This window comes from Brucella haematophila (genome assembly GCF_005938105.1).
In the GTDB taxonomy this organism is placed as follows: Bacteria; Pseudomonadota; Alphaproteobacteria; order Rhizobiales; family Rhizobiaceae; genus Brucella; species Brucella haematophila.
Genome location: NZ_VCPE01000001.1, coordinates 114,781 through 229,763 on the forward strand (window position 1 = coordinate 114,781; position 114,983 = coordinate 229,763).

The following is a 114,983-nucleotide window of genomic DNA, read 5'->3' on the forward strand; positions in this document are numbered from 1 at the left end:
TTTGCCCGTGTGTCTATCTATCCCGACCATTTGAGGCCCCTTTGCATGGAATCAATCGCCAATTGTGATTTTTGCAGTCACCCTCGTCAACAGAAATGCCCGGCCATTTTAATGTTGAAGAACGAACATTAGGACATAGTATGGATGTTACCATCGCGTGTGGTGTGACTGGCTGCCTCGCAGTTGTCGCATCGCCATGACCGACCTACGCAGCGCTGACGCAAAGAAGTACCGCCGACATTACAAGTCGGCGAAGTGGAAGCGCATTCGCGAAGCGCAGCTTCGAATGCAGCCCTTATGCGAGTACTGCCTTCAATCGGAGATCGTAGAGTCAGCCACAATCGTGCATCACAGCGAAGGTGGCCATAAGGGCGATGAGCATAAGTTCTGGACCGGACCTTTCGTGTCACTTTGCAAGGAGCACCACGACCGCGACGCCCAGCGCGAAGACCTTGGTCAGACTGTCATCAGATTCGACGCCGAAGGGTGGCCCATCGGGTGATGTGGCCGAAAAGACACACCCCCGGGGGCTATCTCGGTCTCTCAGGCCATCGACAGCGGGGAACCGGCGATGGGCGAACGCGCACGCAAAACCACTTGAAAAGTTGAGATGAGGATTCGATGGCAAACCCACGAAATCCCCTCGCCAAAGCAAAGGCTGAGGGGCGCGATGTGACGCATTCCTCGCGCTACAAGGATCGGAAAGAGCCGAAGGTCAACGCCCATATCGGCAAGGCACCGAAATGGATGAACGCCGATCAGAGCAAGGTTTGGAGTTTGTTCTGCAAGGAACTTCCTTGGCTGAATGGCTCCCATAGGTCGCTCTTGGAAATAGCTACCACGATCCGAACACGCGTTATCGCGAATGAGGAGGTCGGCGTGCAGGCACTGAACCTTTTACGGCAATGTCTAGGCCAGATGGGCGCTACACCTTCCGATGCGACAAAGGTTTCGATGCCGGATGACGGCGAGGAAAAGGACGATTTGGTAGATGACTGAGACGCCGGCGCTCGACCGCGTAAATTCTTATGCGCGTGCCGTGCTCGATGGTGTTGAAATTGCGGGGCCACACGTTCGCAATGCTTGCCAGCGTCATTTCGATGATCTGGCGCAAGCACATGAGCGCGGCTTTTTCTGGGATGACGCAAAAGCTCACAAGGTGATGCGGTTTTTCGAAGAGCGACTGAAGCTGAATGACGGTCAGTTTGATGGCAAGCCATTCAAGCTGCATGCCTCTCAGGCTTTCAAACTTGGTTCGATATTTGGATGGGTCAACTCGGAAGGAAAGCGCCGCTTCCGCCGCGCCTACATCGAGGAAGGCAAGGGCAACGGTAAGTCGCCGTTTGCTGGCGGGCTTGGTCTTTGCGGCCTGATGGCTGATGGGGAAGCGGGTGCGCAAATTTATGCGGCCGGCGCGAAAAAGGAGCAGGCCGGAATCCTGTTTCAAGATGCTGTGAAGATGGCTCGGTCAGCCCCAAAACTGGTAAATCGCCTGAAATTCAGCGGCGGCCTTGGGAAAGAGTTCAATATCGCCTTCCACGAGAAGAAGTCGTTCTTCAGGCCGATTTCGAAGGACGCCGGTAAGACAGGCTCTGGTCCGCGACCACATTTCGCTCTTTGTGACGAGGTGCATGAGCATCCTGACCGCTCGGTCATGGAAATGCTGGAACGTGGTTTCAAGTTTCGCCAGCAACCGCTGCTGGTGATGATCACGAACAGCGGCAGTGATCGAAATTCGGTTTGCTGGGAAGAGCATGAACATGCTGTTCGCGTCGTTGCTGGTACAAGAACGCCAGATGATGACTTCTCCTATGTCGGGGAGGTAATCGATGACACGGCGTTCGCCTATGTCTGCGCTCTGGACAAGGACGACGACCCGCTAGAAGACCCGTCTTGCTGGAAGAAGGCTAACCCGCTTCTCGGCGTGATCCTGACGGAAGATTACCTTGCTGGCGTTGTGGCACAGGCCAAACAGATACCGGGCAAACTGAACGGCATTCTTCGGCTGCATTTTTGCGTCTGGACCTCTGCCGACAAGGCTTGGATGCCACGCGAGACCGTTGAAGCCGTTATGGACGACTTCGACCCCATCGAAGAGCACCGAGGCAAGCAACTGTTCCTTTCTGTCGATTTGTCCGCCGCGCGCGATATGACGGCCTTGGCTTGCGCTGTCAAAACCGGCACCAAGGCCATGGAACGGGAAGACGGATCGACCATCGAACTGCCGACTTTCGACGCATGGATCGAAGCTTGGACACCAGCGGAAACTCTGAAAGCCCGCGCTCTTGCTGATAAGGCTCCGTACGATGTTTGGTTGGAGCAGGGGTTTCTGAACGCATCGCCGGGCAAGCGCATTCGTTACGACTTCGTGGCGCAGCGGGTCGCGCAACTGTCGCAGGATTTCGACATCGAGGGCATCGCGTATGACCGCTACGCCTATGACAAGTTCCGCGAGGAACTGGACGCGATAGGCGTTGAAATCGAGCACATCCCGCATCCGCAGGGCGGCAAGCGACGGTCGAAGGCCAGCGATAAAAAGATCGAGGCGGCGAAAGAAGCAGGGCTGCCTGAGCCACACGGCTTGTGGATGCCGGGTTCAGTCACGGAGCTTGAAAACGCCATTATCGATGGTCGCGTCAGACTTCGGCGCAATCCGGTTCTCATGACCGCCCTGATGGGCGCCACCTTCGATCGCGATCCGCTCGATAACCGGTGGTTCGTGAAAACCAAGGCATCGGTACGCATAGATGCTGCCGTGGCCCTAGCCATGGTTACGGGTTTTGCAGCCGATACACCTGTCGTGGTCACGTCCTCGCTGTCGCCGTGGGACGACCCGGAATTTACTCTAACGAAAGTAGCCTCATGAGGATATTCCCGCGGTTCTCGCGTTCGCGACGAGAAGCCGATATTGAGCAACGCGCCAGCCCTGAAAACGCTGGTGTACCGGTGAGTGCTGAAAATTTCCTGGCTTACTTTGGCGTTCAACCGGTCAACCTTCCATCTGTCACGATCGAAAGCGCCTTCACCGTGCCCGCGGTTCTTGCTGCGGTTTCGTTTCTTTCCCGCACAATGGCCGCGTTGCCTCGTCACGCATATCGTGATGGCAAAGGCGGTTCCAAGCGTCTGGGCGGTAAGCTTGAGACCATTGTGAACACAGCCCCCAACTCGGATATGGGCGCTTTCAAGTTCTGGCAGTACTTTTGGCAGCAGGTTTTTACTGGCGGCCGTGGTCTGGCTTGGATCGAGCGATCGGGAAAAGAAGTTTTGGCTTTGTGGCCGATGGACCCGACCAAAACCACCGTGAAGCGAAAAGGTCTGGCTGTTGTCTATAGATTTGGCGACAAGGAATATCCGGCCGCCGACGTGATAGACGTGCCATTCATGTTGCGAGCTGATGGCATTCGCCATTTTGGCCCTATCGCTCAGGCAGCCAAGGCGATTCAGCTTGCTATCGCCATGAATGACTACGGGTCGAACTTCTTTGCTGGCGGCGGCGTGCCGCCACTGGCGCTAGAAGGTCCTCTGCCGCAAGGCGGGGCGGCCATGCAACGGGCGATGGGCGATATTCATCGCGCAATTGACGAAGCCCGAAAGAGCGAAAAGCCGATCTTTCCAATGCCGCCTGGCCACAAGTTGACCCAGGTCGGCTATGATCCTGCCAAGGGTCAGATGATCGACGCCCGCCGCTTTCAGGTCGAAGAAATCGCCCGCACTTGGCAACTTCCACCTGTATTCCTGCAAGATCTTACGCATGCGAGCTTTTCGAATGCAGAACAGCAAGATCTGCATCTCGTCAAACACCTGATCATGCAATGGGCCAAGGCGCTCGAAGACGAGATGAACCTGAAGATATTCGAGGTTGCGGGTGGTACGCGTTACATCCGTCACAATCTGGACGGGCTTCTCCGTGGTGACTTCAAGAGCCGCATGGACGGTTATGGGGTGGCAATCCAAAACGGTATCCGGACACCAGATGAAGTGCGTTCTCTGGAAAACTTACCAGCCAAGGGTGGGGCGGCGGATCAGCTTCATATTCAGGGCGCCACCGTTCCGTTGGGGACGCAACCGGCGATCGCTCAAACACCTGCCAACGACAATTCTGTTGAGGAAAATGCTGCAGCATGACCGAAATTGAAAAACGTAGTGGGTCTCTCGGCGTAGAGACCCGCGCAGACGACAAAAAGCGTGTGCTGACCGGGTACGCGGTTATCTGGAACAGCAACACGACCATCGGCGACTATTTTGTCGAGCGGATAGCGCCCGGCGCATTTTCGGGGGCGATCGGTGGCGACATCCTGGCTCTTCTACACCACGATTCAGGTCGTGTGCTGGGTCGGACTAAAAGCAACACGCTGAGGCTGAAGGAAGACGCCCGCGGGCTTCACGTCGAAATCGATGTGCCCAACACCACCGACGGCAACGATCTATGGGAACTGGTCGAGCGCGGTGACATCACGGGCATGTCCTTCGGAATGCGGGTAACTAAGCAGGAATGGGATGATACAGGCGCGATACCTCATCGCACCATTCTTGAGGCGGAGCTTTTCGAGGTTACCGCCACTCCCACCCCCGCTTACGAAGACACTCATCTGGCGAAACGCTCGTTAGATGCGTGGAGAGCCGAGGCTGATGCGACTATAGGGCGGCGCCGAGATGAAAATCGAACGGCAGCGGCCCGCCGTATCGCTGAGAAACGCGCCTCTTTTGAACAGAGAATTCGCGGCATCGCCTGATGTCGTGACCATTACCCGGCATGCCGGAGGGTCTGCATGGCAGGCCAGAGCAAAACCGTTATCTTCAAGGAAAATCTAATGTCTCTTACCGAACTGCACGAGCAGCGCGGCCGTCTGGTCACGCAGGCTCGCGAAGCCCTCGACGAAATCAAGTCGAACACCGACGAAGCGCGATCCAGTGAGCTGAACGAGCGCCATGACCGCATCATGACGGAATTTGATAAGATCGAAAATCTTATCAAGCGCGAGAAGACACTCGCTGAAATTGAAGCGCGCGCAGCAGATGAGCGAGCACGACAGCGCCCGATTTCCGATTCCGAAGGTCGCGGTAGCGATGTCGGCGACGAAATCGAATATCGTTCCGTGTTTTATAAGTTCCTCGCCAACAATGCCGATATCGGCGAATTGTCGGGAGAAGAGCGCGCTGTTCTAAAGCGTGGCGTTCAGCCTGCCGCCGAGACCCGTACGCAGGTAACGGCGACCAACGCCGCCGGCGGCTACACCGTACCGGTCGAGCTCGCTAACGAGATCGTCAAGTCTATGAAGGCTTGGGGCCCGATGTACGATGAGGACATCGCGACCGAGATCGTTACTTCCGCTGGTAATCGCATCAACATTCCGACGGTTGATGACACCGAAGTTGAAGCTGACAAGCACACCGAAGGAACGCCTTTGACCGACGATGGCGGCAAGGACGTGACGTTCGGTCAGAAGAGCCTTGACGCGTTCGTGTACGACACTGAGTTCGTTAAGTTCTCCATGGAACTTGCACAGGATTCAATTTTCAGCGTTGAAGCCCTGCTTGGCCAGCTTCTGGGCGAGCGCCTTGGTCGTATTGCAAACAAGCAGTTGACCATCGGCACCGGCACTGACAGCCCGAACGGTCTCGTCACCGCGTCGTCGCTTGGCAAAGAAACGGCTGCCTCGGCGGCGATCACTTCTGACGAACTGATCGACCTGCTGCATTCGGTCGACCCAGCTTATCGCCAGAGCCCGAAAACGCGTTGGATGTTCAACGACCTTACCTTGGGTTCGGTCCGTAAGATCAAGGATAACGAAGGTCGTTACATCTGGTCGATGGGTGACATCACGAAGGGTGAGCCCGGCACCCTGCTTGGTTATCGATACAGCATCAACCAGGCAATGGCAGGCATCGGCGCGGGCAACAAGCCAATCGTGTTCGGTGACTTCGGCAAGTACTTTGTCCGAAAGGTCGGTTCTCCGGTGATTGGCGTTCTTCGCGAGCGCTTCTGGCCGGATCTCGGCATTGCCGGCATCATCCGCTTTGACGGTGAGCTCGGCGATACCGCTGCGGTCAAGCATCTCGTAAACGCTGCATCTGGCGGCTAATCAATCTTCGGGGCGGTTTATCCGCCCCGTTCCTTTTTGGGGACGCTCATGAAAATTACGATTACGACCAGTCTGTCAGGGCCGACCTACACGCTCGAACCTGGCGCCGTCGCCGACTTTGCCGAGGCTGAAGCTATCCGCCTCATCAACGCTGGTTTTGCTATTCCCGCTACAGATGATGGCGAAGTCGAACGTGCTGTGAAATCCGTTCCCAATGGGGAGAGGCGCGAGAAGCGAGGCCGATCGAATGTGGCATCCGTATAAGGTCGCGCAAGGTCCAACGGGCGATGTCATCGCGCTTGAGGATGTAAAGCGCCATTTGAATGTGATGCACGACGATGATGACGTTTACATCCGATCGCTCATTACGGCCGCATCTGACTTTGTTGAGAAGTATTGCGGGATCGTCGTCGCCGGGCAAAAAATCGAAGCGTCCTGTGATGCTTTTTCCGACATGTCTCGTCTGTCGGTTGGTCCGGTAACAGAAGTCGATAAGATCGAATATATCGCTCTCGACGGATCGAAGAACACCGTAAGCGTTGATGCATATGTCTTGAATAGCGATGGTGTTGAGCCATCAATTGCACCCGCATACGGAAGCCATTGGCCGATTGTTAGGCCGGGCTCTCGTGTATCGGCCACCCTGAACGCAGGTTTCAATCCACTTCCAGCGTCTATTCGTCACGCCATGCTGTTGTGGATTGCCGATGCTTACCTCGTTCGGGCTAACAGTGCGACGGTCGAATGGTCAGCTTTTGACAGCCTGCTTTGCAACTACCGAAGAGGCCGATAATGGCCGACACGAAGTTTCGAGCCGATGCAATCGGCCAGTTGAACGCCCGCATCACCTTTGCCAAACGCGTCGAGATTGACGATGGTTTCGGCGGCACCCGCGGCGAGTGGCAAGACCAATTTACAGTGCCAGCCCGCTTGAAGCCGAAGTTTGGCGGCAATGCTGAAAGCCTCGTTGCATCAAGGCTGGTTTCAAAGCAGCCCTATAATTTGACGATCTACAGCAGTACCGCGGCGAGACAGGTCACCGCGTCATGGCGCGCCTATGACGCTCGGGCGGGCAAGACCGGCGAAAACCCCAATCGCGTTTTTGGCATCAAAACCATCGTTAATCCCGACGAGACGAACCGGTTTCTCGAAATGCTGGTTATCGAGAATGAGGTCGCCTGATGGTGGTTCGTGCGAAGCTTAAGCGCACCGATCTGTTGAAGAAGATTCAGCAGATCGCGCCGAAGGCGATCGAAAACATGGCCGAAGCCCAGATGCAGGTTGCTGAAGAAGTTGCCGAAGCAATCAAGGCGCGCGCTCCAGTTCGAGCCAATGGCGGTGGCGAATACAGAGATAGCATCCACGCCGCGAAGCAAAGCGATAATCCAGGCAAAGAGGTCTTCGGGGCCCGCAAATCGAGTGACCCTAACGCGGTCGGCATTTACGGCAACTGGATCTGGCGGTTCTTGGAATACGGCACCAAAGCTAGTGCGGGCACTGCGGCCCGCGTTGATCGTCGATACAAGTCCGGCACCGTTATGACGCAGGCCAAGGGCGCTCATGCCGCCACTCCTGCGCAGCCGCATATCTTCCCAGTCTGGCGCGGCATGCGGAAGAAAGCCGTCAGACGCATTCGTGCGGCGATGAATAAGGCGATCAGAGAGGCCATGAAAAAATGAGCGATAGCGAAAGTCTGGAATTGCAGGGCGCTATTGTTTCTCGTTTGAAAGCATGGCCAGACCTGCAAGCACTCGTCGGTGCCAAAATTTACGACATCGTGCCGTCCGACACGACGGCGCCTTATGTCGAAATCGGTGATTTTGACGATCATCGAGACGACAAAACCTGCGTGTCCGGTCGGCTTATTTACGTGACGATTCATGTGTGGACGAAAGCTCCGGCGGGCAGCAGCCGGGCTGAAACGAGCCGGATCGCAAGGGCCGTGGAAGGCGCGCTCACTGAAGCCAGCCTGACGATGCCGTCATATCGGCTCGTTTCTTTGGACCACAACCGAACGCAGATTTTCAAAGACCTGGACGATGCCCATCTCCACGGCGTCGTCGAGTTTACCGCCAGGACAGAACGCCTGTCCTAGCCCACCTCCCAAGACAAGACAGTTCAACCACAGCCCGCCCATTCGGCGGGCTTTTTGCATTTAAGGATATCAAAATGGCCGATGGTCAGCAGATTGGTCGCCTTCTCCTCATTCAGATTGGCGATGGCGCAACTCCCGAAGTTTTCACGAACCTCTGCGGCTTGCAGACCCGTTCCTTCAATATGTCGGCCAACTCCGTCGACACCACGATCCCAGATTGCCAGAATCCCGGCGCAACGCCGCAGAAGACTGGCGTCCCCGGGATCAAGCAGCGCACCTTTACGGGCTCTGGTAAATTCGTGGCGGGTGCGAACTCCGCGTACTTTATCGGCAAGGTTAACGACGCCGCGATTTTCAACGCGATCGTAATTGTTCCTGGCCTTGGTTCGTATGAAGGCCCGTGGTTCGTGACGGACTTTGAATTCTCCGGCGAGCAGGAAGGCAATATGGACTTCAGCGCTACATTCGAAGCGGCAGGCCCGCTTACTTTCGAAGCCGAGGTATAACATGCAGCTTCCGGTTAACGGAGCTCGCGGCGAAGTCGGCGTCACTATCGGTTGCGTCGAAATCGTCCTCGCGGCGACCATGGGCGGACTGGCGGCTGTTTCTGAAGATCTCGGCTGCAAGTCAATGAACGAGCTGTTCGCACGACTGTCGAACGCCGAGATCAACGCTGCAATTGTCGGCCTTCGACACCTAACGGTGCAGGGCGACGCAGCTGCGGCTATCGAGCGATTGAATTTAAGCCATTTCGCTTCGCTCTCCACTGCATTTCAGGCTGCGCTTGCGCATCATTTCAAAGGCGAGCCGGCGGGAAACGGGGAAGCCGGGGGAAAGTAGCAGCGGCTGACTTCCCTTGGCAGGCGTGGCTGCAAGCCGCTTTCGGAATCCTGCGATGGACGCCGAAAACATTCTGGAACTCGTCTCTGACGGAGTTCCTTGCCGCTCTTGATGGCTTCACGGAAGCCCGAGGCGGGAAGAAAAACGCAGAGCCACCGACCGACGCGCAGATGGATGATCTGCTCGCGAAATACGGAAAACCCAAGAAGCCCGCCTAGTGCGGGCTTTTTCTTTTATGGAGAGCCGCGTGGCCGACGAAAATTCCGATATTATTTTATCCATATCCTCAGACGTCGCATCTATGCGGCGCGCGCAGAAGCGCATGGACGAGATGCTCCAAGCGATGGGTCGCAGTTCCGATAGCGCCTTCAACAAGATGGCTGACCGGGCGAACGCTGATATGCGCCGTATTGAAGAGGGCGCTATCAAATTGCGTCGCCAGCTCGACGCAACATTTCAGCAGTCGTTCGGGAGCAGCCTGAACAAAGGACTGGCCGCGGTAGGCTCCGTCTTGGGTACAAACGAGGTCCGCAAATACGCAGACCAATGGACCAGTGCAGAAAACATGCTGAAGGCAGCGACCGCTGCCACCGGACTGCAGACGCGCTCGTTAAAGGAGTTGCGCGCCGGCGCGGATGACGCGCGCGTGTCCGTCGAGGATTATGTCGATCTATACGCGCGCATGGTGCGCTCGGCATCTGGTGTAGCCAAGTCCGAAAACGAAATTGCGTTGGCGACCAATCTCGTTTCTAAGGCGTTCAAGGCCGGCGGCGCGTCTGCGCAGGAACAGGCAGCCGGTATTCTACAGCTGGGCCAGGCGCTCGGCAGTGGCGTTTTGCAGGGTGATGAACTGCGCTCACTGCGCGAAAACGCGCCTATCGTTGCCAAGGCCATCGCGGACGAATTTGGCGTTACCGTTGCTAAGCTGAAGGATCTTGGCGCCGAAGGCAAGCTGACTTCAGACCGAGTGTTTAGAGCGATCATCAATGCTCAGAAGACTGTTGAAGCACAGTTCGCCGCGACGAATGCCACGATCAGCGACGGCATGACCGCCATAAAGAATGCGATGCTTCAGTATATCGGTACTGCTGGTGACGTCACCGGAATCTCGGCCACCGTATCGCGCGCCCTGATTCTGATTTCGCAGAATTTCGACCAGGTAGCGGATGCTGGTATGCAGCTGGCCGCGGTTCTCGCTGGCGTGCTCGTCGGTCGGTCTTTGGGCGGCATGATCCGGACGCTTGGAACCACGACGGCGGCATTGGTGAAGTTCCATCAGGCGGCGAAGGCTGCACAGGGTGCGATGGGGCTCGTGCAAGCTATGGGTGGTCTTGGAGCGGCAGCTGGCCCGATTGGCGCCATTATCGGTGGTGCGCTCGTGCTGGCCGTTGGTAATTATGCCGTCAGCGCCATGGCAGCGCATAAGAATTCCGACACTCTTCGCGCCGAAATGGAAAAACTGGGTCTCGCAGCGCCGAAGGCTGCGGATGGGATCGATAAAGCGGCGGACTCGCTCGATAAGCTCGCTGACTCTGAGAAGGTGCGGAAGCTCAAAAGCATCAATGATGAAATTGAGCGACTGCGCAATGGCGGCGGACGCTTTGGCAGTCTGTTCGGCAAGGGCGACGAACTTGATCTACTGTCAGCGAACGCGACATCACCGCTACAGAACGTCATTCAAAATCTGAGCATGTCGGACGCTGACAAGTCAGCCCGTCGCGAAATCGCTCAGCTTATCGAAGATTTCAAGTCGTTCCAGATTTCGGCCAGTGACGCGCAAAAGAAGCTGACAGACATTGGAAACACCAATGTAAGCATGGGTGTTGTTGAACTGCTCAATAAAGTTCGAGAGTCAGTAACCGGTATCAGCCAACTTCAGGCTTATTCAACACGCTTTGGCAACGAACTTGAGGCAAACGTCGGCAAAGTTGGAGAAGAAATTCTCGGCCTGAAAGGTATGCTTCAGGAAACGGCCAGTGTCGGCGTTATCTCCCAAGAGCAATACAATGAACTTTCCAAGCTAATCGATGAGTTCGCCAAGACTGGTCGCGGTGCAGATACACTGAAACAGCGGCTAACGGAAATCGGAGACGGTAAGCCGTCATTTGATTGGCTTCATGGTCAGTTCGACAATCTCATCACGAAGATGTTGGTCGTGATCAAAACCGCCCAAGACGCTGGACGTGCCATGCAGTTGGCATACCCGGTAGGCGTCCCCGACGAAGCAAAGGCCACAAGCTCCGCCAACGATCCGTATATCGTCCAGCGGAAAAAAGAAAACGCAGCCGCTGCTGACTTCGAGAAAAACGCGACCCGGCGAGCTGGTCTGACGAAAACACAACTTGAGCTCGAAACCAAACTCGCGGATGTCCGTAAGCGCCTTCAATCCGAAGGTGTGACGAAGCCTGACGAAGATATGGTGAAGCGCATCGCTGATGCGGAACTGGCTGGCGAAAAAGCTCGATCTGCAGAAGGCAAGAAGCCGAAGAAAGAAAAGGCCACTCCGAAATCCACCGATCAGAAGATCGATAGCGACATTCAGGCCGTAAAAGACCGCACGGAAGCCTTGCGGCTTGAAGCCGAGATGGTCGGCAAGTCCACTGCCGAGCAAGAGAAACGCCGCATAGCGATGGATCTGGAACATGCCGCGCTGGCGAAGCTGAAGGACGAGGCGATCAAAAAAGGCCAGAAAGATTTGTCGAACATAAAAATTTCGGCGGATCAGCGGGCCCAGATCGACCAAGTTGCTGAAGCCTATGGACGGGAAGCGGCTGCCTTGCAGTTGGTTGAAGACCGGCAGCGACGTTCTGAGCAAGCCGCGAACGACTTTTACGAGTCATTCAAAAGCAGCACGATAGGTGCAATTACTGGCGCAAACAGTCTGGCGGACGCGTTGAAGAACATCGGCAATAGATTGGCGGAGTTGTTCTTAAATGCTGGGTTCGATGCACTGTTCAAGCCGTCATCCAACGGTATGAGTGGCGGCGCGTTCGGAGGCTTCTTCAATAGCATAGGCAGTCTGATTGGCCTGAAAGACGGAGGCCAAATTCCCGGCTACGACAGTGGCGGCCGTATTCGGGGCCCGGGCGGACCTCGTGACGACAAGGTGTTGCTGTGGGGGTCGAACGGGGAGTTCATGATGAACGCCGCTGCGACCCAAAAGTGGCTGCCAGTTCTGGAAGCCATGAACGCCGGCAAACTTCCACAGTTGCGTGACGGCGGGGGCGTTGGCTTTTCTGCACCGCGAATAGCTTCAGCGTCGATTCCTGTTCCTAGCATCCCTAGTGTCGCCCAGCTGTCGGGCACTTCCAGCGTCGACAACTCGCGCACCGATAATTCGGTGAGCGGACCAACCATTAACGTGACGGTCAACGGTGCCACCGGCAATGCGGAAGTCGCGGCAATGGTGCAGGAAGGGCTCGCGAAGGGCATGATGGCCTGGCAGCGATCACCTCATTTTGCGAATGCAGTTTCGCAGGGTGTCAAACAAGCCAATAGCCGCGGAATGCTGCGGCGCTGAATTAAACAAGGACGGTCTTCGGGCCGTCCTTTTCTTTTTGGAGATATGGATGAATATCTATTTTGTTACGCCAGCGCCGGCGCAGGGTGGCGATATTTGCGTACTGCAGGACGATCAAAAGACGCCGATCGTCGGGTTCTTGTCACATGAGGAAGCGGAGGACTTCGCACAGCGCATGGCCCGTCGCTATCCCGGTAATCAGTTCTGGGTCATGGAAGGCACGGCCAAGAAGGCATTTATTACCGATCCCTTGCCGGTGCGGGAATGCACTCCGACCGTCGGGGAGTTCTGAAATGGCCGAAACCCTACCCGAAGGCCTAAATTACCAGGCGAGTCCGCTGAAGCTCAATCGGTCGGTTTCAACTTCACGATACGGCGATCGGGCGGTGTCGTTCATTGAGAATGGCGATCCATATTGGTCGTGGACCGCCAGTATAATCTCGCTTAGCCCTGCCGACCGAAAGCGGCTTGAGGCGTTCATTGATCGCTGCCGCGGCGGCATGGTCACGGTTCACTATACGCCGAAAGACGCATGTATTCCGCAAGCTTACTGGGGGGATGCCAATAATCCGGCAATCACCGGCACCGCGACGCTGGCTGCGATCAACGGCAACGCGCTGACTTTCAACGGCGTAGTGTCTGGACTGAAATTGACGGAAGGCGACCTGATAGGCTTGTCGACCGGCGAATACAACTTCATCGCTCGCATCGCCACTGATGCCGCAGCAGCCAGCACGAGCATGCAGGTGAAGATCGAGCCGTTTCTGCCTTCATATATCGGCGTCGGCTCTACGGTGCGCTTCAAGAATCCCGTCATGAATATGCGGATGATGCCGAACAGTTTGGAAATCGGCGATGGCTTTTTCCCTGGGGCATCTTTTCAGCTTGTTGAGGTGCCACGGTAGATCACGCGGCATGGTTAATGATTGTGAGGAGCTTAATCGATGAGCTTGCCATATCTTGCATTGCAAGGTGCAACGGTTTCGCACTGCGCCAGTAGCGCTAGACATACATGCCATGTTGGCGACATTCTCGCCGACATGGTACTGGCCGACGCAAGATTGCCTTCTTGTGGGCATTACCAAGCATTAGTTCCGGCGTGAGCCGCTACCAGGATCAGGACGAGGCTTGTGAGAATTTAAAGTTTACCTTATTCGCCGCTAGTCGGAATATGACTCGCCTTTACCGCTAAAGTCGTCATTATTTGAGCTAGGAATATTTTATTGGTGGGGGAAGCCAATTGAATGATATGACGGCCGCCCGTGAAATCTCGGGCAATACAGTTGGTTTTGCAAGAGTCTTGCAAGGCGCGGTATCCTTCAAGGACAGTGGAATCGAAAATGTCAATTCGACATATCGTGGTGAAATTTTAAAAAGTGATGGAAGCACTACGTTTGCCTATATAAAAGACCTCTCGTCTCGTGAGCTCGCGAACGAAGTGATGGCTTCGTTGCTTGGGCGGGCTCTTGGCCTACAAATCCCAGACGTATATTTTGCCCTCGCGTCTGATGATGTGATTAAAGCTGAACTTGCTCCTAAACTTGGTGAAGAGCGAATCCTGTTCGCTAGCGCTGATGCCACCGTCCCATCGATTTCTTCATTTTTAAATGGCAAGTTCTCTAACACAGCACTTCGAAGAATTGCAGAGGCACTATTTCAGAACGGTTGCCTTGCAAGCTTTTATGAGTTCGATACTTGGTCCGCCAACGTAGACCGACACCCAGGTAACTTGTTGCTGTCTTCAGACGGTGGTTTTTGGCTAATTGATCATGGTTATTGCTTCACCGGACCGTTATGGGTTGGCCACGAACTCAATCCGGATAATCCGTATTTAAATCGTTTACGGGAATGGGTGACTCCTTTTCTAACTCAAGACGAATTATCAGATACAGTATCAAGACTAGGTAGTTTGGCGCAGCAGATTTCGTCAGTTGATCTTGAGCAGATTGGTCGTTCGAATAAAATCATTGATCTGATCGGCAACGAGGACTTCGATATGCTTGTGAAGTTCCTGAAAGGGCGCGTGCCAAACATACAAAGATTTGCAGCATCAGCATTGGGACGATTAACATGAGCTTTGAAAGCAATATGTTTCCCGGCATATCTCAACTGATCAGCGCGAAAAGAGCGCCGATAATTTTTCGTCCCTTTATCGGCTCTCCTGAACAGTTAGTCGTAGGCGTAGTTACTTATTGCGCCAACGGCATGCATATTGAGAGGGCGAATCGTCTTGAAAGGCTCAGCTGCCTGTTTGGCGAAGAAATTGCGGGCGCTGTATTGGCAATCGAAGTAGCTCTTGATCAAATTAGCGAGACCGCCGAAGTTGATTTGCTAAGCATGGAACTGATCGCTGACAGTTCAGTGTCGGCCGTAAGCATAGGAACAAGCCATGGTTGTCAAGGTAAAGATTTGAAACAGATGGCCGTTGCTTGGTTGTCCGCAATGTCAGCTCTATATGTTGCAATCGATGATACTGATGCTGGTAATTACATCAGCTTAGGAAAAGTCGTTCGGTTGGAGGTTGAGAATAGTAAAGAAAGGTTGCCTGGCCTGATCTTGGAATATGTTTCAACTAAACGTCCATCAATTAGGAACGCGTTTAGCGACGAGATACGTGATGGAAAACTTCGCCGCCGGACAGGCGCTCACGGGATTATTGATTTTTCAGGCAATAAGATTGTTGCTAATTTTGGGACGCTCAATGCGCAAAACCACGCTTCGTCCATTGATCGCATAAAGAGAAGAATGTGGGATTTGAAGGTCGACCGAGATAGCGAAAAAGGAGCGTTTCTAAAGCGAAACCATGAGATGCTCGTGCAGCACCCACCAGCAAATGATCCTCAACTGTCCCAAAAGCAAGTCGATAAGATTCACGATTCAATCGCCGAACTTGAAAGACAAGCTGACCAGGAGGAAATCAGATTGCGTCCGATGCACTCTGTGGCGGAAATTGGCGAGCATTTGATTACCGCCGAAGCAGCATAGAGAGTTTTGATTTCGATTTTTGTTCGCTAGTTCCAATCCCGCAATCAAGCCGCAATCCGTCGGTCTCGGCGTCACGGTGAATGGCAGCCCCGCCGAATAAACCATATCGCTTTGTCGACACATAGCGCCGCCCACTGAGGCGCCCTTCGGGGCGTCTTTCGGATGGCTAAGGTTGCGAATTAATCAACGTTCAGTTGACTGTGTGTTGCAGCTGTTATACACATTTATGTAGCTTTTCCTTGTGAAAAGGCACCCCAATATTTTTATACGTGGGAATGAAATATGACTGAGCAGCAGCGTAATCATCTAATTTCAAAACTTCGAGATACCGCTCAGCGTGCATCAATCACGGAAGAATCTGCGCGCCGTCAATTGATAGATGAAGGTATCTACACGCAGGATGGCTCGTTGCGTCCAGAGTTTGGTGGAAAAGGATTTGAAACGGAACGCACAATTTCGTTTCTCTAAGTGGCAAGATTACATCCATCTTTTGTTCTCGGATACCACGGGTGCGATGAATCCGTGGCCCGAGATATTTTATTTGGTAGTCAAGATTTTCGAGAAAGTAATGAAGCGTTTGATTGGCTCGGTCCTGGAATATATTTTTGGGAGAGCGACCCTAGACGGGCTTATGAATGGGCCTGCTGGAAGGTTAAACAGGGTCGATATAAGAAACCATTTGTAATAGGTGCAATAATTGATCTAGGCAATTGCTTAGATCTAACCCAAAGAGAGAATTTAGAACTTTTATCGGTATCTTACAGCTCATTTAAAGATATCCAAATTGCTAGTAATTTGGAGATGCCGGCAAATAAAGATTTGCGGAACGATGCAAATCAAGACAAACTTCTTAGGTTTCTGGATTGCTCAGTCATTCGCCATTTGCATTCTATTAACGAGTCCGAAGAGAACGGTGATCTGCAGCGATTTGATACCGTTAGAGGACTTTTTGTTGAAGGTGAACCCGCATACCCAGGTGGGCAGTTCTTTAATAAAACTCACACTCAGGTAGCTGTGCGTTCAATATACTGTATAAAAGGATGCTTTCGTCCGCTTGAATACGCGTTCTCTGATCCGCATATGGGCGAAATCGAGCGCGACATAGTCATATCTTCTAATTCCAGTCTGGACGCTGCAGACTGGGGGGCATGGCAAGGCGCGCCCGCCACGAGCGACTAGTTGTTCAAGTAATTCCTGCGGAAAACCCAACCGACCTAGGCCCTTAGCCTTGCCAACGACCTCCGCGCCCGCCACCTTGAGTACCGAAAGGCGGGTCATATGCAGATTTTCGATTTTATCAATCAAGACGAACTGGACGAACTTCCAGAAGACGAGAATGCGGCGTTCCTTGAATTCGTTCGGATAGCTCGCGGCAGGTTGCAGGAGAGACTGACCGAATTAAACTCTAATAATGACAACGATTGGGACGCCATTAAGGACGCTAGGCATGGCTTTGTGAATGTTGTCACTGCGACCGCGCGCCAGTTAAAAATAGAACCCTTTGCGTCGATGGATGTTCCTCGCGTAAAAGAAATGGACTATGAAGACTATCGCCAGTTTATCTCTGATGTTGATCACTATCTTACGCAAATGCTATTTACAGTACGTTCGACATCTCGACGTGAAAGTGTTGGGTTATCAGAAGAAGCACGAACTTCAATTAGAACAAAATTATACTACTTGCGAGAAGCAATCGAAAAATCGGATTATGATGTTAGAGCAAAGGCTAGACTGCGCGCCCGTTTAGATGAGTTTGAAAAAGACCTTGAGAAACGCCGCATCAATTATGTTGCCGTTGCACGATTTGCTATAGAAGTTATTGCTTTACCAGGTGCATTGTCGTCCAGTTACGACATAACTGCGAAACTGGTGAATCAGATCATACAGACCATTGGCGAAGAAAAAATTTCAGAAGATGAGCGCCGACGTCTGCCGCCAGTCGAAAAACCAGCTGCACTTATTCCGCCTCGCGCCGAAGAGAAAAAGAAATCAGAGCCCGACTTCGGACAAGCGTTCAGTCGTGATCTGGACGACGAGATTCCATTCTAGGCGCTTTACCTATCCGCAAAGATCGATCCCCTTTTGGGGCGGGCTGACGCACACCGCGTTTAACGAGAAAGTCGCGATAATAGAAAGCACGTAACGGCGAGAGCGGCAATAACGCCGCCCATTACGACGATGCGATCTGAAATCGTGATATCCAGCATCTCAGTCTCTGTTCTTTTCGGTCCAGACCGTGAAGCCAATTAGAGCGAACAGCGAGAACATCATTGCGCTAATAAACCAAACAAATAGGCTCATACCGGTTCCTCCGGGCAGATTAACTCGCTCGGCGGGAAAAGGTTCAGCAGGGAAGTAAATATAGATCAGAAAGCCCTGATCAGCAGGGTGTAACGTACTGACCAGGGCTTGCGCACGGGGTGCCATCGGATTGGAAAGCCATGCGCTATAAGAGAAATATTGTGCGCAATTCGTCGGACAAGGGGCCGCGCGGTTTTTTGTACGGTACCGTACGCCGCATCTGGCGACGCGCGCCTGAGTTTCGACGTCTACAGAGAGTAGCCGTACGCCGCCAGTGCGATCCCGCCGACCACACCAATAACCGACCATCCCAGCATGCTGATGCCCATGAAGCTGTGATAGGTTTTATCGGAGACTTTTTTAAAAGCCACCGCGACCAACAAATTCACGGTCGCGCCAAAGATCAGGCCGATACCGTTGGCGACGTAGGCTGCGGGGTGAAGTGCCATGCTCTGCATGAAATATAGTCGCAGCAGAAAAGTCGCGCCCAGCATACCTGCGATCAGCACGAAAACTGAGACCATGCCGAAACCGGACCATCTTATAAGCATTGTCTAAATTACCTCTGTCTTAGGGAAGATCGAGCGGTAATGACTCTTGCCTCGTCGATGAACAACCTTTTTCTCGAGATTTTCCCAATAGAAACGTTACTCTCACGATGACGAAGCTCGGGCGGTTTGGTTTCTGTTTGGGAAGAAGGACGCAGCCAGTCGCGTTTATGATCTAAACAAAATCAATTTCTTCGCGGAGAGGCTTGGTCTTTGAAAGGCAAGCGGGCGGCTTAAAAGCACCTCGCGAGAAGGCTGCCAACAGGAATAAGGGCCCCGGATTACTCCAGAGCCCCTTTCGCGTAAGCGGGTTGATTATCTGTGGTAAGATAAGCCACCCCAAATTCTACCTTCGTCACGATGACGGCCACCGTGTATGGCCCCAATGTAGGCCGCCACAGCGGCAACGAGAGCAGACGCTGCAAGCAGGAATGCAGTGAGAATGCCTGTTATTCTGGCCTTTTCAGCAGTTTTAGCCGCTTGAGCCTTTATTTCTTCAGCAGCTTTTTCCGCTTGTGCTCGAGTGTCGGCGACTGCCTTTTTTGCTTCTTCCACTTTCGCCTGGGCTTCGGTGCGAAGGGCCTGGACGCGCTCAACGGTCTGGTTCACGCGGGTCTGGGCGTCATTTGGACTAAGCCCCGTCCGAGTGGCGACTTGATTTGTGAGCCAAGTGCGGTCCGCGTCAGAGATTTCACCAGTACTAAGCAGATTTCCCAAAATACCGCTTATCTGACGTTGGAAATCCGCCAAGTTCTGTGCTTCCTGACCGGCAACAGAGCTTCCTTGGGCGTCTGTGCGCAACAGGCTATCTGTAAGATAATCTAATGGGTTTGTTTTCAGCCCTTGCGGCAACATCTGCTCTACGGATGGAGCGGCAGCTTGTCCTGCACCTTGCTCAAGCCCTGAAACAGCTTGCCCCGCACCTGAAACGATGCCGCCCGCTAACTGACCTGCGCCCTGAGCGGCGCTGCCGACAACCGTGCCAGCGGTTTGTACCGCTGTCTCAGCCGCGCTTCCAACGGCTTTTGCGCCACCTGAAATAGCGCTGACGAGTAGAAGCGTGGAAACGATAGTCCCTAGGCCCCATACAACCAAGCCATTCAGGCCATCCCGAACTGTCAGTTCGTCACGAGTTGCGGTTCCAGCGGGTCGGCGCATTCTTCCGGTGATATATCCACCGAGCATATAAGATGCGACCGTCGATATGACGATAAAGAGCGCCGTAATAACAAGCCATACGGTACTTATATCCCCGCCTTCATCGACGGAAAATGAGCTTAAGCCAAGGCCGCCGGCGAATGTTGTCAGGACGGCCATCACGCCCGATGCCACTGTGGCGCCTGCAAAGATTGCAGCCCAGTCTACATAGCCGCGATCAGACGTCTTTTCTACGACAGTTGGATCTACCATCAACGTAACCCCAGAAAAGAGAGAATGAATAACACGATGACAACTAGTCCTACTAAATAGATGATAGAGTTCATGTCGATTGTCTCCTATCGAGAGCCGAGCACCTGCATTGTATTTCTGTATTGCGGTGGTTTTTCCAACCGGGACAACTCGCTAGATGGCAAAAGGTTTCAGCAAAAGACGATTTATTGGCGTGATCAATCCTTTGACCTATCCGGATAGGGCTCTTTCGGAACCTTGATCTTCGGATTTCCTGGAGCATTTGATTGTTCGTGTGTAGGTTTTTCTTGATGATCGCTTGGCTCGACCTGGGACGGTTCAGTTGTTGATTTCTCTCTCACCAGATCGGGATCGGACCATGGGTTTCTTTTTTGTGCCATCGCCTGTTCTCCAGTTTGCTGGCCTTCTTTGTTCTTGAAGCCCCGACGTTCTCTACAAACGTCGGGGCCGCGCTCGACAATTGAGGTTTATGACCTTGCCGCGCGCTTTATCCGCTAAGCTTCGTACGACCCGGCGGATAATAAATTACCCTGCCCATGGAAGAGCTAGGGCTGGGCTACGCAGATCCCGGTGTTAAATGTGTTTCGGGAGCTTGGCGGATGCCATCGCCTCGTGGACAACTGCCCGCGTGAGAAATTGTTCCATGTCAGGCGATCGGATCATATTCCGCGGGAGCCTTAGGGCCTGTCTGAGCATGCAGGGCTGGCGGTTGGGCGAGTTGGGGCTCCCAAATGTGAGACGGAGATATCTGGCCAGACGATGCTGTAGGAACCGTGTCCGCCCGCGCCGGGAACTTAAATTACGACATAGCGTTAATCGAGGGACAGAGATGCAGTTACCTGCCTGTCTCATCAACTATCGCCCGCTTCCTGCCGGGAATTTTCGGGCGCGTTGACGTAACCAATTCATGAGAGGAGATGAACTATGGCCAAGGAAAAAAATCTTGAAGACCTATTCCACGATACCCTCAAGGACATCTACTACGCTGAACGTAAAATTCTCAAAGCCCTGCCAAAAATGAAGCGTGCGGCACAGTGCGAAGATCTGAAAGCAGCATTCGAAAAGCACCGTGAACAGACTGAAGGCCACGTCGAACGACTCGTCCAAGTGTTTGAAATCATGGGCAAGACAGCAAGAGGCAAGACTTGCGATGCGATTGAGGGGATCATCGCTGAAGGCGAGGAGATCATGGAGGAGTTTAAGGATACCGCCGCGCTCGACGCTGGTCTGATCTCGTCTGCACAAGCGGTCGAACATTACGAAATCACACGTTATGGGACATTGAAGCGTTGGGCGACGGAGCTTGGCATGACTGATGCCGCAAAACTACTCGACCAGACGCTGCAGGAGGAATCCAAGACGGACAGTGATCTGACGAAACTTGCGGATGCGTCAGCTAACCAACGCGCCAAAGCAGCGTGATCATGAGTTAAGGGTGCCGAGTGGCACCCTTTTCATTTGAACATAGATCGCGAAAGAATTGGAGCCAGCCATGTCAGCCAGCAACAAGGCCACAAATGGACGGAAGTCACTCAAGCTTCATGATCAGAAGCTCGACGCAGGCCAAGGCGGAGACCTTCATCAACTCGCCGACGATAAGACGCAAATCATGACTACCGCCCAAGGAGGGCCAGTATCGGATGACCTCAATACGCTCAAGGTCGGCGCGCGCGGCCCGACGCTGATTGAAGATTTTCACTTCCGGGAAAAGATCTTTCATTTCGACCACGAACGCATTCCCGAGCGCGTTGTGCACGCACGTGGCTATGGCGCGCATGGCTATTTCGAAACGACAAAATCCCTGAGCGAATATACGCGCGCCGACATTTTCCAACGCGTCGGCGAGAAAACTCCAGTTTTTGTTCGATTTTCAACCGTTGCGGGATCGAAAGGATCGTTCGACCTCGCCCGTGATGTGCGTGGCTTCGCGGTCAAGATGTACACCAAGGAAGGCAACTGGGATCTCGTCGGCAATAATATTCCCGTCTTCTTCATCCAGGACGCCATCCGATTTCCAGACATGGTTCACGCTGTCAAGGAAGAGCCGGACCGGGCTTTTCCGCAGGCCCAGTCGGCACACGACAATTTTTGGGACTTCATCGGTTTGACGCCGGAATCCATGCACATGATCATGTGGGTCATGTCGGATCGCGCCATCCCGCGCTCCTTCCGCTTCATGGAGGGGTTTGGCGTCCATACCTTCCGCTTTGTGAATGCCAAGGACGAATCAACGTTCGTCAAGTTTCTCTGGAAACCGAAGCTCGGATTGCAATCGGTTGTCTGGAACGAGGCCGTGAAGATCAACGGGGCCGACCCGGACTTTCACCGGCGCGATCTCTGGACCGCCATTCAGACCGGTAACTTTCCGGAATGGGAGTTGTGCGTGCAGCTTTTCGATCAGGACTTCGCCGACAGCTTCGATTTCGATGTGCTCGATCCGACAAAGCTGATTCCGGAAGAAGTCATCAAGCCTGTCCCAGTCGGGCGGCTGGTGCTTGATCGTATGCCAGACAACTTTTTTGCCGAAACCGAACAGGTTGCGTTCATGACGCAAAACGTCCCCGCTGGTATCGATTTCTCCAACGACCCCTTGCTACAGGGACGCAATTTTTCCTACCTCGACACGCAGTTGAAGAGACTGGGTAGCCCCAACTTTACCCATATTCCGATCAACGCGCCCAAATGCCCGTTCCATCATTTCCAACAGGACGGCCATATGGCGATGCGCAATCCTGTCGGACGAGCAAATTACCAGCCTAATTCGTGGGGCGAAGGGCCGAGGCCTGATCCCAGTCGCGGGTTACGGTCGTTTGCAGCGCAGGAAGAGGGACGGAAGGGGCGCCTTCGACCGGAGAGCTTCGCCGACCATTACAGCCAGGCTCGTCAGTTTTATCTGAGCCAGACCGCTGTGGAGCAACGGCATATTGCAATGGCGCTGACGTTCGAACTGTCGAAAGTGGAAACACCTGTGATCCGCGAGCGTATTGTGTCTCATCTGCTCAACATTGATGCCAACCTTGCGGAAACCGTCGCCGGCAAGCTCGGCATCCGCAAGATGCCGAAGGCTGCGGATGCGATGGCGCCCGTGCGCGACGATCTCGCTCCGTCCCCCGCACTGAGCATCATTGAGAACGGACCCAGCAGCTTCAAGGGCAGAAAGATCGGCGTGCTTGTTGCCAATGGCACTGATGCGCAGGTGCTCAAGGGTATCCGGCACGCCGCGGAGAAGGAAGGCGCAATGGTGGAACTGGTTGCGCCGACGGTCGGAGGTTTCGAAGCATCCAGCGGCGAATGGATGGAGGCCAATCATATGATTGATGGCGGTCCATCCGTATTGTTTGATGCTGTCGCCCTCGTGTTATCGGAAGAAGCGGCCAATCGGCTTATCGGCGAATCCACCGCACGGGACTTCGTTGCAGACGCTTTTGCCCACTGCAAGTTCATCGGCTTTACAGCGGGCGCTATGCCGCTGCTTGCCCAAGCAGGTATAGAGCCCCAAATGGATGAGGGGCTGGTTCCCCTCGACAATGCACAGGCAGCCAAGGAGTTTGTCGCATCTTGCCGCAAGCTCCGGCTATGGGCGAGGGAAGATGCCGTCAAGATTTGACCTTCAGGCGCGCCACTAGCGTGAGAAGATGTTGCGAAATTTATGGCGGTCCGGGCGAAGCCCGGACTGCCCGTGGCGGAAGTGATAGAGTGTCGGTGCTGACACCCTGATCGTGGTCTCTCATCCACTTTCTACGCGCGATGCGTATGGCGTAACTTGGCGGTTAAACTGCCCTCTGTACCTCACGGCAGGTTCAGAGTTACGAATGGCCATTCCCGAATGCGGAAGAATGCCGCAAACTTATGCTGATTTCCCGGCACGTTTTTCTATCTCGTCGCGAAGCCTTTCCAGCTCCTTTAGAGGCAAATGCTCGATGCCAATCACGTCCTCGCGGGCATTCTTCAAAGCATGCAGAATTTCGTCGAGCTTCGCTTGCAGAGCACAGGAATCGCGATTTTGCGAGTTCTGGATAAGGAAGACCATCAGGAAAGTGATGATTGTTGTGGATGTGTTCACAATCAGCTGCCATGTGTCAGAGTAGCCGAAAAACGGACCTGACAATGCCCATGTTGCGATGAAAAGAATAGCGACTACAAATGTGTATTGATTGCCTGCTGCCGAAGCGGCTTTTTCACTGAACTTGGCGAAGATTTTTTCCATTGGGATCATCCTACTGGTTGGCTGGAAAATAAACTTCGCAAGGGCGGTTTTGTTGCCAGAAACCCGCATACATGACCCCAATTCCGGTTCTGACACGTTAACTAGCTAGCCCGAGCGGAGATTCACGACCTTCTGACTCTTCTAAATTTGTTAGGAAGGGCACCGGCAAAACACTCCCGCGAGCGGGTAAGCCGCAGTGCCTATGATAGGCAAACGGGCGTTATGTTTTTTTGGGAACAAGCACGCTTATTTCGAGACCATTGGCGAGCCAGTTGCGTTGCACGCTGGCGTTAAGGGCGGTAATTAGTGCTGATTCAAGTCGGGTACCAAACCCCTCAGAATCGGTTTCCTTTTGTTCAGTTCGCACGGTTTCGGACCAAAGCAGCGTGTACGTATCCGCGGTTTCCAAGACCGTTACACACAAACTGCCAGAAGGTGTAGAAAGCGCTCCATGCTTGGCTGCGTTGGTCGCGAACTCATGGAGCAACAGGGATAAACTGGTCAACTGCTTTCCAGAGACAATAGGATCGGCCCCGGTAACAGTAATATTCTGTTGGTCATAAGGTTCGAGTATGGTGTTGAGGAGCGCGTGAAGAGAAGTTTCCGTCGCCCCCGCGTCCCCTGAGTTGGGCATAGTCAGTGCGTGAGCTCTCGCAAGAGAAGACAATCTGGCTTGCAGGCGCTGGCGCAATTCGTCTACGGTTTTCGCCCCGCGACCGCTCAATGATACGATCGCAGTCGCCAGCGCAAAGAGGTTCTTGATTCGATGATTCATCTCACCCATTAGGAGATGCTGCTCTTCCTGAGCGCGGCGTCGCTCTGTGATATCGCGAGCTATTTTCGACGCTCCGACAATCTGGCCCGACGCGTCCCGGATGGGAGAGATGGTCAGGGAAATATCAAAAAGCGTTCCGTCTTTTTTCTTTCTAACAGTTTCAAAATGATCGACGCGGTTTCCTGCCCGAATCTGTGCTAAGATTGCAGGTTCTTCTTGCAGTCGATCTTTTGGAATAAGGATAGTGATCGGCTTCCCTATTATTTCATCAGGTTCGTATCCGAAAAGTCGCTGGGCACCCCTGTTCCAGGTTTTTACGTTGCCGTTGAGATCCTTGCTGATGATAGCGTCATCAGAACCATCGATGATAGCCGCCAGCCAGTCTCGGGGGTCGAGATCCGTACCATAAAAACTCGTTTGCCACGCATAGGAACCAGAATAGGAATGTACGGGCAACAAGATGTTGGCCGGCTGATCCATGTTTTCGTCATTCATCGCGCCACCCTCGATTTACTGAGCTATCAGCACAGCGAATTTGAGCAACAATCATATATGTTTTCAACAATCTACTTCAATCCGCAAATGTCCTGCGCCAGATTGCAAACGTGCCCTATTGGGGCACTTTGGATGATCCATCGAAAATCTCAATCGCCAAGTACTTTACAGTAAATCAGTCACTCGGAATCTGCTCTTTCGCACAGGCGCAATTTAACCCCAAACTTCAAAAGGCAGAGCTTTATTCGCTCATTTTCTTCAACACAAATCGCGGTCTTTCAGCAATTTCTCAATAGCAGCATGCACGTCGGCTGCCGTTTTGTCGTCGTTGATGCGAAGTAGTCAGCAGTGGAGTTTTTTGAGCGACTCTGCTTCACACTGCTCGATACAGCAATAAACAGCGCCAATGATCAGCCATTGATGTATCTCACACGGTTAGGGTCGGCTACCGCCCCAATTTCTCAGCAATGCCTCCTGGGCGGCTGCTGTACTGGCGGTGTTTGTTCTCATTACCTATCCGCAAAGATCGCGCTGGCTTTTGTTGGGGCGTTTTTGGTTGCTGGAGCAGGAGGAGCGCTTACGGCCGCAGTGCGATTGCCGCTCAGCGAAGCGGCGATCTGTTTTTGCGACTCGCTGATGCTTGCGGCGTAATCGACCAATTGTCCGATGCAATAGAGAAACACGCCAGAGACTACGGCGCTGCACCCTGCAGTAAGCGCAAATGAACCGCCGCGGTTCATCTCGATAAAGCCCATTAGCGCCAACAGCGCTCCGCCGATCAAGCTTAGTAGCCCAAGAATTTTTGCCGCTGTTGCCATCATTGCCCCTTCCAACGCGATACGTCGGAAGGTGCCTCATTTAGCCGGCGATATCAACTATCGAAGCATCTTGCCTGGCTTAGGAACTTCAATCTTCAAGCTCGTTGCATGGTTGTTGCCAGCGCCGTCGTCTCGTGACCGGTCATACAAGACGCCAAAGGAATTTTTGGTCTCTATGAATTCTATACCGTGTTCCTCTAGTACGCGGCGTAACTGTTGAATGGTGGACTGTTTAGCGTCGTTTCCGTTCTCAATTCTGGAAATTGTGTTCGCAGTTATTCCCGAAGCTTCAGCTAGCTCGCGCACACCCCATTTGAGGGCGGTCCTCGCTAATCGCAATTGCATCGGCGTCATTTTGTGTACCTTGTACAAATAGGCGTTGACAGCATACCGAATGCTGCTATGGTTTGGATACAGTACAAATACAGCGGGACGAAATCAACGCAAACCTACTGACATAGTTACCAGACCGTTAATCGAGGAGACCATCATGCAGCACACCGTGCCAGCAAACGCCACCGGCTTGCCCATCGCCATCGACATGCCGATACGGGCCAGGCAGCAGCAGCCCCGCAACCTTTGCGCCATGGTTATCGATGGCGAAGCCGTCTGGGTCGATATCAACCGCTATGACGAAACTGGGCGCGCCGTAATCATCGAACACGATGGACGCATTCGCCTGATGGAAGTCGAACAGGAACACATCGGTTTTCGTCCCTTCGGTGCTCGCACTTCTTTAGGGCAGCGGTTTAAGTCGGCACATGGCGGTGTGGCTCGCAACAGCGTGATCGTCGTCGGCATGGTCATTGACGCACCGATTCGCGGAGGTCGGTTAATTGAGTGCGATTTGTCATGACCGGACTTGAAAGTTACGTGAACGCACTCGAAACAGCGAGAGAGACCTTCTTCGAGATGGACGACGCCCTGGGCCAGCTTTCATGCGCAATCGACGTGATTGAAGCTCTGACCGATGGGCATATCGCTAGCAAGGCGACTAACCCGCTGCATCACAATTACCGGCGATTGTGCGAGGCGCTAAGCGACGCATGGCCGACGGTTGTGAAAGCCGCGCCGCCACTTCCTGACTTTGGCGATGACCTCTTCCACGAAGGGGCGACGGTATTCATGGGCGGCAAGTCCTACGTTCTCGGAAAATACCATCCTGAAATCAAAGCGTGGGATCTGTGCCACGGCGGCGAGAACGAAATCACCCTGCGCGCAGATATCCTGCGCAGGAACATCACGGGCATCATATTTAAGGAAGCATCATGACCCCGCAAGAACGGTTGGTTCAAGCCATCAACGACGCCACGGCTCTTTCGCTGATTATCGGGGATCTTTTCGACAAGGATGACGTGAGGCAGGACTTTCTTGCCCGCCAGCTGGTTTCGGCCACTGAACGGATGAACCGCGCCCTTGCGGCCTGGCAGAAAGAGCTATCCGAGGACAGCGAGCCGGAACAGGTGGCGGCATGAGTAAGGCAGAGAAGCGAACACTGAAGGAAAACGTGAAGCCGCCGAAGAAGGAGTCCGTGTACCTGAAAGCGCTGGCAAGCCGCGTGAAGGGGAAGGGGAGGAAGCCATGATTGGCGTGGCCGTCGGTAGTGCAGGCTGGACGATTGTCCGCGAATTATGGCGCCACCGTCGACGCTAACACCTATTGCCCGCCTAGCCGGACCGATCTTCTAAATCGGTAACCGTAACAGGAGCTGAAAATCGCGGTTCGATTCCGCGGGCGGGCTCCATAATCCCGGCCTTTACCAGCCGGGAACCTGTGCAGATTTTGCACAAGTCACCAGAACACGAGGATTTAAAGCGGTCTCTGGCTTCCGGGCCGGAGACATAAAAAAGGACGGCGTTATGCCCGGCACCATCCGTAAGCCGCCGTCCTCCGTACTAGCCAAGGACACGAGGAGACAAAAGCCACCAACCTTGGCGTTTCTTCCGGGTACCACCCCGGCAACCGGCATATGGCCTTCACCACGCCATGTGTCAATCGCCACCAAAACGAGGAATGACTATGATTAAAGAACAGAGCACATTCATCGTGGATCTTATCGACATCGCAAAGCGTGCCGAATGCAAGATCACGATCACAACCAAAAGTGGCCATGTCGTCTGCGAAGTTGGCCCTGAGACGTTCCCCTTCAAAGTCGACGAAGACGGCGTCGTCTATATGGATAATGCCAAGGTCGATTACGAAGCTCTCAATATGGATGTCGGCGAACTGATGCGGTTCCTGGATTCGAGGATAGGCACGCTCCGGCAAGAAATCTTGCGCATGTCAGCTAAGACCAGCGGCGAGCATGCGAGCCACGTATCGATGAAATTCTATGTCGGCGAACTGCGATTGACGGTCGAGCCGACCGAAGTGCCACTTTTCGACCCACGCAAGGACATAGGCGAAACATTCTCCAAAGCCTGCAAAAGCTGGACTGAAAGCATCGCAGAGGCGACAAGCCCGCGATCGGATTTGGCAAAAACTATCGAGCATCTAACGGTACGTCTCGATCCAGAAGAGCTTTACGACGATCTGGTGAAAAGCCCGGAATTCAAGTCGGTAATTGTAGACGCGCTCTGTCGCGGTCCGCGTACCGTGCATATCAAGCTGTAACGAAATGCCCCGCCCGCCAAGCCGGTGGCGGGGCAAGAATCGAAATTTCATGTCGCGCTCATGTCGCGTTCTGCCGCCTGAACGTAGTGCGACCTGTTACAATTCAATACGTTATGTTGCATCGAATTTCAGGGTTATGCGACATGAAAATGAGGGAAAATGACAGCTAAGTCATTGATTTTAAAGTGGCTGGGGAACCTGGATTCGAACCAAGACTAACGGAGTCAGAGTCCGTTGTTCTACCCTTAAACTATTCCCCAGCAAGGATTGCAAATTATGCTCTTATCGAGAGTTTGCAATTGCGACAGGAGCGTGAAGCTCGTTCGCGACGGCCTCCATCTAGCGAACTCAAACCGCGAACGCAACCCCTTTCTTTGAAAAAAGAACAGTAAATTTAGCTATCCCCAATTTGTCGAGCCGCGATGGTCAAAAACAACCGCAAAGCCTGGCCTTTTGTGGAGTAGTCAAAAGGGCGACGGGTATGGGTGCGGCTTTAAAATAAAAAGGCCCGGCCAGCGGAGGAGCGGGCCGGGCAAAGGGCAGGCTGGCCGAGAGGGGACCCGGCTTGTGAAGGTGGCGCCTGCCAGATGTTCCGTCAGCAGTTCGGGCGGAGAGGTTTCCTCGCCCGAACCGTGGATGCAAGAGACTGCTGAAGCATTTGCCTCAGCAGATATGCCGTGTGGCCTCGATGCGGCGCTGCGCATCGGCAAGCGAACGCAGAACACGTGTCGGATTTTCGCGACCGCGATAATGCGTCGCCGTATAGACATCGCCGCGATGCAGACCAATGTCGCGTAGCAGATAATCGTCAAGCTCGTTCAGTCGCATCACATGCTGTCGATTGCGGAAAATCATCCAGCGACGCAGAGCCGACGTAAACACAGCTTTCACCGTTTGCGCGAACGTGGAGGTCTCTGCGCTCGTTGCCGGTAAGTAGGTCGTCGTTGTCTTGCTTATCGCTGTCATGTCCGCTCTCCTTTAAATCAGCGGTGCTAAGGGGTTCTTATCGTCAGGGTCATGCGCTTTCGCGGCTCCTTTCCTCTACGACGGCTGCTTTATCCAACAATCGAATTGATTGTTCCAACGAATGTTTCTAATGTCATTCTTCAATTATAGTGATGGATAGCGCCCATGAGCACGCCTCTGGATCTCGATCAGTTACAAACCTTCATCGCCATAGCCGACACCGGCAGTTTCACACGCGCTGCCGATGCTATTTTCAAGACGCAATCGGCGGTTTCCATGCAGATGCGGCGGCTGGAGGAGCGGATCGGCAAGCCCCTGTTCGAGCGGGACGGGCGCTCCAATCGTCTGACTGAAGATGGCGACAGGCTGCTTCTTTATGCGCGGCGGATGATGCAACTGAATGGTGAGACCATTGCGGCTTTCGACGATACGCAACTGGAAGGGCATGTCCGCATTGGAACACCTGATGATTATGCCGATCGCTTCCTGCCGGAAATCATGGCGCGTTTCGCCCGGTCCAATCCGCGCGTCGAGCTGTCGGTGGTCTGCGAGCCAACGGTCAATCTCGATGAAATGATCCGCCGCGGCACGCTGGATATTGCGCTGGTCACGCAGTGCGACGACAAGCGCCGCTCGGAAGTGGTACGCACCGAACCGTTGCTCTGGGTCACCTCGGCCAACCATGCCGTGCATGAGGAAGCCGTGCTGCCGCTTGCAGTGGGTCGCCCGACCTGCATCTGGCGTCATGCGGCAATCGAAGTGCTGGAAGCGGCGAAACGCGATTATCGCATTATCATCACGAGCTGGTCTGCGACGGTTTCGGCGGCTGCGGTTCTCTCCGGCCTTGCCGTTTCGGTGCTGCCGGAATGTGCATTGCGTCCGGGCATGCGGGTGCTGGGCGAGGCGGACGGATTTGGCACCTTGCCGGAATTCGGCATCGGCATCATGCGCGGCCATAACAAGCAGAATGCGGTGGTGGATGCGCTGGCGCAGCACATTATCGAAAGTCTCGACAATATTTCGTCGCCGCAGCCGGTAGGCATTGTCGGCGCAATGAATTCACCGGAAATTTCGTCGTTTCCGGCGGTTCGCACGCGGAGGGTGCGGGCCAATGAATTGCTGCCTGGCTGGTGAGGCCAGTTGTGATCGAACTGTAATTTGCCGCGCGGCTGCTTGACCAGCCATACCGGCTAATGGCCTATGATGGGATGAGCATGGGTTCCGATTCGAGTTTTACCGGCGCATCGTCGAATGTCGCCGAGTATAGCGTTTCCGAGATTTCCGGCGCTTTGAAGCGCACGGTCGAGGATACGTTCGGCCATGTGCGCGTGCGGGGTGAAATCTCCGGCTATCGCGGGCCACATTCTTCCGGTCACGCCTATTTTGCCTTGAAAGACGACCGCTCGCGGCTGGAAGCCGTGATCTGGCGCGGCTCCATGGGCCGCCTGCGGTTTCGTCCCGAAGAGGGCATGGAGGTCATCGCCACCGGCAAGCTGACCACCTATCCGGGATCGTCGAAATATCAGATCGTCATCGAGCAGATGGAACCGGCAGGCGCCGGTGCGCTGATGGCGCTTCTGGAAGACCGCAAGCGCCGCTTGGCGGCGGAAGGACTATTCGATCCGGCGGTCAAGCAGCTTCTGCCATTTATGCCGCGCGTGATCGGGGTGGTGACATCGCCGACAGGCGCTGTCATCCGCGATATTATTCACCGCATTTCAGATCGCTATCCGCTGCATGTCATTGTCTGGCCTGTGCGCGTGCAGGGCGAGACGAGCGGTCCGGAAGTGGCCGCTGCCGTGGACGGGTTCAACGCGATGCCGGAACACGGTCCCGTGCCGCGCCCCGATGTGCTGATCGTGGCGCGCGGCGGCGGCAGTCTGGAAGATCTGTGGGGCTTCAACGACGAAATCGTCGTGCGCGCCGTGGCTGCATCGCATATTCCGGTGATTTCGGCCGTGGGGCACGAAACCGACTGGACGCTGATCGATCTTGCTGCCGATGTGCGCGCACCGACCCCCACCGGCGCTGCGGAAATGGCCGTGCCGGTCAAGGCCGATTTGCAGGCAACGCTTGCCGGGCAATCGGCGCGTCTTGCATCGGCCATGTCGCGTTTCATCGATCTGAAGCGGCAGGCGCATCGCGCGGCTGCGCGCGCGCTGCCTTCCGCTGATCAGTTGCTGGCCTTGCCACGCCGCCGCTTTGACGAATCCGCTTCGCGGCTGACACGGGCGCTGTTCGTCAACACGCAGAAGAAGCGCGTTCACTTTGAAGGGCGCGCCCGGCAATTGTCGCCGCGCCTGTTGCAACGCCGCTTTGTGGAACAGCAGCGCACCATGTCGCTGCTCGGCCAGCGGCTGCCGCGCGCGCTGGAGGCGTTCCTGCGTGAACGCCGCACGGCGCTTTCGCATCGCGCAGACCGGCTGGTCCCGGAACCGATTTTGCGGCGCACCCGTCTAGCCACATCGACGGTCGAACAGCTGGATCGCCGACGCGATCAGGCTGTGCGGCTTTTGATCGAACGGGCCAAACGGCGCGGACAGGAACTTGAGCGCCTCATGCGCACCCTGTCTTATGAAAGCGTGCTGGATCGCGGCTTTGCCATCGTGTTCGATGCGGAGGGTAACCCGGTCAAGCAGGCTGCAAGCGTGGCTGCGGGCGATGCCCTGTCGCTCCGCTTCCGTGACGGCGATGTGGCAGTGGTTGCCGATGGCGGCACCGACGACGAATCGGCAGCCAGACCGAGCACGCCGAAAAAGCCTGTATCGTCCCGACCGGGCGGGCAAGGGTCGCTATTTTAGCAACACTCGCAATGTCTTGAATGCCGAATTGAGAAGCGGGTCGCCGGTTGGGCGTTTCTCTTAAGGCTGGCTTAAGCTTGGCCTTTTCTTTCTCGCACATCCGAAATGATCGGCACAATTCCGGTGCGAACGAACCGCGTTCATTGCCGCGATGCGTGTCCAACAAAGAGTTCAAGGATGTCGCGTAAAAACTCCCAAGACGCCGCATTTTCCGGCTTGAAGACGGCGGTGTTCAACCGCCGCAGCTTTCTGATCGGTGCAAGCGCTGTTGCGCTGTCAGGCTGTGTTTCCACCGCCCAGCCACCGCAACCGGCCCAGCCGGTCAAAAAGCCGGTCGCACCGTCGCAGCCGGTGCCGCTCATGTATCAGGCCATGCCGGAAGAACAGTTTCCGCTGCCTGCCGTCGATATCAGCAAGGTCGATCCAAAATTCTGGCGACAGGAAGTCGATTATCCGACATCCGAGGTGAAGGGCACCGTCATCGTCGATACGCCGAACAAATATCTCTACCACGTGCTCGGCAATGGGCGGGCGATGCGCTACGGCATCGGCGTGGGTCGTGACGGTTTTGCCTGGGCGGGCCGCGCCGTGATTGCCTACAAGCGCCAGTGGCCGCGCTGGACGCCGCCGGACGAGATGGTTGCGCGCCAGCCCGCGCTCAAGCCTTACAGCATTGCCAATGGCGGCATGCCCCCCGGCCTCAAGAACCCGCTTGGCGCGCGCACCTTGTATATCCATAAGGATGGCCGCGATACGCTATACCGTATCCACGGATCGCCGGAAGTATGGAGCATCGGCAAGGCTGTTTCCTCTGGCTGCATCCGTATGATCAATCAGGATGTGATCGACCTTTACAACAATGTGCGCGATGGCAGCACGATTGTTGTGATTCCCGATCCGACCAAGGCTCAGCAGGTCACAAGCTGACCCTGGAGCACATCCCGAAAAACGAAAAGGGCGCGAAAAACGCGCCCTTTTTATTTGGGTGTTTCACCCGGCTCAATGCTCAGTAAGCATATTCCAGGAAGATCGGTTCGACGGAACCGGCCCAGATGCTGTTATAGGCTTTCAGCATACGCTCGGCATCGGTGATGCCAGCGGCGACGATTTCTTCCAGGGGGCTGAGGAAGTGGGTTTCGTCAAAACCTTCAGGGTTCAGCTTGTTACGGTTCTTCAGGCCGAGCCGCGAAATCTTCAGCGTTTCGCGGGCGATGCCTTCCAGCGGCTTGCCACGGAATGTTGCCGTGAGCGCCTTAGTCGGCACGTCATTGCGCAGCGCCAGAACCTCTTCATAAGTCCAGTCCTTGGTCAGCATTTCGGCTGCCGTCAGCGCTTCTTCGTCATAGAGCAGGCCGACCCAATAGGCCGGCAGGGCACAAATGCGCCGCCACGGGCCGCCGTCTGCACCGCGCATTTCGAGGAAGCGCTTGAGGCGAACTTCCGGGAACAGCGTCGAAAGATGGTTGGTCCAGTCGCCCATATTCGGCACCGGATCGCTGACTTCACCCTTCAATGCGCCGTTCATGAACTGGCGGAAAGTAACATGGGTGCAATCGTGATAACGGCCATCGCGCAGGATGAAATACATCGGAATGTCGAGGGCCCAGTTGACATAGTCCGCAAAGCCGAAATTTTCCGAGAAGACGAAAGGCAGCACGCCGGCGCGCTGGTTGTCGGTATCGCGCCAGATGCTCGACCGCCACGACAGAAGGCCGTTCGGCTTGCCTTCAGTGAAGGGCGAGCTGGAAAACAGCGCCGTGGCGACCGATTGCAGCTTCATCGAAACCTGCATCTTGCGGCGCATGTCGCGTTCCGAACTGAAGTCGAGATTCACCTGAATGGTCGAGGTCCGGTACATCATGTCCAGACCTTCATGGCCAACCTTCGGCATGTAGTTGGTCATGATCTTGTAGCGCGACTTCGGCATGACCGGAGTTTCGGCCAGCGTCCATTTCGGGCTACCGCCGACGCCGAGAAAACGAATGCCCAGAGGTTCGGCGATTTCACGCACCTGGCTCAAATGGGCGTTCATCTCGCGGCAGGTCTGGTGAATGGTCGTAAGCGGCGCGCCGGAAAGCTCGAACTGCCCGCCCGGTTCCAGCGAAATTGCGCCCTGTCCGGTCGGCTCCACCAATCCGATGATGTTGCCTTCATCCATGATCGGCTCCCAGCCGAGCATGGCCTGCATGCCTTCCAGAATGGCTTTGATGCCGCGCGGGCCTGCATAGGGAACAGGGCTGTTGTCAGCGGTATAGAAGGGAAATTTCTCGTGTTCGGTGCCAATGCGCCAGGCATCCTTGGGTTTGTTTCCCCCGGCAAGATAGATCGCAAGTTCTTCAACGCCCGTCAGTGCCGTTTCGTCAGTCGTATCGCGCGCCATACAGTCTATCCCTGGTCGTATTTCAGCTTGTCAGCGTGATTGGACAAATTTGTCAAATCACGCAAGTCAATTTCATTGAACGATCGATTTAGAGAACATCATGCCGCATTTCTCCAGTCGCCGAGAATGGCCTGTACCAGAGCCATGGCCGCAACCGCAGCTGTATCCGCCCGCAAAATGCGAGGGCCGAGCGGAATGGCGGTCACGAAGGGCAGACGGTGCAGCAATTGCCGCTCTTCTTCCGAAAATCCGCCTTCCGGGCCAATCAGAAGCCCTATCGGCCAAGGCTTCGATTGGGGCTTCAAACCTTGCAGAATGCTCAACGGATCGTCCGATTCGTGGCTTTCATCGCAAAAGATCAGACGGCGTGACGGGTCCCACTGGTCGATAAAGCGGTCGAAACGCACTGCGTCGCGACATTCTGGTAGGCTGAGCACGCCGCATTGCTCGGCAGCCTCGATGGCATTGGCCTTTATTTTGTCGGTGCTGAGCTTCGGCACCTGCGTGTGCTGGGTGACGACCGGCTGCAAAACACCTGCGCCCATCTCAACGGCCTTTTGCACCATATAATCGAGGCGTCCCTGTTTCAGCGGCGCGAAACAATAGACGAGATCGCTTGGCGCTGGCTGCGGGCGCGTCTCCTCAACGGGTACGAGCAGAACACGCTTCTTGCCTTCCGGCTTCAGCCGGGCCTTCCATTCACCGTCGCGCCCGTTGAAAACGAGAACTTCATCGCCTTCTTTCAGGCGCAACACGTGAATGAGATAGTGGGCAGCCTGCGGCGCAGCCTCGACCGGCGTTTCCGGGGCGAGGTCATCCTCGATATAAAGTCGTTGCATTCTGTAATTGGCGCGCATGTTCGCATCGATGGCAGAGGGAAAGCCCGCCGGTCAAGCGCTTTGTGTGACCGTTCTGCCAGCTTGCGGATTGAAAACCGCTCTCACTTGAAGAAAAGCTTACACAAACAATTGATGGGAAATGTCTGGTGGTTGAATCTAATTAGATTGTATCCATATAGGTATGAAGCTATCTATTTGAATGGAATTGAAGTGATGAAACAAGCCTGGGTCGAATTCGCGCCGCTTCTTGCAAGCACTGCCAGAGGATGGCGGAAAGCCTTTGATGCGGCAATGGCGGAGCATGGTCTTTCCGATGCGAAAGCCGTTCCGCTGATGACCCTCTTGCGGCATGGCGATCTGATCCCCCAGGGGGTGCTGGCCGAACGGGTCGGCATCGAGGGGGCTACGATTGTTCGTGTCGTCGATGAGCTGGAAAAGGATGGCCTGATCCTGCGCGTCGCCGACGATGCCGACCGTCGCGTCAAACTCATCCAGTTGACAGAAGACGGCCGCGCCGTCGCCACCAAGGTGGAAAAGTCTGCGGCACGTCTTCGGACGCAGTTCTTAAGCGATTTCGACGCCGAACAGGTTGATGTCGCCATGGAAGTATTGCGCAAGCTGAACGAGAAATTCCTCAACCTTTAAACCAACGCTGCCTGCGAAAACCATGACCAAGCTCGCCGAAACAACACCGAAATTCTGGGATGTCGTCTTTTCCTTGAAGACGTTTGCAGCCGGTATGCTTGCCTTGTGGATTGCGCTGATGGCCAATCTGCCGAACCCATATTGGTCGATTGCCGCCGTTTACATTGTCGCGCATCCGCTTTCGGGGGCCACCACATCCAAGGGTCTCTATCGTCTGGTCGGCACGATTATCGGCGGCGCGGTCACGATCCTTTTCGTGCCGCATCTGATCAATTCGCCGGAGATTCTGACCGTCGCCATCGGCCTGTGGATGGGCGTCTGTCTGGCGATCAGCCTGCTCGACGGCACGCCGCGCAGCTATCTGTTCATGCTCGCCGGTTATACCGTGGCGATTGCAAGTTTTGCCGTGGTTTCTGTTCCCGAAACCACTTTTGATTATGCGCTTGGCCGCGTCGAGGAAATTGCCATTGGCATTATCTGTGCGGCAGTGGTCAACCGCCTTGTCTTTCCGCGCCACAGCGGGCCGGTTCTGGTCGGTCGTATCGACAACTGGTTGCGTGAGGGTTCACGGCTGGCCGTGGCCACCATGCGTGGCGAGGGCGCCAGCCCGCAATTCCTTCGCGACCGCCAGCGTCTGGCCGCCGATGCGCTGGAACTGCGCAATCTGACGACCCATGTGGCCTATGACACCTCGTCCATTCGCGGCGTCGGAACCATGCTGCATGTGCTGCAACAGCGCATGGTGGCCGTGCTGCCGATCATTTCCAGCCTGCATGATGTCATCGTGCTGAAGCCGGGTGAGGGCGAAAAGCCATGGCACCCCGCAGTGCAGCAACTTCTCGACGAAGCCTGTGACTGGCTCGAAAGCGGCGAAAATCTCAGCGAAGAGCGCCGCGCGGTTCTGTTGAAGCTGATCGACGAGATCGAGCGTCACGGCAAGGATGCCTCAAGCTGGGGCGAGCTTTTGCCGTTCAATGTGGCAGCGCGTGTGCGCGATCTGGTCCAGATCTGGAGTGATTGCATCACGCTGCGTCAGGATATCGTGTCTGGTGCAAAGCGCGGTCATGCGCTGCGCTGGCGTCGTTACGATGCCCATCTGAAGGGGCGTCCGGCGCACCGCGATTATGGCATGGCGTTTCTGTCAGGCTTCTCGGCCTTTCTCGCAACCGCTGTGGCAACGGCTTTCTGGATCGCCACAGGCTGGGCGCAGGGCAGTGCAGCCGCGATGATGGCGGGTATCTTCTGCTGTATTTTCGCGACGATGGACGATCCTGTGCCGGTGATGCGCAAGTTCAACTGGCTGCTGCTGATCGTGATTGTAGCGGCTTTTGTCTTCGAATTTGCGCTGCTGCCGCTGGTGGATGGCTTCTTCCCGCTGGCGCTGGTGCTGGGTCTGTTTCTGGTGCCTGCCGGTGTGCTTCTGGCAATTCCATCGCAGTTTCTGCTGGGCATGGTGCTCTGCGTGAACCTGCCGAACATGCTCATGCTGCAAAGCCACGCCACGTCGGATTTTGTGACCTTTGCCAATGCCAATCTGGCGACGGTTGTCGGTATTGTCATGGCTGCGGTGATTACATCTATCGTGCGCTCGGTCGGTGCTGAATGGAGCGTGCGGCGTCTGGTCAAGGCTGGCTGGCGCGATATCGTCGCGGCAACCGAACGCGGTCCGAGCCGTCATCGTCGGCAGCATATGAACCGCCTGTTGCTGCGCATGATCGACCGCATCGGCATGATGACGCCGCGTCTGGCGCTGATCCCGTCGGCGGATGTCGCCAAGGTCGATCTGTTGCGCGATCTGCGCAACGGGATGAACACCATCGACCTGCAGCAATATCGCGCCAAACTGGCCGAGCCTTGCCGCGATGCGGTGGATGCGGTGCTGGACGGTGTCGGCGCGCATTATCGTTCCCTGTCCAAGCATGGACCGGACGATCAGTCGCGCAAGAATACCGATGAACAACTGCTTGCTTCCATCGACAAGGCGATAGCGGCGATCATCGAAAGCGGTTCGCCCGCTGTTGCTCGCCGTCCGCGGCTTGCACTGGTGGCGCTGCGTTTCAACCTGTTTCCCAAGGCGCCGCCTTTTGCTTTGCCGCCGCGCCCGCAATTGGAGCTGCCGCAAGCTGCCTGACGAACAGCCCCGTGAAGACCTGAATGTGAACGATCATGAGACCTGAACTCGATATATACGGGATCTACATCCCCACTCTGGGCGTGCTGGCGCTTGGCGCCTATGTCCTCAATACGATCATGCAGCGCCTGCTGGCGCGCGTGCGTTTCTACCGTTTTGTGTGGCACCGGCCCTTGTTCGATGCCGCCATGTATTTCTGCATTCTTGGCGCTGCCGCCATTATCTTGAACGGAATAGACTGATGAAAAAGCTCTTCGCACATACTGGCCGGGTTTTTCTCACCCTCGTCATGGTCACAATGGCGGGGCTGCTTGGCTGGCATCTCTGGGACTATTACATGAATGCGCCGTGGACACGCGACGGCAAGATCCTTGCCGATGTGGTGCGGGTTGCGCCTGACGTTTCGGGTCTGGTGAGCGAGGTTCTCGTTCGCGATAACGAGAACGTCAAAAAGGGCGATGTGATTTTCCGCATCGATCAGGCGCGTTACAAGCTGGCGCTGCAGACCGCTGAAGCCAAGGTGGACAGCAGCAAGGCCGCGCTCGACATGGCCAATCGCGATCTCGTCCGCTATCGCCAGCTCAACGACACGACCGTGACCCGCCAGAAGCTGGAACAGGTTGAAACCACAGCCATGCAGGCCGAGGCGGCATACCGTCAGGCCGGTCTGGACCGTGATCTGGCCGCGCTCAATATGGACCGGTCTTCGGTCAAGGCGACGGTCAATGGTGTCATCACCAACTTCTCGCTCCAGCCGGGCGACTATGTCACCGCAGGTTCTGCCGTGACGGCGCTGGTGGACACGGATTCCTATTATGTCTCGGGCTATTTCGAGGAAAACAAGCTTGAGCGCATCAAGATCGGCGATCCGGTTCTGGTCGATGTCATGGGCAGCAAGGTGCAGCTCAAGGGCAAGGTCGAAGGTATTGCTGGCGGTATCGAGGATCGTGAACGCACCGCGACCACCAGCCTGCTCGCCAATGTCACGCCGACTTTCAACTGGGTGCGCCTTGCGCAGCGCGTACCGGTCCGGGTGAAACTGGAGGATGTGCCGGACGGCGTGCACCTCGTGGCTGGCCGAACGGTCAGCGTGTCGGTCGTCGAATAATCGACATCCAACTGATTAAAGGCCCGGCTGTTGTCCGGGCCTTTTTCATGCTAGAGCACATCCCGAAAAGTGCGAAGCGGTTTTCGGATAAGATGTGCGTAAAAACAAAAAGTTAGAGCGGTTACAACAATATAATATTCACTGAAACCGCTCTGGCCAATGGAAACGAGATTTATGGGGTGGTCTATGCGCGTATTGGTCGTCCAGAATTATGACGGTGCAGGGCTGGGGCAGATTGAACCTGTCCTCACGGAAGCCGGTTATTCGATTGATTTGCGCCACCCCTATAATGGCGATGCGCTGCCCGCCGATGCCAGCGAACATAACGCGCTGATCGTTCTGGGCGGCGAGCAGAATGCGCTGGCCGACGCCGAATTTGCCTATTTCCCGCACCTGCTCGATCTCATCCGCGGCTTTGGTGATAAGGACAAGGCTGTGCTCGGCATTTGCCTCGGCAGTCAGCTTGTGGCACGCGCCTATGGCGGCGAGAATATTCTCGACCGTCCGATGGAGTTCGGCTGGCAGGAAGTGCGCCTGACCGATGAAGGGCAGCGCGATCCGGTTCTGTCGACGGCGGGCAATGCATTTCCGATCTTCCACTGGCACCGCGATACATTCACCCTTCCTGAAGGGGCGGTGCATATGGCGTCGAGCGATATGACGCAAAATCAGGCCTACCGGATCGGTCGGGCGGTCTATGGCACCCAGTTCCATTTCGAGGCCGATACCGGGCTGGTCAAACAGTGGAATGCCCAACTCGCCGACGAAATCGAAGACTTCGCGCCGGGCTGGGACAAGGCGTTCCCGCAACTGGCCGAGAGCGTCGGTCGCTCTTCCGACAAGGCGGGCGCTGCGCTGGCCAAAGCCTGGATCGGCCGAATCTAGAACGGGTAAAACCGCTCTTTCGATTCCCAGTCGCTCATCCGGAGAGGAAGACTTCTCCCCTTCGGCTACAAGCTTGTAAACCCAACATTAACCTTAAGGATAAGCTTCGCGTTGCTGCTTTGCCACATCCTGTCAGCAATGCGTGGTTTTGTGAAAAAAGCGCGGTGAACGACGCTTCCGTTCAGTTGCGGGTAACTTTTATCGGGTGTAACTGAACGCCGTCTCCCGGGCAATGATCGGTCGGGCAGGGCTTCGCGCCATGCTCGTAACGGCGGCTCGTTTTATCGAATTTCATCCGGCAACCGTCGAGAGAGTTTCCGAATATGACCGCCAAGCATGCCGCCCTTCTTACCGTCCTGATGGTCTCCGCGATCGTGTTCATGGCAGTCGGCATCTTCACCGTTGATGCCGGTAACACCATGGTTTCGAGCGACGGTTACGGAATTTCCAGCGCTCACTAATTTCGGTTAATGCGCTTCGATGAAGCGCTTTTCAACACCGTCGATTGCGATTGCCGAGAGCAGACCGCTCTTCCAGGCATAGGTGTCGAGATTGACCCGGTTGGGTTGAACATCGACTGCACCTTGCGGCGTGTGCCCATGGATGATCACCTTTGCGAGGGGATCGGTCCATTTCAAAAACAGCGTCCGTATCCAGATGAGATCGTCAGGGTCCTGCTCTTCGAGTGGCAGGGCCGGATCGACGCCTGCGTGGCAGAAAAAGAAGTCCCCGAACGAGAGCCAGCGCGGCATCGCGCGTATGCAATCGATATGCGCCTGCGGCACGGCTTTCACCAGCGCTTCATGGCTGCGCCGGGCTTTATCCGTATCGGAAAAGTCCAGTTCCACGCCATAGGAGAGCCCGGTTTCCACCCCGCCATGCAAGGCGAAGATGCCTGCCGTGTCGCCGGTGGCGAGATAATTGAGAAAGCCTTCGTCGTGATTGCCGAGCAGCGACAGGATGCGCGGATCATGCCTGGCTGCATCAATGAGAAAGTCGAGCACTTCCTTCGATTGTGGCCCCCGGTCGATGTAATCGCCGAGATGGATGATGCGCCAGTCGTGGACGGGGCGATGATCGAGATCGGCACGGATCAATCCATGCATGTCCTGCAAGAGATCGAAGCGCCCATGCACATCTCCGATGGCATAAAGGCGGATGTTCTGCGGGCCGCACGCATCCTTGAAAATCACACCGGTCATTCGCCTTCGTCCTTCACTTCCTTCACCGCATTGGTGCCCGCACGCTGGCGGAAGCGCAGCCGCGAGACGCGCTCGCGTTCTTCGTTCAGCTCGCGGTCGTGCGTTGCCTGCTCGACGAAGCGGATATGTTTTTGCACCGCTTCGCGGGCCGCTTGCGGGTTGCCGGCCATCACGGCATCGTAAATAGCGCGATGCTGCGAGAGGAACATGTCGGCGACGCCGGGATAGCTGTAGATCAGGCTACGGTTATAAAACACGCCGTCCTTCAAAAGCTGGTAGCAGGAGCGCAATGTGTGCAGCAGCACAATATTATGCGCCGCTTCGCCAACCGCATTGTGCAACTCGACATCAAGGCGCGCTTCGGTGTCGAAATCGCTCGCGCCATGCGCGGTTTCCATCGCATTCATGATTTCCGTCAGCAGCGCCTTGTCGGCGGGCGTAGCCCGAAGCGCTGCGTATTCAGCGGCAATGCTTTCGATCTCGCGACGATATTCGAGATAATCGGCGGTCGCCTTGCGATGATCGGCAAAGAGCTTGACCACGGGCGCGCTGAAGACCTGCCCGATCACGTCGGCCACGAATGTTCCGCCGCCGTGGCGTGAGGTCAAAAGGCCTGCCGTTTCAAGGCGCTTCAGGGCATCGCGCAGGATGGGCCGGGAAATGTCGAACTGGCGCGCCAGCTCACGCTCGCCGGGCAGACGGTCGCCGCCACGCAGAACGCCCTCCAGAATGAGCGTCTCGATCTGGTATACGACGTCGTCCGCTGTGCGGCTCGTCTGTATGCGGGAGAAAATCGTTTCGGCCATGCCGTTCAAGCCCTTTGCGTATCGGCGGCAAGGTAGCCGCAAGGGACGGACCCGGCAACGGAATATATTGAAAATAAAGCCCGACTGGTGATCCAGCCGGGCTTTCTGACGGTTGGAAGAGGGGCGTTTTAAGCCTTTTTGCGCTTGCGCGTCGAAACAAGCACGAACAGACCCGCGACAACGCCGTACATCGCCCATTTGAAGGGTAGCGCGTCAGCGGTTTCGCTACGGATCGGCAGCACGGTTACCGTGCCCGGTCGGCTTTCAAAGCCGGGCTTGCCTTCAGACTTCGCCTGTTCGATCTGCTGTGGTGACACGACCCATTCCGCACCGCGGGACTTGTCGTAGAACATGAAGCCGCAACCGACGACAACGGCAACGATGATTGCAAGAATAAAACGGATCGGAGTGTTCATTATCTTTCCTCAAAAGTCCGAACGACACGGCCGGCATGATGGGAGTTCATGCCGCATCGCATTTATATGCACGCTTTCTAATGCGCAGCGTTTCATAGTCGGCAAAAGACTTGATGTCTATTTTTGAGATGCGACCTGTGGAGAACTGCCGCTCTCCCAATAAGGTACAGGGCCGTAAAGGTCCGCGAGATAATCTATGAACAGGCGCACCTTGGCAGGCAGGAACTGTTTTGACGGATAGACCGCGTGAATAGCCACATTGCGTGAGGCGGTATAGTCGGGCAGCACTTGCACCAGTTTGCCTGCCGCGAGTTCCGGGCCAATGTCCCATGTGGAGCGTTGCGCGATGCCAAGACCGGCCAGCACGGCCTCGCGCACCATCTCGCTGGAATTGGTCTGGAGCGGGCCGACCGGGCGAATGACGATTGGCCCCTTCGGCCCTTCAAGCCGCCATGGATCATTATTGTGCGGTGCAAGGCAGATATGCGCCTGCAAGTCTTCGATTGTCTGGGGCGTGCCGCGTTCCGCGATATAGCCGGGCGAGGCGACGAGCAGGCGGCGGACAGGCGCCAGCCTGCGGGCGACAAGGGTCGAATCCGACAATTCGCCAATGCGGATCGCCAGATCATAGCCGTCGCCGACAATATCGACCATTTCGTCAGTCAATTGCATATTGACCGTGAGGTCGGCATTGGCGCGCATGAAAGGCACCAGATAGGGGGCGATATGCATACGCCCGAAGGTCGTGGGAGCCGAGATTTTCAGCGTGCCGCGCGCATCGGCGGAACGCCGCGCGACAAAAGCTTCCGCCTCTTCGATGTTCGACAGAATGGCCAGGACGCGCTCGTGATAGCCCTGACCGGCCTCGGTCAGCGCGATCTGCCGTGTTGTGCGTTGCAGGAGCCGGGTACCGAGGCGCTCTTCCAGACGACCAAGACGCTTGGAAACCACCGCGGGGGAAAGGCCGAGATCGCGAGCCGCCGCCGACATGCTGCCGGTTGCGACAACGCGGGCAAAGATTTCCATATCGGCCAGACTGCTGCTCATCATGATCGTGTGATCCCCCGGGTTGGCCTGCATTTCAATTGCATCTAACGCATTTCCAGCAAAAGTGTGAAACGGTTTTGCGGGTGGAAATGCGAAAACAAACCGACAGGGCGTTACAAGGCTCCGCAAGCAATTATGCCGCAGCGTGAAAACTGTTATGCGAACGGCACAAGTGGTAAAAATGATTTACCACTTGACGAATACGGTGCAGGGTGCACTGTGCATGTTAGAGCTATTCCAGAAAAGTTTGGGTCTGTCCATCCAGTCTGGTATGGCGCGAAAACGATGCGTTACGACCGCTCCGGTTCTCAAGCGAGGATGATAACCGGAACGGCATTTGAGGGCTGGCGGCGCCTTGACAAAAAGGGCCTGACCAGCGGCGGAGGAACAAATGAGCGGATTGATTATGCCGGAGCCGGATGCGTCCGTTATGCAGCGGCGCGGGCAGATCGTGGATGATCTGCGCGGCATCGTACCGGGCGAGGGCGTGGTTGATACCGTCAATGCAATGCGGGTGTTCGAGAGCGACGGCCTGACGGCGCACCGCTCGCTGCCGCTGGTGGTTGTGCTGCCGGAAACGGTCGATCAGGTCTCACAGGTTCTGCGTTATTGCCACGAAAACGGTATCCGCGTCGTGCCACGCGGCGCGGGCACATCGCTGTCCGGTGGCTCGATGCCCTTGCAGGATGCGGTGCTGCTGGGCATGTCCCGCTTCAACCGTATTCTCGAAATCGATTATCCGAACCGCGTTGCCGTGGTGCAGCCGGGCGTCACCAATCTTGGCATTACCAAAGCCGTCGAGCATGAGGGCTTTTATTACGCGCCCGATCCTTCGTCGCAGATTGCCTGTTCCATCGGCGGCAATGTCGCAGAAAATGCAGGTGGCGTGCATTGCCTCAAATACGGCCTGACCGCGAATAATGTGCTCGGCATCGAGATGGTGCTGATCACTGGCGAAGTGCTCCGCCTCGGCGGCAAACATCTCGACAGCGAGGGCTATGATCTTCTCGGTCTGATGACCGGTTCGGAAGGCCTGCTCGGCGTTGTGACGGAAATCACGGTGCGCATTTTGCAAAAGCCGGAAACGGCACGTGCCGTGATGGTCGGCTTTCCATCCAGCGAACAGGCTGGCCAGTGCGTGGCCGATATTATCGGCGCAGGCATCATTCCCGGCGGGATGGAGATGATGGACCGGCCTGCCATCAAAGCGGCGGAGGATTTTGTCCGCGTCGGCTATCCGCTTGATGTGGAAGCGTTGTTGATTGTCGAACTCGACGGCCCGCCGGTCGAGGTCGATCACTTGATCGGTCGGGTCGAAGCGCTGGCGCTGCGCAACGGTTCCACGACCTGTATTCTGTCGCAGTCGGAAGAGCAGCGTCTGGCTTTCTGGGCCGGGCGCAAGGCGGCTTTCCCGGCGGTGGGGCGCATTTCTCCCGACTATCTGTGTATGGATGGCACCATTCCGCGCAAGGAGCTGCCGCGTGTGCTGTCAGGCATGCGCGACCTGTCCGAAAAATACGGATTGCGGGTGGCCAATGTGTTCCACGCAGGCGATGGCAATCTGCATCCGCTGATCCTCTATGATGCGAATATACCGGGCGAACTGGAAGCCGCCGAAAACTTCGGCGCGGACATTTTGCGGCTCTGCGTGAAAGTTGGCGGTGTTCTCACCGGCGAACACGGCGTCGGCATCGAAAAGCGCGATCTGATGCCGGAAATGTTCAACGACATTGACCTCGACCAGCAGATGCGCGTCAAATGTGCTTTCGATGCCAAGCATCTGCTCAATCCCGGCAAGGTGTTTCCGCAATTGCGCCGCTGCGCCGAGCTTGGCCGCATGCATGTGCATCGCGGCGAGCTGTCCTTCCCGGATATTCCCCGATTCTGAGTTGTGGTTTTGATCATGAGCGATGCAAATATTCTAAAGCCGCAAGATGAGGCGGGCGTTCTGGATGCGGTACAGGATGCGCTGGCCAGCTCCACTCCGCTGGAAATTATCGGCCACGGCTCCAAGCGTGGTATCGGACACAGCGTCGATGCGGGTCGCGTGCTCGACGTGTCGCTGCTTTCGGGTGTGACCTTGTATGAGCCGGACGAGCTGGTGCTTTCGGCAAAAGCCGGAACGCCGATGGTCGAAATCGAAAAGCTTCTGGCCGACAACAATCAGTGCTTTCACTTCGAGCCGATGGATTACGGCCCGTTGCTGTCGGGCGAGGCTGGTCGCGGCACGATCGGCGGCACGCTTGCTGCCAATTTGTCTGGTCCGCGCCGTCTCAAGGCCGGCGCTGCGCGTGACCATGTGCTTGGCGTACGCGTTGTGTCCGGGCGGGGCGAATTGTTTAAATCCGGCGGTCGCGTGGTCAAGAACGTGACGGGTTATGACCTGTCCAAGGGCATGGCCAATTCCTGGGGCACGCTGGGCGTCGCCACAGAGGTGACGTTCAAGGTTCTGCCGAAGCCGGAAACGGCAGCTACGCTTGTCGTGCGCGGGCTGACCGATGAACAGGCGGCGCGCGTCATGGCCATGGCGATGGGATCGCGAGAGGAAGTTGCGTCGGCAGCGCATTTGCCGCCGACGGTCGCCAATCGCTTTCTCGATGGAAAGCTTGGCTGGGAAGCGGCGACCGTGTTGCGGCTTGAGGGCTTTGCGCCTTCGGTGGCGCATCGCAGCCGCCAGTTGCAGGCGCTGCTTCGCCAATCCGGCACGGTGGAAGCGCTGGACGGAGCGCAATCGCAGCAGCTTTGGCGCGAAGTGCGCGATGTCCTGCCTTATGCCAATGCGGGCGACACTCGCGCTGTCTGGCGCGTTTCAATGACGCCGATGCAAGGCTGGCAGATGGTGGACGAGTTCCGCCGTCATGCGGGCGTCGACGCTTATTACGACTGGCAGGGTGGCTTGATCTGGATGCGGATGGAAGCGGACCCGGAAGCGCAGATCTTGCGCAAACTCATTGCCAGATATGGTGGCGGTCACGCGACGCTGGTGCGGGCGCCGGAGACGGTCCGTGCCGGCATTGATGTGTTCGAACCGCAGCCGCCAGCCCTTGCGGCTTTGTCGCAGCGGTTGAAGCAGCAATTCGATCCGGAAAATATTCTTAATCCGGGCCGTATGCATTCTCATCAGGTTGGAGCGTGACACGATGCAAACTCATTTCAGCCCCGACCAGCTGCGCGATCCTGGTGTGCAGGAATCGGAAAAGATCCTGCGCAAATGCGTGCATTGCGGTTTCTGTACGGCGACATGCCCGACCTACGTGACGCTTGGCAATGAACTCGACAGCCCGCGCGGTCGCATTTATCTGATCAAGGACATGCTGGAAAACGGCCGTCCAGCGGATGAGGAGGTCGTGCGCCATGTCGACCGCTGCCTGTCGTGCCTGTCCTGCATGACGACCTGCCCTTCGGGCGTCAGTTACATGCATCTGGTCGATCATGCCCGCGCGCATATTGAGAAAACCTACAAGCGCCCGTTCATGAACCGCTTTCTACGCGGTGTCCTGGCGCAGGTTCTGCCCTATCCGGGCCGGTTCCGTGCCGCGCTGAAACTGGCGAAACTGGGCAAGCCATTTGCTCCGCTTTTGCGCAAGAGCGACGCCCTGAAACCCATGGCGGCCATGCTTGATCTCGCGCCGCAAAACCTGCCAGCGGCGGTTCCCATCGAAACCGTCAGCGCCGCCAAGGGCGAAAAGCGCGGTCGCGTGGCAATTCTCAACGGCTGTGCGCAGCCTGTGCTCAATCCGGGCATCAACGCCGCCACCTTGCGGCTTTTGAACCGCTTCGGCATCGAAGTGGTGACGCCGAAGGGCGAAGGGTGCTGCGGTTCGCTGGTTCACCATATGGGCCGCGAAGAGCAGGCGCTCGAACAGGCGCGGCACAATGTCGATGTCTGGACGCGAGAGATCGAGGCGGGTGGTCTCGATGCGATCATCGTCACGGCGTCCGGCTGCGGCACGACGATCAAGGATTATGGTTACATGTTGCGGCTTGATCCGGCCTATCAGGACAAGGCTGCGCGGGTTTCGGCGCTGGCAAAGGATATCACCGAATATCTCACCGGCATCGACCTGCCGGAACCGGATGCGCCGCAGGCGCTGACGGTCGCCTATCATTCGGCATGCTCGATGCAGCATGGGCAGAAAATCGTGCGGCAGCCGAAAGACCTGCTCTCCAAGGCAGGCTTTACGGTAAAGGAACCGCTGGAAGGGCACCTCTGCTGCGGATCGGCAGGCACCTATAACATCATGCAGCCGGAGATTGCTGCCAGGCTGCGTGACCGCAAGGTGAAGAATATCGAGGCAACCGGCGCGGCCCTCATCGCGACAGGCAATATCGGTTGCATGACCCAGATCGCTACCGGCAGCAAACTGCCGATTGTTCATACGGTGGAGCTGATCGACTGGGCCTATGGCGGGCCAAAGCCGGTTGCGCTCTCAAGCTCCCGTCTTCACTGACGCGGCATAGTGCAACGGAAAGCCCTTGAAGCTTTTCGTTTCCTTTAAAACGAAGGTCGTCTGCATTTCCTTGATACGGGGCAGGCGGCGCAAGGTGGACATGGCGAAATCGGCATATGTGTCGAGATCGCGTGAGACCACCTGAAGCAGAAAATCGGCATCGCCAGCGATACTGTAGCAGGTGATCACGTCGTCGAGCCCCATCAGCTCGGCGGCAAACTGTTCTGCCTCCAGCTCGCTGTGACTGTCGATCTTGATCCGCACGAAAGCCATGACGCCAAGGCCGATTGCCTTGCGATTGAGGTTAGCGCGATAGCCGTCGATCACACCATCGTCTTCCAGCTTGCGCATTTTCCGCCAGCTTGGCGAAGTGGACATGCCCACCTGATCGGCCAAAGCCTGATTGGTCAGGCGACCGTCTTCCTGCAAAGCTTCGAGAATGCGAATATCGGAAGGTTCCAGTGCGGTCATGAAATCTACCTTAATGACGTCAGTGCGGGGTAGAATCTACCATATCATGATAATAAGTAGGTAAGAAAGGCAGGATCGACCAGCAGATGCGGTGTATTTCTCTCGCAGAAACACCGAAACTCTGGAGCCATCATGCAGGAAGATCTGCGTCTCGCCGTTATCGTCAACCCTGATCTGGCCCAAGGTCTGCTGGCAAACACGGTTGCGGCCATCTCGATCGGACTTGGCGCACGACTGCCTCAAGTCGCGGCGCGGCAACTGGTTGATCGCTCAGGCGTCGCCATCGATATCAGCTCGGACCGTCCTGTGCCTATCCTGCAAGCGGACGCGGAAACGATCCGGTCGATCCTGTTGAAAGCGGCGGCACATGAAGACAGGCAGGCGGTTGTCGCCTTTCCAGCCTTCGCACGGGCAATGCATGTCTATGCGGAATATGAAACCACGTTTCCGGACCGTGATCTTGCAAGCGAGATCATTGATGGGGTGGGGATCGCCGGTCCCGCCAAATGGGTTCGCTCGCTGACCGGCAGCCTGAAGCTGCTGCGATAAAAAAGCCGGGCAATTGCCCGGCTTTTTCAGTCATATGTTTTGAACTAGCCCGCCGAGAATGTCGCCGGGTTCGGGCCGATGCGGCCATCGGTCTTGTCCAGCTTGGTGATGGCATCGTGATCAGTGCCATTGAGGCTGAAATCGAAGACCTCGAAATTTTCCTTGATGCGGGCAGGCGTGACCGACTTCGGAATGACGATATTGCCGGTCTCGATGTGCCAGCGCAGGATGACCTGTGCGACCGACTTGCCATGTTTGGCGGCAATCGCCTTCAGCTTTTCATCTTCCAGAATCTTGCCCTGTCCAAGCGGGCTCCAGGCTTCGGTGGCGATGTTGTGCTTGCCGTGGAACAGGCGCAGTTCGTCCTGCTGGAACTGCGGATGCAGCTCGATCTGGTTGAGAACCGGCGTTACGCCGCTTTCCTTGATCAGGCGTTCAAGATCGGCCGTGCGGAAGTTCGACACGCCGATGGACTTCACGAGGCCTTCTTCCTTCAGCTTGATGAAGGCGCGCCAGGTTTCCATGAACAGGTCTTTGGAAGGCATCGGCCAATGGATCAGATAGAGATCGACATAATCCGTGCCGAGCTTCTTCAGGCTGGTCGCAAAGGCTTTCAGCGTCGATTCATAACCCTGATCGCTGTTCCAGAGTTTCGTCGTCAGGAAGATGTCGCCGCGTGCAACGCCCGAATTATTGATAGCTTTGCCCACGCCTTCTTCATTGCCATAGATGGCGGCGGTGTCGATGTGCCGGTAGCCCGCTTTCAGCGCTTCGCTGACGGCTGTAACCGCTTCATCATTGCCCACCTGCCAGACACCGTAACCGAGCTGCGGAATATGGTTGCCGTCGTTCAGTTTTACGGTCGGTACGGTCATGATCTATCCTTTCCCTCCATCCAAATGCGACACCGGTTCATATTCCGATACGGTCGCATTTGTGGCCGCCCTCTGGCGGCGCCGTCCATGTTTTTTCAAATCATCACTCAAATCATCATTGGCAGCATATGGGTGTTCGCGGGAAAAGCAAAAGCCTTTTCAGGTTGTTTTTGGGCCCGTGGCAGGTTGATTTCATCAAAAAAACCAATGTTTCAGTATTATGAATGTAAAAAAGCCGCCCTGCGAAGAGGGCGGCATTGTTTCACTGTAAAACTGTTCCGGAACGGGTCAGCGAACGACAACGCGGGTGCCGATGGGAACACGTTCATAAAGGTCTGTCACGTCCTCGTTACGCATGCGGATGCAGCCCGAAGACATGGCCTTGCCGATGGTCCATGGCTGGTTGGTGCCATGAATACGGTAAAGTGTTGAACCGAGATAAAGAGCGCGTGCGCCGAGCGGATTGTTGACACCGCCATCCATGCGTGCAGGCAGGATGCGACCCTTGCGACGCTCGCGGGCAATCATTTCCTTTGGCGGCGTCCAGGTCGGCCATTCGGCCTTGCGGCTGATGCGCTGCGAACCTTTCCAGCTGAAACCCTGCTTGCCCACGCCGACGCCATAACGCATGGCCTTGCCGTCGGACTGGACGAGATAGAGAAAGCGCTTGCTGGTATCGATCACGATGGTGCCGGACTTTTCACTGCCGGAATAGGAAACGCTCTGCGGCAGATAGGCCGGGTCGATCTGATGCTTGGATGGAGCTGTGGCTGGATTGCTTGCCGGTCGCTGGTAGGAAACCTGACGATAATTCGCCTTGGACTTCTGCTTCTGCTTGACCGTGGTGCGGCGCACCGGCTGCTGGACGGTGCCGTCCGGCATCTGGCGCATGCGTGCCGGCTGGCCATGCAGCTGTGCTACCCACGGTGCGGAAAGGTCGGGGCTGACAGCCACCGGCGGCAAGGTCGCGTAACGGTCATTGGCGAAAGCCATGCCGGTGCTGACGATGGAAACAGCAATCGCTGCAAGCGATCCGATCAAAAGAAGATGACGTGGTTGCATGGTCCAGATCCGTCTCTTTTTGCGCCATCATCCCGGTTGCGTTACCTGTCTGGGTCCATTGGCGCGGTTGCCCGGCTGCGGCTCCTGACACGTCCTGTCAGGAGAACAGCCCCTAATTTCATGATGGGATTGTGCGCCCCAATGGAATCGGAAAGGTAAATTTCGGTCGCGTGTTCAACTAAAGCATCACTCTAAGTAGAGTTGTGGTTAGCGTCAGGTTGCGTCACATGTTTAATGATCGATGAAGCTTTGCGCATGTCCCCGAAAAGTGGGAAACAGTTTCTGGACGAGGCTGTTAGCAGGTAAATGGAGGCGGGAAATGAGTGATATTGTTGAAGCGAAAACCGGTCTGATCGTCAGCGAAGATGGCAAGACCCGTTGCTTCTGGCCCGGCATATTGCCGGACTATCTCGCCTATCATGACAATGAATGGGGCGTGCCGGTCTCCAACGATTATCGGCTGTTCGAGAAGATTTGCCTTGAAGGTTTCCAGTCGGGCCTGTCCTGGCTCACCATCTTGCGCAAGCGCGAGAATTTCCGCGCCGCTTTCGATGGCTTCGATTTCCACCGTGTGGCGCAATATGACGGCAAGGATGTCGAGCGACTTCTGGCCGACAAGGGCATTGTGCGTCATCGCGGCAAGATCGAATCCACGATCAACAATGCGAACCGCGCTATTGAACTGGTCACGGAAAAGGGTTCGCTTGCGGCCTATTTCTGGTCGTTTGAACCGGGAGCGGAGGACCGCCCAGCCGTCGTGGATTATCCGACCCTGATCGCCAATCCGAAAACCGATACTTCCATTCGAATCTCCAAGGATTTGAAAAAGCGCGGCTGGTCCTTTGTGGGGCCGACCACGGTTTATGCCTTCATGCAGGCCATGGGTCTGGTCAACGATCACATTGAAGGTTGCCATTGCCGCGCTCATGTCGAAAAGTTGCGGCTGGCATTCAAGCGCCCCCAATAACCGGGATACAAGGAACAGGGATTGCTAAGGAGCAGTCTTTCTGCAAGAAAAATGCGCTTGTTCGGAGATGTGATATGGATTTGACGTCGCTCATTGCTTTCGCGGGTATTCTGGTCGTAGCCGCAGGCACGCCGGGACCAAATGTCGGCGCGCTGGTGGCGCGCGTCATCAGCCGTGGGCACAAGGGCGTCTTTCCATTCATGTTCGGTCTCTGGCTTGGTGATGCCGTCTGGCTGTCGCTTGCCGTCTGGGGCCTGTCGGCTCTCGCCAACAGCTTCCACACCGCGTTTCTGGTGCTGAAATATGCGGGCGTCGCCTATCTGATCTATCTGTCGTGGAAAATGTGGATCGCGCCGGTCGATGAAGAAGCGGATGAAGACGCCATTCCGCGCGAGGGTGAAGGGCGCAAGCTGTTCCTTAGTGCGCTTGCGGTCACGCTCGGCAATCCGAAGATCATGGTCTTCTATATCGCCATTCTGCCGACGGTCGTGGATATTACCCATGTTTCGCTGGTTGGCTGGGCAGAATTGCTCGCTGTCATGTTTGCCGTTCTGGCGGCAGTGGACACAGCCTGGGTGGTGCTGGCCGCGCAGGCGCGGCGTGTTTTGCGCAGCCCGCGCATGATGCGCATCGCCAATCGGACCAGCGCTGGCATGATGGCGGGCGCTGCCGTCGCCATTGCCGCACGCTGAACACGCTTCCTGCACTTGCCGCAACGGGCCTGATCGGTTAGGAAACCGGCAACACTCGGTTTTCGAGTATTTGCCGGTTCTTCCGGCATATATTGTATATACTTAGCGATCAGGCAGGAAAAATGGCCGATAAAGCGGACAAGATGAAGGCGCGGCTGCCGCGCGGGTTTGTCGATCGGGTTCCGGACGACTTGCGCGCCGCCGAAAAGATGATGGCGACGATCCGCGAAGTCTATGACCTCTATGGTTTTGAGCCGGTGGAAACGCCGCTGGTGGAATATACGGACGCGCTCGGAAAGTTCCTTCCGGATCAGGACCGCCCGAATGAGGGCGTGTTCTCCTTTCAGGACGACGACGAGCAGTGGCTGTCGCTGCGCTACGATCTGACCGCGCCGCTGGCGCGCTACGTAGCCGAGAATTTCGAGTCGTTGCCAAAGCCTTATCGCAGCTATCGCAATGGCTGGGTGTTCCGCAATGAGAAGCCAGGCCCAGGCCGCTTCCGCCAGTTCATGCAGTTCGACGCCGACACGGTTGGCGCGCCGAACGTCTCCGCTGACGCCGAAATGTGCATGATGATGGCCGATACGCTGGAGCGTCTTGGCATTCGTCGTGGCGATTATGCGATCCGCGTCAACAACCGCAAGGTTCTGGACGGTGTGCTGGATGCCATCGGCCTTGAAGGCGAGGGCAATGCCGCGAAGCGCCTGAACGTACTGCGCGCCATCGACAAGCTCGACAAGTTCGGCCCCGAAGGCGTGCGCCTTCTGCTTGGCAAGGGTCGCCTCGACGAAAGCGGCGATTTCACCAAGGGCGCCGAACTGGCCGATGCCGCGATTGAAAAGGTACTGGCTTTCACCGCCGCCGGTGGTGCGACGGGTGCCGATACGATTGCCAATCTTCGCGCTGTCGTTGCGGGCAATGCCAAGGGCGAAGAAGGTGTGACCGAACTCGCCGACATGCAGGCGCTGTTTTCGGCAGGCGGTTATGATGGCCGCGTGAAGATCGACCCGTCCGTGGTGCGCGGTCTTGAATATTACACCGGCCCGGTGTTCGAAGCTGAGCTTTTGTTCGACGTGACCAATGAAGACGGCCAGAAGGTCGTGTTCGGTTCGGTTGGCGGCGGTGGTCGTTATGACGGCCTCGTGTCGCGTTTCCGTGGCGAGCCGGTTCCGGCGACGGGCTTCTCCATCGGCGTTTCGCGCCTGATGACGGCGCTGAAAAATCTCGGCAAGCTGGATGTGTCCGATGTCGTTGGCCCGGTTGTCGTGCTGGTGATGGACAGGGATACGGAAAGCCTCGGTCGCTATCAGAAAATGGTCTCCGATCTCCGCCAGCAGGGCATCCGCGCTGAAATGTATGTCGGTGGTTCCGGCATGAAGGCGCAGATGAAATATGCCGACCGTCGCGAAGCGCCATGCGTGATCATTCAGGGCTCGCAGGAGCGCGAAGCCGGTGAAGTGCAGATCAAGGATCTGGTTGAAGGCAAGCGTCTTTCTGCCGAGATCGAGGATAATGTGACCTGGCGCGAGAGCCGTCCGGCGCAGATCACCGTCAAGGAAGACGCTCTGGTCGAAGCGGTTCGGGAAATTCTCAGCAGTCAGGCGCAGGACCGCGCTCAAGCCGCAAAGTGATCGGAACCATGGCCGCAACGCGCACATCGCCGGTTTTCAACGCGCTTCGCACAGAGCTTGATGCGCGCGATGCCGATCTGGTGGAAATACCGCTGATCCAGCCTGCCGATCCATTTCTGGATATGGCAGGCGAGGATTTGCGCCGTCGTATTTTCCTCACCGAAAATGAAAACGGCGATAGCCTGTGCCTGCGGCCGGAATTCACCATTCCCGTCTGTCGCAACCATATTGCGCTCAATGCCGCGACGCCGAAACGTTACGCCTATCTTGGCGAAGTGTTCCGGCAGCGTCGTGATGGCGCGGCTGAGTTTCTTCAGGCCGGGATCGAGGATCTGGGTGCTGCCGATGAGGCGGCTTCGGATGCACGCTCGATTGCCGATGCGCTGTCCTGTGTTCGCTCCGTCGCCCCGCAAGCCGGGCTCGATATCGTTCTGGGCGATCAGTCGGTGTTTGCCGGTATGCTCAAGGCGCTCGGTCTGCCGCAGGGCTGGCGCAAGAAGCTGTTGCGCTCCTTCGGCGATGCGCATTCCATGCAACTGGCTCTGGCTGAACTGACGGGCGCGCAACGACGTGATCCGCTGCCGGAAACGCTGGCCGTTCTTGTTGCCGAAGGCGATGAAACCGGCCTTGCGCGTATGCTGGAAACCGAAATGCTGGAAGCTGGCATTTCGCCGGGTGCTGGCCGTTCGCCTGCGGAAATCGCTCGCCGTCTGATCGAAAAGGAAGATCTGGCCGCCACGCGCTTCCCCGCTTCGGCGCTCGATCTGCTCAAGCAGTTTCTGGAAACCCATGTCACGCTGGATTCCGCATCGGTCACTTTGCGCGCTTTCGCATCCGAAAACGCACTCGATCTTGGCGCTGTCCTTCAGAAGTTTGAAGCCCGGGCCGAAGCGATTGCTGCGGCTGGTATCAAGACCAGCGATATCGTCTATGACGCCTCGTTCGGTCGTCCGCTCGATTACTATACCGGCCTTGTCTATGAAATTCGCGCCGCTGGCGTGGAAAAGGATGCAGTTCTGGCCGGTGGTGGCCGTTACGACCGGCTTTTGACCATGCTTGGTGCTTCCGAAAATATTCCCGGCGTCGGCTTCTCCATCTGGCTGGACCGGCTTCAGGCATTGGCGGGAGCAACGAAATGAGCGTCACACTGGCATTGCCGTCCAAGGGTCGGCTGAAGGAGCAGACGCTCGCCGTTCTCGAAAAGGCCGGATACAAGGTGATCCTGCCGGATGACGACCGCAATTACCGCGCGCGCGTCGAAGGTGAAGACGATCTCGATATTCTGTTCCTGTCGGCTTCGGAGATTGCCCGCGAGCTGGGCTATGGAAGCGTCGATATGGGCGTTACGGGGGAAGACCTCGTGCGCGAGACACTGGCCCACGCTGACGAGCGCGTGGCCATCGAGGCGGAACTGGGCTTCGGCCACGCCGATGTCGTCGTCGCGGTGCCGGAAGTCTGGCGCGATGTGACCAGCATGGCCGATCTTGATGATGTGGCAGCCGATTTCCGCCAGCGTCATGGTCGTCGCTTGCGCATCGCCACCAAATATTGGCGTCTGACGCAGCAGTTCTTTTCGCAGAAGCACGGCATTCAGGTCTATCGCATCGTGGAAAGCCTTGGCGCGACTGAAGGCGCTCCGGCAGCAGGTTCTGCCGACATGATTGTCGATATCACGTCGACCGGCTCCACCTTGCGCGCCAATCGCCTCAAGGTGCTGGAAGATGGAGTCATCCTGCGCTCGCAGGCCTGCCTCGTTTCGGCGCGTCGCAGCCATGGCAATGCCCGTATCGCGGAAATCGCCGAGCGTATCCGCCAGGGGCTTGCGGCCTGACGCTTCGGTTCTGGTACGGCATTCAATGAAAAAGCCGGTCTGGGGTCAGACCGGCTTTTGTCGTTTTCAGGTTTAGCGTTTCGGCCTGCTGCCGACGAGGCCATAGAAGGCGATATAGACATAGCAGATGATCGGCATCAGGAACGCATAATGAATGCCGACCGTATCGGCCAGCGCGCCCTGTATCAGCGGGATGATCGCGCCGCCGACAATGGCCAGATTCAGGATCGCCGAGCCCTGGCTGGTGTGCTTGCCAAGGCCATGCAATGCCAGACTGAAGATGGTCGGGAACATGATCGAGTTGAACAGGCCGATTGCCAGAACCGCCCACATGGAGGCATTGCCCGTTGTCGCAACCGTGAGGAGCAGCAGCAGAATGGCAGCCACGGCGTTGAAGGCTAGCGCCTTGCCGTCATCGATATAGCGCATGGCTGCCGAGCCGATGAAACGGCCAACCATGGCCCCGCCCCAGAAATAGGCGACGTGATGGGCAGCATCGGTTTCCGACAAGCCGACCACGCTCGGGTCGCTGAGGAAATTGACGAGGAAGCTGCCGACGCTGACTTCCGCGCCCACATAGACGAAAATGCCGATGGCACCCAGCACCAGATGCCGGTATTGCCAGGCTGAACCTTCATCCGCGACTGTGCTTTCTTCGGCTTCAACATCCGGCAGCTTCAGGATGGCGAAGACAATGGCGAGAACGACAAAGGCCAGCGCCAGCATGAGATAGGGGAATTTGACGGCATCGGCTTCCGCCGTGCTGTTGACGGCTCCGGTTGCGGCAGACAGGATCAGCATTGCGCCGAAGAGCGGGGCAATCGTCGTGCCGAGCGAGTTGAATGCCTGTGTCAGCGTCAGGCGGCTTGCAGCCGTTTCCGGCTTGCCGAGGATCGTGACATAGGGGTTGGCAGACACTTGCAGGATCGTGACGCCGGACGCCAGCACGAAGAGCGCGCCGAGAAACAGCCCATAGACCCGGTAGGAAGCTGCCGGAATGAACAGCGCGCAGCCGATGGCGGCGACCACAAGGCCGACGACGATTGCGCGCTTGTAGGAGATCCGCCTGACCAGCGCTCCGGCGGGCAGCGAAACGATGAAGTATGCACCGAAGAAGCAGAACTGGATCAGCATCGACTGGGTATAGTTGAGCTGGAAGACGTTCTTCAGATGCGGGATCAGGATGTCGTTGAGACTGGTGATGAAGCCCCACATGAAGAACAGAACGGTCAGGCTGGTGAGCGCAAAACCGAAATTTCCAATAGGGGTGGAGCCAGTGGGAGACTGGCTGCTGGTTGCGGGGGAAACAGTCATTTTTCTCTACAATCTATGCTTGGGGAGGAATCTTGAATGCAATTGATCGTTCGCGGAGCGGTTGTTCCTAAACGCTAAAATAAGCGGCTCCATTATCTGACAGGCCAATATTACACAACTACCGGTGGCCCGTTTTGAAAAGAGAATTCTGATAAAAATTGTGTGTTCGCAGTGGCAGTGCGAAAGTGGTGGTAAACCGAACGAAAAAAGCCGCGCCCGGCATTGTACGCAGGCGCGGCTTTATTCATTTCATGCCGATCTGATCCAATCAGATCGAAACGCGCTCTAATCAGCCGCGCTTGGCGTCGATCGACAGCGAACCTGCGCCATGCAGAGCAAGCAGGAAGAGGCCGCCAGCGATTGCCAGGTTCTTCTGTGCCATCAGGGCATTCATGCCTTCAGCGAAGTTCATGTGTGCAACGAGCGTTGCGCCAATGGTGAACAGGCCGACGATTGCTGCTGCAATACGGGTCTGGAAACCAACCAGAATGGCGATGCCGCCAACGAATTCAACGAGGCCGACAACCACAGCCGTAACCATCGGAAGCGGAAGGCCGAGGCCTGCAAAGTAGCCAGCCGTGCCGGAAAGAGCCGTCAGCTTGCCGAAACCGGCAATGATGAAGAGGATCGAGAGGAACACGCGGGCGATGAGCGTTACAGCGCCGTTGGACTGTGGGGTAATCGAAGACATGAGGGAGTTATCTCCTGTTGAACTGAGCCATCAATTATCGACTAATGACTGTCAAGAAAAGCCGTATAATTCTCGACAGTTTGTTCACTGCATATAGACGATCATGCACGCATGATCACTCAGGCGCAATCATGCGCTCCGCTCGGACGAGCCGGTCGTAGTCTTCAGCACTCACCAGCCCACTCGCCAGCGCTTCTTCGCGCAGGGTCGTGCCGTTCTTGTGCGCAGTCTTGGCGATTTTTGCTGCACCGTCGTAGCCGATTGCAGGTGCCAGCGCGGTCACCAGCATCAGTGAACGATCCAGAAGTTCCTTGATGCGGGTTTCGTTGGCTTCAATGCCGTCCACGCAGTGATCGGCGAAGGAAACCATGGCGTCGCTGAGCAAGCGGATCGATTGCAGGACATTGTAAGCGATGACCGGCTTGAACACGTTCAGCTCGAAATGGCCCTGGCTGGCGGCAACGGTCACGGTGGTCTGGTTGCCGAAGACCTGCGTTGCCACCATGGTCATGGCTTCCGCCTGCGTCGGGTTCACCTTGCCCGGCATGATCGACGAGCCGGGCTCGTTTTCCGGCAGGGACAATTCGCCGAGGCCGGAGCGCGGGCCGGAGCCAAGGAAGCGGATATCGTTGGCGATCTTGAATAGATCAGCCGCCAGCGCATTCAGGCTGCCATGGAAGTTGAGAATTGCGCCATGGCTGGCCAGCGCTTCGAACTTGTTCGGCGCGGTTTTGAACGACAGGCCGGTGATTTCGCTGACCGCATCGGCAAAGCCGCTATCGAAGCCGATCGGGGCATTGAGGCCGGTGCCCACTGCGGTGCCGCCCTGCGCGAGCAGGAAAACATCAGCGAGGGATTGCTCGATGCGATGACGCGCATATTCAAGCGCTGCGTGATAGCCGGAAAACTCCTGGCCGAGCGTGACCGGCGTCGCATCCTGGGTATGCGTGCGGCCAATCTTGATGATGTCCTTGAAGGCTTCTTCCTTGACCTTCAGCGCCTTGGTCAGGTGTTCCAGCGCCGGATAGAGGCGATTGACCGCTTCAACCGCCGTGGCGATGTGGATCGCCGTCGGGAAGCTGTCATTGGACGACTGACTCATATTGACGTGGTCGTTCGGATGAACAGGCTTCTTCGAACCCTTCTCGCCGCCAAGCAGTTCGATGGCGCGATTGGAGATCACTTCATTGGCGTTCATGTTCGATTGCGTGCCGGAACCCGTCTGCCAGACGACGAGCGGAAAATGATCGTCAAGCTTGCCTTCGATCACTTCGGAAGCCGCAACAGCTACGACCTGACCCAGAACCGGGTCGAGCTTGCCAAGTGCAATGTTGGTTTCAGCGGCGGCGCGCTTGACGACGCCCAGCGCGTGAACGAGTGGCAGAGGCATGCGCTCGCCGCCAATCTTGAAATTCTGCAAGGAGCGCTGTGTCTGTGCGCCCCAATAGCGGTCGGCGGGAACATCAATCGGTCCGAAAGTATCTGTTTCGGTACGCGTGGCGGTCATTTCATGTCTCCGGCTAGCTTTGGGCCCGCAACCGGGCCTCTCACGCAATGAATATAGCACTACCGACGAATTGGTAGTTCCTTATTCAGCTATTTGACAAAATATGATTAGAAAATTCAACTTTATTTGAGCGTCAATTTCTGCGCCAGTCAGTTGTCTTCGTTTTCGTCGTCACCGCCTTCGGTTTCGGATATCCACGCGGTCGGTTCTATTTTGCGCTGCGTCTTGCTGTCGGTGAATGTCCACCAGCCGGTATCGGTCTCATCCCACTGCCCGCCGCCAGCGTTCAGTTGCGCGAGCGAACGATATTGCGCAATCGATTCATTGCGCTGATCGTCTTCGTCGGTCCACACGACGGTAATCTTGCGACCATCCTTGGGGGCAGTGTCGATTGGCAGTTCTTTACGCATATGATTTTCCGTCCTCTTTCTCGTTGCGATAACGATAGGGCAAAATCAGCGGGAGGCAAGCTGAAGCCATCGAGCGAAAGCATGCGCTGAACTTTGTTTGAAAATCTACGGGCCAGAAATCTGAGAAAATACGCCTTAAAGTGGAAAGGCAGGCCGAAGCCTGCCTTTCCTGTTGCCTGAGACAGGACTTCCGGGGTGCGGGGGCAAACTGGAAGTCCATCTCATGTCAACCGGGATTGACCACGATTGGTTGTCGCAAGTCAATGAGAACTTTCTAAAATAGAATTTTAACATCGGCAAAGGGGCTAGACGGTAAATTTTTTATAAATCACAGATAGTTACGTAACGTAATGAGAAAAGTGCCGATTAACCGCTCTCCCGCATATGTGCGGGTTCATTATTGGGCTGTGGGTTTGGCTTGGCGCCGGCCATTCAAGGGTGGCTTTTGGGACTTTAGACATAAAAAAACCTCCGGCCGAAGCCGGAGGTTCTCTTTAAAGTAGTGCTTTATGGACTTCTTAGAAGTCCATGCCGCCCATGCCGCCCATGCCGCCAGGCATGCCAGCCGGAGCTGCATCCTTCTTCGGCAGTTCAGCAATCATGGCTTCCGTGGTGATCAGCAGGCCAGCAACCGAAGCTGCGTTCTGCAGAGCCGTGCGGACAACCTTGACCGGATCAACGATGCCGAGAGCGATCAGATCGCCGTATTCGCCGTTGGCAGTGTTGTAGCCAAAGGTGTCAGCGCCGTTTTCGAGGATCTTGCCAACGATAACCGAAGCTTCTTCACCAGCGTTGGTCGTGATCTGACGGGCCGGAGCCTGGATCGCACGACGAACGATGTTGATGCCAGCTTCCTGGTCAGCATTGATGCCCTTGGCCTTGATCTGAACCGAAGCGCGGAGCAGAGCGGTGCCGCCGCCAGCAACGATGCCTTCTTCAACTGCAGCGCGGGTTGCGTTCAGGGCGTCGTCAACGCGGTCCTTCTTTTCCTTGACTTCAACTTCCGTTGCACCGCCAACGCGGATCACGGCAACGCCGCCAGCGAGCTTGGCAAGGCGTTCCTGAAGCTTTTCACGGTCGTAGTCCGAAGAGGTTTCTTCGATCTGCTGCTTGATCTGGCCAACGCGAGCGTCGATTTCGGCCTTCTGGCCTGCACCGTCGACGATCGTGGTGTTTTCCTTGGAGATCGACACCTTCTTGGCGCGGCCGAGCATGTCGAGCGTAACGCTTTCGAGCTTGATGCCGAGATCTTCGGAGATAACCTGACCACCGGTGAGGATCGCGATGTCTTCGAGCATGGCCTTGCGGCGATCGCCGAAGCCAGGAGCCTTGACAGCAGCAATCTTCAGGCCGCCACGCAGCTTGTTGACGACGAGGGTAGCAAGAGCTTCGCCTTCAACGTCTTCAGCGATGATGAGGAGCGGCTTGGAGGTCTGAACGACAGCTTCGAGAACCGGCAGAAGAGCCTGGAGGTTCGAGAGCTTCTTTTCGTGCAGAAGGATGTAAGCGTCTTCGAGGTCAGCAACCATCTTTTCAGGGTTGGTGACGAAGTACGGCGACAGGTAGCCGCGGTCGAACTGCATGCCTTCAACGACTTCGAGTTCGGTTTCGGCGGTCTTGGCTTCTTCAACCGTGATGACGCCTTCGTTGCCGACTTTCTGCATCGCTTCAGCGATCATCTTGCCGATTTCGGCTTCGCCGTTAGCGGAGATCGTGCCAACCTGAGCAACTTCTTCCGAGGTGTTGATCTTCTTGGCCTTGCCGAGAAGGTTTGCAACAACTTCCGAAACTGCGAGGTCGATACCGCGCTTCAGGTCCATCGGGTTCATGCCAGCGGCAACAGCCTTGGCGCCTTCCTGAACGATAGCCTGACCGAGAACGGTCGCGGTGGTGGTGCCGTCACCGGCAGTGTCGTTGGTCTTGGAAGCCACTTCGCGCAGCATCTGTGCGCCCATGTTTTCGAACTTGTCTTCTAGTTCGACTTCCTTGGCAACCGAAACGCCGTCCTTGGTGATGCGCGGAGCGCCGAAGGACTTGTCGATCACAACGTTGCGGCCTTTCGGGCCGAGCGTGACCTTAACAGCGTCAGCGAGGATATCGACGCCGCGCAGCATCTTTTCGCGCGCAGTGCGACCGAATTTTACGTCTTTTGCAGCCATTTTACTCTCCTGGGAATATCCCGGTCAGGTATGGTGAATTGGTTTTTTGGTAAGAGCGAAACCGCTCTGTCTCTTCGTTTTTACGCATTATCCTACGCAAAACTGCTTCGCACTTTTGCTGGAAATGCTCCGGGCTAATTGAATTAGCCGACGATACCCAAAATATCGGATTCCTTCATGATCAGCAGGTCTTCACCGTTGATCTTGACTTCCGTGCCGGACCACTTGCCGAACAGAACCTTGTCGCCAGCCTTGACGTCCAGCGGAACGAGCTTGCCAGCTTCGTCACGAGCGCCAGCGCCAGCAGCGACAACTTCGCCTTCCTGCGGCTTTTCCTTAGCGGAGTCAGGGATAATGATCCCGCCAGCGGTCTTTGCTTCCGATTCAACGCGACGAACGACGACGCGGTCATGAAGCGGGCGGAACTTGATATCAGCCATGGTATAACCCTTGGTGTTATAGACGTTGAACCCTGTTATGCGGATCGAGCCGATCCGCGCTGTTAGCACTCTCTCTTCCGGAGTGCTAACGTGCCTCTGAGATAGAGGCCGGATCTTTTAATGTCAAGATTGCCTGAAAAATTTGACAGGCGAATGATGGTTAATTTGCACCGTTCGCGAAGGGATCAGGCGACCCGACATGCGGAGGGCCATGTGGCCCGCTCCGCATATGGTGGCTCGGTTTGCAGGATCAACCCGAGATACGCAGGTTTGACAGCTCATCGCCAATCTGACGGAACGTTTCAGACAGATTGCCACCGGTCGTGTTCCAGAACAGCTTGGCGGGCTTGCCGCCGTCGAGACGGACACGAGAGTCGGACGAGCAGGTCTTCAGCAGCTCGATTTGGGCTTTTTCGTCCGTCTTGCTGGTGTTCAGGTCCACTGCAACGGTCATAACGATGATGTTGGCATCTTTCGCATTGTTGCAAAGCTTGTTGAAGCGGGCATTCATCGCTTTGGTATAGACGCTGTTGTCCTGCGAGACAGACACGCCGCTTTCCTGAAACAGACGGGTCTGGCTGTAGCCCTTCGTGGTGCGGCTCGTATAACCATGTGCCGAATAGTAGGACAGATTGCTGGCCTTATCCCTGTTCGATCCAGCAAGCGAATTATACGTATAGTACGTATTGGCGCCATCGGTGAGCACGATCACAACCTTATCGTTGCCGCGGTCGGTCGATGGGCGGCCTTCCGTAAACGGCGCGCCCTGAACGAGCGTCCGCCATCCCCATGCCATGCCTTCAGGCACATTCGTACCGCCATCCGGTTGCATGGCCTTGATGGCCGTCTTGATAGCGGTCTTGCCTGCATCAGTGGAGATGTCGGTCAGGCGCGTGATGGCTGTGGTGGTGCAGCTATAGTTTGGCCCGCCACCCTTGGATGGATTGTCTAATCCGTTGTTTAGATAATATTTCTTCAAGTCGTTCTGACGCGCCGCGCCAGTTAAGGTCCTGTCGTCGAGCCACCAGCTGTTCAGCGTAAGGTTTGTCGGGTTGCCCTTCGAGTCGACATCATAATATTCCGCTGGACCGAACATTGGCACGAACAGGGTTTCGGGTTTGCCGGTCGATGGTGCAGTCACGTCCAATGCCAGTGTTCCCGGGCGTGCCTCGACGCATCCTTTCCATGGAATCCACGATGCGGACGAGCGCTTTGCGAGATCGGCATAGAGAACAGCGCGGGAGAAGGCCTTGCCATTGTCTGTGCCCCAGCCTGTCCCCGATTTAAAGTAAAGGCCGCTGCCTGTCGGGTTCTCGACAATACTGCGCGTGCTGTCGATCTTAACCGGAAGCGTGAAGTTCTCGAGATTGACCGGCGAGGTGCCGCTCGGGTCCATCCATGTCTCTTTGAGATAGCTGGGTCCGATGTTGACGGAGCCCGCGAAAGGCACCAGCGAGAACTGCACTGGCTTTTCAACACGCGTGATCAGCGCCGATTGTGCGGCCATGGTGTCGACAAGCTGTGTTGCTGCATCTTTCAGCAGTTGCAGACGCTGCGTGTTCGAGCCGGCGCCATTGTCATTCATGGAGCCTGAATTATCGAGCACAAGCGCGACTTCGACGGTGTTTTTGAGCCGCACGAAGGAACTCATCGCATATTGCTTGTTGTCCCACTCATCTGCTGAATTAGTCAGTTGCGCTGCTAGGGAGCCGAACAGCGACTGATATTGGAAGCTCGCAGTTGCTTCAATCTGCTGGTTATCGTTCGCTGTTTGCGGAAACTTGATGGCGAAGGCGACGCGGTTTCCGGCAAGCGCGGTCAGGTTCACATTGAAGACCTTGCTGCCATAGTCCTGCATGTCGGCTTCGCTTGCACCGGTGGAAAAACGCTTGCCAACTGCCAGTGCTGCCGCATCGAGCGCGGCCTGCACATTGTTGCGGGTGCGCATGAGATTGGTGGCGTCCATGGCAACCATGCCTGCAAGCAACAGCGGCACCAGTAATATCGCCGTCATCATCGCGAAATTACCGCGTTCATCGCGGCGGAATCGGTTTGCTCTTTCGGAAAGGCTTCCGAAATTGGCCTTGCGCGCAACGCCTGTCGTGCAGGCGACGAAAAGCCGCCTTGCTGGTCCGCTCCAATTATTCAAATCCACGCCCGCCCGAAAGGTTGTGTTGCTTTTTGTTAAACCGAAAGGTTGTGCGCTGTTCCTAGCAGCATCTTTCTAACAGTCGGTCACGAAGTGCGGTAAATGATCGGTGAATCTGCTCGACGGCTTATTAAGTCATTCCTTATGGGGTATTTGGACGCGGTGCTTTCTGGGCTTATTGGCGGTAAAGCTCGTGACAGTTTTGATAGGCTGCGTTAGATGGAGCGCATGCGGCTTGCATATGCGGGCGGCGTTCCAGCTCGAAAATGGAATATCAAGAGGAAGACTATGAAGCAGCTTGCAAGCCTCGACGACCTGACCGGCCAGTATGACGTGTTCTTCTGCGACGTCTGGGGCGTGGTGCATAATGGCGTCGCCGCACATCCGGCTGCTGTCGCTGCCTTGAAGCGCGCCCGCGCCAAGGGCGTCACGGTCATTCTCGTTACCAATTCTCCGCGTCCGCATCCGGGTGTCGAAGCGCAGCTGGAAACGCTGGGCGTACCGGCGGATACCTATGACCGTATCGTCACCTCCGGCGACGTGACGCGTGATCTGATCGTTGAGGGTCCGCGCAAGGTTCTGCATATCGGCCGCGACAACGAACTGTCGATCTATGACGGGCTGGATGTGGAACTGGTGGAAGAATTTGAGGCCGATGGCGTCGTCTGCACCGGCCTCGCCGATGATGATGTGGAAACGCCCGCCGATTACGCCGACCTGCTTCAGCGTCTGCGTTCGCGCAATCTGCCTTTCATTTGCGCCAATCCCGACATCATGGTTGAGCGCGGTCCACGTCTTGTCTGGTGTGCGGGCGCTCTTGCGCGCGATTACAGCCAGCTGGGCGGTCGCACGCTGATCGCCGGAAAGCCGCATCGCCCGATTTATGAGGCCGCGCTGCATGCAGCCGAGGAAGTTCGCGGCGGCCCTGTCGACAAGAGCCGCATTCTCGGCATTGGTGATGGCGTGCTGACCGATGTGAAGGGCGCTGCCGGTTTTGGTCTTGATGTGCTCTATATTTCGGGCGGCGTGCACGCTGCCGATTATGCGGACAACGGGACGGTTGATCTTGCAAAGATGGAAGCGTTTCTGGAGAAGCACGGGCATCGTCCGGTCGCCGAGCTTTACGCACTCGTCTGATATTTTCGCACATTGCGGGCAAGGTCAAACAAGCACAGACTGAAGCAAGTCAAGACTCAGGCACACCATGACGAATTCTGATTTCCAACGCCTTTCGGGAACCGACACCTTGCCGGAGCGCCTGCGCAATTGCGTGGTGGCCATTGGTAATTTCGATGGCGTTCATCGCGGACATCAGGCCGTGCTTGAGCGGGCGCTGGAAATCGCGGCCAAGGAAAATCTGCCTGCGGTCGTGCTGACATTCGAGCCGCATCCGCGCAGTTTCTTCAAGCCGGACGAGCCGATCGACCGGCTTACCGACGCGCGTGAAAAGGCATCGATACTGCGGCACATGGGCTTTCACGCGGTTGTCGAGCAGCCTTTTACCGCCGAATTCTCCAGCCGGTCGGCGGAAGATTTTGTGCAGCACATTCTGGTCGAAAAGCTGCATGCCAGCCGCGTCGTGACCGGCTATGATTTTCACTTCGGCAAGGGTCGACGCGGCACGCCGGAGTTTCTCCTGCAGGCAGGCGAGGGCGCCGGTTTCCACGTGACGCTGGTGGATGCCTTTACCGATGAAGGCAACAACCTCGTTTCGTCCACACGCGTTCGCAATCTGTTGTGCGATGGCGATGTTGCCGGAGCGGCAGGACTGCTTGGCTATCGCTATGCCGTCTGCGGCGAGGTCATTCACGGCAAGAAGCTAGGGCGCACGCTCGGCTTCCCCACCGCCAATATGAAGGTCAGCGCCCAGACCAGCCTGAAACATGGCATTTATGCCGTTCGTTTCCGCAGGCAGGATGGCAGCCTGCATGACGGTGTTGCCAGTTTTGGCCGCCGCCCCACGGTGGATAGCGATGGCTCGCCGCTTCTCGAAACCTTCCTGTTCGATTTTTCCGGCGATCTTTACGGCGAAGTCGCCTGTGTTTCGTTCTTCGGCTTTCTGCGCGGCGAAGTGAAATTCGACGGGCTGGACCCGCTGATCGAGCAGATGAAGCGCGACGAGGAAGAAGCTCGCGCCTTGCTGGCCGGTGCTCGCCCATTGTCGGAGCTTGACCGCGTCCTTTCCTTTGAATGAAGTGTAACGGATTATTTTTCTACCTAAGATTTAAGTCAAATTTTACGTATTTCCGACAGAGAGTGTTAAACACCTTGCGAATTTTCGAGGTGCTGTTTGTCGGAGATCTTGTTTTGCGTATTCTCTCACTGGCCCTCGTTGCAGGCACTTTCATTCCCGTCACCGGTTCCATTGCTTATGCCGCCGATGTGCAGCAGACCGATATCTATGCAGCGGAAACGGTTCAGCCGGCCCGCAAGCATTTCTGGTCCGGCGACTGGTACCTCAAGGTTGGTGCAGCCGGTCTGGTCGCACCCAAGTTCGAAGGCTCGAACAAATATCGCTTTTCTGCGCAGCCGCTGATCTCGCTTGGCCGTCAGGGCGAAGCGACGCGGTTCTCCTCGCGCAACGACAATGTTTCCTTCGCGCTGATCGACAACAACCGCTTCCGCGCCGGTCTGGCAGGCAAGCTGCTTTTCGAACGCGACGATGATATTCACGGCCTGAAAGACACCAAGTTCGGCGGTGAAGTGGGTGGCTTTGCCGAGGTCTATCCGACCGACTGGCTGCGTGTACGCGGCGAAGTACGTCAGGGTATCCGCGCGCACAAGGGCGTTGTTGCCGATATTTCTGCCGACGCTTTTTATGATGTGACGCCGGTTATCCGCGTTTCGGCGGGTCCGCGCGCAACTTTCGCGTCGAAGGACTACTTCAAGACCTATTACGGCGTCGATGCGCAGGAATCGGCGGCCTCCGGCCTGTCGGAATACAATCCGGGCGGCGGTTTCAAATCGGCCGGTTTCGGCGGCGCCATCAACTGGAAGGCGACCGACAAGATCGATACCAGCCTGTTTGGCGAATATACCCGCCTGCAAGGCCCGGCCAAGGATTCGAGCATCGTCAAGGAGCGCGGCTCACGCGACCAGTTCATGGTTGGCGTGTCTGCGACCTACCGTTTCGACTTCTCGCTCGATTGATTGTCTGATCCAAAAGTCGCCATGCCGGTCTGCAAATGGCGCTTTTCTGCGTTCCGGTGCTCATGTACATTAAGTACACTCCGCTCCGGTACTCGAAAATCACCATTTTCGCCACGGCCTGCCGTTTTTTGATTCAGACAATGAGGCGTCTGATCCGGTTGGCGATGCGCCATCGGGTCGCGCTACTGTGAAGATTTTCAGGGACAGGGATGCAGTTTTATTGCGTCTTTGTTCCCCTGGCCTCTTTATTCCTGCCAAGCTCATTGCTAAAAGCGTGCCCATGATGACGGATTTTCGGCTTATCATGACGGCCATACGAATTATTGGCCCGGCCTCCCGCTTTGCCTGAATGGCTGTTTTGCCAGGCAATATCTGGCGCGGATGTCCGGGAACGACCGGCTGTGCTCTTACAGTCCCCCTGTTATCGTTGATCCACATGCCCGCCATTTCTGGCCGAGGCTTCACAGGCGAATACCGATCATGACTGAGACGACCAAGATCGATTACTCTAAAACCCTCAATCTGCCGCAGACAGAATTTCCGATGCGCGCGGGCTTGCCGCAGCGCGAACCGCTGTTTGTCGAGCGCTGGGAGGGGATGAACCTTTACAAGAAGCTGCGCGAGCAGGCGAAAGACCGCCCGCTTTATGTGCTGCACGATGGCCCGCCCTATGCCAACGGCAATATTCATATAGGCCATGCTCTGAACAAGATCCTCAAGGACGTCATCACCCGCTCGTTCCAGATGCGCGGCTATAACTCGAACTACGTTCCGGGCTGGGATTGCCATGGCCTGCCGATCGAATGGAAGATCGAGGAAAAATATCGTGCCGAAGGCAAGAACAAGGACGAAGTGCCGATCAACGAATTCCGCAAGGAATGCCGTGAATTCGCCGCCAACTGGATCAGGGTCCAGACGGATGAGTTCAAGCGTCTTGCGATCCTCGGCGATTTCGAAAACCCTTACACGACGATGAACTTCCACGCTGAATCGCGCATCGCTGGCGAGCTTCTTAAGTTCGCGGCCTCCGGTCAGCTTTATCGCGGTTCCAAGCCGGTGATGTGGTCGGTTGTCGAGCGCACGGCGCTGGCCGAAGCGGAAGTCGAATATCACGATGTCGAGTCGGATATGATCTGGGTCAAGTTCCCGGTCGCTGGCCAGAATGATCTTTCCGGCAGCGCCGTGGTGATCTGGACGACCACCCCCTGGACCATCCCCGGCAACCGCGCAGTGTCCTATTCGTCGCGTATCGAATACGGGCTTTACGAAGTCACGGAAGCCGAGAACGATTTCGGTCCGCGTCCGGGCGAAAAACTCATCTTCGCCGACAAGCTGGCCGAAGAAAGCTTCGCCAAGGCAAAGCTTCAGTTCAAGCGCCTGCGTGGCGTTTCGGCAGACGAACTTGGCAAGATCGTCCTCGACCATCCGTTGAAGGGTTTTGCGGGCGGCTATGAGTTCGCGGTTCCGATGCTCGACGGCGATCATGTGACCGACGATGCTGGTACGGGTTTCGTCCACACTGCGCCAAGCCATGGTCGTGAAGACTTTGAAGCCTGGATGAACAATGTGCGTGAACTGGAAGCACGCGGTATCGATCCGAGCATCCCGTTCCCGGTCGGTGACGACGGCTACTATACCAAGGACGCGCCGGGCTTCGGTCCGGACCGCGAAGGCGGCGCCGCGCGTGTTATCGACGATAACGGCAAGAAGGGCGACGCCAACAAGTCGGTGATGGATCAGCTCATCGCCAATGACAAGCTCTTCGCCCGTGGTCGCCTGAAGCACTCCTATCCGCATTCCTGGCGTTCGAAGAAGCAGGTCATCTTCCGCAACACGCCGCAATGGTTCGTCTATATGGACAAGAACCTCGGCGACGGCACCACGCTGCGCTCGCGCGCGTTGAAGGCCATCGACGATACACGTTTCGTCCCGGCTGCCGGTCAGACGCGCCTTCGCTCTATGATCGAAGGTCGCCCGGACTGGGTGCTGTCGCGTCAGCGCGCCTGGGGCGTGCCGATCTGCGTTTTCGTGGATGAGGAAGGCAACATCCTTCAGGACGATGCGGTCAACAAGCGTGTACTCGATGCTTTCGAGGCCGAAGGCGCTGACGCATGGTTTGCCGAAGGCGCGCGCGAGCGTTTCCTTGGCAACCGCGCCAATGAGCCTTGGGTTCAGGTGCGCGATATTCTGGACGTGTGGTTCGATTCCGGATCAACCCACACCTTCACGCTGGAAGACCGCCCGGACATGAAATGGCCGGCAGATGTCTATCTCGAAGGCTCGGACCAGCATCGCGGCTGGTTCCATTCGTCGCTTCTGGAAAGCTGCGGCACGCGCGGTCGTGCGCCATATAATGCTGTCGTAACCCATGGTTTCACCATGGACGAGCACGGCAAGAAAATGTCGAAGTCGCTCGGCAATACGGTGACACCGCAGGACGTCATCAAGGAATCCGGCGCGGATATCCTGCGTCTGTGGGTCATGACGACCGATTATTGGGAAGATCAGCGCCTCGGCAAGAGCATCATCCAGACCAATATCGACGCCTATCGCAAGCTGCGCAACACCATCCGCTGGATGCTGGGCACGCTGGCGCATGACGAAGGCGAAAACGTTGCTCATGCCGATCTGCCGGAACTTGAGCGCCTGATGCTGCACCGTCTGACGGAGCTGGATGAGGTTGTGCGCACCGGCTATGACACATTCGACTTCAAGCGCATCGCCCGCGCGCTGATCGATTTCATGAATGTCGAGCTTTCGGCCTTCTATTTCGACATCCGCAAGGACGCACTTTACTGCGACGCGCCGTCGAGCGTTCGCCGCAAGGCTGCGTTGCAGACCGTGCGTGAAATCTTCGACCGCCTGACGACCTGGCTGGCGCCCATGCTGCCTTTCACCATGGAAGAGGCATGGCTCGACCGTTACCCGCAGTCGGTTTCGGTTCATGCCGAGCAATTCCGTCCGACGCCTGCCGCATGGCGTGACGACGTGTTGGCCGAAAAGTGGCGCAAGGTGCGCGCGGTTCGCCGTGTCGTGACCGGCGCGCTGGAGCTGGAACGCGCAGACAAGCGCATCGGTTCGTCGCTGGAAGCAGCGCCGGTGGTCCATATCTCCGACAAGAGCCTGAGCGATTCGCTCGATGGTCTCGATTTTGCGGAAATCTGCATCACCAGCGGTATTGCGTTTAGCGATGCTGCGGCACCGGAAGGCGCTTTCACGCTTGGTGATGTGAAGGGCGTGGCCGTCGTGCCTGCTCGTGCCGAAGGCGAAAAATGCGCGCGTTCGTGGCGCTACACCACGGATGTGGGTTCCGACCCGGAATTCCCGGAAGTGTCGGCGCGCGATGCCGAAGCGCTGCGCGAATTGAAGGCGCTCGGCAAGCTCGAAGCCTGATAACAGAGATTGCAATCCGCTCCGGTTTCATCCGGGGCGGATTGTTTGTTTGTGCGACAGGGGTTGCGGTCTCGCGCGTGAACATGGTGAAATAGCGGTTAATGCCGGATTGCCGCATGAGTTCCTCTCATGTACAAGGCAGTCCTCGAATAAATTTACGATCTGCCTTGGAGTTGCCGGTTTTTTGAGGCAAGGCACGCTGGAGCAAGCCTCGCGAACAAAGAATCGACAGGCGTAAAAGAAGTGGCGCTAATGAAGATTGACGGACGAGTTCTGATACTTATGACGGCTGTAGCGGGTCTTTCGCTGTCAGGCTGCATGTCTTCGCCAACCTATGGAACGGACAAGTCGTCGGGCGCGCAGCTCTTCGACGACGTTTCCAATATGGCGAGCTTCGGTCAGGGCAAGAACAAGAAAGAGCGCATCGACTACAAGCCGCGTCCTGATCTTGTGCGTCCTTCTCCGGGCGATAAGGGTCAGTTGCCTGCACCGCAGGACAGTGTCGCAAGCGCTGGCGGTGCAAACTGGCCGGAATCACCGGAACAGCGCCGCAAGCGTCTGCGTGATGAAATCACCGCCAACCGTGACAATCCGAACTTCGTGTCGCCGGTCGAGGCTGACGGTCCGGTTGCAAGCAATCTGCAGACCGCGCTGCCGGGCGGTAACAGCCGTCGCGAAGAATATAACTCCCGTCTGCCGACCGTCGATCCAAAGAAGATGGCGGCCATCAAGGCAGAGCGTGCGCAGCAGGCGCAGGGTTCGGCCACAAACCGCAAGTATCTGAGCGAGCCGCCGCTGGCCTATCGTGAACCTGCATCCACCGCCGCTACCGGCGAACTGGGTCAGGACGAGGCGCAGAAGGAACGCGAGCGCAAGAAGGCCGCTGGCAAGTCCAACGGCTGGCGCGATTATCTGCCCTGGAACTAAGTTCCAGAAATTCTCTATATCGGTTTAAGCAGCCATGGCGATATAAGCGCTATGGCTGTTTTATTTTGAGTATAGTGTGAAGGTTTTCTGAGTGGGCAGGTAGTACCCGCAGAGAATACATTACAATTTTGTAATCTTGAGCATCATGACTTCTATTTGATTTCGATCAAAGACTTCTTGTCTGTATGGAGCATGATAAGGCATCGGGTTCAAAGGTATAGTTCAATGAGCAGCGCAAACACGATCTGGGACAGCCGTAACGGTTATGGTGTTGTCTCCCGCAGCTTTCACTGGCTGATGGCGTTGCTGTTTTTATGGCAGTTCATTTCGGCTGTTCTGCACGTTCTGGCGCGGGGCAGTGCGGTTTTCACGTTTTTCTGGTCGGCACACCAACAGCTCGGCTTTGCATTGCTGGTTCTGGTTCTGCTGCGTGGCGTCTGGGGCCTTCTCAATACGGGTCGCCGTCCGCATAAGGACGGCCTGATGGGTAAGGCCGCAACGCTCGGCCATCTGGGCATTTATGCGCTGATGTTTGCTATTCCGGTCCTCGCGCTGATCCGCGCCTATGGTCGCGGGCGAAGCTTTTCCTTCCTCGGCATGCCGATCTTCGATCCGGCTGGTGTGCAAAACGAAACGCTGAACAGCATTGGCAGCGCACTGCATGGTCCGCTTGGCTGGGCTTTGCTGGCGGCCATCGTCTGCCATGTATTCATGGCGCTTTTCCACCATTTCGCACTGCGTGACGACACGTTGCGTCATATGACTGGTCATAAGCCGAGGGGCTGACGGTTCCCGTGCCTTATAGGAATTTGAGGATAAAGAAGCCCGGCAGAACACATAAGGCGGCGCAGAGACAATAGGTAAAGCCGAAGCAACTAAGCCAGATTCTGGCTCGTTCGGTCTGATCGTTGTTTATTGGCGTGGGCGGTTTTTTTGGGCGAGCGCGCGAAAAGACCTTGGAAAGGGCTGCCGCCAGTCCAATGACCAACAAGGCCACAACCAGAAATACCAGTTCGATGAGATAGATGGATCGGGTCACGAGACCTGTTCCATAAGCCCAGCTGTATATTTGTCTCTGGAAAGACAATGGCCCGAACGTCAGCAACAGCGAGAGGGCCGCAACGCTAATGAGACCGAGGCGTCTCATCGTGACGGCGACAGGCTGCGATTGACGATTTTCAAACTCTGTGAACTGGCGGCGATAGGTTCGGGTCTGAATCCAAGGCATGTAAATAATCGCGATGAAACCAACCAGAATGTAATTCAGCATATCTTCCGCCGAGATTGCCGAATCCGGATAATATTTATTGATGAGAATGATTGCGCCCAGCCAGCCGAGAAGCAGCACGGCGACGAGCAGCATGACAAGCGCGAAAACCAGGAAATTCTGTCGGCGGCTTCTTGTGGGTACGGACATAACGATTTAGCGCTTGTCGCGGAAAAAATCCTTGAGGATTTTCTGCGCTTTGCCTTCCGAGAAGCCCGGATAGATCTCCGGCACATGATGACAGGTCTGCTGGGTGTAGAAGCGGGGGCCGTGTTCGACACCGCCGCCTTTGGGGTCGGAGGCACCGTAATACAGGCGGCGGATGCGCGCAAAGGAGATCGCGGCAGCACACATCGCGCAGGGTTCCAGCGTCACATAGAGATCGCAGTCGATCAGCCGTTCCGATTGCAGGGCTTCACCGGCCTGCCGGATGACCAGCACCTCGGCATGGGCGGTCACGTCGTTGAGTTCCCGCGTGCGGTTTCCGGCGCGGGCGATGATCTGCCCGTCATGCACAACAACGGCACCAATCGGCACTTCACCGCGCGCACCTGCGGCGCGCGCTTCATCCAGCGCGGCATCCATTGGGGTTGCTATGTCGGTAACGGTTGCGGAGGCCGCCTTTTTCATGTGCACTCCATTTCATGCGCGCCCATTTCATTGCACGGATCGGGAAATTTCGCTCGCAAGCACTGGAGCGATTTGTTACTGCATAATTCTCGAAATCGAAACCGATTTGCGAACAGATTTATACGGCGTTTTCGTTCCAGACATTCCTTTGCCTGCTTTCGACGGTGCAAGGTGACACGGAAACGCTGCTGAGAGGCCAATACCAGATGACTAAAGACGACGATAATAAGGGCGGCAAGCCGCCTCATGGCCGTAACGGACGCCCCGGTGGCGCCGGCGGCGGGCGCTCGGGTGGCTCCAAGGGTGGTTCGGGACGATTTGATCGTTCTGATCGCCCCGAACGTTCCGACCGATCCGATCGCCCGGGCCGTGACAGCCGCCCGCGCCGCGATGATGGCGACCGGGACGATGCACGCCGCGCTGGTCCGCGCCGGGGTGCCCCGCGCGACGTGGAAGTCGAAGAGGATACGAGCGAACGTATTGCCAAGCGTCTGGCGCGTGTCGGCATCGCTTCGCGCCGCGAAGCCGAAACGATGATCGCTGCTGGGCGTATCGCGGTAAACGGCAAGGTGCTGGATAGCCCTGCGGTCAATGTGAAGCGCACCGACGTCATCACCGTCGACGGCAAGCCGCTGAAGCAGGCTGAACGCACCCGCCTGTGGCTTTACCACAAGCCTGCCGGTCTCGTGACCACCAATCGCGATCCGGAAGGTCGCCCGACCGTGTTCGATGCACTGCCAGCTGAAATGCCGCGTGTGCTGTCGGTTGGTCGTCTCGACATCAATACCGAAGGACTTCTGCTGCTCACCAATGATGGCGGGCTGTCGCGGGTTCTGGAACTGCCGTCTACCGGCTGGCTGCGCCGTTATCGCGTGCGCGCCCATGGCAAGGTTACGCAGCCACAGCTCGATGAACTGAAGAACGGTATCGCTGTCGATGGCGTGTTCTATGGCAGCATCGAAGCCGAGCTTGAACGCGTTCAGGGCGCGAATGTCTGGATCAATATCGGTCTGCGCGAAGGCAAGAACCGTGAAGTGAAGAACATTCTCGGCGCGCTCGGTCTGACCGTCGGCCGCCTGATCCGCGTATCCTTTGGCCCGTTCCAGCTTGGTGATCTTGAAGAAGGCGCTGTGCGCGAAATCAAGGGCCGCACGCTGCGCGACCAGCTTGGCGACAAGCTGGTTGAGGATTCCGGTGCCGATTTCGATGCGCCGATCTTCAACGAGTTCTCCAATGCCGCCGTGCAGGGCCGCACCCGTCGCGAGATGGAAGAAGCCCAACCGGAGCAGGAAGGCGAAACCCGCCGCGCACCACGTGAGCGCGAATGGATTTCCAGCCGTCCAGAACGTCGTCGCGGACGCGAAGACAAGACGGAGAAGGTTGAACCGCGCCGTCGCGGCAACGCCAATGTCTGGATGGCGCCCGGTGCGCGTCCAAAGGGTGAAAAGGCCGCTGCCAAGCCTGCGCGCGTCGAACATCAGGTGCCGCATCGCGGCGCAAAGTTCAGCGGCGACATGCAGGTGCGTCCGCGTCGTTCGGACGATGCCGAGCAGGGTCGCGACGAGGGTGGCGAACGCCGTTACAACAAGCGTTCGGAAGGCCCGCGTTCAAGCGGTCCGCGTGCTGGTGGCAAGCCGGGAGCGGAAGGCCGCTCTTACGGCGCTCGTTCTGAGGGCCCGCGTTTTGAAGGTTCGCGCTCTGAAGGCGGACGTCCGGAAACGCGCGAAAAGCGTGAAGACGGTCACAAGGAACGTCGCCCCGGCAAGCGCGAGCGCGCCGAGCTGCGCGATGCCGCTTCCGGTGAGCGCTCGCAGGGTGGTTTTGAGGGTCGCAAGACGTTCAAATCCGATAAGCCATACAAGTCCGACAAGCCGGGCGGTGCACGTGGCGAGGGTCGCTTCGGCGGTTCCGATCGCGATACGCGTTCGGGCGCACGCAGCGGTGCCGGTCCACGCAGTTTCAGCGATGGTCCACGTCGTGGACCTGACGGCGGAAAGCCAGCAGGTAAATCGGGCGGTAAGCCAGGCGGACGCCCGGGTGGCAAGCCTAGCGGCGGGAAGCCAGGTGGCGGCGGTGGCAGATCGGGAGGCGGCGGTGCGGATCGTCGGCGGTAAGTTTCGCGGTCGCCCGCTTGTAACACCGTCCACCAACGCCATTCGCCCCACCACGGACCGCACGCGCGAGAGCCTGTTTAATGTTCTCGCGCACAGCTTCCCCGACAAGGTGGAAGGTGCGCGTGTGCTTGATCTATTCGCAGGCACCGGCGCGCTCGGTCTTGAAGCCCTTTCGCGCGGTGCGCGTTACGCGACCTTCGTGGAGGAATCCGCGGAAGGCCGTGGGCTTTTGCGCCAGAATGTCGAGGCGCTTGGCCTGCAAGGTCATACGAAGATTCTCCGGCGTGACGCCTGCCAGCTTGGCATTGTCGGCACGATGGAGCCGTTCGATCTGATCTTCGCCGATCCGCCTTATGGACGGCGCATGGGAGAAAAAGCATTTTTGTCGGCGCTTCAGGGCGGCTGGCTTAATCCTGACGCACTTTTGGTGCTTGAAGAGGCAGCTGAAGCTTCGCTTGAGCTAGACGAACAATTTGTTGTGCTTGACGAGCGCAACTATGGCGGCACAATCATTCGGCTCATCCAGCTCAAAGCCGATTGAGATGATTTGCAGCGGTGTTTGCCGCCGCGTTCTTTTTGTTCGGCGACGGTGTCGCCGATATTGATTTGAAGCATGCCGCCCGGAAAGGCCGGGCGGAAATGAAACCGATTGGAGATGTCGCTTGGTGAATAACACCTCCCTCCGACGCCTGTTGTTATCGACCGCTCTTGGTTTCGCGCTGGCTTTGCCGCTCGCAACCGGCTCCGTTGAAGCTCAAAATCAACCAGCCACCCAAACTGATGCCGCTAAGCCGGCCCCTGCGCCGCAAGCGCAAGGCGATCAGGCCGCTCTGCCTGAAATTACCCAGTCTGACGGTGTCAGCAATTTCACCTTGCCCAATGGCCTGAAAGTCGTGGTCATCCCTGATCATCGCGCGCCGGTGGTGACGCAGATGATCTGGTATCACGTTGGCTCGGCTGATGAAGTGGCGGGTGTTTCCGGCATTGCGCATTTTCTTGAACATCTGATGTTCAAGGGCACGAAGACCCACCCGGCAGGTGAGTTTTCGTCCAAGGTCGCCTCGATCGGCGGCGAGGAAAACGCTTTCACCTCTTATGACTACACCGCCTATTACCAGCGGGTTTCGCCAGAAGCGCTGGAAATGATCATGGGTTTTGAGTCGGACCGGATGGAAAATCTGGTTCTGAACGAGGAAGCCGTGACGACCGAGCGCGAGGTCATTCTGGAAGAACGGCGCATGCGCGTTGATTCCAACCCCGCTGCGATGCTGAGCGAGAACACCGATGCCGTGCTCTTCTACAACCACCCCTATCGCAAGCCGGTTATCGGCTGGCGTCAGGAAATGGAAAAGCTGAGCCTCAAGAACGCCATCGACTTTTATCAGCAATATTACACCCCGAACAACGCCACGCTGGTCATCGCCGGTGACGTGACGCCGGAACGCGTGCGTGAACTGACGCTCAAGACCTGGGCCAATGTGCCGAAGCGCGCTGAAGTTCTGCCGTGCGACCGCCCGCAGGAACCCGAAAAACATGCGGCCCGCGTGGTGACGCTGCATGATGCGCGCATCAGCACGCCGTCGTTCCGCATGTCCTGGCTGGTTCCGTCCTATGCCAATGAAAAGCGGTTCCCCGATGTGAAGCCGGGTGATGCGCCGGCACTTGATCTGTTGGGTGAAATTCTCGGCGGTTCGTCCCGTTCGCGCCTCTATCAGACGCTGATCGTCAAGAACAATATCGCCGCCAATACGGGTGCGACCTATAGCGGTGACGCGCTCGATGACGGCACATTCTCCGTCTACGGCGCGCCGCGCGACGGCGCAACGCTGGGCGATGCCGAGAAGGCGGTGGAAGCCGAACTGGCGCGGATCGTCAAGGACGGCGTGACCCAGACCGAACTGGATCAGGCGCGCAACCGCTTCCTGAAGGCGGTGATTTTTGCCCGTGACAGCCAGGCTGGTATGGCGCGGATTTATGGTTCGACGCTTTCGGTCGGCCAGTCGGTTGAAGATATCCAGAAATGGCCGGATCTCATCAAGTCCGTGACGGTCGATCAGATTCGTGACGTGGCGGAGCGATATCTCGTCAAGGACCAGTCGGTGACCAGTTATCTTCTGCCACCGAATGCCGAGCCGGAAAATGCCCGTGAGAACCCCAACGCGCCCGCAAACGGTGCCAGCGGCAATGGTGCAGAGGGAGCGATCCAGTGAAGACCATGATCATGCTGAACTTCAAACGCGTTTTTGCTTCTCGCGGTCCGCGTTCGCTCGCAAGCGCTCTGGTCGCATCCATGGCGCTTCTCATGATTTGCGCGCTGCCGGCGCGCGCCATCGAGATACAGGAAGTCGTTTCGCCAAAGGGCATCCGCGCCTGGCTGGTGGAGGACAATTCGGTGCCGCTGGTTTCCATGCGCTTCTCGTTCAAGGGTGGCACGTCGCAGGATCCGGCTGGCAAGGAAGGCCTCGCCAATCTGATGACCGGTCTGTTCGATGAAGGCGCCGGTGATCTCGATTCTGATGCGTTTCAGGAGCGGATCGATAATCTGGGCGCGGAAATGAGTTTCACTGCCACGCAGGATGCTGTTGCTGGCGGTGTTCGCATGCTGGCCGAAAATCGCGATGCGGTGACCGATCTGGTGGCGCTGGCGGTGAACAAGCCGCGCTTCGACCAGCCTGCCGTTGACCGCATTCGCAGCCAGGTCGTGGCAAGCATTGAGGCGGCGCAGCGCAATCCCGGCACCATCGCATCGCGCCGTTTTGCCGAAGTGCTTTATGGCAACCATCCTTATGCGCGGCCAGATGAAGGTACGGTCAAATCGCTTCAGGCGATCACCCGCGACGATCTCGTGGCGTTCCATCGCAAGAATTTTGCCCGCGACCGGCTGATCGTCGGCGTGGTCGGTTCCATCAACGCCAAGGATCTTGGCGTGATGCTCGACAAGGTGTTCGGCGATCTGCCCGCAGCGGCGGAACTGGTTCCGGTGCCTGATGTCAAGCTGGCTCTCGGCACCACCACCAGCCTTTCCTTCGATATGCCCCAGACGTCGATCCGGTTTGTCTATCCGGCAATCCCGCGCAAGGATCCGGACTTCTTCGCCGCTTATCTGATGAACCACATTCTGGGTGGCGGCTTCACCTCGCGGCTTTATGCCGAAGTGCGTGAAAAGCGCGGTCTCGCCTATTCGGTTTCTTCGCAGCTGGTGTTGCACGACCACGTGTCCGCTTTGGCGATCTCCACGGCGACGCGCCCGGAGAAGGCGCAGGACTCGCTCAAGATCATTCGCGAGCAGGTGGCTGCCATGGCTAGTGACGGTCCGACCGAGGCAGAGCTTGCCGCCGCAAAGAGTTTCCTCAAGGGATCCTATGCGGTGAACAATCTCGATTCTTCGGGAGCCATTGCGGAAACGCTGGTCAGCTTGCAGGATGCGGGACTACCGCGTGATTATATCGACAAGCGTTCGGTGCTTATCGATGCCGTGACGCTCGATCAGGTCAAGGCCATTGCCAAGAAGCTTCTCGAAGCCGAACCGGCGATATTGATTTACGGACCCGCTAAGAGTTGAGGCTCTGCGATATTCGGGCAATGGCGGCCTGCAAATGGCGTGGTTTGAGTTTATGCGTATGATCTCGTCCGAAAAGTCTGCAACTTTTCGGGATCATACGACTTCCGGTGCTCATGTACTTTAAGTACACTCCGCTCCTGTTCTCAAACCTCACCATTTTCGGCCCTCCATAGCCCGATCTCATCAGAGCCTAAGGCGCCTCTCAAGAGGATAAAATGTTGGATAATGCCATGCCATCCACGCCCCGCATTGCCGTCGCTTTCGGCGGTGGCGGAGCGCGGGGCATTGCGCATCTGCATATCATCGAAGCTCTCGATGAGCTGGGCATCAAGCCTGTCGCCATTGCCGGGTCGTCCATCGGATCGATTGTCGGCGCTGGCATGGCGAACGGCATGAGCGGCAAGGAAATACATGACTATATGGCGGCGATCTTTAATCGCCGTTCAGAAGTGGCGCGCCGCATGTGGCAGACGCGTCCATCCCGCTGGGTCGAGTTGTTAAAGGGCGGCTTTCGTGTCAGCCAGTTCAACATCGAGAAGATCATCGATGTGTTTCTGCCCGCATCGCTGCCGGACAAGGTCGAAGATCTCAAGATTCCGATGAGCATCACTGCGGCAGATTTCCACGCCGCGAAGGAAGTTCAGATCGTCGATGGGGATTTGCGTTCTGCAATCGCCGCTTCCTGTGCCATCCCCCCGGTCTTTGCGCCTGTGCGCCGCAATGGCCGCATTCTGGTCGATGGCGGCCTGTTCAACCCGGTGCCGTTCGATCTGCTTTTCGACAAGGCGGATATCGTCATCGGCATTGATGTTGTAGGCGCGCCGCCCGGTGACGACGATTATATGCCGACGACATTCGAAGCAGTTATTGGCGGCAATCAGCTCACCATGTGCTCGATCATCGAGAACAAGTTCCGCATTCGGCCACCGCATATTTTCCTGCGACCGGATGTCGGCCGGATCGGGCTGCTCGATTTCCTGAAATTCGATCAGATACTCACCCAGAGCGTCGGTGTTCGCGAAGAGCTGAAACAGGCCCTCGATCGCATTATCGAGGGCGATAATCTTCCGACACTGTCTTAGATAGCCACCTTATTCGGCGGGAATTGCATCTTCCATCGTATCATCATTGGCGGCAGGCGACGGCGCATCGACCGTTTTGTCGATACGCTGGCCTTCGCGCGTTGGCTTGACCAGAGGTTCAGGCGTGACCGGCTTGTTGAACAGCAAATGCCGTCCGGCCATGATGCCTTCAGAGGCCTGCACATGCAGGCGATCCTCATCGCGCTGGCGCACATCCTCGCGGATGGCATAGGCGCTATTTTCCGCCATGCCCAGACCTTCCAGCGCGCGCTGACCGAAGAGCAGACCGGATTCGAAGGTTTCGCGCAGCTCGTATTCCACGCCCTGCGCCCGCAGCTGCAAAGTATGCTCGCGATCATAGGAGCGCACAAACAGGCGCACATCCGGATAGTCCGACTGGATCAGATTGACGATATGGTTCGTCGTTTCCTTGTTGTGGGTACAGACCGCAACGATCTTGGCCTTGCGGATGCCGGAAGCTTCGAGCACGTCCTTGCGGGTGCCGTCGCCGAAATAGATGCGGAAACCGAACTTGCCAGCGGCGCGCACACGGTTGGGCGACTTGTCGATCACCGTCACGTCGATGCCGCCCGCCAGCAGGATCTGCGATGCAATCTGGCCGTAACGGGAAAAGCCGATCATCAACACGTCGGAACCCGCACCTTCGAAATCCTCTTCGATTTCATCGACGGGCTTGTCCTTGATCAGAAGCTTCGAGCCGATGGCCACGGAAAGCGGGGTGAGCGCCATGGACACGGTGACAGCCGCCACCAGTTCGGAGCCAAGGGCGCTAGAGATGATTGCGGCGGCGGAAGCAGCCGAAAACAGCACGAAGGCGAACTCGCCGCCCTGCGGCAGCAGGAAGGCGATGCGCACGGCATCATTATGGCTGGACCGGAAGATGCGGCAGAGCACATAGATGACGGCGATCTTCGCCGCCATGAAAACCGGCACGGCCAGAAGGATCGTCTTCCAATATTCGAGAATCACACTGAGATTGAGCGACAGGCCCACAGCGACAAAGAACAGGCCGAGGAAAATACCACGGAACGGTTCGATATCGGCTTCCAACTCGTGGCGATAGGAGGACTCGGCCAATAGCACGCCAGCGATGAACGCGCCCATGGCCATGGACAGACCGGCTGCCTGCAACAATCCCGCCGATCCCAGCACGACGAACAGGGCAGCAGCAATCATGACCTCGCGCGCACCGGTATTGGCGATGATCCGGAACATCGGATTGATCAGATAGCGCCCGGCAATGACGAGTGCAGCAATGGCGGCTACTGCCGTTGCCAGATGAAAGCCCGCGCTTGCCTGCGAAGGCTCATTGGGCGACAGGGCGGGAATAATCGCCAGAATTGGAACGATGGCGAGATCCTGAAACAAGAGGATCGCGAAGGCGCGCTGTCCGTGCTTCTGGTTGGTCTCGGCGCGATCTTCCAGCACCTGCATGGCGAAGGCTGTCGAAGACAGGGCCAGACCGAAACCGATAATGATTGCAGCTTCCGGGTTTAGGCCTGCCAGATAGATTCCGAGCCCCGTCAGAACCGCGCCGCACAAGAGAACCTGCGCCGCGCCCAGCCCGAAGATCGCATGACGCAGCGCCCAGAGCCGCGACGGCTTCAGTTCGAGGCCGATGATGAAGAGCAGGAACACCACGCCCAGCTCGGAAAAGTGCAGGAATTCCTCACCGTCGGCGATGAGGCGCGCAACGGGTCCGATCGTGATGCCGGCAGCCAGATAGCCCAGCACTGTGCCAAGCCCCAGACGCTTGAACAGCGGCGCGGCGATGATGGCACCGCCAAGGATCATTAGGGCCTGTAGGTAGAGATTTCCACCGGTCGGAATCATGCTGCGCGCTCTTGTGGTTCGGAGACGGACGGGTCTCGCGACTTGAGGATTTGGAGAAATGTGGACGGGCCTGCCTTGATGCCCCTCGATTTCGGCAATATAGAAACAAGATATGGCTGCAATCAGCCCGATGTCGACCAAATTGACGATATTTTTTTAGCAAGTCCCGGTCACGACCCGTTGCACATTGCAATGTCCGGTCAGGCGGAGGCGAGCTTGCCAAAGCGGGATTGTGCAATGATTTCAGATAATTCGGCGGGAAAGCTGGTCGAGCGTGCGGCCCAGTTGGTGAAAGCTGCCGAACGTGCGGGCGCCGATCATGCTGACGCTGTCGTGATGCGTGCCCGCTCTGTCAGCGTCTCGGTGCGGCTTGGCAAGGTTGAGGGAACCGAATCGTCGGAGAGCGACGATTTTGCGCTGCGCGTTTTTGTCGGACGGCGGATCGCCAGTGTTTCCGCCAATGCGGGCGCCGATCCCGACCGTCTGGCGGAGCGCGCCGTCGCCATGGCGCGCGTTGCACCGGAAGATCCCTATGAACAGCTTGCCGATCCGGCGCTGCTGGTGAAGTCGCCGCGCGATCTTGATCTTTACGACACGACCGAAATCGATACGGAACGTCTGACGCAGGATGCGCTGGCGGCAGAAGCGGCGGCGCTCGCGGTCAAAGGCGTGACGAATTCCGGCGGCGCGGGCGCATCGCGCAGTCTGGGCGGGCTGGTGCTTGTCACCTCCACCGGCTTTGCCGGTCATTATGCCGCCACGCGTTTCGGACGGTCGGTTTCGGCCATTGCGGGCGAAGGCACAAAGATGGAGCGCGACTATGATTTCAGCTCGCGGCTGCATTTTGCCGATCTTGATACGCCAGACGCCATCGGGCGTCGCGCCGGGGAGCGCGCGGTGCGCAGGCTCGGCGCACGGCAGGCGAAGACCGGACCGGTCACGGTGGTTTATGATCCGCGGCTGGCGCGGGGCATCGCCGGGCATCTGGCGAGCGCTATCAATGGCGCTTCGGTTGCACGCAAGACGAGCTTTCTGCGCGACAGTCTGGGCAAGCAGATATTGAAGCAGGGCATCACGGTGACAGATAATCCGCTGCGTATGCGCGGATCGTCGTCCCGTCCCTTCGACGGCGAAGGCATTGAGGGGCAGCCATTGACCATGGTTGAAGACGGCGTGCTCAAGCACTGGCTGTTGTCCGGTTCCAGCGCCCGCGAACTGGGCCTGACCGGCAACGGACGCGGTGTGCGCTCCGGTTCCGGTGTTTCGCCTGCCTCGACCAATTTTGCCATTGAGCCGGGCACGCAATCGCCGGAAGATCTCATCCGCGCTGTTGGCACGGGTTTCTATGTGACGGAAGTTTTCGGCCAGGGCGTCGATATGATCACCGGCCAGTATAGCCGCGGCGCTTCCGGCTTCTGGATCGAAAATGGCGAACTTGCCTATCCGGTCAGCGAAGTCACCATCGCGTCGAACCTGAAGGACATGTTCCTCAATCTGACACCGGCGTCGGATATCGACCGCAATTTCGGGATGACTGCGCCGACCCTCGTAATCGAAGGCATGACACTTGCCGGAAACTGACAAACACAGCGAAACGCGTGAAGAGCTGGCGCTGTTGCGCGATGCAGCCCGTGAAGCCGGGCGCATCGCGATGCGCTATTTCGGGCGCTCGCCTGAAGTCTGGTTGAAGGATGGTCATTCGCCGGTCAGCGAGGCCGACCTGGCAGTTGATCGCTATCTGAAAGACGTGCTTCTGACGGCGCGGCCTGATTATGGCTGGATTTCCGAAGAAACCGGCGACGAGCGCGCCAAGGCAAAGCGGCGGCGGGCTTTCGTCGTCGACCCTATCGACGGCACCCGCGCTTATATTGCCGGTCAGGACCAGTGGTGCGTGAGCATCGCGATTGTCGAGGATGGCAGGCCGATTGCCGGGGTTCTGGTATGCCCGGTTCGCAAAGAACTGATCGAGGCCGGGCACGGACTTGGCGCGGTGCAAAATGATGCGCCGATCCACGTCAAATTGCCGCCGGAAGGCGAGAAGGTCACCATCGCTTCGGCGCGCAACATGACCGCCGCGCTGCCGGAAAAATGGCGTGACAGGGTCAAGCTGCACGCCTATGTGCCGTCGCTCGCCTATCGTATTGCGATGGTGGCGCGGGGCGAGATCGCTGGCACCTTCATTCGGCCAAATTCGCATGATTGGGATCTGGCTGCAGCCGATCTCATCTTGAGTGAGTCGGGCGGGGCTATTCTGACAAACGATGCTCTTCCGCTCATTTATGGCGGTCCGACGCGGAGCCATGGGGCTCTTGTCGCGGCCAGCGGGAATTTGCTGCGTGAAATGTTGAGTGTTGTCGCGGAGTGACCGTTGGGTTAATCATGCCGCGAACCAAAATTGTTCAGGGATTATTGTCATGAGTGTCGAAGGCGACAAAAAGCAGCTTCTTCATCTGGTGTTCGGCGGCGAGCTGTCGAAGCTCGGGACCGTGCAGTTCCGCGATCTCGAAAACCTCGATATCGTCGGCATCTATCCCAACTACGAATCCGCAAAGACCGCCTGGAAGGCCAAGGCCCAGCAGACCGTCGACAACGCCCATATGCGTTATTTCATCGTGCACCTGCATCGGTTGCTCGATCCCGAAGGTGTGACGCTGCAGGCGGACTGAGCAGTTTGCCCGGTCCAGACCAACATACAACCGAAGGCGAAGAGCGTCCGGTCCAGTCAGCGGTAGAACCCGTCAGGCGCAAGAAAAAAGACGGCTTTGCGAAGCGTCTTTGGAAACGCGTGCGCGGGCCGCTGACGCAGTCGGCTGTCGTCAAAACGATATTGGTCTGGCTGATTACGAGCTATTTCAAGCTCGTCTATTACACCAATACACGTCTGGAAGGATCGGCCGACCCGCAGGCGCTGGTCGGCAAGGATGATCCTTTCATCGTGACCTTCTGGCACGGCCAGCACCTCATGGGGCCATTCATCTGCCCCAAGGGGATCGAACTCGTTGCCATGTTCTCGCGCAGCGCCGATGCGGAGCTGAATGCCCGCGTGGCGGAAAAGCTGGGGCTGATGACGGTGCGCGGTTCCGGCGGACGCAGTTCACGTGCGAAGCCGGAAAAGGGCGGTGCGCGTGCGCTCCTCACCTTGAAGAACGCGCTGAAAAAAGGACAGTCGGCATCGATCATCGCCGACATTCCCCATGGCACGCCGCGTGAGGCGGGCGAGGGGATCATTTTGTTGGCGAAATTGTCCGGGCGACCAATCATTCCGGTTGCTTATGCCTTCTCAAGAAACCATGTTTTGGAGAAGTCGTGGGACAAGACGACGATTCCACTGCCTTTTGGACGGTCGGTTGTTGTGCGCGCCGACAATGTCTGGGTGGATGCCGACGCCGATGAAACGCAACTGGAAGAAAAACGCATGGAACTGACGCGCCTGCTGAACGATGCCACGGAGCGCGCCCATGCGGCATTGGAGAAAGCGAAATGAGCGAACGCTGGGCGCGCAATCTATTGTCAGCCTATCGTATGTTCGGCTCCGCCGCCTATCCCTTCATGGGGCCTTACATTGCCTATCGCGCATCGCGCGGCAAGGAAGAGCGGCAGCGTCGCGGTGAGCGTTATGGCAAGTCAGCTGTCGCCCGCCCGCAGGGGCCGGTCATCTGGGCCCATGCCGCCAGCGTTGGCGAAAGCGTCGCCATTACACCGCTGATCGAAAGCATTGCCGCAACCGGCATTCATATCGTGATGACGACGGGCACAGTGACGTCCGCAAAGCTTGTGGCCGATCAGCTGGGCTCCAAGGTCATCCATCAATATGCGCCGCTCGACCTGCAACCGGCGGTCAATAATTTCCTCAATCACTGGAAGCCGGACCTCGCCATTGGCTGCGAATCCGAAATCTGGCCCGCAACGGTGCTGTCGCTCGGTGGTCGTCATATTCCGCAGGTGCTGGTCAATGGCCGCATGTCGGATCGCTCTTTTGCCAGATGGCAGAAACGGCCTGCGCTGGCCGAAGCCCTGTTTGAAAATTTCGCACATGTCGTGGCCCAGTCGGAACTCGACGGTGACCGTTTCCGTGCGCTCGGTGCGCGCCCGGTCAGTGTCTCGGGCAATCTGAAAGTCGATACCGTGCCTCCGCCTGCCGATCCGCAGGCCTTGTCCACATTACAGCGGCAGATTGCCGGACGGCGCAGCTGGGCGGCGATCTCCACCCATGACGGCGAAGAGGCAATCGCTGCCGAAGTGCACCAGATGCTGAAGGTACGCTATCCGCATCTCGTGACGATCATCGTGCCGCGTCATCCGGATCGCACGCCTGCAATCGAGGCGATGCTGGCGGAGAAGGGGCTGAAAGTCACCAAGCGCAGCAGCGGCTTGGCCGTAGAAGCGGATACCGATATTCTGCTGGGCGATACGATTGGCGAAATGGGGCTTTATCTCCAGCTGACCGAGATAGCATTCATCGGCAATTCGCTGACCAAGGAAGGCGGACACAATCCGCTGGAACCGGCCATGATGGGCACAGCCGTCCTGACTGGCAAGAATGTGCAGAATTTCCGCGAGTCCTTCCAGCGCCTGATCAAGAACGGCGGCGCACGCATCGTGAAGGACCGGAACATGCTCGCCGGGGCGATCAATTTCCTGTTCAACAATCCGCAGCATCTGCGCGGCATGATCAATGCGGGCGTCAACACCGTCAAGGATATGCGCGGTGCGCTTGACCGTACGCTGGTCGCACTGGAACCTTTCATCCAGCCGCTTGTGTTGCAGGCGCAGTTCCCCGGCAATCGCAACGAGGTTGCCTACGTCCACGGCGGCATCTGATATGGCGAGCGAAGCGCCGCCATTCTGGTGGGAAAAGCCCGACTGGCGGGCAAGATCATTGGCCCCGGCAGCGTGGATTTACGGCTCTATCGCCGGGCGACGCCTGATCCGCTCCGAACCACCGCGGATTAGCCTGCCCGTTCTCTGTATTGGCAATTTCACGGTCGGCGGCGCAGGCAAAACCCCGACGGCAATTGCCTTTGCCAAAGGCGCAAAGGCGCGGGGGCTGAAACCGGGCATCGTCTCACGCGGCTATGGCGGCAGCTATCAGGGCCTGCATGTGGTGGACCCGGGGCACGACAGCGCCCGTTATGTCGGTGATGAACCGCTTTTGCTTGCACGCCATGCGCCGGTTGCGCTTTCTCCTGATCGGGTGAAAGCGGCGCAGTATCTGCAATCGCTCGGCTGCGATTTCATCATCATGGATGACGGGTTCCAAAGTGCGCGTCTTCATGCCGATTTTGCGCTGTTGGTGGTGGATGCGGGGCGGGGGATCGGCAATGGCCGTGTTATCCCGGCAGGTCCGTTGCGTGCGCCGCTGACCGACCAGATGCGCAAGACCGATGCGCTGCTGCGGATCGGCAAGGGCGATGCGGCGGATTTCGTGATCCGTCAGGCGGCCCGAGCCGGACGACCGATCTATGAGGCAAAGCTCATTCCATCATCGACGGCAACGGTGGCGGGCCAACGCTGGCTGGCCTTTGCCGGTATCGGCAATCCGGACAAGTTCTATGCAAGTCTTGCCCAGGCAGGCGGTACGATTGCGGAAACGCGCTCGTTTCCTGACCATCACAGCTTCGAGCCTGACGAAATTCGCGATCTGATCGATACGGCCCGCCGCAGCGGTCTGAGCCTGATCACCACGGCGAAGGACCACGTGCGTCTGGCGACCATGGTCGGTGTACCGGCTGAATTTCTGTCGAAACTGGCGGTTCTTGATATCGATCTGAAATTTGAGCGCTCGGACGCGCTCAATCATATCCTCGATACGGTGATCGAGCGCTTTAAAAGCCGGTCGTTATAAGTAACTCAGGCCTTCTTGCGGCTGCGCATTTCCGGATTGAACTCAAGCTCGCGCTCGAAGGAAATGTGGCCGGTTGCATAGGCTTCCTGCCGCGCAACGCTCCAGTATTTCAGCTCGTCCAGCGGAATTTGCGCGCCAGTAACGGCACAAAGCACATAGGAACCGTGCTTGACGATTTCATAGTCGCCGTCGAGATAACGCAGGACAGCTTCGGAGGATGAGCGGGGCGATTCAAATCTGTTCATATGTGTAAAACCTTTGCGCTGGATTCTAGCAAGTGCAAACCTTGGCGTCCAGCGGTGCTGGATGAGCAGCTGTAAGAAAAGACATCAACGCCTTCCGAAAAGCCGCTCGATATCGCTCAGCTTCAGTTCGATATAGGTCGGGCGTCCGTGATTGCACGTGCCGGAACCGGGCGTTGCCTCCATTTCGCGCAGCAATGCGTTCATTTCTTCCGGCTTGAGGCGGCGTCCGGAGCGCACCGATCCATGGCAGGCCATGGTGGCCGCGACATGGTTGAGCATGGCCTTCAACCCGTCAGAGGTTTCATGCTCGGCAATCTCGTCAGCCAGATCGCGGATCAGCTGCTGCACATTCATTTCGCCCAGCATGGCTGGCGTCTCGCGCACAGCGATGGCGCCGGGACCGAACTGCTCCACGCCCAACCCGAACCGGGCCAGCGTTTCGGCATGGCTTGCCAGCCGCTCGGCATCTTCTTCGGGCAAATCAACGACTTCCGGGATCAGCAGCATCTGTCCCGGTATCGGGCGGGAATGCAGCGCGTTCTTGAGCGCCTCATAGACCAGCCGTTCATGGGCCGCGTGCTGGTCCACGATGACAAGGCTGTCCTCGGTTTGCGAGACGATGTAATTGGCATGAATCTGTGCTCGGGCAGCGCCCAGCGGCTTTTGCTGCAACTCGACCGGGGCTTCGCTCATCGTCGCGCGCGCATCGGCTGTCGGAATGTTTACGACGTCGATTGTCGCCTGCTCGCTTTCGTGAAACGCGGATGCATTGCCGAAATCGAGGGGCCCCAGATCGAGAGGCCGGTGCGCCGGATGTGCGGTCTGGGGTGACCATTCGCTTCGAGGCGTGGGTCGGTCAGTTCGCCAGCTCGTGGAGGCATAGCTGCTGGATGCGGCGTGCGCGCTTGACGAGGGCTGTGGTTGAAACCCTTCTGCGCGAAAGGCTTGCAACATGGCTTCCGCACCGCTGGTTGCCGGGCGGATGCCGGATTGGGCCAGCGCTTGCTTGATCGCGCCGACGATGAGACCACGCACCAGACCGGGATCGCGGAAACGGACATCGGCCTTGGCCGGATGCACATTCACATCGACCAGTGCCGGATCGAGCGTCAGAAACAGCACCGCGACCGGATGGCGGTCTCGGGCAATGACATCGGCATAGGCCCCGCGCAGCGCGCCAAAAATCTGCTTGTCGCGCACCGGGCGACCATTCACATAAGCGAACTGGTGCTGCGCATTGCCGCGATTGTGGGACGGTATGCCGACAAATCCAGCGAGTCGCACGCCGTCACGCTCTGCATCAATGGCCAGCGCGTTTTCGCCGAAATCCTGACCCAGAACCTGCCCGATGCGTTCCAGCGTGGCATCGGCGCCCGTGCCGGTCGCAGGCATTTCCAAAGGCGAGCGGTCGGTGCCTGACAGCGAAAAGCGCACATGCGGAAAGGCAATGGCGATGCGCTTCAGCACATCTGTGATGGCGGAAGCTTCGGCGCGGTCGGTCTTCATGAATTTAAGACGGGCGGGCGTCGCATAAAACAGGTCGCGCACTTCGGCTATCGTGCCGCGATTGAGTGCGGCAGGGCGCGGGCCTTCGAGATGCCCGCCAGAAACGGAAACCTCGAAACCGGCATCCGCGTCCTGCGGACGCGATTTCAGCGTCAGCTTGGCGACTGAGCCGATGGAGGGCAGGGCTTCGCCGCGAAAGCCGAGCGCTCGAATATCGTGCACGTCGTCGGAAAGTTTGGATGTGCAATGGCGCGAAACTGCAAGCGGCAGCTCATCAGCGGGAATGCCGGAGCCGTTGTCGGTGACGCGCAGCAGCGTCTTGCCGCCGCCGCCGGTCACAACCTCGATGCGGGTCGCGCCAGCGTCGATGGCATTCTCGACAAGTTCCTTGATCACGCTGGCGGGCCGTTCGATGACCTCGCCTGCCGCGATCTGGTTGATGATGGTTTCGCTTAAGTGTCGAATGGGCATGCGGCGATTATAGGCAGATTCGCAGGCCGCGGTAATAGCACCGGGCAGCTTCTGAACCGAACCTTTGAAACCGCAGGACTGATGCCTGCGGTTTGCTGTGGAACAGCGTCAGGCCGCCTGAGCTTCAGCCTCTTTGTTGAGGCCGAGCTGAATTGCGGGTGCAGGGTATCCAAGCAGGAAGCCTTGCACCTGATTGCAGCCTTCTTCTTGCAGAATATCCATCTGCGACTGCGTTTCGACACCTTCGGCCAGCACGGGAATATCGAGGCTTTGGCCGAGCGCCAGAATGGCGCGCACGAAGGCCTTTGACTGCACATTCTGTTCCAGATCGGTGACGAAGCTGCGGTCGAGCTTGATCTTGTCGAAGGGGAAAGAGCGCAGCGTCGCCAGCGACGAATAGCCGGTGCCAAAATCGTCAATCGCGATGCTGACCCCAAGCGCCTTGATCTCCCGCAAGATATGCAGGGCGCGGGCCTGATCGCGAATGATCGCGCTTTCGGTTACTTCCAGTTCCAGAAGTCGCGGCGACAGACCGGTCTCGGTCAGGATATCCTGAACCGTTTCCACGAGGCCGGTATGGCTGAGCTGTAGCGGGGAAATATTGACCGCGATCCTGCGGGCAACGGGCCAGCTTGCCGCTTCCCGGCAGGCCGCACGCAACACCCATTCGCCAAGCTGAGTAATGACGCCGGATTCCTCGGCTATCGGAATGAACACGGTTGGCGGAACCAGACCCTGCACGGGATGACGCCAGCGCAGCAGAACTTCATATCCCGATACGCCGCCATCCTTCATGCTGCGTTGCACCTGGAAATTCAGGAAGAACTGGTTTTCGTCAATAGCCGTCCAGATGTCGCGGGCCAGCGCTGCGCGCTTGCGTGCCGCTTCATCCATGCTGCTTTCATAGTAACAGATCTTGTCTTCAATGCTCTGCTTGGCGCGGTACATCGCCATGTCCGCATTGGACAACAGCTTTTCCACATCGTCGGCATCGGTCGGATAGATCGCGATACCAAGGCTCGCGCCGGGGCGGACAACGGCATTGCCGAGGTCGACAAGGTCACAAAGCGCGGTATTGAGGCGTGACATGAAGCTGCGCAGGTCGTCTTCGTCCTCAAATGTCTTCAGGGCTGCAAATTCATCGCCGCCAAAGCGACCGATCAGCTCACCGCTTTCCAGATGCTCGGTCATGCGGGTAGAAATCTCGCAGAGCAGTCTGTCACCAGCAGCATGACCATAGAGGTCGTTGACTTCCTTGAAGCGGTCCAGATCGATGCCGATCAGCGCAATACGATAATGGCCGTTATCGGCATTGATCTTCTCGCGGTTCAGGCGCTCGACAAACTGGGTGCGGTTTGGCAATCCGGTCAGCGAGTCATGGCGGGCGATATGTTGCAGTTGTCGCAAGTTGGACGACTGGACGTGGCTGTCGATCAGATAGCTGGCCAATGCCGTGCAAAGCACGAGCAGGCCAACACCGCCAACCGAAATGGCAAGCGTAAACTTATCGGCCAGCGCGGCCTCTTGCAGATAGTTCATAGGGGTGACGGACAGCGCAGCCATGCCGGTAAAGTGCAGGCTGACGATGGCTGTCGTGAAAGTCAGAACCGCCAGACGGTAAGAGGTCGGGTAGCGCAAGCGCATCAAAACCTGACCGGACAGCGAACCGAAAAATATGGCAAGCACGATGGACGCGTAGAAATAATTCATGTTCCATTCGATCAGCCCATCAACGCGATAAGCCAGCATGCCGATATAGTGCATGGCGGCAATCGAAGCGCCGACCATGGCGCCGCCAATGACCGGGGCGAAACGCGGAAAGCTGCCGGTCATGACCACGAAGCCGATCCCGGTGCCGACAACGGCAATCACCAGCGACAGAATGGTCAGGTCTGGCAGCAGCACGACGGGCGCGCTCGGCTCATAAGCCAGCATGGCCACGAAATGTGTGCTCCAGACGGTCGAGCCTGATGCGATCGCTACAAGAAAATGCCAGCCATAGCGAACAGCACCATGGCATTTCGCTGCCTTGCGGACGAGATTGAGCGTGATCGCTGAACCGATGAGGCAGATCAAGGCTGCCAACGTTGTCAGCCATGCTTCATGTTGCGTGGTGATACAATTGAGAACGGTAATCATGGAGTGGATTGGCCCCGATAGCCCTATTAAACGAGGTCAGGGCATTGAACTGCCCAAAGTGATCGGCTTGGTGCAAATGTCGTTCAGTTCTGACGCGACAGATAAACCTGGCTGTTTAGGTGGTCATTACAAATGCAGAGACTCGATGGAAACCGAGCGGCCGATATACTCAGATCGTATCAGCGCACAGCGGCGCATCATTGTCGTGTAACGCATCATAGCCTCTAGAAACCCAAGCCCTAATTTATGGTTCCTTTGGTTGCATAGCAATTACTGATTAGCGGTTAACGCGAATATCAAGATTGTGGGCAAATGAAAATTTTCACAAGAATGTTATGAAAAATAGCCCACTATTGTGGGGTTTTTGGCGGTGAAGCGACATTGTTTATGCATTTCTGATATTGCGAAGCTTAATAAAAAAACCATAAGAATTACATCTATAGGTAGTATCGCTTTTAGGTAATTACTGGAACCTCTTGGTTCCGTGCTTAAATTCCGTTATTGCAGATATTGTTTATATAACGGGGGATATCGGACATGGGCGACGGCGTGGAGAGTATTTCATCTTCCAAGCCCCTGGATGGCATGGCGGCGGCCAGTCCGATTGTCTTTTCCGACACTCTGGGGCTGTTTCAGCGGGCCGCTGGCCCATTTCTCGATACGGTTGTCGTCTTTGCAAGCCCCTGGGGGCTGGAAGAACTTTGCACCACGCGGAAATTCTGGCGCATCATTGCCGACAGGTTGGCGAGCCGTGGAATTGCGTCGCTTCGCTTTGACTGGCCGGGCACTGGCGACGCGCGCGATGACATCGACTTTTCTTCCGGGCTGGAACTCTGGCGAAAGACGCTGATCGAAGCGGCGGACAAGGCGCGGCTTTTGTCGGGCGCAAGCCGCGTGGTAATCATTGGGCAGAGCCTTGGTGCGGCAGTCGCCGCCGAAACGGGGCCGCGTATCGAAGGTCTGGAAGCGCTGGCATTGTTGTCTCCGGTGATTTCCGGTCGGTTTTACACGCGTGAGCTGGCGGTGTGGTCGAGTATGGTCGATGCCGATCTGGGCCTTCCCGATGCGCAGCGGATCAAAGGGGCGGTTTCCATCGCGTCTTTGACGATGACGCCGGAAATTGCGACTGAAGTGAAGAAGATCAATCTTCTTTCGTTGCCAGAAAAGCCTGCGGACAAATGCCTTCTGCTCGCAAGGATCGACCGCCCGAACGATGCGGAACTGGCAGCGCAGCTCGAAACGCTGGGCGCGGAAGTCACCGTGGAAGCCTTCACCGATTACGACAAGCTGATTTCCAATCCGGTTATTTCGCGATTGCCTTTAAATGTTGCGGATCGACTGGTCGATTGGGCGGTGGCGCTTGCCGGTTCCAGACCGGCACGGAACAGTGCCGATGAAAGCGGTCTCGGTGGGCAGATCGCGGGCGACGGCTTCGTCGAAACGCCGGTGGCATTCGGTGCGAACAACCGTCTGTCGGGTGTTCTGTGCGAGCCTTTGGGTGAAAGGAAGGGGCAGACCGTCCTGTTCCTGTCGTCTTCTTATGATCGGCGCGTCGGATGGGGACGGACCACCGTTGACATGGCGCGCAAGCTGGCGCGAGACGGTGTTCCGTCGCTCCGCTTCGACATTTCCAATGCCGGTGACAGCCCGCCCAATCCGGGCATGCCGGAACAGGTGCTTTATACGCACGCGCCGGAGGCCGATGTGGCCGATGCGCTCGATTATCTGGACGGGATTGGGCTGGGGCGTCCGGTGTTGGCCGGACGTTGCAGCGGTGCATTTCTTGGGCTGCACTGTGCAGTGCTGGACGAGCGGGTATCGGGCGCGGTGCTGGTCAATCCGGTGACATTCTATTGGGCGCCAGAGCTTTCAGTCGACGATGTCGTGCGCGAGGGCAATCGCACGCTGGAAGACTATGGCAGCCGTGCCATGCGTCTTGATACGTTCAAGCGTTTGTTCCGTGGAGAACTCGATATTCGCGCCATCCTGCGCAATATTGTGCGGGGTGTTAGCGGGCGGGTGCTTGGGCTGGCGCGCAAACTCTTGCGCAGTCGCACGGTTGAAGGCCGGGCGATCTATTCCGCTTTCGATGAATTGAAATTGCGGCAGGTGCCGCTGACGCTGGTCTATGCTGAAAAAGACACTGGTCGCGAGCATTTCAATTATTATTTCGATCAGGTGGGCGACAAGGTGCAGCGCTTCGACAATGTGAGTGTCGCGATCATTCCCGACGCCGATCACAATCTGACGCCGGAACATGCGCGCACGGTCTATATCGATGCGATCCGCTCGCTGGCTTTGAACGCTGGTTAGAGCGGTTCCGGTTAAAACGGAATCGTGGAACCGCTCTATCTATTTGTTTTTACGCATTATCCCACGCAAAACCGCTACGCACTTTTGCTGGAAATGCTCTAAAACCAGACAGTTCGCGACGATCCGGCAATGCGAATTTCGCCGCACGGTTTGCCTTCGCCATCATGGCGGGGGAGAAGTGCGACACGCTTCGTCACGCCGGGGGCGAGATGGAACCAGCTTTCCGCCGCTCTCCAGCCTTCCGCGTCGATGCTGACCGATTGCGCCAGCACGGATGTGCTCAGATCGAGAAACCAGTTGCCGCTGTCTTCCACGACACTGCATTCAATTGCGGCATCGTGGAAAGCTTTGGTGCGTCCCTGCGGAAAATGAAAAGCCTCCGCAATCGTGGCTTCGCCGCGTTTCAACCGGGCAACCGTCACGTCATGGGCCGGAGGGCCGAAGCGATAGGCATAAGTTGTGTCGAAAAATGCGCCGAACAATTCGGTCGCCGGTATTGTAACGGCTGAACGGGCTGAGAGCGAAAGATCGCGGCGACCGCTCACGACCGGCTGTGCACCGGCGCGCAGGCAGGCGAGTTCGAGTGTCAGGTCGGCGGTATGGGGTTGTTCATTCAGGACGTGAATGGCCAGCCCGTTGACGCCTTCGTCGGTCAAGGCAACCTGAACCGGACGAAACGCGCGTTTCAGCCCATGCCATGCGGGTTTCGGTTCGCAGGTCGCATCGACCACGCCCCAGCCAGCACCCGGCAACACGTCCTGAAATGTCCAGACCAGAGCGCCAAAACAGGTGCTTGCCGGTCGCCGCCATTCGGCAAAGGTCGCCTCCATCACTTCCGCCGTAACGGCGCGGGAAAGATGGAGATATTGCTCCATGTCCTCCCGCCGCAAGCGGGCAGGGTCGTAGCCATAGAGCATTTCCAGATAGGCATCGCGCACGTCTTCGAAATCCCACGACACGCCGCGATCACGCGGAACACGCGCTTTCCAGCGCGGATCATGGACTGCGGGCACGTCAAGATGCGCCTTGAGCGTGCGCGCTTCTGGAACATTGGAGAAAGCCAGACTTTCGGTCGCAAAGCGCACTTCGGCGCGGCGCGCATCGTCCAGTGGTCGGCAATAGGCGCTGACGCCGTAATAATGGCTGACGCCTTCATTGCTGATGAAGGGCAGTGCCCCATCGCAGGGCGAATTCGGCACATAAGGAATGTCAGGGCAGAACTCGCGCACGATGGCAGGCAGAATTTCTTCGGTCAGCGCGCCTTTCCAGATTGTCTCGGGCAGGCCCATCATGGCACCCTGCTGGTAAATCTCGCTGCCGCCGCACAACACAGTCAGTGAAGGTGCATGGCGAATGGCGCAAAGAAGCTGTCGTGCTTCATCCTGTACTTTGGCGACGAAGCCTTCATCTTTCACCGGGTAGTCGAAATTGGCAAACATGAAGTCCTGCCAGACCATGATGCCGAGTTCATCGCAAAGGGCATAAAAGTCCGGCGTTTCATAAGCCGTAATGCCGCTGATGCGCAGCATGTTCATGCCCGCATCCTGCGCGAGCTGCAACCATGGTTGATAGTCGGCGCGTGCGCCCGGCAGGCGGACAATGTCGGCAGAACTCCAGACCGCGCCGCGACAAAAGACTTTCTCGCCGTTGATCACCAGCGCGAATGATTTCCCGTCCGAGCCGCGATCAACGCCGATGCGGCGAAAGCCGGTGCGCCCGAGCGGCTGCTTTTTGGCGTCGATGGATAGTTCCACATCATGGAGCGTCGGCGCGCCATGAGTGTGCGGCCACCATGGTTCCACAGCGGGAATGGTCAGTTTTGCCTGCCAGCGACCGTCTGCTTGTCTGTCACAGGTGATCTGCGAACCTGCGCAATGCAGGGCCAGATTTTCAGCCTTGCCCGCGTAGGTAAAACTGACGGTAACTTCTCCGTCGCCATTTTCATGAAGCGTGGATTGGATGGCAATGTCGGTAACAGCTTCCGCGTCGGCTCGGCTGATCGTCACCGGACGCCAGGGGCCGACAGCATGAACTTCCGGGCACCAGCCCGGCATATGACCAAGCGCTGTCATGCGGATGAGGCGTAAGCCCTGCGTGTTCATCAATTGCGTGCGCCAGCGCGCACGCGGGCCCTTCTGCTCCAGCCGGGGACCAAGAGCACGGAAGCAGAGCGCCAGCTCATCCGCGCCGGTCAGCGTGACCGGCAAGTCGTGGGCGAGGAACATGCTGTCGCTGGTGCAAACCAAAGCGCCGTTCAAATAGATTTCGCAAATCGTGGCAAGACCTGCAAAATGCAGCATTGCCTCACCGGGCGGCTCGGAGAGGTCGAGAAAATACCACGCATCCTGATTGTTCAGCGGTGTTGGAGCAGTGCGGCTGAAGTGTCCTGCCTTTTCAAGCGCTTCTGCCACCGTTCCCGGAACCGGCGCATCGAGATACGCCCGATTGCGCAAGACATCGCCCGGCGTTGCGGCCTCATTGGCTGCGGTCAGGAAAAGCCGCCAGCCCTCATTGAGCGGGCGGCTCGTGGCAGTTTGTTCAGGCAGCATCGCGACCAAGTTCTGTTTCAAGCGCTCCTGTCATGCGATCCCATGCATCGGCGGCAGGCACCAATGCGCTTGCCAGCGTATCGAACTTCTTGCGCATCACCGCGCGGGCAAGCTGGAACTGTACGGCCTTGGCGGTTTCGGCAATCTGGATAGCGTCGGCAGCAGCAGCGGTAAAACGCTTGCCTTCGCCCAGCCATTGCAGATGGCTTGCGGCCAGTTCGAAATTCGCGCCGAGCTGGCGCAGCGTGTTGAAGGCATATTTGTGGAAGAAGCCGAAGGGACGTTCGGCAATCGCTTCCACCTGTGCCGGAAAAACAGTTGCGAAAGCGCGGATCGGATTGTCCTTGGGCCTGCGCGCAAAGTGGCGCGGCAACAGAATTTCCGCCACGCGCCGCTGATGCGCTTCGGTCGGCACATCCTTCGGGAATTTCGCAAATTCCGTATAGGGCAGGAAGGGCAAGTCGGCTTCCGTCAGATGACGCTGGAAAACGCCGTCGAAATCCTCGCCCTCCAGATGGTAGAAGCCGCCATTATGGAAATAATCGAGCGAACGGTTCTCTACATCCATGCGGTTGATCGCGATGGTGGTTTTGCCATGCTCGGTGCGATAGCTCACGCCATGCGTATCAGGCATGAAATAGCTGTCCATCTCGACCATGCACAGCCGTCCGCGCGCGATCTGTTCCGCGATATGGCCTTCCACACTGTCGAAGATGGCAAGCTCCGTCGCCCGCACGCCATAGAGCGCTTCGAGGTCTTCCAGCGGCACCTTGAAGAAGGTGAACTGGTCGCCCTCGAAATCCTGCGTCAGGGTAAAGCCCAGCATCGCTTCGGGAGCGACCCGAAGCGACGCCAGCACTTCGATCCAGAGATCGACATAGCAATTGGTTTCAGGCCAAATGCGTGTCTGCGCATGCAGCGCATGCGGCGCGTAGCCTTCTGGCGAGATATGCGGAAAGACTGCCTGCATGTCGCTTTAGAGCACGTTCCAATCTGATTGAGTCAGACCTGCGCTCTCATCCCTTCTATTTTAAGCACAATCTTATCGACCTTCGGTTCACTCCGGTCGGATTATGCTTTAACCCCACAATTCGTTGCGTACGCTCTCCGGCCAGGCTTTGACGTCGAGACCATGGTGATGGAACAGCGCCAGCGCGATGCGTTCCAGCCCGAAGCCGACGCAAGCCGTGTGCGCAACTTCGCCGTCATGCTGCGACAAGCCCCACTTCACACCGAACTGGTCCTGATGATAGTTGAAGCTCATGCAGGCGGTTGGCTTTTCGACGCTGGTGATCGGGATCAGCAGTTCGAATTTCAGGTTCTGGTCGCGCTGGTTGTTGACCAGCATGCGTCCTGCGCGTCCGAAGAAGGGATCGTTCGCCACGTCGATTTCAACCGGCAGGCCAACCTTCTTCATCATGTCGGTGCCGCGCTCTATCCAGAGCTGGCGGAATTCCATCACGTCGGCTTCCGTGCCCATGCGCACATATTCGCGCATGCGGAACAACTGCTGGCGGGCAGGGTCCACCGAAGGTTCATGACGGAAGCAATAGGATTGCAGGTCATAGAGGCCGCCGCCTTGCGGCAGCGGACCGCGCTTGGCAATCGTTGGATAGAGCGGATAGCAGGCGGCGGGCGTCAGGACGATGTCCGTTGCCTTCTGCTCCAGCGTCCAGTCTTCGCCAGCATCCATGCATTTGATGAGGTTGATATGGTCCAGCTCGCAACCGCAGAAACTGTGCACCGTACCGGCCAGCTGCGGGAAGCTCTTCATATAGCCGCTTTTTTCAAAGTAAGCGCGATTGAGGCCGGGCGGGAAGCGGATCGCTTCTGCGCCATCAGCGCCGCCGGTGCGGTCAACGAGGCGCTCGAAGGCGACGATAACATCTTCAAACTGGCCGGAGCGCCCGTAAAGGCCGTCCACGCCGGTTTCAATCAGCAGTCCGGCATCGAAAAGCCGGTTGAGAAAAGATCTTTGCGCGTCCATGGCGTTATCCCAAGAGGCTGGTGTTCTGTTTGTGAATGAGCAGCATGGTGGCCGTGTTGCCGAGGATGCGCTCGTTGGAAATCATGAGCTGGGCCGAATGCGCATCGCGCAAATGACGGCCAAGGCTGTAGGGCGTGCCGTTCTTGTAGCCCATGATGCCGCACACCAGCATGGCGTGGTTGATGACCTGCAAAATCGTCTGCGAGGCAGCGACCTTCAGATTGTTCATCGCGATGGCAAAGCCCATGGACGCAAGTTTGTCCGCGTCGTGCTTCGCGTCCTTATAGGTCTTGAGGCAGGCGACGATTTCCGACTTCAGCATTTGCAGCATGTTGGAGGCTTCGGCGACGCGCAAAGCGCCCGGCTGCGGTGCGCCCGGATTGCGGCGTGCTGCGGCGCGCACGAAAGCCTGCGCGCGGTTCACGGCATCGACGGCGATGCCATACCAGAGCGAACTCCACAATGTATGCGACTGTGCCAGCATGGACTGCGCTGCAATCTCGGCAAACGGATGCGGCAGGATCTGCACCTTGTCCGCTTCGCCCCGGAACACAAAGCCTTCCGAACAGGTGCCACGCATGCCGAGCGTGTCCCATTCATTGGTCTTTTCCAGCGTGTACTGGTCTTTCCGGAAAACGGTCATGACCTGATCGGACGAGGCCGCATCCTTGTGTGAACGCGACGTGATCAGGATGGCATCGGCATAAACGCCATAGGAAATAACCGTGGCGTTCTTTTCCAGACGGCAGGTGTCGCCATCGATTTCGATTGCGCAGATGGAATTGCGCAAATCGCCGCCAATGCCGCCTTCCGTGGTCGCCGAGGCAAGCAGCAACTGATCATCCGCGACGTCACGCATGAAGTTGCGATGCCATTCGACCGATTGCCCGTGCTCCACCAGGCTGGACAGCTTGATGTGGTGCATGGCGAATATCATCGCGCTTGCAGCACAGGATTGTCCCAGAATGCAGCACAGTTCTGCAATCTGGTCGATCTCGGCGCTTTCGCCGCCCAAATCGCGTGACACCTGAATGCCGAGCAATCGCTCGGTCTTCATCGCATCAATGGCTTCCTGCGGAAAGCGTCCTTCCTTGTCGACGCTATCGGCAAATTTTCCGGCGATGGCTGCTACGCGACCGGCACGCTCGGAAAGACTATTCCCCCCGCCTGCATTCATTACGCGGCCTCATTATCCTTGAGGATGGTGGTGATCGTCTGTTCAATCGCGCTGATGCTTGCAAACGACTTGCGATTGAGAAACTGGTCCGGAAATTCGATGTCGAACTTGTCTTCAAGGCCAAGCATCAGCTGCACCGAGGCGAAAGACGACAGGCCAGCCGTATAAAGATCGGCATCGTCTGCGATGTCGGTCACGGCTATGGGCAATCCGCCAACTTTGGTCAGAAGTTCCCGAATAGATTCATTCATGGTTCATTTCCCCGCGTTTGGTGCACAGATCGACGGGAGCGTCTTCATCCGGTGCACCATTTGCCTATGTTAGCTCTTGAAGGTCTACAACCCCTGCTTGAGGCGATATTAGTATCAGGAAGCCTTTATATTATGTTGACAGGACGGGGCGGTTGTCGGTCAAATGTGCAAAGCGTCGCATATAGTTAAATATTGATGATGGTTACCGCCGCTGTTGATCTGCAAGATCAGGCCAAAGTTGGGAGAAAGTTTCGTATAAATTCTTTTCTGCGCCTTTAAATTTTTCGAAGGGAATATTCATATTACTTTGTTGAGAAAATAATATTATTTGGTAAAGATAGGAGAAATACGCAATAGAGTGGCCATGAAGTCTTGAAATGATCGATATCATATACGTTATTACGCCGATATTCGCGCTCATGGCATTTGGTTTTCTTGCGGTGAAGGCGGGTTTATTTCCGACCTCTGGCGTTGGTAGTCTCATCTCCTTCGTGAATAATTTTGCAACGCCCTGTTTGCTGTTCTACTCGATTACGACGAGCGACTTTCGTTCCGCCTTCGATCTCAAGATCATCGGGCCGTTTTATGTGGCAGCGATTATCTGCTTTGTGCTTGGCATAACGATTGCCCGCAAAGTCTATACGAACCGTCCCGGCGAAAGCGTGTCTGTCGGTTTCACCGGTACATTCACCAACACTGTGCTGATTGGCTTGCCGATCATGACGCGCGCTTATGGCGATCAGGCGCTGCCGGTCACTTTGTCGATCATCGGCCTGCATGGGGCTATCCTGCTGACGGTCGGCATGATGACGATGGAGCTGGTACGCCGCGACGGTGAGGTTTTGAGCAAGACAATCATTGTTGCCCTGCGCCGTATTGGTTCCAATCCGCTCATCTGGGGCATTGCCACCGGCATTATCGGCTCTAGCCTTGGCCTCCAACTGATAGAGCCTGCGGATGCGTTTTTCTCGATGATGGCACAATCGGTCGTGCCGGTCTCGCTGTTCGGCATTGGTGGCGCGCTGACACAATTCAAGCTCTCGGAAAACTGGAAACAGGCTCTCATTGCATCGATCATCAAGCTGATGGTGCATCCGGCGCTGGCCTATGTCCTGATGATCTGGGTGCTGAAAGTGCCGGTGGAAACCGCGCGTTATGGTGTGTTGCTCGCGGCCATGCCAGCCGGGGTGAATGTCTATATTTTCGCGACCTATTATAATCGCGCCTCCGGTGTGGCGGCCAATGCTATCCTCATCGGCACACTGCTTTCAGCAGTCACCATGTCTTTCTGGCTCTATGTTCTCGGCAGTTAGTGCGGGGCCGGTTGGCTCTCACACCTGTCAGACCGCGCGTCTGCGCTTCATGGTGATTTCGTAGCGTTCCCACCCGACAAGCACAAAGCTGGAAGCGACGATCAGCAAGGCGCCGACGAAGACGTTCGTTGCGGGGACTTCTGCCCAGATCGCGTAGCCGTAGACAAAGGCCCAGATGAGGCCGGTATATTCGACGGGTGCAAGTGCCGATGCGGGCGCGTGGCGGAAACCTTCATAAAGAAGATATTGGCCAAGCGTGGCGATCAGGCCGAGGCCGAACATCAGCGCCCAGCCCATGGCGTCGGGCCATTGCCAGATCCACGGAAAGGAAACCGCGCAGGCGATGCCAAAGATCAGGCTCGTGGCGAACATCTGGGTCAGCGTTGTTTCGCTGCGGCTGACAAGCCGGATCAGGATCGTGCTCCATGCCCAGCAAAAGCCGGCCACCACGCACATGATGGCGGGGATCAGGTTTGGCGAATGACCGGGATTGGCCGCGATGAGAACGCCGACGAAGCCGCCGAAACAGGCGATCCAGCGCCCGGTTCCAATCCGCTCCTTCAAAACAAGAATGGACAGGAACATGACCATTATGGGCGCGGAGAAATAGAGCGTGGTCAGTTCGGCAAGACCGAGAAACTTGGCTGCATTATAGAACAAAAGCCACGCGAACAGCATAAGCCCGGGGCGCAGCACAAGTGTTCCGCGATAGGGGCTGTGCATGATCGACGGGTGGCGATAATGGCGCACCAGAACGCCGGTAATTACCACAATGACCAGACTGCGCATGAAGAGGATTTGCGGCACGGCATAGATGGCGACAAGCCACTTTACCAGTGCATCCTGCAAGGCAAAGCATGCATAGCCCGCCGATGCCAGCGCAATTCCGACCAGCGGCTTCGTTTCCTGCATGCCCGTTGACATAATGACCCGCCAAACCCGTTATTATTCAACGAGCTGTTACTCCCGGCGCAGAGCAATGTCATGTCAAAAATAATGATCGATTGATCAGGGTTTCTGACAGGACGCGCACGCAGTTTTTTCCACTCATGCGTGCGGTAATACTCGGGTTTCCATGCAATGTTGAAAATTGTTTTCTGAAAACAATGTAAAATACGACATGTGCCGTATTTTGTTAAATGTTTCTGTATGTCTATTCGATGACCTCTTGTCGTAAATACATTTTAGTGACAAATAAAATAAGAATTTCGGGGCAAGGGGGACGTTGTGCGGTCGGGGACACTGGCGGGGGCGCTTGGCGCGTCGGGATGGCGTTATTTTTGTGCGATGTTGCTGGGGCTTTTTGCCTTGATATTCGGCTCATTGGCGGCTCAATCTGCGCCGACGGCAGGCTCACTAACGATGATTGTGAGAAAGGATATGCCAGCCAATGGCTGGCTTCCGGCAACTGGCGACGGCATAACTTTCTCAATTACACCCGATCCGCAGCATGGTAGTGTTACAAGCTTAGATACTAGTACGGGCTTCTTTGTCTATACGCCTGCACCAGGTTTTATTGGAAGTGACACTTTTAACTATCAGGTAACAGATGGTGCCAGTTTTGCTTCGGGCGTTGTTACACTCAATGTGATTGACGAGCCAAAAGTAACGTCAGTGGCAGTCCCTGCGTCTGGCTACTACAAAACCGGCGATGTGTTGACGTTTTCGGTAGCATTTGACCAAAATGTGTTTGTGACAGGGGTTCCATCTGTACCTATCCTTATCGGTACAACCACGCGCAGTGCGACTTATAAGTCAACAATTGGAAATAACGTTCTAACTTTTTCCTATACTGTCGAGTCTGGTGATAAGGATACAGACGGGATTAGTCTTGGCTCAGCGATAGACTTGAATGGCGGCGCCATTCAAGCCATCGGCGGGCTGTCAGCCAATCGCACATTTGTTAATGTTGGCGCGACGAACGGCGTACTTGTCAATGTAAGCACGCCCACATTGAGCATCACGAATTCGTCGTCACCTTTCGATAATGTCCAGTTGCTCGTGGTTACTTTTTCTGAGGGAGTGACGGGGCTTTCAGAAAATGATTTTATTTTGACAACAACGGGTACTGTCGGGGCGACCCCTACATTGTTGCCGATGGGGAGCAGTTTGGTCTATTTGCTTCAGGTTGTTGTTTCGGGTAGCGGATCGGTTATGGTAAGTCTCCCTGCGGGAGCTGTTACAAATGCCGACGGAATTGGCAATATCGCATCCAATGTCTTGAATGTACCGATAATGCAGTCAGCCGATGCGAATTTGCAGAACCTCATTCCCAGCGCGGGGACGTTAGCGCCTGCCTTTGACCCCAACACGATCTCTTATACGCTGAATGTAGCAAACGACGTCGAGACAATTACTTTTACCCCAACGCTTTCGGATACGAGGGGTGCGGTTGTCATCAACGGGGCAACAATACCCAATGGAACGGCCACCCCTGCAATTAATCTGGCGGTTGGAAGCAATACGGTTACCACCACAGTAACCGCGCAGAATGGAACCACCACGAAGACTTATACTGTCAACGTTATCCGCGCGCAGTCGGGCAATGCCGATCTGGTGGGTCTGGTACCGAGCGCGGGAACTTTGGATCCGGCATTTTCACCCGGCAATACGGCCTATTCGTTGACGGTCCCTAACGGAACATCGTCGTTACAACTGACACCCACATCCGCTGATCCAACGGCCACCATTGCGGTCAATGGAGCAACCGTACCATCTGGTAGTGCGAGCACTGCACTACCGCTTGGCATCGGTACCACGACCCTGACGGCTGTCGTCACGGCGCAAAATGGAACAACGCGCAGCTATACGGTAAATGTCACCAGAGCTGCGTCAGCGGATGCAACGCTTGCTGGCCTCGTTCCCAGTGTTGGCTCGCTGGACCCGGCATTTGACAAAGAGACACTCAGCTATTCTATCAATGTTGAAAACACGGTCGAGAGCATAACCTTCGCCCCAACAGTTTCCGAACCCTCCGCTCGCATAACCGTTGCAGGGGGCAGCGTTGCGTCGGGAAGTTCAAGCGCTCCCATAGGGCTGACTATTGGTGCGAACACGGTTTCGATTGTCGTGACTGCACCAAGTGGGGCTAACCGCAGCTACACGGTTGTGGTCAACCGTGCGGCCATGGTTTTCCCCGACCCGACGCTCGATCCGGAAGTAATCGGTTTGTTGAACGCGCAGACAAGTGCCGCACGACGCTTTGCACAGGTTCAAACCCGGAATTTCCAAAACCGGCTTGAGCAGTTACATGATGAAGGCGACAGGCGAAGGTCTAGCCTCGGTGTGCGGCTTGGCAGTCCATCGACCGCACAGCAACCGGAAGACCCGGCCAATCCCTCGTCGTCAGCATCATCGGCAGGGATTTCACCTCTCGGCTATGCCCCCGAAAAGCGCGACAGCTTTCCGGGCAAGGCTATTGGCTTGAAAGAGCCGGAGCAGCCTGCGCCGACTATCGATCCAGACCTTGGGCCATTCGCATTCTGGAGTAGCGGCTTTGTGAACTTCGGTCAGCGCGATAGCGGTAAGGTCGATCTGGACTATACGCTTGTCGGCGTGAGTGGCGGCATTGATTACCGGTTCTCGGAACGCTTCGTGGCGGGCTTCGGTGTCGGATACGGGCGGGATCGCACAGATATTGGCGACAATGGCACGGAGAGCCGCGCCAATGCCTACAGCGCTGCGGTCTATGGTAGCTTCAAACCGATCGACAATTTCTTTATCGATGCGCTTGTCGGCGGCAGCATTCTCGACTTTGACTCCACCCGTTTCATCACGGCAGATGGCAGTTTGACCGACGGCAAACGTGATGGCCATCAATTGTTCGGATCGCTGACGGCTGCTTATGAATTCCGTCAAGCAGCATGGTTGGTCTCACCTTATGGCCGGATGGAAATGTCGCGCTCCTGGCTTGATGGCTATTCCGAAGGTGGCGAAAGCATCTACCGGCTGACCTATGGCGATCAGACCGTGGACACTGTCACAGGTGTGGTTGGTTTGCGCGCCAATTACGCCATCGACTACACATGGGGGCGTCTGACCCCCGGTGTCCGCGCTGAATATGCTCATGATTTCCAGGGTTCCAGCCGGGCCGCCATGGGATATAGCGCGCTTGGCGGGCTTCCCTATGCACTCGATGTTGAAGGCGAGAGCAGCGATAGCGCCAATGTGGGCCTGTCGCTCGATTTCAGCTTTGATAATGCCTGGACCACAGGCGTCGAGTATCGAACCGGCTTCGGTGGTTCTGGCGCGCGAGACCACGCGATAGCACTGCGGGTTGGTGCGAAGTTCTAATCAAAAAGGCGGCCGTCAGGCCGCTTTTTTCTTATTATCCGCACTCGTTCTTCATTTGACGGAACAAAAGTGACGCCGCACTATTTATAAGGTGAGCAATTATTAGCCGGATGCACTATGGACCGTTATGGTGGGGTTCCTAATCGAAATCTGCCGTTGAATGCAGCGCAAACGAGATTACCCACTCTGGCCGCAATGGCCGGGGTCATTGCCGTGTTCTATTTTGCCAAAGATGTTTTTCTGCCGCTGGCCATTGCGATCCTGCTGACCTTCATGCTCGCGCCGATTGTCGCTTTCCTCCGAAGGTTGCGGCTGCCGAGGCTGGTGGCAATCATCACCAGCGTTGCTGGCGGTTTTCTGATCATTGCCGTTTTCAGCGCGATTCTGGCCTTTCAGGTAACGGAAGTCGGGCAGAATATTGCAACCTACCAGTACAACATCATCGAAAAGATACGGAACCTGAAGAAGGCAGGCACGGAAGGCGGGATTATCGACCGTCTGAACCGGTTTGCCGAAAGGGTGGGCGCCGAGATCAACAGTCCGGAAGATAAGCCCGACGTTCCGGGCATCAATCCGGAGCCGGAAAGAAAGCCGGTTCTGGTCGAGATATTCTCGCGTCGAAGCCCCATTGAAACACTGGAAAGCATCATAGGACCACTGGTCAGTCCCTTGGCTACAACTGGCCTCGTCATCGTGGTCGTTGTGTTCATGTTGCTCGAAAGGGAGGAACTGCGCGACAGGTTCATCCGGCTTGTCGGCTATGGCGACCTGCACCGAACCACCGAAGCCCTTCAGGAAGCTGGTAGTCGTGTAGGCCAGTATCTGCTGACGCAGCTTATGGTCAACATCGCTTATGGTGTTCCATTGGGTATCGGCTTGTGGTTGCTTGGCATACCCAATGCGCTGTTGTGGGGCATGCTCGCCATTGTCTTGAGGTTTGTGCCCTACATCGGACCAGTCATCGCTGCGGTGATGCCGATCTTTCTGGCCTTTGCGGTTTCTCCCGGCTGGACCTTGCTCATCTGCACGATTGCGCTTTTCATTGTTGTGGAACTCATCAGCAACAATGTAATCGAGCCTTGGCTCTATGGGTCGAGAACTGGCCTGTCTCCACTGGCAATCATTGTTTCTGCCATTTTCTGGGCGTGGTTGTGGGGGCCTGTGGGGCTGGTGCTCTCCACCCCTTTGACGGTTTGTCTTGTTGTTCTGGGTCGGCATGTGCCGCAGTTTGAGTTCTTCGAGATCTTGTTCGGTGACGAACCGGTTCTTGATCCCGAAGAGCGGCTCTATCAACGCCTGCTTGCTGGAGACCCTATTGAGGCGACAGACAATGCGGAAGAGATACTCGAAGAGAAGTTTCTGGTTGAGTATTATGGCACGGTTGCAATTCCAGCCCTTCTTCTTGCCGAACAGGACAGGGCGCGTGGCGCGCTGAACGACAAGCAGCTCGACGATGTGACGAACAGCGCAAATATGCTGGTTGCCAATCTTCGCATGATTGCCAATGAAGAACTCGACAATGATGAAGATGTCACCATTGAAACTGCTTCGGATGAAAAGGCCAAGATTGAATTGCCATCAGGTGATGGAAAGGTGGTCGTTAGCATTGGTGGGCATGATGCGCTGGACGACATAACTGCTGAAATGGTGGAGCAGACGCTATCGGTTCAGGGCGCGCAAGCCACTGTGATTGGTCATGCGGGACTGTTGCCAAGCCAGTTGAGCAAAGAGGCGATTGCAGGGGCATCGGCTGTCGTTGTTTGTTATCTGAATGTGGAATCTGCTATACGCTGCAGATTTTCAATCCGCAGGCTCAAGCGTTTTAATCCGGATGCGCTGGTTGGCGTCGCAATATGGTCGCTTGAGTCAGCCAAAAGTGGCAAGGAAGGCGCGCAGCTTCAGGATAGAATACAAGCAGACTTTGTGTCGTCCGAGATCGTTGACGTTGTGATTAATTGTCTTTCGGATCAGGAGCCTTCAAAGCTGCGGGCTTCTGCATCAGTAGGTGCAAAACGTCCATCATCGCGTGATTAGTTTCGTCTCGACCATTTGAAGCCAAGGCCCCCAACAACAACGCTCACCACCCGGTCGAATGGGCAGAGATTTGCGTGCTTGCCATTTCGTATCGAAACCGCTCCGCGATGGACCAAGCCAGGAATAGCGCACAAGCCACAACAACCGTGGCCACATAAGTGTTCGGGTTCATTGGATTATCCGATGTTCAGTAATTGCAGCGCAAATACTTATCGGTGATGTTGCTGACAAGCTTCAATAAGACATGGCTGCTATGCGCGGTCGCATAAAACATCGCTTGTGCTAAAAAGGACCGTTCTCAATTCCTTCGAAAGCCTGAAAGGCGGATAGTGACAGCGCGTCTGGTCGTGCTATCACTTGTCGCAAAGAAATTGCTGCCTGGGAGGAGCGAATGGCGACGAATTCTGTAAAAGGCCCTGCGTCCTATTTTCCGTCTATAGAGGCGAAATACGGGCGTCCGATAGCGGAGTGGAAAGAGCTGATCCGCAGCCAAAGCGGTAAGAAGCACATGGAGCTGGTCGCATGGCTCAAGCAGGAACATGGCATGGGCCATGGTCATGCCAATGCCCTTGTCGCTGACACACTGCGCGAGTGATTGCTCGCTAACCTTGGTTCAGCAGATTTTGCATTCGTGTAGATGGCGTCAATCCAACGAATTGGATTGACGCTTTTCGCGGTTATTAGAGGTGATCGCGCGGAATGGTCTGGTTCCATTCGCGGGTCGTCACCGCTTCACCATTTTCCTTTGCCGTCAGCACGCCGGAAATATAGAAATTTGTGGCGTCCGAATGCATTTTCGTAGTGCTTTCGATATCGATCATCCAGCCTTCGCGGCCCATCTGATAGGCCTGTGTCAGCACATAAGATGCCGATAGCGGGTCATTGTCATTGATGCGCAGTTCACGCTTGAGGCTGTGGCTCAATTGCGTGCCGAGATCGTCAAAGCGCAAAATGCCTTCGCCGAACAGACCACCAATGCCTTCCGTCACATAGAGCGTTTCGCCGGTAACGTGATCCTGTTCGGTCCAGCGGCGCACGCTGCCCGGATCAAGCTGGGTCATCGGTGTTGCAGGACCATGCGCGGGCTTCTGGAAGGAAACCTTTGCATCGTCGGCAGACGGCTGACGTACAGGCAGGTCGAGAACCGACGTGGCTGTGTCGAGCGTCAGGGTCACACGCTTTGGCGATGGCCAGACCATCGGCCAGTAGCCGGTCGCAACCGAAAGACGGATGCGATGTCCCTTCTTGAAGCTGTAGCCGCTATCGTTGAGCTTGATCGCGATCTCATAGGTCTTGCCCGGTACCAGCATTTCCGGCTTGTCGTGGCCGTTGATGTGGTTGAGGTTGAAGACCTGATAGCTGACGCGGGTGATACGGCCATCGGGCAGAACATCGCTCAGACGCAGCGAAACCTGTGCAACCGGCTGATCGACGGTGAATGTCAGGCGAGCAATGGGCGCGCCCAGAATTTCGAGGTCTTCGGCGAGAACAGCGGTGTCGAAGTTGAGCGAGCCGCCATCGTCAAGACGCTGATCGGTCGGGTGTTCGCCGGGGCAACCCGTTGCCATCCATTCGCCACCGGCCTTGCCATGGCTGCTTGGCGAAGAGATGGACAATATGCCCTTGGCAGCATCGGCCTTGCCCAGCGTGAAGTCAGCGCCGAGCGCGAAAGGCTTCGGCATGATTTCAGTCGACGGCCAGTTCTTTTCGCCAACCCAGCGACCATTGGTGAAATCGCGTGAGCCGGTTGGTTCGATGGTATCGCAGACATAGGCGCGCAGCTTCGGCTCGTCCATGATGCCGGTCTCTTTGCCCTTGAGCCACTGGTCCCACCAGCGCACGGCTTCCTGCAAGAAGCCGATTGCCGGACCCGGCAGACCGTCCTGCGGATAGACATGGCCCCATGGGCCGATAATACCACGCGCAGGAACCTGAAGGTTTTCAAGCAGGCGCGGAACGGCATTGGTGTAGCTGTCGGCCCATGCGCCAATGGCGAGAACCGGGCACTGGATTGCAGACCAGTCTTCGCAGACCGAGCCATGCTTCCAATATTCGTCGTAATGCTGGTGTTCGAGCCAGAGAGCAGGGAAGAATGGCAGACGCTCCAGACGTTCAATCCATGCATCACGCCAGCCAGCACCCACAATCGCCGGATCGAGCGGACGCGACTGGTAGGCGAGCATGATCGTGCCCCACCACAGATTATCATTGAGCAGCAGGCCGCCCATGTAGTGGATGTCGTCGCGGAAACGGTCGTCGGTCGAATAGGCGGTGATGATCGCCTTCAATGCAGGCGGACGGCAGGCTGCAACCTGGAGACCGTTGAAACCGCCCCAGCTCTTGCCCATCATGCCGACATTGCCACTGCACCATGGCTGCTCAGCGATCCAGGCGATGACTTCGAGTGCGTCGTCCTGTTCCTGCTGGATATATTCATCGGCCATATGGCCATCGGATTCGCCCGTGCCGCGCATGTCAACGCGGATCGCGGCATAGCCGTTCTGCGCGAAATAGCCGTGCATTGGTTCATCGCGGCCACGTGTGCCGTCGCGCTTGCGGTATGGAATATATTCGAGCACGGCAGGAACGGGATTTTCCTCGGCGCCTTCAGGCAGCCACAGGCGCGCACCAAGACGGGTGCCATCCTTGAGAGTGATCCACAGATGCTCGGTAATGTTGACGGTCATGATCGGTTCCAATTTCAATAAAGAGCAGCCGGTGCGGCATTAGCGCCGCATCGGTAGTTTAACTGGCAGCACGTGCTTTCAGGATGTCGTCCAGCCAGTCACGGCGCAGCTCCGGAACGGATGTGATAAGCTGCTCCGTATAGGGCTCATAAGGCGGTTCGAAGATTGCCTTCGTGGTGCCGGTTTCGACCACCTTGCCCTTCTGCATCACCATGGTGCGGTCGGCGAGCCGACGGACGACGCCAAGGTCGTGGGTGATGAAGAGATATGACACGTGCAATTCGTCCTGCAACTTGCGCAGAAGTCTGAGAATTTCCTCCGCGACAAGCGGGTCGAGCGCCGAGGTCACTTCATCGCAGATGATGAGATCAGGCTTGGCGGCCAGCGCACGGGCGATACACACACGCTGTTTCTGTCCGCCCGAAAGCGCGCCCGGCAGGCGGCTTGCGAAATCGGCAGGCAGGCCGATGAGTTCAAGCAGGCGCTTGACCTCAATCTCGCGCTGGTCCTCATTCATGCCGAAATAGAACTTCATCGGACGACCGATGATTTCACCAACGGTCTGGCGCGGGTTCAATGCCACGTCGGGCAGCTGGTAAACGAGCTGAATGCGGCGCAGTTCTTCACGGCTACGCTTTTTGTAGTTCGCTTCCAGCCGCTGCCCGGCAAGCGTGATGATGCCGCTTGAGTGCGGCGGCAGGCCGGCAATGATGCGCGCAAGCGTCGACTTGCCGGAACCGGATTCACCCACAACTGCAAGCGTTTCACCGCGACGGATATAGCAACCCACATCGGTCAAAACGAGCTTCTTGCCGTAATAGGCGGTTGCGTTCTTCACTTCGAGCAGGATTTCGCCGGTCTTGTGCTCGGCCTGTTCGCCCGAAATGCTGGCTTCACGTTCAGACACCAGACGCTGGGTATAGTCCTGCTTGGGTGCTTCGAGAATTTCTTCCGCAGAACCAAGCTCGACCATCTTGCCATGACGCAGAACCATGATGCGGTCGGCGATCTGCGCTACCACTGCAAGGTCATGCGTGATGTAAAGAGCGGCGGTGTTGTAGCGCTGGATCAGGCTGCGCAAGAGTGCCAGCACCTCGATCTGGGTCGTCACATCAAGCGCGGTGGTTGGCTCGTCCAGCACCAGAATATCCGGGCGGCAGGACATGGCCATGGCGACCATGGCGCGCTGCAACTGGCCACCGGAAACCTGATGCGGATAGCGGTCGCCAAAATTGTCCGGGTCTGGAAGCTGTAGCGCATGCAGCAGTTCCAGCATCCATGCCTTTGCTTCGGCTTTGGTCATGAGGCCGTGATAAAGCGGCCCTTCCATGATCTGATCGCCGATGCGATGCGCCGGGTTAAACGACGCTGCCGCACTTTGCGCCACATAGGCAATGCGTGCGCCGCGCGCCTTTTCGCGGGTCTCGCGGGTGCCGTCCATCAACGAAATATCGTCAACGACAACGGTGCCTTCCGCGATTCTACAACCGCCGCGGCCATAGCCCATTGCGGCCAGACCAATGGTGGACTTGCCTGCACCGGACTCTCCAATGAGGCCCAGCACTTCACCACGCTTTAGCGTCACATCGACATGATCGACAAGCGTTGCGCCATTGGGTGCTTTGACGACGAGGTCGGAGATTGAAAGAACGATATCCTTGCTCATCGATCAGCTCCCTGCGTGGTCGTGCGTCCGGCCAGAAGCCAGTCCACGACGAGGTTGACGCCAACAGTGAGAATGGCGATTGCAGCCGCCGGGAACAGCGGTGCGTAGAGGCCGTAGAGAATAGCCTGCTGGTTGTCCTTCACCATGCCGCCCCAATCCGCAAATGGCGGCTGGATGCCGAGGCCAAGGAACGACAGACCGGCCACGAAGAGGAAGGTGAAGCAGAAACGCAGGCCGAATTCCGCGATCAGCGGCGGCAGCGTATTCGGCAGGATTTCACGCCAGATCAGCCAGCCGAGACCTTCGCCGCGAAGACGGGCGGTTTCGGCATATTCCAGCACATTGACGCCCTGCGCCACAATGCGCGCCAGACGGAACACGCGGGTGGAATCGAGCAATGCGATGGTGATGATCAGCACCGGCAGCGACGAACCGAGCGCCTGAAGGATGACGAGCGCCGAGATGAGCACCGGAATGCACATGACGGTATCGACGATGCGCGACAGGATCGTATCGACCCAACCGCCGAAAATGGCGGCAAGGAAACCGAGCGGTACACCGACGCTGAACGACAACAGCGATGCAGCCAGCGAAACGCCAATCGACATTTGCGCACCAAAGAGCAGGCGCGAGAGCATGTCGCGGCCATTCTGATCGAGACCGAACCAGAACTGGGCCGATGGTGGATCAAATGGTGCGCCGACAATATCTTCCTGACCATAAGGCGCGATCATCGGGCCAAACAGGAACATCAGGAGGCAAAGGGTGACGATGGCGAGACCGACCCACGCCGTCAGGGGAATAGATTTCTTCATTGTCTTCACCGTGGGTGCCTCAGGCGCGGATTGAGCGCGATGGCAGCGACATCGGCGATGATATTGAGAATGACATAGGCCGCACCGAAGACGAGGGCCGCAGCCTGCACAAGCGGAAGGTCACGCTTGGAAACGGCGTCAACCATGAAGCGGCCAAGGCCGTTATAGTTGAAGACCGCTTCGACAAGCACCACGCCGGTGATGAGGTAAGCGATGTTGAACGCCACCACATTGACGATAGGCGCTGCCGCATTGGGCAAAGCGTGCTTGGTCACAACGCGCTTGGTGCGCAGACCTTTCAGATAGGCGGTTTCAACATAGGCCTGATCCATAACCGACAAAACGGCGGTGCGTGTCATGCGCATCATCTGCGCAACGGTCACCAGAACCAGCGTCAGTGCGGGCAGGGCAGTGGCCTGAATCCATTCAAGGAATGTCATGCCTTCATAGGTATCGGCAAGGCTTGGCAACAGGTTGAAGCGGATCGAAAGGAACAGGATCAGCAAAAGGCCGAGGAAATATTCTGGCAGCGAAACGAAGGCGAGCGCCACGATATTCACAACGCGGTCGAAGATGCCGCCGCGCTTTACCGCAGTGA

Annotated in this window: 109 protein-coding genes and 1 tRNA gene (2 of these 110 only partly in view); 68 read left to right on the forward strand and 42 right to left on the reverse strand. The window is 56.9% G+C overall.

The features are described from left to right. Window positions 1-30, reverse strand: the 5' portion of a protein-coding gene (locus FGI60_RS00500; RefSeq protein ID WP_138783471.1) for a GPW/gp25 family protein. The gene continues 309 nt to the left of window position 1, outside the view; the window shows 30 of its 339 coding nt (coding positions 1-30); the start codon lies at window positions 28-30; the stop codon falls past the left edge of the window. Window positions 31-196: 166 nt separating this feature from the next. Between FGI60_RS00500 and FGI60_RS00505 the strand changes: the two genes are divergently transcribed. The 22 genes from FGI60_RS00505 to FGI60_RS00610 all read left to right on the forward strand — a co-directional run bounded on the left by FGI60_RS00505 (window position 197) and on the right by FGI60_RS00610 (window position 17,572). Then, window positions 197-502: an HNH endonuclease gene (locus FGI60_RS00505; protein WP_138783472.1), complete on the forward strand. Its 306-nt coding sequence runs from the start codon at window positions 197-199 to the stop codon at window positions 500-502. 119 nt (window positions 503-621) lie between these two features. Then, window positions 622-999 (forward strand): hypothetical protein, encoded by a 378-nt coding sequence (locus FGI60_RS00510; protein WP_138783473.1) that lies wholly within the window; start codon window positions 622-624, stop codon window positions 997-999. Beyond that, on the forward strand, window positions 992-2,866 hold the full coding sequence (locus tag FGI60_RS00515) for a terminase large subunit (RefSeq protein ID WP_138783474.1): 1,875 nt from the start codon (window positions 992-994) through the stop codon (window positions 2,864-2,866). The genes FGI60_RS00510 and FGI60_RS00515 overlap by 8 nt, the downstream gene beginning before the upstream one ends. Further along, window positions 2,863-4,125, forward strand: a complete 1,263-nt coding sequence (locus FGI60_RS00520) for a phage portal protein (protein ID WP_138783475.1) — start codon at window positions 2,863-2,865, stop codon at window positions 4,123-4,125. Before FGI60_RS00515 ends, FGI60_RS00520 begins: the two co-directional genes overlap by 4 nt. Beyond that, window positions 4,122-4,733 carry an HK97 family phage prohead protease gene (locus FGI60_RS00525; RefSeq protein WP_138783476.1) on the forward strand — a complete coding sequence of 204 codons (612 nt, stop codon included), beginning with the start codon at window positions 4,122-4,124 and terminating at the stop codon, window positions 4,731-4,733. The genes FGI60_RS00520 and FGI60_RS00525 overlap by 4 nt, the downstream gene beginning before the upstream one ends. 78 nt (window positions 4,734-4,811) lie before the next feature. Beyond that, window positions 4,812-6,083, forward strand: coding sequence for a phage major capsid protein (locus FGI60_RS00530; protein ID WP_138783477.1), 1,272 nt, complete (start codon window positions 4,812-4,814; stop codon window positions 6,081-6,083). Window positions 6,084-6,131: 48 nt separating this feature from the next. Continuing rightward, the gene (locus FGI60_RS00535; RefSeq protein ID WP_109367601.1) at window positions 6,132-6,347 is read left to right on the forward strand and encodes a hypothetical protein; all 216 of its coding nucleotides are present in this window, start codon (window positions 6,132-6,134) and stop codon (window positions 6,345-6,347) included. After that, window positions 6,331-6,876: a head-tail connector protein gene (locus tag FGI60_RS00540; protein ID WP_171058659.1), complete on the forward strand. Its 546-nt coding sequence runs from the start codon at window positions 6,331-6,333 to the stop codon at window positions 6,874-6,876. The genes FGI60_RS00535 and FGI60_RS00540 overlap by 17 nt, the downstream gene beginning before the upstream one ends. Further along, on the forward strand, window positions 6,876-7,265 hold the full coding sequence (locus tag FGI60_RS00545; RefSeq protein WP_138783479.1) for a head-tail adaptor protein: 390 nt from the start codon (window positions 6,876-6,878) through the stop codon (window positions 7,263-7,265). Before FGI60_RS00540 ends, FGI60_RS00545 begins: the two co-directional genes overlap by 1 nt. A 35-nt stretch (window positions 7,266-7,300) precedes the next feature. Next, a complete protein-coding gene (locus FGI60_RS00550) occupies window positions 7,301-7,762 on the forward strand; it encodes an HK97-gp10 family putative phage morphogenesis protein (RefSeq protein ID WP_171058660.1) in 462 nt (153 codons plus the stop codon). Continuing rightward, complete coding sequence (locus FGI60_RS00555; protein WP_138783481.1) at window positions 7,759-8,178, forward strand: DUF3168 domain-containing protein; 420 nt, start codon at window positions 7,759-7,761, stop codon at window positions 8,176-8,178. The genes FGI60_RS00550 and FGI60_RS00555 overlap by 4 nt, the downstream gene beginning before the upstream one ends. Window positions 8,179-8,252: 74 nt before the next feature. Continuing rightward, complete coding sequence (locus FGI60_RS00560; RefSeq protein WP_122066996.1) at window positions 8,253-8,684, forward strand: phage major tail protein, TP901-1 family; 432 nt, start codon at window positions 8,253-8,255, stop codon at window positions 8,682-8,684. Window position 8,685: 1 nt separating this feature from the next. Beyond that, a complete protein-coding gene (locus FGI60_RS00565) occupies window positions 8,686-9,018 on the forward strand; it encodes a hypothetical protein (protein WP_138783482.1) in 333 nt (110 codons plus the stop codon). Beyond that, a complete protein-coding gene (locus FGI60_RS26775; RefSeq protein WP_374843510.1) occupies window positions 8,949-9,236 on the forward strand; it encodes a phage tail assembly chaperone in 288 nt (95 codons plus the stop codon). Before FGI60_RS00565 ends, FGI60_RS26775 begins: the two co-directional genes overlap by 70 nt. A gap of 29 nt (window positions 9,237-9,265) precedes the next feature. Then, window positions 9,266-12,538 (forward strand): tape measure protein, encoded by a 3,273-nt coding sequence (locus FGI60_RS00575; RefSeq protein ID WP_171058661.1) that lies wholly within the window; start codon window positions 9,266-9,268, stop codon window positions 12,536-12,538. Between the two features lie 49 nt (window positions 12,539-12,587). Beyond that, a complete protein-coding gene (locus tag FGI60_RS00580; RefSeq protein ID WP_138783484.1) occupies window positions 12,588-12,830 on the forward strand; it encodes a hypothetical protein in 243 nt (80 codons plus the stop codon). Window position 12,831: 1 nt separating this feature from the next. Further along, a complete protein-coding gene (locus FGI60_RS00585) occupies window positions 12,832-13,443 on the forward strand; it encodes a hypothetical protein (RefSeq protein WP_138783485.1) in 612 nt (203 codons plus the stop codon). A gap of 344 nt (window positions 13,444-13,787) precedes the next feature. Then, a complete protein-coding gene (locus FGI60_RS00590) occupies window positions 13,788-14,612 on the forward strand; it encodes a HipA family kinase (protein WP_328592642.1) in 825 nt (274 codons plus the stop codon). Next, complete coding sequence (locus tag FGI60_RS00595) at window positions 14,609-15,523, forward strand: hypothetical protein (protein WP_138783487.1); 915 nt, start codon at window positions 14,609-14,611, stop codon at window positions 15,521-15,523. Before FGI60_RS00590 ends, FGI60_RS00595 begins: the two co-directional genes overlap by 4 nt. 282 nt (window positions 15,524-15,805) lie before the next feature. Then, window positions 15,806-15,991 carry a hypothetical protein gene (locus FGI60_RS00600; protein ID WP_138783488.1) on the forward strand — a complete coding sequence of 62 codons (186 nt, stop codon included), beginning with the start codon at window positions 15,806-15,808 and terminating at the stop codon, window positions 15,989-15,991. A 54-nt stretch (window positions 15,992-16,045) separates the two neighbouring features. Further along, on the forward strand, window positions 16,046-16,702 hold the full coding sequence (locus tag FGI60_RS00605) for a hypothetical protein (RefSeq protein ID WP_210238402.1): 657 nt from the start codon (window positions 16,046-16,048) through the stop codon (window positions 16,700-16,702). Between the two features lie 99 nt (window positions 16,703-16,801). Continuing rightward, window positions 16,802-17,572 (forward strand): hypothetical protein, encoded by a 771-nt coding sequence (locus FGI60_RS00610; protein ID WP_138783489.1) that lies wholly within the window; start codon window positions 16,802-16,804, stop codon window positions 17,570-17,572. Between the two features lie 500 nt (window positions 17,573-18,072). Here FGI60_RS00610 and FGI60_RS00615 read toward each other — a convergent pair whose 3' ends face one another. The 3 genes from FGI60_RS00615 to FGI60_RS00625 form a co-directional block, all read right to left on the reverse strand. Continuing rightward, window positions 18,073-18,348 carry a hypothetical protein gene (locus FGI60_RS00615; RefSeq protein WP_138783832.1) on the reverse strand — a complete coding sequence of 92 codons (276 nt, stop codon included), beginning with the start codon at window positions 18,346-18,348 and terminating at the stop codon, window positions 18,073-18,075. Between the two features lie 339 nt (window positions 18,349-18,687). Further along, window positions 18,688-19,782: an ATP synthase subunit B family protein gene (locus FGI60_RS00620; RefSeq protein WP_138783490.1), complete on the reverse strand. Its 1,095-nt coding sequence runs from the start codon at window positions 19,780-19,782 to the stop codon at window positions 18,688-18,690. A 197-nt stretch (window positions 19,783-19,979) separates the two neighbouring features. After that, window positions 19,980-20,162, reverse strand: coding sequence for a hypothetical protein (locus FGI60_RS00625; protein ID WP_109367585.1), 183 nt, complete (start codon window positions 20,160-20,162; stop codon window positions 19,980-19,982). Window positions 20,163-20,706: 544 nt separating this feature from the next. On the opposite strand from FGI60_RS00625, the gene FGI60_RS00630 reads away from it, so the two are divergent. Continuing rightward, window positions 20,707-21,204: a YciE/YciF ferroxidase family protein gene (locus tag FGI60_RS00630; protein ID WP_138783491.1), complete on the forward strand. Its 498-nt coding sequence runs from the start codon at window positions 20,707-20,709 to the stop codon at window positions 21,202-21,204. A 70-nt stretch (window positions 21,205-21,274) separates the two neighbouring features. Next, on the forward strand, window positions 21,275-23,389 hold the full coding sequence (katE, locus tag FGI60_RS00635) for a catalase (RefSeq protein WP_138783492.1): 2,115 nt from the start codon (window positions 21,275-21,277) through the stop codon (window positions 23,387-23,389). Between the two features lie 240 nt (window positions 23,390-23,629). Here the strand turns inward: katE and FGI60_RS00640 are convergent, their stop codons facing one another. The 4 genes from FGI60_RS00640 to FGI60_RS00655 all read right to left on the reverse strand — a co-directional run bounded on the left by FGI60_RS00640 (window position 23,630) and on the right by FGI60_RS00655 (window position 26,431). Beyond that, the gene (locus FGI60_RS00640) at window positions 23,630-23,989 is read right to left on the reverse strand and encodes a low affinity iron permease family protein (RefSeq protein WP_109367583.1); all 360 of its coding nucleotides are present in this window, start codon (window positions 23,987-23,989) and stop codon (window positions 23,630-23,632) included. Between the two features lie 220 nt (window positions 23,990-24,209). Further along, window positions 24,210-25,259 carry a PAS domain S-box protein gene (locus tag FGI60_RS00645; protein ID WP_235889704.1) on the reverse strand — a complete coding sequence of 350 codons (1,050 nt, stop codon included), beginning with the start codon at window positions 25,257-25,259 and terminating at the stop codon, window positions 24,210-24,212. Window positions 25,260-25,768: 509 nt separating this feature from the next. Beyond that, window positions 25,769-26,080 (reverse strand): hypothetical protein, encoded by a 312-nt coding sequence (locus tag FGI60_RS00650; protein ID WP_138783493.1) that lies wholly within the window; start codon window positions 26,078-26,080, stop codon window positions 25,769-25,771. A gap of 54 nt (window positions 26,081-26,134) precedes the next feature. Further along, a complete protein-coding gene (locus FGI60_RS00655; protein ID WP_138783494.1) occupies window positions 26,135-26,431 on the reverse strand; it encodes a helix-turn-helix domain-containing protein in 297 nt (98 codons plus the stop codon). Window positions 26,432-26,567: 136 nt separating this feature from the next. Between FGI60_RS00655 and FGI60_RS00660 the strand changes: the two genes are divergently transcribed. The 4 genes from FGI60_RS00660 to FGI60_RS00675 all read left to right on the forward strand — a co-directional run bounded on the left by FGI60_RS00660 (window position 26,568) and on the right by FGI60_RS00675 (window position 28,690). After that, on the forward strand, window positions 26,568-26,933 hold the full coding sequence (locus FGI60_RS00660) for a hypothetical protein (protein WP_138783495.1): 366 nt from the start codon (window positions 26,568-26,570) through the stop codon (window positions 26,931-26,933). After that, window positions 26,930-27,349: a hypothetical protein gene (locus FGI60_RS00665; protein WP_138783496.1), complete on the forward strand. Its 420-nt coding sequence runs from the start codon at window positions 26,930-26,932 to the stop codon at window positions 27,347-27,349. The genes FGI60_RS00660 and FGI60_RS00665 overlap by 4 nt, the downstream gene beginning before the upstream one ends. Further along, complete coding sequence (locus FGI60_RS00670) at window positions 27,346-27,552, forward strand: hypothetical protein (RefSeq protein WP_138783497.1); 207 nt, start codon at window positions 27,346-27,348, stop codon at window positions 27,550-27,552. Before FGI60_RS00665 ends, FGI60_RS00670 begins: the two co-directional genes overlap by 4 nt. A 544-nt stretch (window positions 27,553-28,096) precedes the next feature. Beyond that, window positions 28,097-28,690 (forward strand): hypothetical protein, encoded by a 594-nt coding sequence (locus FGI60_RS00675; protein WP_138783498.1) that lies wholly within the window; start codon window positions 28,097-28,099, stop codon window positions 28,688-28,690. Between the two features lie 186 nt (window positions 28,691-28,876). Here FGI60_RS00675 and FGI60_RS00680 read toward each other — a convergent pair. Continuing rightward, a tRNA-Gln gene (locus tag FGI60_RS00680) sits at window positions 28,877-28,950 on the reverse strand. Between the two features lie 403 nt (window positions 28,951-29,353). Continuing rightward, on the reverse strand, window positions 29,354-29,656 hold the full coding sequence (locus tag FGI60_RS00690) for a DUF1127 domain-containing protein (RefSeq protein ID WP_078338983.1): 303 nt from the start codon (window positions 29,654-29,656) through the stop codon (window positions 29,354-29,356). Window positions 29,657-29,821: 165 nt separating this feature from the next. Between FGI60_RS00690 and FGI60_RS00695 the strand changes: the two genes are divergently transcribed. The 3 genes from FGI60_RS00695 (at window position 29,822) to FGI60_RS00705 (ending at window position 33,384) form a co-directional block, all read left to right on the forward strand. Next, entirely contained in the window at window positions 29,822-30,790 is a 969-nt protein-coding gene (locus FGI60_RS00695; RefSeq protein ID WP_138783500.1) for a LysR substrate-binding domain-containing protein, read from the forward strand. 80 nt (window positions 30,791-30,870) lie between these two features. Beyond that, window positions 30,871-32,457: an exodeoxyribonuclease VII large subunit gene (xseA, locus tag FGI60_RS00700; RefSeq protein WP_138783501.1), complete on the forward strand. Its 1,587-nt coding sequence runs from the start codon at window positions 30,871-30,873 to the stop codon at window positions 32,455-32,457. Between the two features lie 177 nt (window positions 32,458-32,634). Next, on the forward strand, window positions 32,635-33,384 hold the full coding sequence (locus FGI60_RS00705; protein ID WP_138783502.1) for a L,D-transpeptidase: 750 nt from the start codon (window positions 32,635-32,637) through the stop codon (window positions 33,382-33,384). Between the two features lie 79 nt (window positions 33,385-33,463). Here the strand turns inward: FGI60_RS00705 and FGI60_RS00710 are convergent, their stop codons facing one another. Together FGI60_RS00710 and FGI60_RS00715 are read right to left on the reverse strand one after the other, a co-directional pair. Continuing rightward, on the reverse strand, window positions 33,464-34,837 hold the full coding sequence (locus FGI60_RS00710) for a glutamate--cysteine ligase (protein WP_138783503.1): 1,374 nt from the start codon (window positions 34,835-34,837) through the stop codon (window positions 33,464-33,466). 98 nt (window positions 34,838-34,935) lie between these two features. Beyond that, on the reverse strand, window positions 34,936-35,694 hold the full coding sequence (locus tag FGI60_RS00715; RefSeq protein WP_138783504.1) for a 16S rRNA (uracil(1498)-N(3))-methyltransferase: 759 nt from the start codon (window positions 35,692-35,694) through the stop codon (window positions 34,936-34,938). Between the two features lie 195 nt (window positions 35,695-35,889). Between FGI60_RS00715 and FGI60_RS00720 the strand changes: the two genes are divergently transcribed. The 6 genes from FGI60_RS00720 to FGI60_RS26185 all read left to right on the forward strand — a co-directional run bounded on the left by FGI60_RS00720 (window position 35,890) and on the right by FGI60_RS26185 (window position 40,906). Continuing rightward, window positions 35,890-36,321: a MarR family winged helix-turn-helix transcriptional regulator gene (locus tag FGI60_RS00720; protein ID WP_113533894.1), complete on the forward strand. Its 432-nt coding sequence runs from the start codon at window positions 35,890-35,892 to the stop codon at window positions 36,319-36,321. 22 nt (window positions 36,322-36,343) lie between these two features. Continuing rightward, window positions 36,344-38,452, forward strand: a complete 2,109-nt coding sequence (locus tag FGI60_RS00725; protein WP_138783505.1) for an FUSC family protein — start codon at window positions 36,344-36,346, stop codon at window positions 38,450-38,452. 35 nt (window positions 38,453-38,487) lie between these two features. Then, entirely contained in the window at window positions 38,488-38,694 is a 207-nt protein-coding gene (locus tag FGI60_RS00730) for a DUF1656 domain-containing protein (protein WP_078338977.1), read from the forward strand. Continuing rightward, window positions 38,694-39,560 (forward strand): efflux RND transporter periplasmic adaptor subunit, encoded by an 867-nt coding sequence (locus tag FGI60_RS00735; RefSeq protein ID WP_138783506.1) that lies wholly within the window; start codon window positions 38,694-38,696, stop codon window positions 39,558-39,560. The genes FGI60_RS00730 and FGI60_RS00735 overlap by 1 nt, the downstream gene beginning before the upstream one ends. Window positions 39,561-39,746: 186 nt before the next feature. Then, complete coding sequence (locus FGI60_RS00740) at window positions 39,747-40,445, forward strand: type 1 glutamine amidotransferase (protein WP_138783507.1); 699 nt, start codon at window positions 39,747-39,749, stop codon at window positions 40,443-40,445. Between the two features lie 323 nt (window positions 40,446-40,768). Then, entirely contained in the window at window positions 40,769-40,906 is a 138-nt protein-coding gene (locus FGI60_RS26185; protein ID WP_167836115.1) for a hypothetical protein, read from the forward strand. A 6-nt stretch (window positions 40,907-40,912) separates the two neighbouring features. On the opposite strand, the gene FGI60_RS00745 is transcribed toward FGI60_RS26185, so the two are convergent. The 4 genes from FGI60_RS00745 to FGI60_RS00760 form a co-directional block, all read right to left on the reverse strand. After that, entirely contained in the window at window positions 40,913-41,647 is a 735-nt protein-coding gene (locus FGI60_RS00745) for a metallophosphoesterase (RefSeq protein ID WP_138783508.1), read from the reverse strand. Beyond that, window positions 41,644-42,453 carry an FCD domain-containing protein gene (locus FGI60_RS00750; protein WP_138783509.1) on the reverse strand — a complete coding sequence of 270 codons (810 nt, stop codon included), beginning with the start codon at window positions 42,451-42,453 and terminating at the stop codon, window positions 41,644-41,646. Before FGI60_RS00750 ends, FGI60_RS00745 begins: the two co-directional genes overlap by 4 nt. Window positions 42,454-42,581: 128 nt before the next feature. Next, window positions 42,582-42,869, reverse strand: a complete 288-nt coding sequence (locus FGI60_RS00755) for a hypothetical protein (RefSeq protein WP_078338972.1) — start codon at window positions 42,867-42,869, stop codon at window positions 42,582-42,584. A gap of 117 nt (window positions 42,870-42,986) precedes the next feature. Continuing rightward, on the reverse strand, window positions 42,987-43,916 hold the full coding sequence (locus tag FGI60_RS00760) for a LysR family transcriptional regulator (RefSeq protein WP_138783834.1): 930 nt from the start codon (window positions 43,914-43,916) through the stop codon (window positions 42,987-42,989). A 391-nt stretch (window positions 43,917-44,307) separates the two neighbouring features. On the opposite strand from FGI60_RS00760, the gene FGI60_RS00765 reads away from it, so the two are divergent. Genes FGI60_RS00765 through glcF form a run of 3 tightly spaced genes read left to right on the forward strand, consistent with a single transcriptional unit; the run spans window position 44,308 to window position 48,367 of the window. Then, the gene (locus FGI60_RS00765) at window positions 44,308-45,804 is read left to right on the forward strand and encodes an FAD-linked oxidase C-terminal domain-containing protein (protein ID WP_138783510.1); all 1,497 of its coding nucleotides are present in this window, start codon (window positions 44,308-44,310) and stop codon (window positions 45,802-45,804) included. Between the two features lie 15 nt (window positions 45,805-45,819). Next, complete coding sequence (gene glcE, locus FGI60_RS00770) at window positions 45,820-47,052, forward strand: glycolate oxidase subunit GlcE (RefSeq protein ID WP_138783511.1); 1,233 nt, start codon at window positions 45,820-45,822, stop codon at window positions 47,050-47,052. 4 nt (window positions 47,053-47,056) lie between these two features. Next, entirely contained in the window at window positions 47,057-48,367 is a 1,311-nt protein-coding gene (glcF, locus tag FGI60_RS00775; RefSeq protein ID WP_138783512.1) for a glycolate oxidase subunit GlcF, read from the forward strand. Here the strand turns inward: glcF and FGI60_RS00780 are convergent. Beyond that, window positions 48,347-48,838, reverse strand: a complete 492-nt coding sequence (locus tag FGI60_RS00780) for an Lrp/AsnC family transcriptional regulator (RefSeq protein ID WP_138783513.1) — start codon at window positions 48,836-48,838, stop codon at window positions 48,347-48,349. The two genes, glcF and FGI60_RS00780, sit on opposite strands and share 21 nt — an antisense overlap. A gap of 132 nt (window positions 48,839-48,970) precedes the next feature. Here FGI60_RS00780 and FGI60_RS00785 point away from each other — a divergent pair, with 132 nt between their 5' ends. Beyond that, the gene (locus FGI60_RS00785) at window positions 48,971-49,387 is read left to right on the forward strand and encodes a DUF2000 domain-containing protein (protein WP_138783514.1); all 417 of its coding nucleotides are present in this window, start codon (window positions 48,971-48,973) and stop codon (window positions 49,385-49,387) included. A 44-nt stretch (window positions 49,388-49,431) separates the two neighbouring features. Here FGI60_RS00785 and FGI60_RS00790 read toward each other — a convergent pair whose 3' ends face one another. Both FGI60_RS00790 and FGI60_RS00795 read right to left on the reverse strand, forming a co-directional pair. Next, a complete protein-coding gene (locus tag FGI60_RS00790) occupies window positions 49,432-50,262 on the reverse strand; it encodes an aldo/keto reductase (protein ID WP_078338966.1) in 831 nt (276 codons plus the stop codon). Window positions 50,263-50,550: 288 nt separating this feature from the next. Then, window positions 50,551-51,324: a L,D-transpeptidase gene (locus tag FGI60_RS00795; RefSeq protein ID WP_078338965.1), complete on the reverse strand. Its 774-nt coding sequence runs from the start codon at window positions 51,322-51,324 to the stop codon at window positions 50,551-50,553. A 319-nt stretch (window positions 51,325-51,643) separates the two neighbouring features. On the opposite strand from FGI60_RS00795, the gene FGI60_RS00800 reads away from it, so the two are divergent. The 5 genes from FGI60_RS00800 to hisG all read left to right on the forward strand — a co-directional run bounded on the left by FGI60_RS00800 (window position 51,644) and on the right by hisG (window position 56,445). Further along, window positions 51,644-52,291 (forward strand): DNA-3-methyladenine glycosylase I, encoded by a 648-nt coding sequence (locus FGI60_RS00800; RefSeq protein WP_138783515.1) that lies wholly within the window; start codon window positions 51,644-51,646, stop codon window positions 52,289-52,291. A 74-nt stretch (window positions 52,292-52,365) separates the two neighbouring features. Next, complete coding sequence (locus FGI60_RS00805) at window positions 52,366-52,983, forward strand: LysE family translocator (RefSeq protein WP_138783516.1); 618 nt, start codon at window positions 52,366-52,368, stop codon at window positions 52,981-52,983. Between the two features lie 122 nt (window positions 52,984-53,105). Beyond that, window positions 53,106-54,614: a histidine--tRNA ligase gene (gene hisS / locus FGI60_RS00810; protein ID WP_138783517.1), complete on the forward strand. Its 1,509-nt coding sequence runs from the start codon at window positions 53,106-53,108 to the stop codon at window positions 54,612-54,614. 8 nt (window positions 54,615-54,622) lie between these two features. After that, window positions 54,623-55,753: an ATP phosphoribosyltransferase regulatory subunit gene (locus FGI60_RS00815; protein WP_113533891.1), complete on the forward strand. Its 1,131-nt coding sequence runs from the start codon at window positions 54,623-54,625 to the stop codon at window positions 55,751-55,753. After that, window positions 55,750-56,445: an ATP phosphoribosyltransferase gene (gene hisG / locus FGI60_RS00820; RefSeq protein WP_138783518.1), complete on the forward strand. Its 696-nt coding sequence runs from the start codon at window positions 55,750-55,752 to the stop codon at window positions 56,443-56,445. The genes FGI60_RS00815 and hisG overlap by 4 nt, the downstream gene beginning before the upstream one ends. A gap of 72 nt (window positions 56,446-56,517) precedes the next feature. On the opposite strand, the gene FGI60_RS00825 is transcribed toward hisG, so the two are convergent. The 7 genes from FGI60_RS00825 to FGI60_RS00855 form a co-directional block, all read right to left on the reverse strand. Then, window positions 56,518-57,759: a sugar MFS transporter gene (locus tag FGI60_RS00825; protein ID WP_138783519.1), complete on the reverse strand. Its 1,242-nt coding sequence runs from the start codon at window positions 57,757-57,759 to the stop codon at window positions 56,518-56,520. Window positions 57,760-58,048: 289 nt separating this feature from the next. After that, window positions 58,049-58,450 (reverse strand): DoxX family protein, encoded by a 402-nt coding sequence (locus tag FGI60_RS00830; protein ID WP_078338959.1) that lies wholly within the window; start codon window positions 58,448-58,450, stop codon window positions 58,049-58,051. Between the two features lie 115 nt (window positions 58,451-58,565). Next, a complete protein-coding gene (gene fumC, locus FGI60_RS00835; RefSeq protein ID WP_138783520.1) occupies window positions 58,566-59,957 on the reverse strand; it encodes a class II fumarate hydratase in 1,392 nt (463 codons plus the stop codon). A 149-nt stretch (window positions 59,958-60,106) separates the two neighbouring features. Further along, window positions 60,107-60,367, reverse strand: a complete 261-nt coding sequence (locus tag FGI60_RS00840) for a hypothetical protein (RefSeq protein ID WP_078338957.1) — start codon at window positions 60,365-60,367, stop codon at window positions 60,107-60,109. A 518-nt stretch (window positions 60,368-60,885) separates the two neighbouring features. Continuing rightward, on the reverse strand, window positions 60,886-62,526 hold the full coding sequence (groL, locus tag FGI60_RS00845) for a chaperonin GroEL (RefSeq protein WP_078338956.1): 1,641 nt from the start codon (window positions 62,524-62,526) through the stop codon (window positions 60,886-60,888). A 143-nt stretch (window positions 62,527-62,669) separates the two neighbouring features. Further along, a complete protein-coding gene (groES, locus tag FGI60_RS00850) occupies window positions 62,670-62,966 on the reverse strand; it encodes a co-chaperone GroES (protein ID WP_078339070.1) in 297 nt (98 codons plus the stop codon). 250 nt (window positions 62,967-63,216) lie between these two features. Beyond that, window positions 63,217-65,115: a pilus assembly protein TadG-related protein gene (locus FGI60_RS00855; protein ID WP_235889705.1), complete on the reverse strand. Its 1,899-nt coding sequence runs from the start codon at window positions 65,113-65,115 to the stop codon at window positions 63,217-63,219. A 288-nt stretch (window positions 65,116-65,403) separates the two neighbouring features. Here FGI60_RS00855 and FGI60_RS00860 point away from each other — a divergent pair, with 288 nt between their 5' ends. From FGI60_RS00860 to FGI60_RS00885, 6 genes are all read left to right on the forward strand, one after another. Continuing rightward, complete coding sequence (locus FGI60_RS00860) at window positions 65,404-66,252, forward strand: TIGR01459 family HAD-type hydrolase (protein WP_138783521.1); 849 nt, start codon at window positions 65,404-65,406, stop codon at window positions 66,250-66,252. Between the two features lie 67 nt (window positions 66,253-66,319). Beyond that, window positions 66,320-67,309, forward strand: coding sequence for a bifunctional riboflavin kinase/FAD synthetase (locus tag FGI60_RS00865; protein ID WP_138783522.1), 990 nt, complete (start codon window positions 66,320-66,322; stop codon window positions 67,307-67,309). A gap of 203 nt (window positions 67,310-67,512) precedes the next feature. Further along, complete coding sequence (locus tag FGI60_RS00870) at window positions 67,513-68,265, forward strand: MipA/OmpV family protein (protein ID WP_235889716.1); 753 nt, start codon at window positions 67,513-67,515, stop codon at window positions 68,263-68,265. A 480-nt stretch (window positions 68,266-68,745) separates the two neighbouring features. Then, on the forward strand, window positions 68,746-71,658 hold the full coding sequence (ileS, locus tag FGI60_RS00875) for an isoleucine--tRNA ligase (protein WP_138783524.1): 2,913 nt from the start codon (window positions 68,746-68,748) through the stop codon (window positions 71,656-71,658). Window positions 71,659-71,910: 252 nt separating this feature from the next. Beyond that, window positions 71,911-72,585, forward strand: a complete 675-nt coding sequence (locus FGI60_RS00880) for a hypothetical protein (protein ID WP_138783525.1) — start codon at window positions 71,911-71,913, stop codon at window positions 72,583-72,585. A 225-nt stretch (window positions 72,586-72,810) separates the two neighbouring features. After that, a complete protein-coding gene (locus FGI60_RS00885) occupies window positions 72,811-73,371 on the forward strand; it encodes a cytochrome b (protein ID WP_138783526.1) in 561 nt (186 codons plus the stop codon). 13 nt (window positions 73,372-73,384) lie between these two features. Here the strand turns inward: FGI60_RS00885 and FGI60_RS00890 are convergent, their stop codons facing one another. After that, window positions 73,385-73,933 carry a hypothetical protein gene (locus FGI60_RS00890; RefSeq protein WP_138783527.1) on the reverse strand — a complete coding sequence of 183 codons (549 nt, stop codon included), beginning with the start codon at window positions 73,931-73,933 and terminating at the stop codon, window positions 73,385-73,387. A gap of 75 nt (window positions 73,934-74,008) precedes the next feature. Next, complete coding sequence (locus tag FGI60_RS00895; protein WP_138783528.1) at window positions 74,009-74,482, reverse strand: nucleoside deaminase; 474 nt, start codon at window positions 74,480-74,482, stop codon at window positions 74,009-74,011. Between the two features lie 206 nt (window positions 74,483-74,688). Between FGI60_RS00895 and FGI60_RS00900 the strand changes: the two genes are divergently transcribed. The 5 genes from FGI60_RS00900 (at window position 74,689) to FGI60_RS00920 (ending at window position 81,240) form a co-directional block, all read left to right on the forward strand. Further along, window positions 74,689-76,596, forward strand: a complete 1,908-nt coding sequence (locus tag FGI60_RS00900; protein WP_138783529.1) for a pseudouridine synthase — start codon at window positions 74,689-74,691, stop codon at window positions 76,594-76,596. Continuing rightward, entirely contained in the window at window positions 76,577-77,137 is a 561-nt protein-coding gene (gene rsmD, locus FGI60_RS00905) for a 16S rRNA (guanine(966)-N(2))-methyltransferase RsmD (RefSeq protein WP_138783836.1), read from the forward strand. Before FGI60_RS00900 ends, rsmD begins: the two co-directional genes overlap by 20 nt. 124 nt (window positions 77,138-77,261) lie before the next feature. Further along, window positions 77,262-78,806, forward strand: a complete 1,545-nt coding sequence (locus FGI60_RS00910) for a M16 family metallopeptidase (RefSeq protein ID WP_138783530.1) — start codon at window positions 77,262-77,264, stop codon at window positions 78,804-78,806. Window positions 78,807-78,817: 11 nt separating this feature from the next. Then, window positions 78,818-80,158, forward strand: coding sequence for a M16 family metallopeptidase (locus tag FGI60_RS00915; RefSeq protein WP_138783837.1), 1,341 nt, complete (start codon window positions 78,818-78,820; stop codon window positions 80,156-80,158). Window positions 80,159-80,376: 218 nt separating this feature from the next. Beyond that, the gene (locus FGI60_RS00920) at window positions 80,377-81,240 is read left to right on the forward strand and encodes a patatin-like phospholipase family protein (RefSeq protein ID WP_138783838.1); all 864 of its coding nucleotides are present in this window, start codon (window positions 80,377-80,379) and stop codon (window positions 81,238-81,240) included. Between the two features lie 9 nt (window positions 81,241-81,249). Here the strand turns inward: FGI60_RS00920 and FGI60_RS00925 are convergent, their stop codons facing one another. Beyond that, window positions 81,250-83,094 carry a monovalent cation:proton antiporter-2 (CPA2) family protein gene (locus FGI60_RS00925; protein ID WP_138783531.1) on the reverse strand — a complete coding sequence of 615 codons (1,845 nt, stop codon included), beginning with the start codon at window positions 83,092-83,094 and terminating at the stop codon, window positions 81,250-81,252. A gap of 237 nt (window positions 83,095-83,331) precedes the next feature. Between FGI60_RS00925 and FGI60_RS00930 the strand changes: the two genes are divergently transcribed. The 6 genes from FGI60_RS00930 to lpxK all read left to right on the forward strand — a co-directional run bounded on the left by FGI60_RS00930 (window position 83,332) and on the right by lpxK (window position 88,939). Beyond that, window positions 83,332-84,675: a TldD/PmbA family protein gene (locus FGI60_RS00930; protein WP_138783532.1), complete on the forward strand. Its 1,344-nt coding sequence runs from the start codon at window positions 83,332-83,334 to the stop codon at window positions 84,673-84,675. Further along, entirely contained in the window at window positions 84,662-85,459 is a 798-nt protein-coding gene (locus tag FGI60_RS00935) for a 3'(2'),5'-bisphosphate nucleotidase CysQ (RefSeq protein WP_138783533.1), read from the forward strand. Before FGI60_RS00930 ends, FGI60_RS00935 begins: the two co-directional genes overlap by 14 nt. A 49-nt stretch (window positions 85,460-85,508) precedes the next feature. Beyond that, window positions 85,509-85,760 carry a DUF4170 domain-containing protein gene (locus FGI60_RS00940; protein WP_078338942.1) on the forward strand — a complete coding sequence of 84 codons (252 nt, stop codon included), beginning with the start codon at window positions 85,509-85,511 and terminating at the stop codon, window positions 85,758-85,760. A gap of 119 nt (window positions 85,761-85,879) precedes the next feature. Next, a complete protein-coding gene (locus tag FGI60_RS00945; protein WP_078339066.1) occupies window positions 85,880-86,578 on the forward strand; it encodes a lysophospholipid acyltransferase family protein in 699 nt (232 codons plus the stop codon). Further along, window positions 86,575-87,915: a lipid IV(A) 3-deoxy-D-manno-octulosonic acid transferase gene (gene waaA / locus FGI60_RS00950; protein ID WP_138783534.1), complete on the forward strand. Its 1,341-nt coding sequence runs from the start codon at window positions 86,575-86,577 to the stop codon at window positions 87,913-87,915. Before FGI60_RS00945 ends, waaA begins: the two co-directional genes overlap by 4 nt. Before the next feature lies 1 nt (window position 87,916). After that, complete coding sequence (gene lpxK, locus FGI60_RS00955; protein ID WP_138783535.1) at window positions 87,917-88,939, forward strand: tetraacyldisaccharide 4'-kinase; 1,023 nt, start codon at window positions 87,917-87,919, stop codon at window positions 88,937-88,939. Between the two features lie 5 nt (window positions 88,940-88,944). Here lpxK and FGI60_RS00960 read toward each other — a convergent pair whose 3' ends face one another. The 3 genes from FGI60_RS00960 to FGI60_RS00970 form a co-directional block, all read right to left on the reverse strand. After that, entirely contained in the window at window positions 88,945-89,184 is a 240-nt protein-coding gene (locus FGI60_RS00960) for a DUF2093 domain-containing protein (RefSeq protein ID WP_078338939.1), read from the reverse strand. Window positions 89,185-89,268: 84 nt separating this feature from the next. Further along, window positions 89,269-91,161: a DNA mismatch repair endonuclease MutL gene (mutL, locus tag FGI60_RS00965; protein WP_138783536.1), complete on the reverse strand. Its 1,893-nt coding sequence runs from the start codon at window positions 91,159-91,161 to the stop codon at window positions 89,269-89,271. Window positions 91,162-91,269: 108 nt separating this feature from the next. Beyond that, the gene (locus tag FGI60_RS00970) at window positions 91,270-93,300 is read right to left on the reverse strand and encodes a putative bifunctional diguanylate cyclase/phosphodiesterase (protein WP_138783537.1); all 2,031 of its coding nucleotides are present in this window, start codon (window positions 93,298-93,300) and stop codon (window positions 91,270-91,272) included. Between the two features lie 537 nt (window positions 93,301-93,837). Here FGI60_RS00970 and FGI60_RS00975 point away from each other — a divergent pair. Continuing rightward, window positions 93,838-95,613: an alpha/beta fold hydrolase gene (locus FGI60_RS00975; RefSeq protein ID WP_138783538.1), complete on the forward strand. Its 1,776-nt coding sequence runs from the start codon at window positions 93,838-93,840 to the stop codon at window positions 95,611-95,613. Between the two features lie 98 nt (window positions 95,614-95,711). Here the strand turns inward: FGI60_RS00975 and FGI60_RS00980 are convergent, their stop codons facing one another. The 5 genes from FGI60_RS00980 to FGI60_RS01000 form a co-directional block, all read right to left on the reverse strand. Beyond that, complete coding sequence (locus FGI60_RS00980; RefSeq protein ID WP_138783839.1) at window positions 95,712-98,162, reverse strand: glycoside hydrolase family 2 protein; 2,451 nt, start codon at window positions 98,160-98,162, stop codon at window positions 95,712-95,714. Then, window positions 98,152-99,132 carry a DUF1839 family protein gene (locus tag FGI60_RS00985; protein WP_138783539.1) on the reverse strand — a complete coding sequence of 327 codons (981 nt, stop codon included), beginning with the start codon at window positions 99,130-99,132 and terminating at the stop codon, window positions 98,152-98,154. The genes FGI60_RS00980 and FGI60_RS00985 overlap by 11 nt, the downstream gene beginning before the upstream one ends. A gap of 108 nt (window positions 99,133-99,240) precedes the next feature. Further along, window positions 99,241-100,149 (reverse strand): amino acid--[acyl-carrier-protein] ligase, encoded by a 909-nt coding sequence (locus FGI60_RS00990; RefSeq protein ID WP_138783540.1) that lies wholly within the window; start codon window positions 100,147-100,149, stop codon window positions 99,241-99,243. A gap of 4 nt (window positions 100,150-100,153) precedes the next feature. Next, window positions 100,154-101,326, reverse strand: a complete 1,173-nt coding sequence (locus FGI60_RS00995) for an acyl-CoA dehydrogenase family protein (protein ID WP_138783541.1) — start codon at window positions 101,324-101,326, stop codon at window positions 100,154-100,156. Next, entirely contained in the window at window positions 101,326-101,577 is a 252-nt protein-coding gene (locus tag FGI60_RS01000) for an acyl carrier protein (protein ID WP_078338932.1), read from the reverse strand. The genes FGI60_RS00995 and FGI60_RS01000 overlap by 1 nt, the downstream gene beginning before the upstream one ends. A gap of 377 nt (window positions 101,578-101,954) precedes the next feature. Here FGI60_RS01000 and FGI60_RS01005 point away from each other — a divergent pair, with 377 nt between their 5' ends. After that, complete coding sequence (locus tag FGI60_RS01005; protein WP_138783542.1) at window positions 101,955-102,890, forward strand: AEC family transporter; 936 nt, start codon at window positions 101,955-101,957, stop codon at window positions 102,888-102,890. 27 nt (window positions 102,891-102,917) lie between these two features. Here FGI60_RS01005 and FGI60_RS01010 read toward each other — a convergent pair whose 3' ends face one another. Next, on the reverse strand, window positions 102,918-103,814 hold the full coding sequence (locus FGI60_RS01010) for a DMT family transporter (RefSeq protein WP_138783543.1): 897 nt from the start codon (window positions 103,812-103,814) through the stop codon (window positions 102,918-102,920). 303 nt (window positions 103,815-104,117) lie between these two features. On the opposite strand from FGI60_RS01010, the gene FGI60_RS01015 reads away from it, so the two are divergent. From FGI60_RS01015 to FGI60_RS01025, 3 genes are all read left to right on the forward strand, one after another. Further along, window positions 104,118-107,183 carry a cadherin-like beta sandwich domain-containing protein gene (locus tag FGI60_RS01015; RefSeq protein WP_138783544.1) on the forward strand — a complete coding sequence of 1,022 codons (3,066 nt, stop codon included), beginning with the start codon at window positions 104,118-104,120 and terminating at the stop codon, window positions 107,181-107,183. A 117-nt stretch (window positions 107,184-107,300) separates the two neighbouring features. Continuing rightward, window positions 107,301-109,217 carry an AI-2E family transporter gene (locus tag FGI60_RS01020; protein WP_138783545.1) on the forward strand — a complete coding sequence of 639 codons (1,917 nt, stop codon included), beginning with the start codon at window positions 107,301-107,303 and terminating at the stop codon, window positions 109,215-109,217. A gap of 391 nt (window positions 109,218-109,608) precedes the next feature. After that, window positions 109,609-109,812: a DUF4287 domain-containing protein gene (locus FGI60_RS01025; protein ID WP_138783546.1), complete on the forward strand. Its 204-nt coding sequence runs from the start codon at window positions 109,609-109,611 to the stop codon at window positions 109,810-109,812. Window positions 109,813-109,897: 85 nt separating this feature from the next. Here FGI60_RS01025 and FGI60_RS01030 read toward each other — a convergent pair whose 3' ends face one another. The 4 genes in view from FGI60_RS01030 to FGI60_RS01045 are tightly spaced (at most 58 nt apart) and all read right to left on the reverse strand, a layout consistent with a single transcriptional unit that may run on beyond the window. After that, window positions 109,898-111,904, reverse strand: coding sequence for a CocE/NonD family hydrolase (locus FGI60_RS01030; RefSeq protein WP_138783547.1), 2,007 nt, complete (start codon window positions 111,902-111,904; stop codon window positions 109,898-109,900). A 58-nt stretch (window positions 111,905-111,962) separates the two neighbouring features. Further along, window positions 111,963-113,570, reverse strand: a complete 1,608-nt coding sequence (locus FGI60_RS01035) for an ABC transporter ATP-binding protein (protein WP_138783548.1) — start codon at window positions 113,568-113,570, stop codon at window positions 111,963-111,965. After that, entirely contained in the window at window positions 113,567-114,385 is an 819-nt protein-coding gene (locus tag FGI60_RS01040) for an ABC transporter permease (protein WP_121539578.1), read from the reverse strand. The genes FGI60_RS01035 and FGI60_RS01040 overlap by 4 nt, the downstream gene beginning before the upstream one ends. A 5-nt stretch (window positions 114,386-114,390) precedes the next feature. Then, window positions 114,391-114,983, reverse strand: the 3' portion of a protein-coding gene (locus FGI60_RS01045) for an ABC transporter permease (RefSeq protein ID WP_078338919.1). Its footprint extends 355 nt past the window's final position; 593 of the gene's 948 nt are visible here — the last part of the coding sequence; its start codon lies beyond the right edge, outside the window; its stop codon occupies window positions 114,391-114,393.

Coding starts and splice junctions, on each gene's coding strand:
- FGI60_RS00505 (WP_138783472.1), top strand. CDS start 197: ATGACCGACCTACGCAGCGCTGACGCAAAGAAGTACCGCCGACATTAC.
- FGI60_RS00510 (WP_138783473.1), top strand. CDS start 622: ATGGCAAACCCACGAAATCCCCTCGCCAAAGCAAAGGCTGAGGGGCGC.
- FGI60_RS00515 (WP_138783474.1), top strand. CDS start 992: ATGACTGAGACGCCGGCGCTCGACCGCGTAAATTCTTATGCGCGTGCC.
- FGI60_RS00520 (WP_138783475.1), top strand. CDS start 2,863: ATGAGGATATTCCCGCGGTTCTCGCGTTCGCGACGAGAAGCCGATATT.
- FGI60_RS00525 (WP_138783476.1), top strand. CDS start 4,122: ATGACCGAAATTGAAAAACGTAGTGGGTCTCTCGGCGTAGAGACCCGC.
- FGI60_RS00530 (WP_138783477.1), top strand. CDS start 4,812: ATGTCTCTTACCGAACTGCACGAGCAGCGCGGCCGTCTGGTCACGCAG.
- FGI60_RS00535 (WP_109367601.1), top strand. CDS start 6,132: ATGAAAATTACGATTACGACCAGTCTGTCAGGGCCGACCTACACGCTC.
- FGI60_RS00540 (WP_171058659.1), top strand. CDS start 6,331: ATGTGGCATCCGTATAAGGTCGCGCAAGGTCCAACGGGCGATGTCATC.
- FGI60_RS00545 (WP_138783479.1), top strand. CDS start 6,876: ATGGCCGACACGAAGTTTCGAGCCGATGCAATCGGCCAGTTGAACGCC.
- FGI60_RS00555 (WP_138783481.1), top strand. CDS start 7,759: ATGAGCGATAGCGAAAGTCTGGAATTGCAGGGCGCTATTGTTTCTCGT.
- FGI60_RS00560 (WP_122066996.1), top strand. CDS start 8,253: ATGGCCGATGGTCAGCAGATTGGTCGCCTTCTCCTCATTCAGATTGGC.
- FGI60_RS00565 (WP_138783482.1), top strand. CDS start 8,686: ATGCAGCTTCCGGTTAACGGAGCTCGCGGCGAAGTCGGCGTCACTATC.
- FGI60_RS00580 (WP_138783484.1), top strand. CDS start 12,588: ATGAATATCTATTTTGTTACGCCAGCGCCGGCGCAGGGTGGCGATATT.
- FGI60_RS00585 (WP_138783485.1), top strand. CDS start 12,832: ATGGCCGAAACCCTACCCGAAGGCCTAAATTACCAGGCGAGTCCGCTG.
- FGI60_RS00590 (WP_328592642.1), top strand. CDS start 13,788: ATGACGGCCGCCCGTGAAATCTCGGGCAATACAGTTGGTTTTGCAAGA.
- FGI60_RS00595 (WP_138783487.1), top strand. CDS start 14,609: ATGAGCTTTGAAAGCAATATGTTTCCCGGCATATCTCAACTGATCAGC.
- FGI60_RS00600 (WP_138783488.1), top strand. CDS start 15,806: ATGACTGAGCAGCAGCGTAATCATCTAATTTCAAAACTTCGAGATACC.
- FGI60_RS00610 (WP_138783489.1), top strand. CDS start 16,802: ATGCAGATTTTCGATTTTATCAATCAAGACGAACTGGACGAACTTCCA.
- FGI60_RS00615 (WP_138783832.1), bottom strand. CDS start 18,348: ATGGTCTCAGTTTTCGTGCTGATCGCAGGTATGCTGGGCGCGACTTTT.
- FGI60_RS00620 (WP_138783490.1), bottom strand. CDS start 19,782: ATGGTAGATCCAACTGTCGTAGAAAAGACGTCTGATCGCGGCTATGTA.
- FGI60_RS00625 (WP_109367585.1), bottom strand. CDS start 20,162: ATGGCACAAAAAAGAAACCCATGGTCCGATCCCGATCTGGTGAGAGAG.
- FGI60_RS00630 (WP_138783491.1), top strand. CDS start 20,707: ATGGCCAAGGAAAAAAATCTTGAAGACCTATTCCACGATACCCTCAAG.
- katE (WP_138783492.1), top strand. CDS start 21,275: ATGTCAGCCAGCAACAAGGCCACAAATGGACGGAAGTCACTCAAGCTT.
- FGI60_RS00640 (WP_109367583.1), bottom strand. CDS start 23,989: ATGGAAAAAATCTTCGCCAAGTTCAGTGAAAAAGCCGCTTCGGCAGCA.
- FGI60_RS00645 (WP_235889704.1), bottom strand. CDS start 25,259: ATGAATGACGAAAACATGGATCAGCCGGCCAACATCTTGTTGCCCGTA.
- FGI60_RS00650 (WP_138783493.1), bottom strand. CDS start 26,080: ATGATGGCAACAGCGGCAAAAATTCTTGGGCTACTAAGCTTGATCGGC.
- FGI60_RS00655 (WP_138783494.1), bottom strand. CDS start 26,431: ATGACGCCGATGCAATTGCGATTAGCGAGGACCGCCCTCAAATGGGGT.
- FGI60_RS00660 (WP_138783495.1), top strand. CDS start 26,568: ATGCAGCACACCGTGCCAGCAAACGCCACCGGCTTGCCCATCGCCATC.
- FGI60_RS00665 (WP_138783496.1), top strand. CDS start 26,930: ATGACCGGACTTGAAAGTTACGTGAACGCACTCGAAACAGCGAGAGAG.
- FGI60_RS00670 (WP_138783497.1), top strand. CDS start 27,346: ATGACCCCGCAAGAACGGTTGGTTCAAGCCATCAACGACGCCACGGCT.
- FGI60_RS00675 (WP_138783498.1), top strand. CDS start 28,097: ATGATTAAAGAACAGAGCACATTCATCGTGGATCTTATCGACATCGCA.
- FGI60_RS00690 (WP_078338983.1), bottom strand. CDS start 29,656: ATGACAGCGATAAGCAAGACAACGACGACCTACTTACCGGCAACGAGC.
- FGI60_RS00695 (WP_138783500.1), top strand. CDS start 29,822: ATGAGCACGCCTCTGGATCTCGATCAGTTACAAACCTTCATCGCCATA.
- xseA (WP_138783501.1), top strand. CDS start 30,871: ATGGGTTCCGATTCGAGTTTTACCGGCGCATCGTCGAATGTCGCCGAG.
- FGI60_RS00705 (WP_138783502.1), top strand. CDS start 32,635: ATGTCGCGTAAAAACTCCCAAGACGCCGCATTTTCCGGCTTGAAGACG.
- FGI60_RS00710 (WP_138783503.1), bottom strand. CDS start 34,837: ATGGCGCGCGATACGACTGACGAAACGGCACTGACGGGCGTTGAAGAA.
- FGI60_RS00715 (WP_138783504.1), bottom strand. CDS start 35,694: ATGCGCGCCAATTACAGAATGCAACGACTTTATATCGAGGATGACCTC.
- FGI60_RS00720 (WP_113533894.1), top strand. CDS start 35,890: ATGAAACAAGCCTGGGTCGAATTCGCGCCGCTTCTTGCAAGCACTGCC.
- FGI60_RS00725 (WP_138783505.1), top strand. CDS start 36,344: ATGACCAAGCTCGCCGAAACAACACCGAAATTCTGGGATGTCGTCTTT.
- FGI60_RS00730 (WP_078338977.1), top strand. CDS start 38,488: ATGAGACCTGAACTCGATATATACGGGATCTACATCCCCACTCTGGGC.
- FGI60_RS00735 (WP_138783506.1), top strand. CDS start 38,694: ATGAAAAAGCTCTTCGCACATACTGGCCGGGTTTTTCTCACCCTCGTC.
- FGI60_RS00740 (WP_138783507.1), top strand. CDS start 39,747: ATGCGCGTATTGGTCGTCCAGAATTATGACGGTGCAGGGCTGGGGCAG.
- FGI60_RS26185 (WP_167836115.1), top strand. CDS start 40,769: ATGACCGCCAAGCATGCCGCCCTTCTTACCGTCCTGATGGTCTCCGCG.
- FGI60_RS00745 (WP_138783508.1), bottom strand. CDS start 41,647: ATGACCGGTGTGATTTTCAAGGATGCGTGCGGCCCGCAGAACATCCGC.
- FGI60_RS00750 (WP_138783509.1), bottom strand. CDS start 42,453: ATGGCCGAAACGATTTTCTCCCGCATACAGACGAGCCGCACAGCGGAC.
- FGI60_RS00755 (WP_078338972.1), bottom strand. CDS start 42,869: ATGAACACTCCGATCCGTTTTATTCTTGCAATCATCGTTGCCGTTGTC.
- FGI60_RS00760 (WP_138783834.1), bottom strand. CDS start 43,916: ATGAGCAGCAGTCTGGCCGATATGGAAATCTTTGCCCGCGTTGTCGCA.
- FGI60_RS00765 (WP_138783510.1), top strand. CDS start 44,308: ATGAGCGGATTGATTATGCCGGAGCCGGATGCGTCCGTTATGCAGCGG.
- glcE (WP_138783511.1), top strand. CDS start 45,820: ATGAGCGATGCAAATATTCTAAAGCCGCAAGATGAGGCGGGCGTTCTG.
- glcF (WP_138783512.1), top strand. CDS start 47,057: ATGCAAACTCATTTCAGCCCCGACCAGCTGCGCGATCCTGGTGTGCAG.
- FGI60_RS00780 (WP_138783513.1), bottom strand. CDS start 48,838: ATGACCGCACTGGAACCTTCCGATATTCGCATTCTCGAAGCTTTGCAG.
- FGI60_RS00785 (WP_138783514.1), top strand. CDS start 48,971: ATGCAGGAAGATCTGCGTCTCGCCGTTATCGTCAACCCTGATCTGGCC.
- FGI60_RS00790 (WP_078338966.1), bottom strand. CDS start 50,262: ATGACCGTACCGACCGTAAAACTGAACGACGGCAACCATATTCCGCAG.
- FGI60_RS00795 (WP_078338965.1), bottom strand. CDS start 51,324: ATGCAACCACGTCATCTTCTTTTGATCGGATCGCTTGCAGCGATTGCT.
- FGI60_RS00800 (WP_138783515.1), top strand. CDS start 51,644: ATGAGTGATATTGTTGAAGCGAAAACCGGTCTGATCGTCAGCGAAGAT.
- FGI60_RS00805 (WP_138783516.1), top strand. CDS start 52,366: ATGGATTTGACGTCGCTCATTGCTTTCGCGGGTATTCTGGTCGTAGCC.
- hisS (WP_138783517.1), top strand. CDS start 53,106: ATGGCCGATAAAGCGGACAAGATGAAGGCGCGGCTGCCGCGCGGGTTT.
- FGI60_RS00815 (WP_113533891.1), top strand. CDS start 54,623: ATGGCCGCAACGCGCACATCGCCGGTTTTCAACGCGCTTCGCACAGAG.
- hisG (WP_138783518.1), top strand. CDS start 55,750: ATGAGCGTCACACTGGCATTGCCGTCCAAGGGTCGGCTGAAGGAGCAG.
- FGI60_RS00825 (WP_138783519.1), bottom strand. CDS start 57,759: ATGACTGTTTCCCCCGCAACCAGCAGCCAGTCTCCCACTGGCTCCACC.
- FGI60_RS00830 (WP_078338959.1), bottom strand. CDS start 58,450: ATGTCTTCGATTACCCCACAGTCCAACGGCGCTGTAACGCTCATCGCC.
- fumC (WP_138783520.1), bottom strand. CDS start 59,957: ATGACCGCCACGCGTACCGAAACAGATACTTTCGGACCGATTGATGTT.
- FGI60_RS00840 (WP_078338957.1), bottom strand. CDS start 60,367: ATGCGTAAAGAACTGCCAATCGACACTGCCCCCAAGGATGGTCGCAAG.
- groL (WP_078338956.1), bottom strand. CDS start 62,526: ATGGCTGCAAAAGACGTAAAATTCGGTCGCACTGCGCGCGAAAAGATG.
- groES (WP_078339070.1), bottom strand. CDS start 62,966: ATGGCTGATATCAAGTTCCGCCCGCTTCATGACCGCGTCGTCGTTCGT.
- FGI60_RS00860 (WP_138783521.1), top strand. CDS start 65,404: ATGAAGCAGCTTGCAAGCCTCGACGACCTGACCGGCCAGTATGACGTG.
- FGI60_RS00865 (WP_138783522.1), top strand. CDS start 66,320: ATGACGAATTCTGATTTCCAACGCCTTTCGGGAACCGACACCTTGCCG.
- ileS (WP_138783524.1), top strand. CDS start 68,746: ATGACTGAGACGACCAAGATCGATTACTCTAAAACCCTCAATCTGCCG.
- FGI60_RS00880 (WP_138783525.1), top strand. CDS start 71,911: ATGAAGATTGACGGACGAGTTCTGATACTTATGACGGCTGTAGCGGGT.
- FGI60_RS00885 (WP_138783526.1), top strand. CDS start 72,811: ATGAGCAGCGCAAACACGATCTGGGACAGCCGTAACGGTTATGGTGTT.
- FGI60_RS00895 (WP_138783528.1), bottom strand. CDS start 74,482: ATGAAAAAGGCGGCCTCCGCAACCGTTACCGACATAGCAACCCCAATG.
- FGI60_RS00900 (WP_138783529.1), top strand. CDS start 74,689: ATGACTAAAGACGACGATAATAAGGGCGGCAAGCCGCCTCATGGCCGT.
- FGI60_RS00915 (WP_138783837.1), top strand. CDS start 78,818: ATGCTGAACTTCAAACGCGTTTTTGCTTCTCGCGGTCCGCGTTCGCTC.
- FGI60_RS00925 (WP_138783531.1), bottom strand. CDS start 83,094: ATGATTCCGACCGGTGGAAATCTCTACCTACAGGCCCTAATGATCCTT.
- FGI60_RS00930 (WP_138783532.1), top strand. CDS start 83,332: ATGATTTCAGATAATTCGGCGGGAAAGCTGGTCGAGCGTGCGGCCCAG.
- FGI60_RS00940 (WP_078338942.1), top strand. CDS start 85,509: ATGAGTGTCGAAGGCGACAAAAAGCAGCTTCTTCATCTGGTGTTCGGC.
- waaA (WP_138783534.1), top strand. CDS start 86,575: ATGAGCGAACGCTGGGCGCGCAATCTATTGTCAGCCTATCGTATGTTC.
- lpxK (WP_138783535.1), top strand. CDS start 87,917: ATGGCGAGCGAAGCGCCGCCATTCTGGTGGGAAAAGCCCGACTGGCGG.
- FGI60_RS00960 (WP_078338939.1), bottom strand. CDS start 89,184: ATGAACAGATTTGAATCGCCCCGCTCATCCTCCGAAGCTGTCCTGCGT.
- mutL (WP_138783536.1), bottom strand. CDS start 91,161: ATGCCCATTCGACACTTAAGCGAAACCATCATCAACCAGATCGCGGCA.
- FGI60_RS00970 (WP_138783537.1), bottom strand. CDS start 93,300: ATGATTACCGTTCTCAATTGTATCACCACGCAACATGAAGCATGGCTG.
- FGI60_RS00975 (WP_138783538.1), top strand. CDS start 93,838: ATGGGCGACGGCGTGGAGAGTATTTCATCTTCCAAGCCCCTGGATGGC.
- FGI60_RS00980 (WP_138783839.1), bottom strand. CDS start 98,162: ATGCTGCCTGAACAAACTGCCACGAGCCGCCCGCTCAATGAGGGCTGG.
- FGI60_RS00985 (WP_138783539.1), bottom strand. CDS start 99,132: ATGCAGGCAGTCTTTCCGCATATCTCGCCAGAAGGCTACGCGCCGCAT.
- FGI60_RS00990 (WP_138783540.1), bottom strand. CDS start 100,149: ATGGACGCGCAAAGATCTTTTCTCAACCGGCTTTTCGATGCCGGACTG.
- FGI60_RS00995 (WP_138783541.1), bottom strand. CDS start 101,326: ATGAATGCAGGCGGGGGGAATAGTCTTTCCGAGCGTGCCGGTCGCGTA.
- FGI60_RS01000 (WP_078338932.1), bottom strand. CDS start 101,577: ATGAATGAATCTATTCGGGAACTTCTGACCAAAGTTGGCGGATTGCCC.
- FGI60_RS01005 (WP_138783542.1), top strand. CDS start 101,955: ATGATCGATATCATATACGTTATTACGCCGATATTCGCGCTCATGGCA.
- FGI60_RS01010 (WP_138783543.1), bottom strand. CDS start 103,814: ATGTCAACGGGCATGCAGGAAACGAAGCCGCTGGTCGGAATTGCGCTG.
- FGI60_RS01020 (WP_138783545.1), top strand. CDS start 107,301: ATGGACCGTTATGGTGGGGTTCCTAATCGAAATCTGCCGTTGAATGCA.
- FGI60_RS01025 (WP_138783546.1), top strand. CDS start 109,609: ATGGCGACGAATTCTGTAAAAGGCCCTGCGTCCTATTTTCCGTCTATA.
- FGI60_RS01030 (WP_138783547.1), bottom strand. CDS start 111,904: ATGACCGTCAACATTACCGAGCATCTGTGGATCACTCTCAAGGATGGC.
- FGI60_RS01035 (WP_138783548.1), bottom strand. CDS start 113,570: ATGAGCAAGGATATCGTTCTTTCAATCTCCGACCTCGTCGTCAAAGCA.
- FGI60_RS01040 (WP_121539578.1), bottom strand. CDS start 114,385: ATGAAGAAATCTATTCCCCTGACGGCGTGGGTCGGTCTCGCCATCGTC.